The following is a 114,442-nucleotide window of genomic DNA, read 5'->3' on the forward strand; positions in this document are numbered from 1 at the left end:
CAAGCCCGGCAAGTCCTGACCAAATAGAGCCCGATCACGCGAGGGGCTGGGGAATTACGTGACCCCAGCCCTGGGGAATATCAAGACGTTCCACACGTGACACTGTCGGCATGTGCTGGGGGCCGGTTCTTGCTGTGCTCAACGACCTTGAGACCACTCGAGAGACAGCGCTACGACCCTAGAGACCCTCCACATCGACGCAGGCACATACCTGGGGTGGTGCGTCCTCGGCGGCGAGGTAGACATTGACCGTCACGGTGCCGCACGTCGGCGGTTGCCGTTTCGGGGACCTGGCTCCACGGCCACGCCCCACGCTGACACCCACCTGCGCCGCTTGCGCCACTGTGATGCTCCCGGTCACGGGCGGCCGGGAGGTGGAGTTGTCGTTGCGGGCTGGGATCGTAGTGTTGCCTCTTGACGTGACAGTCATGGAATGGTGGTCGAAGCCCAAGTGCGCGCAGAGATCCGACTATTACCAGGGATCTACCGTTACAAGCACGCCGCGAATCATCGAGGTCCCTGAATACGCAGCCGCCGTTTTTCACCCGGCTGCCTGGGCTGGCGATCGAGGGCAATCAGTCGTCCCATTCATTGAGGTATCCGGACTTGACGTACCAGGGACTTGCGGCCAGGGCTCGATAGAGGGCGGCCTGCCAGGAGTTGCGGGTTCCGTAGCTGGCGGCCCGATCCTGGATTTCGTCGAGGATGGCCCGGTATGGCTGGCCGCGCAGGTAGTCGTTGAGGGCCGCCAGCTCGGTACCCACCTGGGCGGCGTAGAGCCTGGCGAGTTTGTAGGTGGTGAAGTGGCGCTGGACCCGTGCGGTCAGAGTCGGTGACCAGTCAGGGTGCGGGTCGACGAAGAAGGTGACGCCCGGCTCCGGTGGCGCGGTGAGACGGGCCGCCAGCCACACGTAGTCGGTGACATCGTCGAAATAGGGGTGGAGCGTCTGTTCCTCGGCCGTGGCTGGCACAGCTTCGCCTTTGGCCTTGTTGCAGGGCAGGCACGCGGGGACGAGGTTGGCCGGCGTGACTGCGAGCAGTGGGTAGGCGATCTTGGGGAGCTGGTGGTCGATGGTGTCGGCGAAACCGTGTCCGCACAGCGGGCAGCGCCCGCGGCGGGCGCTTTTGATCAGCTGGTTGTAGATCTCCCGGCCAGCGCTGCCGTTGCGGGCCATGCGGCTGGTGTAGCAGCCGGTGAGCTTCTTGTTGTCGCCCTTGGACGTGTCGTTGCCATCGGGCTGGTCCTCCAAGTGCTTCAGGCTGTGCAAGGACGCCGTGGCTGCAGCCTTCTCGTACTCGTCGGCCGCGGCGGCGACGGTGCCTTCCAGCTGTTGCAGGCGGGCTTTGACCTTCGCAGGGCGAGTCTTGGATATGCAGGTGGCGTAGACGGCGCGGGCGTCGAGGGCGGGTTCCGGCAGCGGCCACATCAGGACTGGCCCTCCATTGCCCAGGCTTCGTCGCCGAGATCGCGGAACGCGATCAGGGAGCGGACGATGATGCGCGCTTCGCCACCGAGTCGCCCGCCGAACCGTTCCAGGATGCTGTCAAAGGACTCTCCCTCGTTGACGAGGCGGGTCAGTTCGCTGTGGAAGCCCGAGGCGGTGACCTCCAGGCCGAAGACTTCGCGGGTGAGGACGCCGACGTTTTCCCCGAACGTCTCGATTTCGGGGCGGTCGGCGACGACGTGGTTGCCGTAGCGGCGCAGCTTCCACACACAGTCCGCGGGAACTTCCTGCAGAACCACGGGGGAGTGGGTGGCGATGAGCGCCAGCCCGTTGCGGTTGGAGAGCAGGTCGGCCAGCACCCGAACGAACGCCGACAGCAGGGGCGGATGCAGGTGGGTCTCCGGTTCGTCGATGATGACGAGGGTGCGTTCGCCGACGTGCTCGACCAGCCGGGTCACTGTCAGCAGGACGACCTTGTGGCCTGCGCTGAGAGAGGCGAACAGCCTGCGGGCCTTGGCGCGGCGACTATTCGGGCTGCGCGTGGACTGGAAGTCTTCCAACCAGTCCTCGGCCAGCAGCCCGCTGCCGGCGTACGTCAGCGTCTGCAGAGCGCTGATCCAGCGCTGCGCCTGCTCGCCGGTCAGGCATGCCTCGACGCTCTCGGCAAAGTCCCGTTTCAGCTGCCACTGGGACTTGATCCGCGGCGCACGCGTGCCGTTTGACGGCACGCGCAGGCCGACGTGGATGGTGGGGAATGACTCGTCGTGAGGGAGGAGAGGCAGGTCGTCGAAGGCGCTGAAGGAGACGCTGACGAGGTTGCCGAAGGATCGGCGCGCACCTCGGCTGTCCTCGATGATGCGGCCGACCTGAGCGGGGTCGGCTTCTGGGTCGGCGACTGCTCGGGCGAGGCGGTTGAGCAGGACGGACTTGCCGGCTCCATTCCGGCCGGTAAGCACGTGGATGTTGCTGGCAGGCTTAGTGTGCGGTACTGCGCGGAAGGACAGCTCAAGTCCATCGGCGCCTTCGGTGGCTGGCGTAGGGCCCTGGTAGAGGACACGGAAGGGGGTAACACGGTCGCCATCGCATGCGATTCGCCGGAACTGCTCCTCGACCATGAACGGCTTCACGAACCGCCACAGCGAGGTACTCGTCACTTCCTCCTGGCGGGCGGCTTCGAAGATGCGCTCGTCGAAGGCCATGTCCCGCAGACCAATCAGGACGCCCCGGCGTATGTCGTCACCAAACTCGCGCAACCGCTCGTAGTACGTGTCGTCCTGACCCACGGAGAAGAACCGTTCGCCGAGTGAGGTGAAGTTCTGCGGCAACTTCACGACGCGGTCCTCGCGGCTGTCCATGCCGAGGTGGGCGATCTTGACCTGGCCGATCTGGTGCAAGGTGCCTGCCGCGTCGCCGATCGCCAAGCGGAACAGGGTGTGGAAGCCGGAGTCGTCCCATCGTTCCTTGGTCAGGATCACCCAGGGGCGGGGGCCCCTCGCGGGGACGTGCGTATTCCCGTCTAACACCATGAACTGCACAGCGTGCTCCTGCCCTTTTGCTCACCTCGTGCCAGCGTGCCGATCCTACGGCGGCCAGGTTGGTGCGCTTCGGTCGTCATGTTGCCAGCCGGAGTGGGTGGTTCATCAGGTTGCTCGGGCCGCGCGCGGCGATTCAGGGTGGCGGGACTGCTCGAGTTACCGCCGGGGTTCGCGGTGTGCTCGCCGCTGTCGAGAGAGTGGTGGCGGTGCGATGGTGCGCTGCCAGCGGGTGCGCAGGGCGGTGAGGTAGGCCAGGGCCCAGCGGCCTTCGGTGACCAGCTGGTGTGGCGGTCGCCGTCCGGTGTGGGCGTCATGTCGCAGTACACCAACGCATCGACGGGCAACGGCTCGTCAAGGAGGGGGAATTCCGCAGCCAGTTCCTCCCGGAATGCGCGCTCATCGGCTTCCAGCAGTGCGCAGGAGTGGTTGGCCACCAGCTGTGCGACGCGTTGGTCCAGACCAACGATCGTGCGTAGATGACGTGCCCCGTTGAGCGGGTGGAATCCCTGGTAGTCGGTGGCTATATCTCACCGAGCTGGCATCGGATGGTCGTGGGCAGAGTGCGAGCGGCCCTGGTTGACCTCAGTGCTGGCAGCTGGGGAGACGTTCACGGTCGGATCTCTGTCTTGCGATGCGTAGCAGTGCGTTCGCCGTGAAATACATGAGTGGGTGAGGCTGAGCGTTGCATTTCGAGATGGCGACGCGGTGCGATACCCGCGTCGTTGGTACTGCAATACGTGTTGTGACCTGCGTCCTCGACCGGGTCACCGGCGACGGATTCCTTGTGTTCGACACTCGCTGTGTCTTCCCTGTCCTGCGGTTCTGCCGGGTGACCTCCTGAAGGAGGTCGATATGACAGCGACGGGCAAGGCCACGTCCTGCAGGGCGATACATAGCAGGAGATCCCCGGTTACCGAAACCGGGGATCGTCCCGAGCATTGAGGGTGTTGGCACTCGGCTGTGCTTGGCAGTGGAGCCGTGGCGGACGAAGCAGACAGCGCTGCAGACCCGAGACGAGGAGAGTGCGTTGTCTGCTGTCCTGATGACCGCGGTGCCCTTCGCTGCAAGGCAGCGATGGCGCCGACGATGTGGAGTTTCCACGCCCTCGAGGAGAGTGAGTGATCCTGTCTCAACCGATCAAGAAGCTGCCGCCGAACGCAAAAGGCCAGGTCCGGTACCGGTTTGTGGTCGATGTCGGCACCGACCCGGCCACCGGGAAGCGCAAGCAGCTGACCCGTACCCTCGGCACGCTCAAGGAGGCGAAGGCCGAGTACGCACGTATCACGGTCCGTCGCTACGAAGGGGCGCTCGTGCCGCGCAACAAGATGACCGTGAACGAGTGGCTCGATCAGTGGCTCGCCAAGAAGGCGGAAGACCTGGAAGAGACCACGATCTCCACCTACAGGGTGACCCTGGACCGTGTCCGGGGCAGGCTTGGGGACATCCGGCTCCAAGAGCTCACCGAGGACGATGTCGAGGAATGGATGGTCTGGGCGCTTCGGGAGGGCCGCGTACGCACCACGAAGGCTGGTCCCGGTCTGGGGGTTACCTCGGTGGAGATGTCCCTCACGCGGCTGAAGGAGGCTCTCAACCGGGCCGTGACGCGGCGCCTGGTCGCGGTGAATGTCGCCCAGGAGGTCACGATCCCCCGGAAGGTGCGCAAGGCGGAGCGGCGGGCCAAGGCGGAGGTGCCGCCCTGGAGCGTTGCGGAGGTCCATGCCTTCGTACGCGCGGTGAGGGACCACCGGCTGTATGCCCCGCTTCTCCTGTCTTTGATGGGTCTGCGCCCGGCGGAGGTGTGCGGCATGCGTTGGGTTGATCTGGACCTGGACACAGCCACCCTGGCTGTTGCCAACACCCGCACGCTGATGGGAAACAAGACCGTGGTGGAGAGGGACGCGAAGTCGCTCGCCGGCGAGCGGGGCCTTCCGCTGCCCGCTTTGGTCAGAGAGGCACTCAGGAACTTCAAGGCCACTCAAGCCGCTGAGGAGCTGGCGGCGGGGCAAGCGTACGAGGGCAGTGGGTACGTGCTGGTGGACGAACTCGGGGCGCCGCTCAACGTGCGGCAGTTGCGCGAGCGGGCGTACGACGTCATGGCCGACAACGCGCTGCGGCGGGTCCGTTTGTACGATGCCCGCGCGAGTTGCTTCACCTACCTGGCGAACCATGGGGTCCCTGACCATCTCCTCGCCCGATGGGCGGGGCACACCGACGTCAGGACCACGAAGCGCTGGTACGTGAAGCCGGACGTGGAAGATCTTCGTCCGGCGGCGGATACCTGGAGTGGTCTGACCGGTCTCCCGACCCCTGTGGTGAGAGAAATGTGAGACGTGGGAGCGTTGTCGCGTGAGTGAGAAGACTACGAACACCCTCCAATACCGCTTTGACGGGCCAGAAGACGCCCCAGTCCTGATTCTGGGCCCTTCCCTCGGGACAACATGGCACATGTGGGACCGGCAGGTTCCCGAGCTGGTCAAGCACTGGCGGGTGTTCCGCTTCGACATGCCCGGACACGGCGGTGCGCCCGCGCACCCCGCGGGCTCCGTGAGCGAGCTCGCCCAGCGGCTGCTCGGCACGCTCGACGAGGTCGGAGTGCAGCGCTTCGGGTACGCGGGCTGCGCCTTCGGCGGTGCCATCGGTGCCGAACTGGCCCTGCGCCACCCGCAGCGCGTGGCCTCGCTCGCGCTGATATCCGCATCGCCGCGGTTCGGCAGCGCCGACGAGTTCCGCCAGCGCGGTGTGATCGTGCGGAGCAACGGGCTCGACCCCATCGCGCGTACGTCTCCCGAGCGCTGGTTCACGCCCGGCTTCGCCGCCGCGCAGCCCGCGATCACCGACTGGGCCGTGCAGATGGTGCGGACCACCGACCCCGGCTGCTACATCGCCGCCTGCGAGGCGCTCGCCGCCTTCGACGTGCGGGCCGAGCTGGGGCGGATCGGGGTGCCCACGCTCGTGCTCGTGGGGTCCGAGGACCAGGTGACCGGGCCCGGCGAGGCCCGCACCCTCGTCGCCGGGATACCGGACGCCCGCCTCGCCGTCGTGCCGGGCGCATCCCACCTCGCCCCCGTCGAGCAGCCCGCGGCCGTCACCGACCTGCTCGTACGGCACTTCTCCACCGCCTGGCCGACCCCGGGCGACGCGACCGGCACCCACGCGGCGATCAGCGCGCCCCCGGTCAAGCCGGTGCTCGCCCCGCCGCCCGTCTCGCCCGTCGCCGAGATAGGGCCCATGGCGCAGCCCGAAGCCGTGGGCGGCGGCCGTCCCGATCCGTACGACGCGGGGATCAAGGTCCGCCGTGAGGTGCTCGGCGACGCGCACGTCGACCGCGCGCTCGCCGCCGCCGACGACTTCTCCGGGGACTTCCAGGAGCTCATCACGCGCTACGCCTGGGGCGAGGTCTGGAACCGTCCAGGGCTCGACCGGCGCTCGCGCAGCTGTGTCACCCTCACCGCGCTCGTCGCCGGCGGCCACCTCGACGAACTGGGCTTCCACATCCGAGCGGCCCTGCGCAACGGCCTCACCCCGCTGGAGATCAAGGAAGTGCTGCTCCAGGCGGCCGTCTACTGCGGCGTACCCGCGGCCAACTCGGCGTTCAAGGTCGCCCAGGCCGTGATCCGCGAGGAAACCACGCCTCAGGAGTAGCAGGATGGGGGCATGACGACTGCCGCGAAGCGCATCAAGCTCACGAAGAAGACACACGCCTGTGTCCGCCTCGAGCGGGACGGCCGGAGTCTCGTCATCGACCCCGGCACCTTCAGCGAGGAGGACGCCGCGGTCGGCGCCGAGGCGATCCTCGTGACGCACGAGCACATCGACCACTTCAACGAGGACCGGCTGCGCGCGGGCATGGAGGCCAACCCGGCCGCCGAGATCTGGACCCTGCGCTCCGTCGCGGAGAAGATCTCGGCCGCCTTCCCGGGGCGGGTGCATGTCGTGGGTCACGGGGACACCTTCAGCGCCGCCGGGTTCGACGTGCAGGTGCACGGCGAGCTGCACGCCGTGATCCACCCGGACATCCCGCGGATCACCAACGTCGGCTATCTGGTGGACGGTTCGGTCTTCCACCCGGGCGACGCGCTGACCGTCCCCGAGCAGCCGGTGGACACCCTGATGCTGCCGGTGATGGCCCCCTGGAACAAGATCTCCGAGGTCATCGAGTACGTCCGTGAGGTCAAGCCGCTGCGCGCCTACGACATCCACGACGCGCTGCTCACGGACCTGGCCCGGCCGATCTACGACTCCCAGATCGGGGCCCTGGGCGGAGCCGAGCACCTGCGCCTCACACCCGGCGAGTCGGCCGACCTGTGACTGTCGGACCCGCCCGGTAGGTTGTGAGACATGCGCATTGCCACCTGGAACGTGAACTCGATCACCGCTCGCCTCCCGAGGCTCCTCGCCTGGCTGGAGAACAGCGGTACGGATGTGCTGTGCATCCAGGAGACCAAGACCACCGCGGAGGGCTTCCCCGCCGACGAGCTGCGCGAGCTCGGCTACGAGTCGGCGGTGAACGCGACGGGGCGGTGGAACGGCGTGGCGCTGGTCTCCCGCGTCGGCCTCGACGACGTGACGCTCGGGCTGCCCGGCGGGCCCGACTACGACGGGGCGCAGGAGCCGCGGGCGATCTCCGCGACCTGCGGTCCCGCCCGGGTCTGGTCGGTGTACGTGCCGAACGGCCGCGAGGTGGCGCACGCGCACTACGCGTACAAGCTGGAGTGGCTCGCGGCGCTGAACACCGCGATCGCGGCCGACGCGATGGGGCCGCGGCCGTTCGCGGTCCTCGGCGACTTCAACGTGGCGCCCACGGACGAGGACGTGTGGGACCCGGCCCTGTTCGAAGGCGCCACGCACGTCACGCCCGCCGAGCGCGAGGCTCTCGCGGCGCTGCGGGATGCGGGGCTCTCCGACGTCGTGCCCCGGCCGCTGAAGTACGCGCACCCGTTCACGTTCTGGGACTACCGCGAGCTGGGCTTCCCCAAGAACAAGGGCATGCGGATCGACCTGGTCTACGGAAACGAGGCGTTCACGAAGGCCGTGACGGATTCGTACGTCGACCGCGAGGAGCGCAAGGGCAAGGGCGCCTCCGACCATGCGCCGGTCGTGGTGGACCTGGAGCTCTAGGGCCTGTCCGATGGGTCCTGCCGGGGTCGCGACCCCTGGCACGCACATCTGCCGCGTTGTCGTCGGTTGCCAACGCTCCGCGTTGTCGCCCTCCTCCGCCTTGCAGCTGCACGCACCAGGGCCCGCTCGGCCCTGCTGAATCGGCACCCGGCGCGAAGACCGGCCCGACCCATCGGACAGGCCCTAGCCCGGCCCCTGGGCCCGGTGGAACCGGGCCCAGGGAGAGTTCGCCCTCGGGTTACGGCACCAGCCTCGGGTTACGGCACCAGTTCCCGCAGATCCACCGACTCCGCTATCGCAGCCAACCCCGCATCGCCCGGATGCAGATGATCCCCGCTGTCGTACGCGGGCAGGATCCGCGAAGGCCGCTCCGGGTCCCGAAGCACCGCGTCGAAGTCGAGGACCGCGTCGAAGTCCCCGCCCCAGCGGATGTACGAGTTCACCGCCACCCGCTCCGCGTCGGCCGCCGCCGTGCACAACGACTCGCCCTCGCACGGCGCGATCGTCGCCGCAACGACCCGCAGGCCCCGCGCACGCGCCCGCTCGGCGATCTCCCGCAGCCCGGCGGTCACTTGGTCCGCCTTGGTGCCCCAGCGGACGTCGTTGACCCCCTCGAAGACGACGACCGTACGGGCGGACGTCTGGGCGAACACGTCGCGATCGAGCCGGTGCAGCGCGCTGACGCCTCCGGTGTCCGTCGAGACACCGTCACCGGGATAGCGGTCGGCGACGACGCGGTTCGCGGAGATGCCCTGGTTGAGCACCCCGAAGTGCGGGACCGTGTCCTGCTGGAGCAGCCGGGTGGCCAGGACGTTGGGCCACCGGCGATTCGCGTCCTGCGTGGACTTCACACCATCCGTTATGGAGTCGCCGAGCAGCACCACAGAGCCGGGCCCGCCGCTCACGTCGACGCCGGTGAGCAGCGGCCACGTGGAGATCGCCGATGTGTACGCCGCCGGTGAGCCGTCCGCCGCGTGGTCGCCCGGACCGCTCACGTACGAGCGCTGAATGGCCTGGCTGTGCACGGGCGCGGTCGTCACGTTCTCCGGGAGGTGGAAGCTCACCAGGAGATTGGTGTTCGCCGGTACGTCGAAGTCGAGCGGATCGCTGAACGCCTGGGCGCCCGCAGGGACTTGAGTGCCTGCCGCGCCCCGGAAGGACAGCGCCACCGGCTCACCGCGCGCGCCCGCACCGGACTCCTGCACCGCCACCGTCGCGCTGCCGATCCGCACCGGCGCCGACGCGAAGGTGTTGTCGAGCCGGATCCGCACCCGCGGCCCGCCCGTGCTCGTGTGGACGACGAGCCGCACGGTCCTGTCGGCCCACGGCCCCACCGCCGTGTACCCGGCTGTCGAGGCCGACCAGCTGCCCGTCCACCCCTTCGTGGCCTGCCGCACGGAGAGCGAGAAGACATGCAGATCCGGGGTGCCCGGGTCCTTCGGCAGGGTCACCGACGTGACCTCGCGCCCGCGCGCGACGGGCACGGTCACGACGTACAGCCGTGCCTTCTCGGCGAGTTGGCCACCAGGAGTGTTCACATGCGGCAGCGCGACCGACTTCGTGGCGAGCGGTCCCGAGCGCCAGTCGGGGGCCGTGAGGCGGTACGTGCCCTTCGAGCCGTCCCCGTAGCGGACCGTCCCCGTGCCGCTCGCCTCGCCGCCCGTGCCGGCCACCAGGAAGGCGAGGGCGTCACCACGCCCGCGTACCCGGACCGACTGTCCGTCGGCGCGCACGTTGTCGGCCTCGCCCGCCTCCGTCAGCGGCCAGGTCAGCCGCGCCCCGTCCACGGCGAGCGAACGCCCCGGCGTCCATCCCGCCGCCGTCAGATCGCGCGCCGACAGCGAGCCCCCCGAACCGTCGAAGTCCGCGTCGCCGGGCCGCGCGTCGTCACTGATCGCCCTGTTGTCGAAGAGCCGCTCCAGGGGGAGCGGCTCGGGTCTGTGCGGGGCGGCTTGCGCTGTCGCCACTGGTACGACACTTGCGAGCACCGCGAACACCGCGGTCACTCCCCATGTACGTCGGCGCACGACGGACCCCTCCCCTTACCGGAACTGACGTGATGAAAGGTGCGCCATGAAGCTAAGGAGGCCGCGGAGGCGCGTCAATGAGTCGCGCATGAACACGACCCGAACTCGCCGGGAGAACACGGTGATGAGCGCGCCTGTGGTGCGACGGGCGATGCCAATGCCACGCTGGGTGGTATGAACATCCCTTTCATCCCATTCCTGGACAGGTGGCGCAAGCGACACGCGGCGGAGCCGGAGCCGGGTCTCGCGGCGGCGTTCGAGGACGACCCCCAAGGGGTGGCCGAACTCCTCTCCGAATGTGAGCTGCTGCGCTCCCAGGCGGCCACCGCGGGACTCGAACTCGACGACACCCCGGCCTCGTTGAGCGCGCTCGACCAACTGCTCCCGCGCTGGCGCGACGATCCGGAGCTGCTGCCGTGGCTCGGCAACGACGCGGGCCTGTACCTGGGTTCGGTCGTCGTCCGTACGGTGCCCGGCGCCACCTGGCACGTCTGGCCCGGCGGCAGCCCCGTCGTGCGGCTCGCGTCGGGGCGTGAGATCCAAGTGGTGGAGGCGGGGCTCGATTGGGCGGTGCACGGTGCACCGGAGCTGTCCCAGGTCTACGCGGAGGCGTCGGAGACATAGCCCGGAGGCTTCGGGGGCCCGGCCGCGGGATGAAGTAACTGCAAATACGGTTAATGCCCATAAGTGCGTGTCGTCCGGTAAGTCCCGTTTTCGCATGGATAGTTTGCGCGGAACAACACACCGCTGAGAGTGGGCAGGGCAGGGCATGGCCGTCGATCCGCTGATCGAGCTGCGTGATGTGAACAAGTACTACGGGGAGTTGCATGTCCTTCAGGACATCAACCTCACCGTCGGCAAGGGGGAGGTGGTCGTGGTCATCGGCCCGTCAGGGTCGGGCAAATCGACGCTGTGCCGGGCGATCAACCGGCTGGAGACGATCCAGTCCGGAGCCATCGCACTGGGCGGTCAGCCACTGCCCGCAGAGGGCAAGGCACTGGCCATGCTCCGCGCGGAGGTGGGCATGGTCTTCCAGTCCTTCAACCTCTTCGCGCACAAGACCGTGCTGCAGAACGTCTCCATCGCTCAGATCAAGGTGCGAAGCCGGAAGAAGGAGGACGCCGAGAAGCGCTCCCGCGAGCTGCTCGAACGCGTGGGCCTCGCCTCGCAGGTCGACAAGTTCCCCGCGCAGCTCTCCGGCGGCCAGCAGCAGCGCGTGGCCATCGCACGCGCGCTCGCCATGGACCCGAAGGTGATGCTCTTCGACGAGCCGACGTCGGCCCTCGACCCCGAGATGATCAATGAAGTGCTCGAGGTCATGCAGCAATTGGCCCGCGACGGCATGACCATGGTCGTCGTCACCCACGAGATGGGCTTCGCCCGCTCGGCCGCCAACCGCGTCGTCTTCATGGCCGACGGCCGCGTCGTCGAGGACCGGGCGCCCGAGGACTTCTTCAACAACCCGGAGAGCGACCGGGCCAAGGACTTCCTCTCCAAGATCCTCAAGCACTGACGGGGGGACAGCCATGATGCGTACGACACGTCTGCTCGCGGCGCTCGTCATCGCCGTCTGCGCCGCCACCGCCTGCGGCAGGGAAGGCAGCCCGCCGGTGAAGGGGCCGCAACCCGACGAGCTGCCCAAGTACCAGGTGGCGACCGGCTTTACGCTGCCGGGCTCCGGCACCTGGAAGCAGGCGAAGCGGCGCGGTCACCTCGTCGTCGGGGCCAAGGAGGACCAGCCGTTCCTCGGCGAGAAGAACCCCGCGACCGGCGCCTACTCGGGCTTCGACATCGAGATCGCCAAGATGATCTCGGCATCGCTCGGCTTCGACCCGAAGTCGATCCGGTTCAGGACGATCGCGTCGGCGAACCGCGAAACCGCCGTGCAGAACGGGCAGATCGACTACTACGTCGGCACCTACACCATCAACGACCTCCGCAAGAAGCTCGTCGGCTTCGCCGGCCCCTACTACATGGCGGGCCAGGGCCTGCTCGTGCGCTCCGACGAGGACGGCATCGACGGGCCGCAGGACCTGGACGGCAAGCGGGTCTGCTCGGCGGCGGGTTCGACCCCCTACCAGCGCATCCAGAAGGACTACCCGAAGGCGACGCTCGTCGCGTACGACACGTACTCGGTCTGCGTCGACAACCTGCTGACCTATCAGGTCGACGCCGTCACCACCGACGACGCGATCCTCATCGGCTACGCGGCCAAGGTGCCCGACGAGCTCAAGGTGGTCGGCAAGCCGTTCCCCGAGGAGCCCTACGGCGTCGGCGTCCCCAAGGGCGACAACACCCTGCGGTTCGCCATCGACGACGCCCTCGCGGCCCGCGAGGAGAACGGCGACTGGAAGGAGGCCTACGACGCCACGCTGGGCCTCTCCGGAGTCCCGGCACCGAAGCCGCCCCCCATCGACCGCTACCAGGCGAGCTGAGGAGGTGTCGTGGACGTACTGACGGACAACTTCTCCACGTTCGGCGATGGCTTCCTCGGCACCGTCCAACTCACCGTGTACTCCTCGATCCTGGCGCTCGCGCTCGGCTTCCTGATGGCGTCGTTCCGGGTCGCCCCGGTCGGCTCCTTCCGGTCCGTCATCCCGCCGGTCGGTTCCACCCTCATCGCCCTCGCCAAGAACTCGGCCATCGCCGGTGCGTTCAGCGTCACCGAACTGCTCGGCACGTACAAGACACTCAGTGAACTCGGCTACAGCATCATCTGGACGTTCATCTGGATCGCCATCGGCTACCTGATCATCACCCTCGCCATCAGCGCCGTCTTCAACATCCTCGAAAAGCGCTGGGGAGTCGCCCGATGAAAGCCCTCTCCCACGAATCGACCGCCCTCTACGACGTACCGGGGCCCAACACCGAGCGCAGACACAAGCTTTACGGACTGCTCTCCACGGTGGTGCTCCTCGCCCTGGTCGGGTGGATCCTCTATCTGCTCTTCGACACCGACCAGTTCACCGAGACGAAGTGGATGCCCTCGTTCGGCATCTCCGCGGTCCTCGCGCTCGCGCTCGGCGTGGTCACCGGACTGACGCTCTACAACGGCTCGGTGCTGCCCGCCATCATCAGCCAGTTGGTGGTGGCCCTGAAGGACACCTCGCTCGGCTATCTGATCACCTATGAGGAGTTCCTCCACGCCGGGAAGCTGATCGCGTCGAACCTCGACTACGATCTACCTTTCATCCCCGTGGTGCTGGTGATCTCACCGATCTACATCGGGATGTGCATGCTGCTTTCGTGGTTCGCCCAGTGGGTGTCCAAGCGTCAGCGGCGCAATCCCAAGACCGAGGCCGTGGAAGTGGCACCGGCCGAACCAGGGACGCTGCTGCCGGGTCCGCAGTAGCTAAAGGAGCCAGAGCCCAGCCGGCAGCAGCCGGAGATCACTGCTCGCGCAGCGGGACCGACACGTATGACGGGTCGGACGCCGGCGAGGAGAAGGTCAGCTGCGCGCCGGACGGGTTGTGCTCGATATAGAGCGGGTCGACCGTGTCGACGACCAGGGCGAGCTTGTGTCCCGCCGGTACGTCGTAGGCCGTGGAGAACAGCTCCAGGTCCACGCCGAACGGCTTGCCGGGCGTCTTGCCGTGGAAGGTGTACGGCGCGTTGCTGACCAGCTTGCCGAGGCCGAGCGGGCCCACGTCGTACAGGTACGCGACGAGGGTGCCGCTCTCCTTGGTGCTGGTGAGCGTGGTGTGCAGCTCGGCCGTCCCGCGCACGCGCTGCGGCGCGTCGTACTTCTCGGACTGCCAGACGCCCGCGTAGCGGCGCGGAAGCAGCGGCATCGAGGCCATCGGCGGGATCTTGAGGAACTGGTCGAGGGCGTTCGAGAGCAGCACGATGCCGCCGTTGGCGCCCGAGTCGACGTTCGTGCGGATGGTCGTCGAACCGCCGAGGTCGATCTTCTTCTTCGTCGCGCCGACCGACTTCCAGTCGGGGTAGCCCTCGTAGCCGCCTGTGGAACGGGACTTGAGCTGGACGGGGGCTTCGGTGTCGATGCCGTTCTTCTCGCCCTTGAGGTAGCGGTCGAACCAGCGCTGGGTGGAGGTCCAGGTGTCGTTGGGAAGGCCGAGCAGGCCGGTCGCCTCGGCCGTCGCGTGGTCGCCGGGGCGGAACTCCAGGCGCTTGGGGCCGGTCAACTGCTCGTAGAACTTGGCGTATTGGTTGGGTGGGAAGATCGTGTCGCCCCAGGCGTTGCCCAGCATGACGGCGGCGCCGTTCTTGTTGATCTGGTCGATGTAGGTCGCAGGGGAGCGCTTCGCGCCCCATGCGATCATCTCGTCCTCCTTGTCCAGGTTGGACCCGAGGAAGTCCTTGAGGGTCTGCTGGAGTTCGGGGCTTGGACGGCCCGTCAGGACGCCGGCGCCGCCGAGCAGTCCGGCGGCCTGGGCATGCTGGGTGCGGCCGCTGTAGATCGACTCGATCAGGTCGCCCCAGCCGCTGAGCGCGGCGACGGCCTTGATCCGCTTGTCGTGCCCCGCGGCGAGCAGGCTGATGCCCGCGCCGTACGAGACGCCGCCCATGCCGATCTTCTCGGGGTCGGCCGGGGTGTTCGCCAGGGTCCAGTCGATGACCTTGGAGGCGTCCGCGATGTCCTCGGGGCCGCCGGTCTCGATCTCGCCGCCGGACTGCCAGAAGCCGCGCGAGTTGTAACTGACCACCACATAGCCGGAGTTCGCGAGCTTCTGGGCCTGTGCGACGTACTCGATCTGCGGCATCGCCCAGCTGGTGGGCAGCACGATCGCGGGGTACTTGCCGCCGCTCTTCGCGCCTTCCGGGGTGAAGACGTTGGCCTTGAGGATCGTGCCGCCGTCGCCGGGGATGTCGACGAAACGTACGTCGGGGGAGCTCGCCGCCGGGGCGGCCGCGGGGGCCGCCTGGGCCGCCGGGGCGAGGCCGAGGGCGGCGCCGGCGACGAGGGTCGCGGACACGGCGCCCACGGTGGTCGTACGCAGAGCCTTGCGCGGAAGTCCCACGGGTCACTCCTTACTCGTTCAAGCAAAGTGACCCGACGGTAACCTCAAGGCTTTACCGGGGGTAACCCGTCGGTAAGTTACGCCCCGGTAACGATTATTGAGGGATGCACCTCTCGCGCGGCCTTCAGCTCAGCGCGCTCTTCGTCTGCCAGTCGGCCCACGAGAGGTTCCACTCGCCATAGCCGTTGCCCGGGTCCGGGACGCCCTTCGAGCCGCTGCCGGAGACCTCGAAGGGGTCGCCGACCTGGACCTGGCCGTAGAGCCAGGAGGCGTCGCCGTCGCTCATGCCGATGCAGCCCGAGCTGTGGTTGGTGTTGCCGAAGTACGAGGCGTTCCAGGGGGCCGCGTGCGCGTACATGCCCGACCAGGTAAGACGCATCGAGTTGTCGACCATCTTGTCGTAGGCGTCGCCCAGGCCCACCGTCTCGGAGCGCATGTTGATCGTGCCCTCCTTCGCCATCAGGACGGACGTGCCGCCCCAGGACGCCTTCTCGCCGCCGGGGGTGCCCGCCGACATCGGGACCGTCTTGACAGCCTGCCCGTCGCGTACGAGCGTCGCCTGCTTGCTGTCGAGGTCGACCTTGACCTTCTGGCTCTTGCCGACGGTGAAACCGGTGACGTAGTCGCGGACGAACCAGCCGCCGTCCGCGCCCGAGTCGATGCCGTTCAACTGGGCGTCGAGCTTCACCTTCGTGCCGGACTTCCAGTAGTCCTTGGGGCGCCAGTCGACGCGGTCCTTGCCGTCATAGTTCTGGATCCAGCCCCAGGAGCCCTCGGTGCCGTTCGAGGTCGTCACCTTCAGGTGCTTTTCGACCTCGGCCTTGTTCTTCACCGGGTGGTCGAAGACGACCGACAGGGGCTGGGCGACGCCGACCGTGGTGTCCTTGCCGGGCGTCAGGGTCAGCTTGTTCACCTGGTCCGGGGCTGCCGTCTCGAAGGACGCCTGCGCGCTGCCGCCCTCGTCCGTGACCGCCTCGACCTTGTACGAGGTGCCGGGCGCCGCCTTGCGGTCCGAGGTCCAGGTGGCGCCGTTCGCCGAGACCTTGCCGGTGAGCTTCGCGCCTTCGGTGCCGGTGACCGTCACCTGCTTCAGCTTGCCGTCGGCCAGCTTCACCTTCACCGGGGAGCCCGCCTTGGCCTGCTCGCCCCGCAGGTTCACCGAGATGTCCGGCTTGTCCGCCGCAAGGTCAGCGGCCCCGGCGGCAGAGCCGCCGCCCGAACAGGCGGTCAGGGCGGCGGCCAGCGTCGCGAGGCCCGCGACGTGGCGGGGACGTATCGGGCGTCGGCGGCTGGACGAGCTCAAGGGCAGCAAGGGAACGTACCTCCGTGCGAATGTGGAACTGCACGGAGAGAGGGGCGAAGGTCCTGATCGGTTGCCTCTTGCCCGGAATTGCCGCCTAGGTCACAGAAGCGCCCGGAGACCGCTACTTGGCGCGATGTGAATTGCGCGGCGGAGTCACCGCGGGCGCCGGGGCCTGCGCGGCGCGGGTCACGTCCGCTACGAGCTCGACGACGTCGGCGCCGTACGCCTGGGAATTGACGACCTTCAGGAGCAGCACGAACGTGTTGCCGCCGTGCTTGCGGGCCAGCTTCTCGTGGTGGCGGGCGAGATAGCGGGTCGCCGCCTGGTTGGTGATCGCCCGCTGGCCGCAGAAGAGGAAGACGGGTCTCGCCTCCTGGCCCTGCCCGGCCGTGAGCCGCGCGAGGATCACGTACTCCGTGGTGCCGCCCTCCATGCGGTAGCGCTCGCTGCCGATCTGGAAGGCGCCGCGGTCCGGGCCCGGCTCCGGGTCGGTGTTGACGCGGACGCCGGGCAGCAGGGAGTGCATGTGCGCGGCCATGCGGCGGTTCGCGGCCGGGGCGCCGACGCAGAACTCGGTGCGCTCGCCGAAGCTCTGCTGTGCGGCGTCGTGCGCGACGAGCTGGGCGTGCGCCCCGCAGTCCTTGATCAGCGCGGCGAGTTCGAGGAGCGCGAACACGTCATGGCGTACGACGGTGAGATCGGGGCCGCCGCCGTCGCGGTTCACCACGAGCAGCGACTCGGAGTTGTCGGGCAGCCCGAAGAAGGCCTGCTTGCGGCGGAGCTTGCGCCGCCACAGGTAGGAACGGGCGAGCCAGCCCAGCACGGCACAGAGGCCGGCCGCGATCAGGCCGAGGGCGATATTGCGCACGTCTTCGGTCATGGGGGCGCATGCTAGCGGGCTTCCGGACCCGTGTTCGAGGGGGTCCTGACGAGGCGGGGGAGTCGAAGTTACGCTGCGCAGACGGCTGTTGACTGGAGGTACGAATGCGTCGTGCTGTCGTACGGAATCTGACGCTATTGGCGGTCGGAGGGGTTTTGGTGTCGGTCGGTGCCGCCACGCCCCCTTCGTCTCCGCGCTCAGCTGAAAGCCCGGTTGAAAGCCCCGTGGAAAAGGTGCCGGTGGCCGTCGGATACGGCGGCGCCGTCTCCAGCGTCGACGCCGACGCGTCCGCCGCCGGGATCGAGGTCCTGAGGAAGGGCGGCAACGCGGTGGACGCGGCGGTCGCCACGGCGGCGGCGCTCGGCGTCACCGAGCCGTACTCGGCGGGTGTCGGGGGCGGCGGCTACTTCGTCCACTACGACGCGAAGACCCGCAAGGTGAGCACCATCGACGGCCGCGAGACGGCCCCCAAGACCGCCGACTCCGGCCTCTTCCTGGAGAACGGCAAGCCGATCCCCTTCGCGGACGCCGTCACCAGCGGCCTGGGCGTCGGCACCCCCGGCACCCCCGCGACCTGGCAGTCGGCTCTCGACCGGTGGGGCAGCAAACGCCTCGGCACGCTTCTGAAGCCCGCCGAGCGCCTGGCGCGCGACGGCTTCACGGTCGACCCGACCTTCCGCGCGCAGACCGAGTCGAACCAGAAGCGGTTCAAGGACTTCCCCGACACGGCGAAGCTTTTCCTGCCGGGTGGCGAGCTGCCGGTCGTCGGGTCGACGTTCAAGAACCCCGATCTTGCGCGTACGTACGAGGAGTTGGCGCGCAAGGGTGTCGGGGCGCTGTACCGGGGCGGCATCGGCAAGGACATCGTACGGACGGTGAACAAGCCGCCCGTCGACCCGGCGTCGGGCCGGGTCGCCAGGCCCGGCGATCTCTCCGCCGCCGATCTGAAGGCGTACGCGGTGAAGCGCCAGGCGCCGACGAAGACGTCCTACCGAGGGCTCGACGTCTACTCGATGGCGCCTTCGTCGTCCGGCGGGACGACCGTCGGCGAGGCGCTGAACATCCTGGAGCGCACCGACCTCTCCAAGGCCTCGAAGGCGAAGTATCTGCACCGCTACATCGAGGCGAGCCGGATCGCCTTCGCCGACCGGGGGCGCTGGGTGGGGGACCCCGCCTTCGAGGACGTACCGACGAAGGAACTGCTCTCGCAGCGGTTCGCCGACTCGCGGGAGTGCCTGATCCGCGACGACGCCGTCCTGAAGAGCCCGCTCGCGCCGGGCGATCCGCGCGATCCGGCGGCGTGCGGGTCCGGTGACAAGGCCGCACCGACGACGTACGAGGGCGAGAACACCACGCACCTCACCGCCGCCGACAAGTGGGGCAACGTCGTCGCCTACACCCTGACCATCGAGTCGACGGGCGGCAGCGGCATCACCGTGCCGGGGCGCGGGTTCCTGCTCAACAACGAACTGACCGACTTCTCCTTCGCGCCCGCCAGTCCTTCCGTGCACGACCCGAACCTGCCGGGTCCGGGCAAGCGGCCCCGGTCGTCGATCTCGCCGACGATCGTCCTCGACCGGCACGGGAAGCCCGTCGTCGCGCTCGGGTCGCCGGGCGGCGCGACGATCGTCACCACCGTCCTGCAGACCCTGACGGGCTTCGTCGACCGGGGGCTTCCGCTGGTCGAGGCGATCGCGGCGCCGCGTGCGAGCCAGCGCAACGCCGCCCAGACCGAGCTCGAGCCGGGGCTGTGGGACAGCCCGCTGAGGCCCGAGCTCGAGTCGATCGGCCACTCCTTCAAGCAGAACCCCGAGATCGGGGCGGCCACCGGCGTCCAGCGGCTGCCGGACGGCAAGTGGCTCGCCGCTGCCGAGAAGGTGCGCAGGGGCGGGGGGTCGGCGATGGTCGTGCGCCCGGATTAGGGCGCGCTCAGCGGGCCGCGCAGTTCTGCTCCAGCTCGTTCGCCGCCCAGCGGATCGAACCCTCCGGGTCGTCGTGCAGATAGCGCAGGGTCGGCAACGCCTCGCGTACCGCGGCGAGTTGGGCGTCGCCGCGGCCGCCGCGCGCCTGGTGGACGTCCGCCAGGTCCGCGATGAGCAGGAGCAGCGTGCTGCGGGACTTGTTGTCCGGGTCCGTCATGAGCTCGACCAGGAAGGGGATGGCCGGGACGGCCGCGGTCGACGCCGCCTCCTTGGAGACGAGGAGGCGGTAGAGGTCGTGCACCGCGTCCATGGCCGTCTTCTTGTCGTCCGACGTCACCTTGCCGATCAGCTCGGGGACCATGTGGCCGGGGCCGCGTGCGGTCCACAGGGAGCCCCAGTCCACGTCCTCCAGGCGCAGTTGGAGGTCGCGGTGCGGCCACAGCTTGGCGAGGTCGAGGCGGAGCGCCGCGGTGGAGTCCGCGTCGGTGACCCGCAGGGTGCCGTCGGTGTCGAGGCCGAGGAACTTGATGCCGGTGCCGAGGCGGAGGTTCGCGACCGCGTCCGACACCAGGTCCCAGACGCGGACGAGACCGTCCGCCCAGGCCGCCGCGAGTGCGGGACCGGTCGGCAGGACGGCGGCGGCCAGCGAGGCGATCGGGGTGTTTCTGCGGGCGAACGGCGAGCGCATCGGCTTGCGGCGCGTCGACCAGTAGCGGATGACGCCGTTCGCGTCGCCGCTCAGGACAAGGCGCGTGCTCGCCAGCTCCAGACAGGTCACCGAGGTCACCGGGGCGCGGTGCAGGGTGAGCGTGATCGTCTCGGGGTCCTCGTCGTCGGTCTCCCGGACGTGCACCCGGCCTTCCGTGTCGCCCGCCACGACCATCGTCGGCCCCTGCAGCGAGGCCACCGCCCTGAGCGTGCTGCGCTCTTCGACCAGCGCCGCCGCCTCGCCGGCCACCACCGGCGGCTGCGGGTACTCCCGGGTCAGGACCGTCCACCGGCCGCGCTCATCGGCGTCCCCCGCCTGGAGTGAGACCGGGCCGAGGTCCTCCAGCGGCTCGGGCACTTCGGACGGCGGCCTGATGTCCTTGTCGTTCCACTCCAGGCCCAGCGTGCGGGCGACGTCGAGCAGTGCGGTGCGGGTCCGCGCGTTGATGACGATCTTGAAGTCGGCTCCGGGGCCGCGGCCGTGCCGGATCACCGCGTCCGGCGCGCCGTACGAGAGGGCGTCCGTGCCCATCTCCTGCCAGGGCAGCAGGCCCAGTTCGCGGTACGAGGCCTCAAGGCGCCGTACGACCTCGGGGTCGGCGTCGACGGTGTCGCGGCCGAACCGCAGCGTCCAGCCGTAGTGCGCGGGCATCCGCTCGAAGGCCAGCTGCATCAGGAACTCGGAGAGCGAGCGGCTCTGCACCACCCACTCACCGCCGATGCTCACGACGACCCTGGGGTCGGGGAGCTCGGCCTCTGCGGCCAAGTAGCCCCACTCATGGGCGTAGTGGTACTCGGACATGAAGACGCACACGCGGTCGTCGTCGTCGGGCCCTATGAGCCCGCTGTCCTCGTCCACGTCGAGCTCGGAGAGCTTCGGCGGCCACTGCGTATGGACCCAGTACAGGCGCGGGTTGAAGGCGAAGGAGTTGAGCGGCGAGTCCCACCATTCGTTGAGCGCCTGCGGGACGGGCAGGTCCCAGTCGATGCCCCCCTCCTGGTTCTCACCGCCCCAGCGCGAGTGCCCGGGCTCGCCGCCCGGGTCCACATAGCCCCATTCCCGCTGCACCTCGTCGAGCAACGACCAGCGGGGGCGCCCCTGTTGACGCCCCAGCCGGTCGGCGAACTGTCCGTAGTCAATGATCTCGTGTGTCACCGAAACATCGTACGAACGATCTTCGTCGCGGATGTCGTCGTGGTGTCACAGTGCTGTGAGGATGCGCGGCCCGTCGCCGGCGTTCGCCGCTGCCAATAACTATACCGGTATGGGAATGGTCTTCGGCGCCGGGGCGGTATTAGAATGGGTGCATGGTGCGGACCCCCTTGACCCCCGAAGAGCGCGAGCGCGGCGAGCGGCTCGGCCGGCTGCTGCGCGAGGCGCGTGGCGAGCGGAGCATGGTGGAGGTGGCAGCGACCGCCGGGCTTTCCGCCGAGACGCTCCGCAAAATCGAGACGGGCCGGGCCCCGACGCCGGCGTTCTTCACGGTGTCAGCGCTGGCGGTGGCGCTGGGCCTTTCCTTGGACGAGGTGGCAAAGGCGTGCGCACTGGTGCCGGCCTAATCCACGGGCCCTGAAGGGGCGCGGGGCTGTGACATATGCGGCTCCGCCGCGCGGGCGCGACCAGCCACGACGCACCCGCAGACACATACGCTGCCCCCACCGCTCAAGCCGCGCGCCAGCGCCCGGCTCAAGCCGCGCGCCAGCGCCCCGCATGGTCGCGGGCGAAATCCAGGAAGCTCCGGGCCCCCCGGCCCGTGACCTCCCGCACCGCCGGGCTCACCCGGTCCTCCGCACCCCGCGAGATCCCCTCGTCCATGGCGGCGAGCATGCGGGCGAAATCCTCGGGGATCCCCGAGGCGGTGAGCCGCGCGCGGAACTCCCCGGTGGAGACCGGGCGATGGCGCACCTCGCGCCCCGAGGCCTTCGAGATCGCCTCGGCGGCCTCGCTGTAACTGAGCGCCTCCGGGCCAGTGATGACATGCGCGGTGTTGTGCGGCCGCGCATCGAGCAGCGCGTGTACGGCGGCGTCCGCGATGTCCGCCGCGTCGACGAACGCCACCCGCCCCTGCCCCGTGGCCGTGACGATCTCCCCGGCGCTGCGGATGCTCTCGGCGTGGGCATGGCCGGGCGTGACGAAGTTCTGCATGAACCAGGAGGGGCGCAACACCGCCCACTCCGGCGCCAGTTGGCGCAGCGCCCGGTGGACCTCGCCGATGCCGGGGTCGTCCTCGGCGATCGCGGAGGAGCTGAGGAGCACAAAGCGGCGTACGCCCCCGTCCCGCGCGCGTTCCAGGAACGGCAGCATCACGCGGGCAGGATCGGTGTCGCCGATGGGCGGTACGAGGTAGACGGCGCCGACACCGGAGAGCGCGGGCCCATGGGTGGCGGAATCCGCCCAGTCGAAGCGGACTTGGCGGGTGCCCGGTGCGGGGCTGCGGCTCCCCGCGCGGACCGGCAGGCCCCGGTCGGCGAGGGTGGCCGTGACGCGGCTGCCGGTGGTTCCGGTGCCGCCGGTGACGAGGAATCCGGTGGGGTGGGTCATCGGTTGCTCTCTCCTGTGTGCGAGCCGCCGACGGGTATCCCGCCGTCGAAGGCGTCGGCCGCCAGCGCGCCGTTCCAGTAGTCGCGGAAGCGGGTGATCAGGCCGTCGTGGACGGTGACGACCTGGATGTACGGCATGTCGAAGGGGCGCCCCGTGGCGACGGCGCGGCCGACGCCGTGCAGTTCCGCGACGATGGTCCCGGAGTCCTCGGTGCGATGGACGGTCAGGTCCTCGAAGCTCCGCAAGTCGATGTGGTCCGGGTAGTCGCGGATGTAGTCGCGCACGGCCTCACGGCCGACGAGCCGGCGGTGGGTGAAGGGTGTGGTGTCATGGCGGCGACGCTAACCTGACCCCGGGTCCGTTTACAAGTATCGGACCCGGGGTCGACTTATTCTCGACTCCTGCGATCCTGTAGATCACGCATCACCCGTCCCGCATCACCCGTCCCGCATCTCGCATCCCGCCCGACCGAGGAGGATCCCATCACCGCCGTCCGCAAGGAGCGAGCCGACTCCGTCCGCAACAGGGCCGCGCTGCTGGCCGCCGCGGCGCGGCTGTTCAGGGACGCCGCCGACCCCGACAGCGTCAAGATGGCCGACATCGCCCAGGCCGCCGGAGCCGGCAAGGGCACGGTCTTCCGGCACTTCTCCGACCGCACCGGTCTGCTGAAGGCGCTGGTCGTCGAGGAGACCCGGCAGCTGCGCGAGCAAGTCCTGCACGGGCCGCCGCCGTTGGGGCCGGGAGCGCCGGCCGAGGAGCGGCTGCCCGCGCTCCTGTCGGCGCTGCTCGACCTCAAGCTGAACCAGCGCGCGCTGATGCTCGCCCTGGAGCGGGCCGGGGCCGGCAGTCCTTACCTCAACCCCACCTACGACCTGTGGCACTCCGAAGTGGCCGGGATGCTGTCCGGCGTACACGGCGACGCGGCGGCCGACTACCTCGCGCACGCTCTGCTCGCCGCCGTCCGCGGTGACCTCGTCGAGCATCTGACCGGCCAGGGAGCCGATCCGGACGAGCTCCACGAGGGCCTGCGCCGGCTGTGCGGGTCCGTCCTGGCTCACCGCGCGGACGGCACCGTGTGAGGCGCTGCGGGCCGGGTGGAAAACTGCGTGTAGTCGTCCCGTAACACGACTGGTGTTATCTTCCGGACCGGAAGACTCCAGGCTCCATGGGGCGGTGCTGGCTCGGATGGCAGTAGGACAACTCCCGGATCAGGTGCGGGAGTTCGCGAGATACCTGCGGGATCTCCTGGCGCGGCTCGACTCCGGCGCCGGGTGGTGCGGCGTGTTCTGGTCGCGCGACCCCGATGGCATGCAGGCCTGCATCGACGGCGCGGAGGTGCCGCCCTGGGACGTGGTGGAGGCGCTGCTGCACGACCTCGCCGCGGCGTACGGGGAGCGGGCCGCCGGGCAGGAGACGCAGCAGGCGCGCGCCCTGCACGCCGCCTCGCTCGCGGCGTACGACGCACGGCCCGGTGGCAGTCAGCTCCTTGGCGAGCGCCTCGACATGATGATCACCGAGCAGCGGTACGCGGTGGAACGGCAGGCGGAGCTCGGGCGTTCGCTCGCCGCCGCGGCGACGCCCGACGAGGTGGAGCGGCTCAACCGTGACCTCGCCTGGGTGCGGGACGACCACGAGCGGGCGACGGCGCGCTGTGCCGAACTCCGGGAACGTATCGAGCGGTTGGAGCAGGCGGACCGTCCCCAGTGGGTCGACCTGGGCACGCCGGACGCCGGGGTCTCGTCGTACGGCGTCGGTGTTCCACCCGCGGAGTATGAGGAGTCCACCGAGGCCACCGAGTACACGGAGTACGGGGAGCATGCGGAGTACGGCGGTGATGCCTCGCCGGCGGACTTCGACGCGGCACCTTTCGACTCCGCCTCTGCTCCTGCCTCCGCCACTGCCCCCGCCCCTGCTCCTGCCCCCGAGGAGCCCCCCGTCCCCGAGCAGGCCGCCGCCCCGCGTCGCCGACCGCGCGGCGCCCGCTTCGCCGGCCTCGACGAGGAAGCGGCCGCCCCCGTCGTCGTACCCGATACGGCCGAGCGGCAGCCCGCCGGGCGCACTCCGCGCGGCGCACGGTACGCGCACGCCGACGACGGGCCCGGCGAAACGGCCCCCGGTGACGTCGACAGCGACACCGGCAGTGTCTTCATCGGCCCGGACCGCGACGCCGGCCGGGCCACCGCCGAAGCCGTCGCCGCACTGGTCAGGCTCCGCGGCGAAGGCCGCAGCGGCGAGGCGCACGGCGTGCTCGTCGAGGCGGCGGGCTGGCCCGCGGCCCGCCTCCCTGCGTTCGGGGCCGAACTGCACCGCGCGGGCCTCGGCGCCGACTGGTCGACGCTGCTCTGGGAGGCCGCGTCGCTGCCGCCCGACCGCCTCGTCGCCCTTGCCGACGCGCTCGCCGGGTCGGGCCGCGCCGACGACTGCCGCAAGCTGCTTCGGCAGGGCGTCGCACGGCCCGCGCCGGAGATCGCCGAAGCGGTCCTCGCGCTGATCGACGCGGGCCGCGAGCGCGAGGCCCGTGCGCTGCTCGACGCCTATCTTCGCGTCCGTACCGCCGAGGACGCGGCCGGCTGCGCGCACACCGATCCCTACCGCCTCATACCGCTGCTCCTGGAGGCGGCCCAGGGGGTGTCGGACGAGCACCACTGGGACCTCGTGCACGCCCTGCGCGTGGCCGGATTCAGCGCCTGACGCTGCCCGCGTCCTGCCCGTATCCCGCTCGCGTCGTGATCGCCGGGTGATCGCTTCTCGCCCGCTCGGGTGCGAAACATGATCGACTCCGCCGGTTAACGGCGATGGTCTTGCCCAGCAGGTCGACGAGGCTTACGTTCTCCTATCTACGCATCAAGTCTACGGGCGTAGAAGCTCTCTGACGTCCCATCACGGACATGTGAAGGAGCAGCTCTCATGGCCACTGTCGTACGCGCCGCACTCGTCCAGGCGACCTGGACCGGCGACACCGAATCCATGATCGCCAAGCATGAGGAGCACGCCCGCGAGGCGGCCCGCCAGGGTGCGAAGATCATCGGCTTCCAGGAAGTCTTCAACGCCCCCTACTTCTGCCAGGTCCAGGAGCCCGAGCACTACCGCTGGGCCGAGCCCGTGCCGGACGGACCCACCGTCACGCGCATGCAGGCGCTGGCCCGCGAGACCGGCATGGTCATCGTCGTACCGGTCTTCGAGGTCGAGCAGTCCGGCTTCTACTTCAACACCGCCGCCGTGATCGACTCCGACGGCTCGTACCTCGGCAAGTACCGCAAGCACCACATCCCCCAGGTCAAGGGCTTCTGGGAGAAGTACTACTTCAAGCCGGGGAACGCGGGCTGGCCCGTCTTCGACACCGCGGTCGGCAAGGTCGGCGTCTACATCTGCTACGACCGGCACTTCCCCGAGGGCTGGCGCCAGCTCGGCCTGAACGGCGCGCAGATCGTCTACAACCCCTCCGCCACATCCCGCGGCCTCTCCGCCTACCTCTGGCAGCTCGAGCAGCCCGCGGCCGCCGTCGCCAACGAGTACTTCATCGCCGCGATCAACCGCGTGGGCGTCGAGGAGTACGGCGACAACGACTTCTACGGCACCTCGTACTTCGTCGACCCGCGCGGCCAGTTCGTCGGCGAGACCGCGAGCGACAAGGCCGAGGAACTCGTCGTCAGGGACCTGGACTTGGACCTGATCGAGGAAGTACGCCAACAGTGGGCGTTCTACCGCGACCGCCGTCCCGACGCGTACGAAGGACTGGTTCAGCCGTGAGGGATCTCTACAGCCGCCACAAGTCCGTCCTGCCCGAGTGGCTCGCGCTCTATTACGCCGAGCCGCTGGAGATCACCCACGGCGAGGGCCGCCACGTCTGGGACGCGGAGGGGCGCAAGTATCTCGACTTCTTCGGCGGCATCCTCACCACCATGACCGCGCACGCGCTGCCCGAGGTCACCAAGGCGGTCAGCGAGCAGGCCGGCCGCATCATCCACTCCTCGACGCTCTATCTCAACCGCCCGATGATCGACCTCGCCGAGCGCGTCGCGGGCCTCTCCGGCATCCCCGACGCCCGCGTCTTCTTCACCACATCCGGGACCGAGGCCAACGACACGGCCCTGCTCCTGGCCACGGCGCACCGCCGCTCGAACCAGGTCCTGGCGATGCGCAACAGCTACCACGGCCGCTCCTTCACGGCCGTCGGCATCACCGGCAACAGCAGCTGGTCGCCCACGAGCCTCTCGCCGCTCCAGACGTTGTACGTCCATGGGGGCGTCCGCGGCCGTGGACCGTACGCCGAGCTGACCGACGCCGAGTTCACCGAGGCCTGCGTCGCCGACCTGCGGGACATGCTCGGGCAGGCACGCGGGGGAGTGGCGGCACTGATCGCCGAGCCGATCCAGGGCGTCGGCGGCTTCACCTCACCCCCGGACGGGCTCTACGCGGCCTTCCGCGAGGTCCTGCGCGAGCACGGCATTCTGTGGATCTCGGACGAGGTGCAGACCGGCTGGGGCCGCACCGGCGACCACTTCTGGGGCTGGCAGGCACACGCCGCGAGCGGCCCGCCGGACATGCTCACCTTCGCCAAGGGCATCGGCAACGGCATGTCGATCGGGGGAGTGGTGGCGAGCGCGGACGTCATGAACTCCCTTGACTCCAACTCCATTTCGACGTTCGGCGGCTCCCCGGTCACGATGGCGGCGGGCAACGCGAACCTCACCTACCTCCTGGAGCACGACCTCCAGGGCAATGCCCGGCGAGTCGGCGGCCTCCTCATCGAGCGGCTGCGCGCCATCTGCGCCCACATTCCCGTCGTACGCGAAGTGCGGGGCCGCGGCCTGATGATCGGCATCGAACTGGTCGATCCCACGACGGGCGAGGCGAATCCGCGGGCGGCGGCCGACGCGCTCGAAGCGGCACGCGAGGGCGGCCTTCTGATCGGCAAGGGCGGCGGCCACGACACGAGCGTGCTGCGCATCGCGCCGCCCATGACGCTGACGGTCGCGGAGGCGGAGGAGGGGGCGACGATCCTGGAACGAGCCCTGAGGGACGTGTAGTTCGGGCAGCACGCCACCGGCGTGTGCCTATGCCTCCCGCCCCGCCCGCCCGTACGTACGTACGTACGCCCAAGCCTGAAAGGGAGCGCCCCACCATGAGTACCCGCACCCTGATCCGCGGCGGCCCGGCGGGCGCGGCGATGCCGTCGCCGGCACACACCACCCCAGAGACTCCAACTCCACGACCAGACCGGGACCGCGATGAGCCCGGCGCAGGGAGGCGCGAAGGATGACCCGCACTCTGATCACCGGTGGCCTTGTCATCACGGCCGCCGAAGAGATTCACGCCGACGTATTGATCGAGGACGGCCGCATCGCGGCCCTGGCTTCCACCGGGACGCAGGAGTGGACTGCGGACCGCGTCATCGATGCTTCCCATAAGTACGTGATTCCGGGGGGTGTTGACGCGCATACGCACATGGAGTTGCCGTTCGGCGGCACCTTCGCCTCCGACTCGTTCGAAACGGGCACGCGAGCGGCGGCTTGGGGCGGCACGACCACGATCGTGGACTTCGCGGTGCAGAGCCAGGGGCATTCGCTGCGGGCCGGCCTGGACGCCTGGTATGCGAAGGCGGACGGGAAGTGCGCGATCGACTACGGCTTCCACATGATCCTCTCCGATGTGAACGACCGATCGCTGAAGGAGATGGACTTTCTCGTTGAGGAAGGAATCAGCTCGTTCAAGCTGTTCACTGCCTATCCGGGGGTGTTTTACAGCGACGACGGGCAGATTCTGCGGGCGATGCAGAAGGCCGCTGACAATGGCGGGCTGATCATGATGCACGCGGAGAACGGCATTGCGATCGATGTGCTGGTGCAGCAGGCGCTGGCGCGGGGCGAGACGGATCCGCGGTATCACGGTGAGGTGCGCAAGGCGCTGCTTGAGGCGGAGGCGACGCACCGGGTGATCAAGCTCAGCCAGGTGGCGGGTGCGCCGGTGTATGTGGTGCATGTGTCGGCCCGGGAGGCGTTGGCCGAGATTGCCAGGGCCCGGGATGAGGGACTTCCGGTGTTCGGTGAGACGTGCCCGCAGTATCTCTTCCTGTCGACGGACAATTTGGCCGAGCCGGATTTCGAGGGCTCGAAGTACGTCTGTTCAACTCCCCTGCGCCCGCGCGAGCATCAGGCGGCGCTGTGGCGGGGCCTGCGCACGAACGATCTCCAGGTGGTGTCGACGGACCACTGCCCGTTCTGTTTCGTGGGGCAGAAGGAGCTGGGCCGGGGCGACTTCTCCAAGATCCCGAACGGGTTGCCGGGTGTGGAGAACCGCATGGACCTGCTCCATCAGGCGGTCGTGGACGGGCACATCACGCGCCGCCGCTGGATCGAGATCGCGTGTGCCACTCCGGCGCGGATGTTCGGCCTGTACGGCAAGAAGGGCACGATCGCGCCGGGCGCGGACGCGGATGTGGTCGTCTACGACCCGGCGGCGGAGCAGGTCATGTCGGCGGAGACCCATCACATGAACGTGGACTACTCGGCGTACGAGGGAAAACGGGTCACCGGTCAGGTCGAGACGGTCCTGTCGCGGGGCGAAGTGGTCATCGACGAGCGGAAGTTCACGGGGCGGGCCGGGCACGGCTGCTATGTCCCGCGCGGTACGACCCAGTACCTCGGCTAATGACGCAGTACCTCGGCTAATCCAGTACCTCGGCTACCTCGGCTAGGAGAGGCGACGCACCATGGATTTCGGACTCGTCCTGCAGACCGACCCGCCGGCTTCGCAGGTCATCAGCCTGATGAAGCGCGCGGAGCGCAACGGCTTCCGCTACGGCTGGACCTTCGACTCGGCGGTGCTGTGGCAGGAACCCTTCGTCATCTACAGCCAGATCCTGGCGAACACCGAGCGCCTGATCGTGGGCCCGATGGTCACCAACCCGGGGACGCGGACGTGGGAGGTGACGGCATCCACGTTCGCGACGCTCAACGACATGTACGGCAACCGCACGGTGTGCGGCATCGGCCGTGGCGACTCCGCGATGCGGGTGGCGGGCCGCAAGCCCAACACCCTGGCCCGGATCAGCGAGGCCATGAAGGTGATCAGGACGCTGGCCTCGGGAGGGGAGGCGGACCTGGGCGGCGGCACCGTCGTCCACTTCCCCTGGATCAAACCGGATGCCCAACTCCCGGTCTGGATGGCCGCGTACGGCCCCAAGGCGTTGAAGATGGCGGGGGAGGAGGCCGACGGCTTCATCCTCCAACTCGCCGACCCCTACCTGACGAAGACAATGATCAAGGCGGTCCGCGACGCGGCAGCGGCGGCGGGCCGCGACCCGGCGTCGGTGACGATCTGTGTGGCGGCGCCCGCGTACCTCACGGAGGACGACTCACCGGCGGCCCTTGCACACGCGCGTGAGCAGTGCCGCTGGTTCGGCGGGATGGTCGGCAACCATGTGGCCGACCTGGTGTCCAAGTACGGCGCACACTCGGATGTGGTCCCCGAGGCCCTGACGGACTACATCAAGGCCCGCGAGGGCTACGACTACTCCCACCACGGCCGCACCGACAACCCCGACACGGCGTTCGTCCCGGACGACATCGTGGACCGCTTCTGCGTCATCGGGACGGTGGAGCAACAGGTGGCGAAACTGCGGCAGTTGAAGGAACTGGGCGTGGACCAGTTCGCGATCTACGCGATGCACGATGCTCGCGAAAGCGTCATCGACGGCTATGGCACCAGCGTCATCCCCGCGCTGCGGGAATGAGGCCTGGGACAGAACCCGGCGTGCAGCCCGACTCGTCTGCCTTTGTGACCCTGGCCAGGGGGTTTCCCTTGGTCAGGGCCATATCTCTTGCGGAGGCGCTTCCCGCTCCTACCTGCGGTTTCCCGGGAGTTCCCGCGTGATTGTGCACGGGGTATGCACGCGGGGCAGCGTGCTGTGGGCGCGATTCAGCCGGTGGGGGCGGGCTGGAGGGTGACGGATGCTCAGCGATGGCTGGGCCCGCCGGTCAGTCGATGCCGTCGATGATGCGGAAGTCGCGCTCGACGCCGTCGGGGAGGGCCACCAGCGCCTTCTGGTATGCCTCGCTCTCGTATGCCGCGACGGCCTGTTCAAAGCTGTCGAACTCGATCAGAACGACGCGTTGCGTGATTCCGGCCTCGTGGGCGACGACTCGACCGCCACGGGACGGGATCCGGGACAGGACGCGCCCGCCCCCAGCCTGAACAGCCAGACCGGCCAGCTTGTCGTAGGCAGTCAGCCTCTCAGGGTCGGAAATGGCGGGGTAGACACTGACCCAGTAGCCCTTAGCCATGGAAACCTCCTGTGTTCGGCCGGACACGTCCGACTTCGGATTGACACTCAGATCGATCGATCCCGGCGACGGGTACTGCGGTCGGTTGAATCGCCATACGCGCAGGTTAGGGCTTGATCTGCGGTCGAGGGAAAGACCGGTACGGGATAGGCTCAGAACGGATCGTTATCAATCGGCAGGGAGGGCACGTGGCGCCGGATACGGTGAGCCTGCGGTACTTCCTGGTCCTTGCCCAGGAGTTGAACTTCACCCGCGCGGCCGCACGGATCGGTATCGCACAGCCCGCACTCAGCGCCCGGATGCGCCGATTGGAGGCGGAACTCGGTACGGCCCTGCTGGTCCGCAACACGCGTAGCGTCGTATTGACCACGGCCGGTGCGGCTTTGGCGGAGTCCGCGCCGCCCGCGCTGGCGGCGCTGGACCGGGCATGGGACACCGCCCGGAGCGCGGCGGCCGGTGAACTGGGCACGCTGCGCATCGGATACAGCCTCAGCGCCGGGGCCGAGACGGCACCGGCCCTGGTGGACAGGCTGATTCGCGGCAACAGCGGACTCGAGGTCGGCGCGGTCCCGATGGCGACACCGGAGATCTCCCCCGCGGTCGCCGACGGCCGCATCGATGCCGGGATCACCCGCGGTGAACAGCCGGGCCGTGGCGTGCGCCGGTTCCTGCTGCGGCGTGCGCGCATCGGGGTCCAGCTGGCGCAGCACCATCCGCTGGCCGAACACCCGGAGATCGAGATCGCCGACGCGGCCGCGTATCCGCTGCGACTCCCGGACCGTGTGGCCAACCCCGTGATCCACGATCAGTTGTCCGCACTGTTCCGAGACACCCGACCACACCCCCGATTCCACACGCCCGCAGTCTCTTTCGACATGTCTCAGCGCGACCTGCGCGACGGGGTCACCCTCGCCCCGGCCGGAGAAGCCGCGGTCACGGCACAACCGGCCGGTCTCACCTGGCGACCGCTGCGAGGCGCGCCCAGCCTGACGATCCACCTGGTCCTCCCACGCGAGCAGTCGCCGCTGCACCGCCGCATCCGTGCCGTCGCCAAAACCCTGGCGCACGAGCTGCACTGGCTGCCGGACTGACGCGCAAGAGGTCAAGCGAGACGGACGCCTGCGGTGGCGAGGCCGAAGACCTTGCGCCCGGCGGACTTCGCGGTGATGACGACGGCGGTCTTGCTGAATGTCCGACACGACCTCGCTACGCCGGCGGATCAGCATCCGATGATGGCGGTGTGCGACCAGGAGCTCGACGAGATGCCGCTCCCGACGGCCAAGGCGATCGAGATCGCGGCGCTCGTTCCCCACCCTGGTCGTTCGCGTACGCCTCACCTCGGGCCGCGTGAACTGCCTGGTCAGATCGAGGAGTTGACGGCTTTCCTGGTGGAGCAGGCAGATACGCCGGTGGCCCGTACCGGATCGCCGGTTGGAGTGCGGCTGGTGCCGACCTGGTCGGCGGAGCTGGACGCGGAGGTGGTGCCGCCCTCGTACCACACACCCCGTCCGGAGCGCGCACGGCGCACGCGCCTCCCTGTTCTCACCACTAAGCGCCCCGCTGCAGAAGTGCACTGACCCGCCGCCAGGCGCTTCTTCCTTGAAACGCTCAGTTCGACATGAGGCGAGGGGTACGGAGGGAACGGCATGCGTGGGCGGGAAGTCTGGACACGACGCAGGCTGTGGGTCGGCGTCGGCTGTGCGGCGCTGGTCGTGCTGGCCGTCACGCTCCGCCGGGTCGGCGGCGGGCACGGTGAGCAAGTGCAGTACGACGGCCCCGCGTTCGTCGTATCCGTGGTCGGCGTCATGGTGTCCGTCGCGGCCCTGCTCGTGGACGTCCTGCGTCGCACGGACGCGCCCCCGGAATCCGGCGTCGTGTTGCGACAGACCGCTGATGCGCTCGCCGAGGCGGTACGGGTCCAATGGGCGCAGGAGGCGCGGCTGCGGCGGCTGCAGGACCCGAAGCCGCTGAACGTCCGCTGGAGGCGGGCCGACAGACTGCTCACGGACGACACACGGAACATCCGGCGTGGGCGCCCGGTGCCGGAGCCCCGGCCCGGAGACAACTGTCTGGCGTCGATCGCCACGGCCTTCGAGGAGGTGCCGTCCAGGCGCATGGTCGTGCTCGGAAGCCCTGGCTCGGGCAAGAGTGTGCTCGCCGTGTGCTGCACGCTCGACCTTCTGAGGAAGCGCACGCCCGGCACGGCGGTGCCCGTGATCTTCCCCCTGGCGGCCTGGGACCCGGGCACCACCGCCCTGCGTGCCTGGCTCGTCGAGCGGCTCGTGGCGGAGTACCGGCCGCTGGCGGCCACCACCGACGGCACCGTACTGGCCGGGGCGCTGCTCGACGCCGGGCTGATCACGCCTGTCCTCGACGGCTTCGACGAACTGCCCCCGGCGTTGTACGGCACCGGGATGCGCAGGCTCAACGCCGAGTTGGACGACGGCATGCCGGTGCTCGTCACCTCGCGGACCACGGCCTGGCGCAGCACGGTCGCGTGCAGCGACGTACTCACTGGTGCGGAGGTCCTTGAGCTGCTGCCGCTGGAGTTCGCCGAGGCGAAGTCATATCTGGAGCGCACCGCGCGTCCGTTACGTGGTCCCCGCGATCGCCGCACGACGGTGTGGACCCCGGTGCTGGACTCCCTGCAGTCCCTGCAGGAGGACTCGCGCGCCCCGGCAGCCGGTGCGCTCCTGCAGATCCTGGCCAACCCGCTCATGGTGGCCCTGGCCCGCACGGTCTACGGCGACGTGTCCCGCGACCCCCAAGAGCTCCTCGACGATCCTCGTTTCGGGACGACGGCCGGGATCGAAGAGCACCTCCTCGACGCGTTCGTACCAGCCGCGTTCGGCGACGGAGGTGTCGACTCACGGTGGCGCACAGCGGACGCCAGGCGCTGGCTGGCCTGGCTTGCCCGCGAGTTGGAGCGGCGAGGGACCAAGCGGCTCGCCTGGTGGGAGCTGTATCTCTGCGTGCCGCGGGCGCTGCGGCTGGTGGCGCCCGCCCTGCTCGCGCAGGCACTCACGTTCGTACTGGCCGTCCCCATCCTGCTCTCCAGCGTCGGCGGCGACGTCTTCGTCGTCGACGACAGGCCGTCACTGGCGGCCAATCTGGTCGGCACCCTGGTCGGATTCACCGGTGGTCTTGCCCTGCTCCTGCCCGTGTCGGCGGCGCGGAGCGAAGGGGGCACGGCACTGCACCGGCAGCTCACGGTCTGCATGGCGACGGCCGCCGTGGCCAGCCTCGGGTACGCCCTCACCGGAGGCTCCGTGCAGTTCGGGCTGCAGTTCGGCACGGTCACGGACGGCTGGGCGGCCGAGTTGTTCGGGGGCGCGGTCTTCGGCGTGCTGATCGCCTTGTACTTCGGGGTTGCGGGTCTTGCCCGCCATGCGGTGCCGCTCGGGCTGCCCTGGGCGGGCAGTCCTGCCGGTCGGCTCGCGGCACAGGCCGGGGGTGGCCTCCTCGCCCTGGCAGGGCTCGTTATCGTCAGGCCATGGCTGTTCGGGCACGACCTCGGCACGTGGCCGATGGTGGCCGGTGCCCTGTGCTTCACCGCGGCCCTGTGCCTGTGGGCGGCAGCGAGGCGACAGGGGGTGCGGACGGCCGTTTCCCATGTCGGTGAGGGCCGTATCGCCCGGCGTTTCGTGACCGGGCTTCTGCACGGCTGGGCTGTGTGCCTGCTTGTCGGAGTGGCGGCAGGCGGGACGGTGGGCGCCGTCGGCTACGCGTTCTCCGCGGTGGAGACCTCCAGGGCGCCCGACCTGGACGGCACGCGGCTTGGGAAGTGGTTGCACCAGGAAACACCTGACGGCGTCCGCACCGTCGAGTCCTCGACGGAGATCGCCGGCATCCTGGTGTACCCACACGGAGGCGCCCGGCTCACGGCATATCCTCACGGCAGCCATCCGCCGAGCTGCGACCAGAAGTGCGAGTCGTTCGACACACGGGTGACCTTCCGCGTTGCCCAGGGCGACCTGCGCATCCTCGTCGACGGCCATACCGCGGCCGATGCGGTGAACATGCTGCCGGAGCTACCCAGGCAGTCTCGGACCTGGCTCGCTCAGAGCGCCGCCCGGCACCCGCTCGACCGGTTCCTGCTCCCCGGTGCGATGGGCGGAGTCCTGATCGCGCTGATCGGCGGCCCTGCTTCGGGTCTCTATCGTGCGCTCAGTGCTCCCTCCGATCTCATCCGGGCGGCCAATCCGCAAGTCATCCTGCGCACGGACCGCATGGCGTCGCTTTCCCGGTCCGGAGTCGTGGCGGTCATGACGGGCGGGGTGTGTGTCCTCCTGGCCTGGGCGTTCGCGTCGCGGGGCGGGCTCGACCATGTCGCGGCGCAGATGTGGGTGCCGATGGGCACCGCCGCACTCGCGCTCACCGCTTGGGGGCAACTGGCCGTTGCCCGTGTCTGGCTGGCCCTGACGCGGCGGCTGCCCTGGCGAATCATGACGTTCCTCGACGAAGCGCACCGCAGGGGAGTGCTACGGCAGTCCGGCGCTCACTACGAGTTCCGCCATCTGCGCATGCAGCAGCGGCTCGCCTCGGCCACCGAGGTGTCGCAGGAAGACCCCCGGGCCACCGCGCCCACGGCATGACGGCCCAGGCAAACGAACCCCGGCAGGGCGCCGTTGACCAGGTAGGCGTCGACGGAGCGGTCGATGCAGGCCGAGTTGGAAGCGTAGGCGCCGTGGCCGGTGCCCTCGCGGATCAGTAGCGATCCGCGCTCCAACTGGGCTTGGACCGCCTGGGCGTTGCTCAGGGGGGTCGCCGCGTCGTCTGTGTAGGAGACGAGGAGTACGGGTGCCGCGCCGGGCGCCCTGATCGGCCCGACGTCGCCCCTGGGCGGCACCGGCCAGGTACCGCAGTCAAGCATCGTCCAAGCGTTGACGCGGCCGAACACCGGTGAGCGCTCTACGGGTACGGGGCGGAGGTCATCCCCGCTCTGCAGGGCTGACGAGGTCCCTACGACGCCTCCGGTGCCAGGGCGTCTCCGCTGCGGACGTTCCATCGCCCGGTGCGGCCGCTGAGTCGGGTGGCGGTGAGCGGGCGGATGTCCAGTCGCCAGAATGCCTGATCGGGTGCCGAGAGGGCGTGGACGAGGGCCGCGCGGATCACGTCCGGCTCGACGACGGCGACGACGTGCCCGGCCGGGCTGCCCAAGGTGTCGAGCCAGGCTGCGACGCGGAGGCGTACGTCGTGCAGTGATTCGCCGCCGTGGGGTACGGCAGTTGGATCGTCCAGCCAGAGAGCGACGGCCTCCGCTTCGGCGCTCGCCACGGAGTCCAGCGTCTGTCCCTGCCAGCGGCCCATGTCGCAGGCGGCGAGGGCGGCGAGAGGTTCGGCGGGGGCAAGCCCGAGTGCCTGGGCGGTCCGGCGGCAGCGTGGGGACGGTGAGGTGTAGGTGGCAACGGCTGGGGGGAGTGAGCCGGCGGCCGCCTCGGCGCGTGCGATTCCCGCCGGGTCGAGAGGGCTGTCGTCGTCGAAGCGGACCTCCTTCAGAGCCTGACTCGTGGCGGGAGATACCAGCGTGAGACGTACGGTCATCGGTTCCTCCGGAGGGCCTTCGCGTGGCCGTTGACCCGCGGCGGCACCCTACCTGTGGGGGGGCGTGTCGGCGTGACGGGGGCGTACGGGCGTGATACGGGACTCACGCCCTTGGCCGGAGGGTCGGCGCGCGGTACGGTCACGGCGAACATCTCAACAGAACGTACAGAACGTGACGACGGCGAGACGGAAGTCCGGTGCAAGTCCGGCACGGTCGCGCCACTGTGAGCCGCAGCGGGATCCTTCGAGGGTGACGCCGTGGTGAGTCAGACCCGTGGACCGTCGTCCTGCACCACCGTATGGGACGCGTGTTCCCCGAGGAGGTTCCACCATGGCCGAGGCCGCCGTTTCTGCTGCCGCTTCCGCTCCTGCTGTTCCTGCAACACCGACTGCTCTGCCCGTACGGGCCGTCCTGCCCTGGGCGCTGTTCGTCGGACTCCTGGCGCTGATCGCGCTGTACTTCGTCGGTGCCGAGCAGGGTGCCACCTCCGTGTTCGCGGGCACCGACGTGCACGAGTGGGTCCACGACGGGCGTCATCTGCTCGGCTTCCCGTGCCACTGAGAGGCGACAAGTACGTGCACGCCTCAACTGTGAGAAATCTGCTGGTCCGTGGCATGCTCGCGGGCCTGATCGCCGGACTCTTCGCCTTCGGCGTGGCCTACTCGATCGGTGAGCCGCCCGTCGACGGCTCGATCGCGGTGGAGGAGGCCCAGGCCGCCCGCGACGCGCCCCACGCGGGGCACGGCGGCGCCGCGTCCGAGGAGGCCGCCGAGGAGGAAGAAGCGGTCAGCCGCACGGAGCAGTCGACCGTCGGTCTGGCCACCGGTGTCCTCGTGTACGGGGTCGCGCTGGGCGGCATCGCGTCCCTGGCGTTCTCCTTCGCCCTGGGCCGCATCGGCCGGTTCAGCCCACGGGCAACTGCGGCGCTCACGGCGGCCGCCGCCTTCACCACCGTCTACCTCGTGCCGTTCCTGAAGTACCCGGCCACCCCGCCCGCGGTCGGCAACCCGGACACCATCGGGAAGCGAACCATGCTGTTCTTCCTGATGATCCTGCTCAGTGTGCTGCTCGGCATCGCCGCAGTCATCATCGGGCGGCGACTGGCACCGCGTCTGGGCAACTGGAACGCGACGCTTGCCGCCGGGGCGGGGTTCATCGCCGTGCTGGCTGTCGCGTTCGTGTTCCTGCCCGCGAACGACGACGCGGTCAAGGCCGGATTCCCCGCAGCCCTGTTGTGGGAGTTCAGAGTCGCTTCACTGGCGATCCAGGCCGTGCTGTGGGCGGTCTTCGGCATCCTCTTCGGAGGCTTGGCACAGCGGCTCCTCGTCCCGCGGGCGGCCGACGCCAAGACCGAGGCCGAGCAGCCGACACCAGCCGTCGCCTGACCCTACGTACGGCGCGACGCACCGGCCCAAGCCCCGCCAACCCCTTTGGGGTCGGCGGGGCTTGGGCTTGGTGCGCCACGGTGGGTCCCCTCAGGCGGCGTCCTCGCGAGTGAAGTGCAGGGCGTCCCGGCCGGCTCGTCGTCTTCGCCCATCGCAGCGGCCTCGCCCCCGGCGACGTAGGGCGAGAGGTCAGTGGCGGACGTGGAGTGCGTCCGCCATGGGGCGGTGGCTGTGCCGCCAACCGGCGCCCACGGCAAGGGCGTCGACGATGTGCGGGTGGTCGGGGGCGAGGCCCGCATGCTCGTGCTCGATCGCCGGGTCGATGGTTGAAGCGCCCTTCGGGCTGGCCGCCGGGTTGATGGTTGAAGCGCCCTTCGGGCTGGCCGCCGGGTTGATGGTTGAAGCGCCCTTCGGGCTGACCGTCGGGTCGATGGTTGAAGCGCCCTTCAGGCTGACCGCCGGATCGACGGCCGAAGCACCACCCTTCGGGCTGACCGCCGGATCGACGGCCGAAGCACCCCTCGGCCGGATCGCAGGATCGACGGCTGAAGCATCCCCCGGCCCGACCGCCAACTCCCCGGCCCGCGCGGGCCACAGCCGCAGTGCCCCCACGGCCGCGCCCAGCGCGATGGCGCCAAGGGCGGCCACGGCCCACCCGAGCCCGGCCGCCCCGCCCAGCCAGCCCGCCAGCGGATACGTCAGCAGCCAGCACGAGTGCGACAGCGAGAACTGTGCCGCGAACGCCGCCGTCCGCTCCTCCTTCGGAGCCGAACGCCGGATCAGCCGCCCGGCAGGTGTGAGCACCATCGAGCACGCGGCCCCGAACGCCGCCCACGTCACAAGGAGCGCGGGCCAGCGCCAACTCCCGCCCTGCCCGGCTGTGACGACTCCGAGCCCCGCGAACATGGCCACGAGGAGCAGCGCCCCGCTCAGCATCACGGTCCGGTCCCGGACCCGGTCGAGCGCGCGGGGCAGGATCAGCGCGACGGCCATCGAACCGCCGCCGTAGAACCCGAGGGCAAGGGACACCGAGCCGACAGAGAGCCCGAACATGCCCTGCACGTACACCACGGAGTTCACGGTCACCATGGCGCCGGCGGCCGCGACCGCGAGATTCAGAGCCAACAGGGATCGCAGCTGCGGCACTTGGAAGAAGAGTCGGCTGCCCGCCATGGCCTTGGCGTAGATCGGCCCCGTGCGTGGAGCGGCGGTCGGCTTCGGCAGCGCGACGGAGACGACAAGCGCCGCCGAGCCGAGGAAGCCGACCATCGTGCCGGTGAACAGCCAGTTGTACGTCATCACGGTCAGCAGCAGACCGGCGAGCGCGGGGCTGAACAGGCTCTCCAGGTCGTAGGCGAGCCGGGAGAGCGACAGTGCCCGCGTGTAGTCGCGCTCCTTCGGCAGTACGTCCGGGATGACGGCCTGGAAGGCCGGGGTGAACGCCGCCGATGCCGACTGGAGCAGGAAGATCAGGACGTAGACCTGCCAGACCTGCCCGACGAACGGCAGGCACAGCGCGACCCCCGCCCGGATCAGATCGGCGCCCGCCATCAGCGTGCGGCGTGGCAGCCGGTCGGTGAACGCGGCCATTGCGGGGGCGATGAGTACGTACGCCGCCATCTTGATCGCGAGTGCGGTGCCGAGCACCTCGCCGGCGCTGTCGCCCGCGATGTCGTAGGCGAGCAGGCTGAGCGCCACCGTCGCCAGACCGGTGCCGCTCAGGGCGACGACCTGCGCGGTGAAGAGGTGACGGTAGGTGCGGTTGCGCAGAACGGACAGCATGCGGAGGGCTCCCCGGTCGTAGGGGCAATCGGCTGCTCCGCCAGCTTAGCCGTTGTGTGCGCATCTGCGCACATGACAATGGGCGTCTTCTCGTCCACCCCGCTCTAGGCTGGGCACATGCCCGAACGCGAGCCCGTCCCAGCTGCGCCCCATGCGCACCTGCGCGAACCTGACACCGCCCGTCTCGCCGAGGCGACCCGCGTGTTCGCGCTGCTCTCGGATCCGACGCGGCTGCATTTGCTGTGGCTGCTCGCGCTGGGGGAGGGCGAGTCGGACGTCGGCTCCCTCGCCGAACGCTGCGCCGCGTCCCGTACCGCGGTCAGTCAGCACCTGGCCAAACTCCGCCTCGCAGGGCTTGTGGAGACGCGCCGCGAGGGCCGCCACATCCACTACCGCCTGGCTGACGGCCACTTGAAGCGACTGGTCATGGAGGCGCTCAGCCACGCCGATCACCGGGTGAGCGGGCAGGCCCCGCACGGCTGAGGATTCGGGCCCGCGTGCGGGCCTCAAGCGTGCGGCAGTGTCCCGCGCTCGGTCGTGCGCCGGATCACCGCGCGGACAACGGATCGCGGTGAGCGCCTCAATCCGCGCAGTACATGACTCAGTTGGCGCCACCGGGGGTTACCGGGCTGGGTCGGATGGCTCGTAGGCGGGTGCGGCGTCTCGACGGCGGGACGCGGCCGGGCTTGAGAGAGCCGGGGCTGGGGTGACGGTTCGGCGGGGGAGGCGCTGCGGGCGGCTTCGGCACGTACCAAGGCGCACACGACCGTGAAGGGATCTGCGGGCATGACTGGCTGCTCCTGCGGGAGAAGGAAGACTGACGCGGCGCGTCCCCGGACGTCTGCCGGGGACGCGGGAGCGGTCAGCAGCGCAGGACGCGGCTGGAATCCGTCGCGGAATCGGGCGCAGGGATCATGGCGGCCCGACGGATGAGCTGAGCGGACGAAGCCGCACAGTGCCAGGCACCGACATGGACGGAGCCGGGAGCTTGGGGTGCCACCGAGGGGTGCCGCATCTTGCTCAAGCAGCCTGTTCCGGCACGCCAGGCATGGGCGCCGTCGTGCTGGGCGGATTCGTGTCGGTGCGACTCGACGCTGCCCCCCGCGACGCCCGACAGACTGCTGGGAGCGGCGACTGATACCGGCATCGCAGGGCTCGCGGCGGCGGTCGCGCTCCCATGGAGGAATGTGGCAAGGGCGATGAGGACGATGACGCCCGCAGTTCGCGACAGGCGGCACAGGAGTACGCCGTACTGGGGCATCAGGCGCACCTCTCGTTGTCGATCTCTGCGGTGCAGCCAACAACAACGAGCGGCGACACGCCCCTGGAACTCCGTCAGAAGAGCGCCGATTTCACCCGTATGGCGAACCGGCGAACACGCGACTTCCTGCCGGGCCCCTGATTACAGCTGGCCGGCCCGGCCCAGCCCGGCGTGCGCTGCCCCTGTCGGTCAGAAGTTCTTGACCAGCCAGGTCGCCACCCACAGGGCCATGGCCAGTGTTGCCAGGGCGCCGATCGCGCAGGCGATGCGGCGATAGTTCCTGCGCTTCATGTGCCACCTCGGAGGGGGTACGTCCGCTCTCTGCTCCAGGATGTACCCCCTCCGGCAGGCGCTTGACCCGCGTCGGTAGGGGCGGGGCGGGGCAGGAGTCGGCCCAGGAGAGCGCGGCCTTGCTGCACGAGGCGGGAGTGAACGTCGAACTGCGTGTCCGAGCACCGGAGTTGGCCTTCGGCTCCGGTCCGGGGTTGGCGCGGGGGAGGTCCAGGGCCAGTCGGGTCCCTTCGCCGTCCTGCGGAGGAGCCGACTCCGGGCGCTTCGCGGGTTGGGTTCAGGCGTCCTGGGATGACTGCTCGGCGTGGCGTACGACGTGTTCCACCAGGGCGATCAGTACCTCCTTTCCCGATGCCCGGTCTCGTACGTCGCACAGGCTGACGGGGACGTCGGGCGGCAGGTCGAGTGCGCGGCGTACGGAATCGGGGGTGTGGGTGCGTACGCCGTCGAAGCAGTTCACGGCGATGGTGAAGGGGATACCGCGACTCTCGAAGTAGTCGACCGCCGCGAAGCAGTCCGCGAGGCGGCGGGTGTCGGCGAGGACCACCGCGCCCAGGGCGCCGGTGGCCAACTCGTCCCAGACGAACCAGAAGCGGTCCTGGCCCGGTGTGCCGAAGAGATAGAGGACCAGGTCGTCGGCCAGGGTGATGCGGCCGAAGTCCATGGCGACGGTCGTGGTCGTCTTGGTCTCCACGCCCTGCAGGTCGTCGACCGGGCGGGAAGCCTCGGTGAGCTGTTCCTCCGTACGCAGGGGGCGGATTTCGCTGACCGAGGCGACCAGGGTGGTCTTGCCGACGCCGAAGCCGCCGGCGACGAGCAGTTTCAATGCGGTCAAGTCGGCGGGAGGTGCGGCTTGTTCAGAGTGCGCGGAGGCCATTGATCACTTCTCGCAGGAGAGGGAGGTCGGGGCGTGCGGTGTGTGCGGCGGTCGCGGGCGGGGCGATGCTGATCAGACCGTGGTTCGTGAGGTCGCCGAGCAGGACGCGTACGACACCGAGCGGGAGGCCCGTGTCCGATGCCAGGTCCGCGACGGGCCGCGGGCCGCTGCCGCACAGGGCCAGCAGGTCGCGCTGTTCGGGCGGCAGCGCTGTCCCGGCGGTGGCTCCGGTGGCTCGGACGACAGACATGAGGTCGATGCGCTCGGCGCCGTTGTCCGTGTGGGCGCGGCCCGCGGTCATGGCGTAGAGGCGGACGAGAGGACCTGCCGCTTCGTCGTAGCGGTCGGTCCAGGCGTCGGTCCTGTCGGGGTGCGGTGCTTGCCGGTTCAGGTGCGGTCCTTGCCTGTTCGGGTGCGGGTCGCGCCGGTTCGGGGGCGGGGTCGTCATGGGGCGTCGTCGCCGTCCGTCCTTGTGGGGACGTCGAGGTGTTCGCGTACGCGGTCGACGAGGATCGCCATCTCGTACGCCACCAGGCCGATGTCGGCATGTCCGTCCGTGAAAACGGCGAGGCACGAGCCGTCGCCCGCGGCCACCACGAAGAGAAAGCCGCCCTCCAGCTCGACCATCGTCTGCACGACGCCGCCCGCGTCGAAGTGCCGGCCCGTGCCCTTGGCGAGGGAGTGGAAGCCCGCGGCGATCGCGGCGAAGCGCTCGGACTCGTCGCGGCCGAGACCCGTGGACGCCCCGACGCACAGGCCGTCGCCGGAGAGCATCACCGTGTACCGGACTTCGGGGACTCGCGTCACCAGATCGTCGAGGAGCCAGTCGATGCCCGCCCCCGATCCCGCAGGGGTGTGGTCGTCCCTGCCGCCGCCCAGGCTGGTGACGTTGTAGGTCGGGGTCATCAAAGACCTCCTTCAGTGGTGGTGTTCGGTTGTTCCCGGTGGGCCCGGCGGCGGCCGGAACTGAGGGAGGCCATGGTGGCTCGGGCCGCCTCGGGGGAGCGCCGGGCCGGGAGGGGTGCCGGGGGTTCCGGGTCGCCCTTGCGCAGCTCGGGGGCGAGATTTGCCTGCCGGACCCTGCGCGGGAGCCCGTCTTCGGTGGCGGGTTCCCTGCCCCCCTTGTCGGTTGTGTCCGTACGTTGCTGGGGTGCCGGGTCCGGGGCCGCGGGGGTGCGCGGCCCGGCGGGGACGGGGGCAGCAGGTCCGTCCGGCGCGGGCGGGTTCGGCACGGGCAGGTTCGGCGCGGGCAGGTTCGGCGTGGGCAGATCCGGCGCGGGCAGGTTCGGCATTGGCCGATCCTGCTCCGGCCGATTCGGCTCCGGCAGATCCGTCTTCGGCAGCGGGCGCAGGCCCGGCTGCGGGGCTTCGAGGATGTGCTGCGGGATGACGATCAGTGCCGTCACTCCGCCGTAGACCGAGCGGCGCAGCGTCACTTCGAGGTTCCGGCGCTGCGCGAGGCGGTTGACCACGAACAGGCCGAGCCTGCGGGAGTCGAGGAGGTCGACGTCCGTAGCGCGGATACGCTCGTTGGCCGCGGCCAGCGCGTCGTCTCCCATGCCGAGGCCTCGGTCCTCGATCTCCAGGACGGCACCGGCACCCACCTCTTCTCCGCGGACCACCACGGGAGTGTGCGGGGGCGAGAACTGGGCCGCGTTGTCGGTGAGTTCGGCGACGAGGTGCACCAGGTCGGCGACCGCGCTGCCGTCGAGTCGCAGATCGGGTATGCCCTCAAGGCGTACGCGCTTGATGTCCGCGGCCTCCGCGATGCCGGCCCGGACGGTGTCGATCAGCGGCACGGGGTTGCGCCAGGCGCGGCCCGGTGCGGAGCCGGACAGGATGAGCAGAGACTCCGCGTGCCGGCGCATACGGGTCGTCAAGTGGTCGAGCCGGAAGAGGTCTTCCAGCTCCGTGGGGTCGTCCGTGCGGCGCTCCATCGTGTCCAGAAGCGCCAACTGGCGGTGCAGCAGGGCCTGACTGCGGCGGGCCAGGCTGACGTACACGCCGGAGACGCCGGTGAGGACGGCCGCCCGGCCCGCGACGGCACGCAGTGCGGCACGCTGGACGGTGGTGAGCGCGGCTCCGACCTGCCCGACCTCGTCCCGGATTTCGGTGCGGGCGAGCGGCGCCTCCTGGTCGAGGTCGATGTCCTCGCCGTTGTGGATGCGGCGCATCGAGGCCGGAAGGCGGGTGGCGGCGAGTTCGAGCGCGGTGTTGCGCAGCCCGGTGAGGTCGGTGACGAGCCCGCGTCCGATCCGTACGGAGAGCAGCAAGGACACCACGACGCCGACGAGGCCGAGAATCACCGCAAGGCCCGAACTGCCCAGCGTGGAAAGGGAGTAGGGCTCGGCTGTCGTGCCCGCTGCCGTCGCTCGGCGCTCCGCGTCGGTGAGGCCCGAGAGGGTCGGCACCGCACCCGCCCGCCACTGCTCGGCAGTTACGGCGCTCACGGCACGGTCCGCACCGGCGTTCAGCACGGCGTCCTGTGCTTCGGTCACGCGGCTCGTGGACTCGCCGTCGAGGACTTGGCGGTACGCGTCCGCGTGCGACGGCTTCAAGTCCGGTACGGCTGCTCGCGTCAGCTCACGCTGCAGCGTGACGTCCCCGACGAACGCGCGGAACTGCGCAGGGGACATGGTTCCGGCCGCCCCGGCGGCGCCGAGTACGGCGTCCTGCCGGCTCAACGCCTCGCGGGCGCGGGCGAGTTCGATCACGTCACGGGAGTCCGAGCGTGCTTCGATCCGCTCTCCGCGTTCGGTGCCTGCGAGCCCCGTGCGCACCGCGAAGGCCCGCTCGACGGCGGTGGTGTAGCGGGCGAGAAGAGCATCCACTCCAGCGGTGCGGTTCTTGGCGGACTTGCGGGTCCCGGTGAGCGACCGGGCACTGTCCTGGAGCCGTTCGATGCGGTCCGGCAGCTTGGTGTCGAGTGCGGCGATGTCGGTGGTGTTGGACCCGATGCCGGAGCGCAGGGCGGTGACGGCTTTGTCGGTACGGGACACGGCCGCGTCCAGGGCGCTCTCGGTCGCGGCGTCCGGGGCCGCGCGGTAGGCGACGGCTGCGGTGCGCTCGGCCTGCACGGCCGTGGTGAAATCCGAAATGGGCCGGATCAGAGCGGAATTGATCTCCTTGAGCTGCTCGGTGGCCGAGACCTGGGATGCGGTGGTGACCGCGGCGTGGCCCCACAGGGCCATCAGCGAGACGACCGGGACGGTCAGCAGCGTGACGACCTTGGCTCTGATCGATTTGGGGCGCAGCCGTTCGGGCAGCAGGGGGCGTTCGGGCATGGCGAAGCATCTCCTTGGCGGAGCAGGAGTGTTGGGGGCGGCGCGAAGGGCGCGGGGCGAAGGGCGCGGGGCGTGCTGGGCTGCGACGCGGCTCAGGTGGCCGGCAGCTCGACCTCGCGCAGCGGCCGTGCGGCGGCCTCGTTCTGGGCGCGCTCCTGTGCGCTCGGCGACAGGGCGACGTAGGCGCAGGTCAGGAAGAGGAAGGAGCCGAGGACCACGGCCAGCGGCAGGATGAAGGAGGTGGCGCTCGCGCCGTCGAGTGCGGTGGTTCCGGCGTGGACGGAGACGTCGGCGGCCGCCATGCCCGTGTAGTGCATGCTGCTGACGGCGAGGCCCATGACGAGGGCGGCGCCGGCGGCGATCGCGGGTCCGCGGATGGTGAGCGCGGCCCACAGCGCGGCCGACGCGGCGAGGATGGCGATGAGCACGGAAGCGGCGGCGACGACGGGATCGTACGAAATGTCACCGTTGAGCCGGACCGCGGCCATGCCGATGTAGTGCATCGCGGCGACGCCGAGTCCGGTGCCGAGCCCGCCGAGCAGGACGGACCGGACGCGGGAGCCGCCGTAACCGGCGACGAAGACGCCGCCCCCGACGACTCCGATGGCGACGACCAGGCTCAGCAGCGTGAGCGGGATGTCGTAACGGATCGCCGTGCCGTCGACGGTGTAGCCCAGCATCGCGATGAAGTGCATCGTCCAGATACCGGCCCCGATCGCGATCGAAGCGGTGACGAGCCAGTTCCTTCTCGATTTTCCTTCGGCGGCCAACGCCCGGACGGTGCAGCGCAATCCCAGCGCACTGCCGACGACAGCCATGGCGTACGACAGGGCCGGAGTGATCCAGCCGCCTGCCAGATGATGCATGTGACCCACGGAATTCCTCTCGCTCAGCGAGGTCGGCCCCCCGACGGTCCGGGACGCTAACACGCAGGCGATCTTCCGCAACACCGGTGGAATCATTGGCAAAAGCCGTCTACCAGCGAGTAGGCCCAAGATCAGGGGCCACCGTGGCTGCAGCGCATCGTGGGCCCGCGGATTCAGGTGCGACCCTTGTCACGCCGCGCCTCGGGGCGCTTCGGGCATAGGGGTCGAGACAACCGGAACGTGTCACTCCGGCACGGAGACGGCATCGGCCCGGCGTCGCCGGATCTCTCCCGCCTGTCGGTCGAGGCAGTCCGTCAAGGTCGCCCCGAAGAAGCTGTACTTCACCGCCTCCGGATTTGGCACCGACTACAGCGCCCCGGTCAAGTAGCGCACCCCCGAGCCCGCGGCGCCCTTCGCATCGGCTACGGATGCCGCCGGGCTGCCGAGGTCTGGCGGTGCAGCCCCCCTTCCCCCTCGGGCAGCGCCTCGCCCCGCGCCTCGGCGCCCGTCGGCGGGGTCCCGCTCCCGACCATCCGGCGCGGCTTCGGGATCTGGGCTCCCTCCCCGTACATCCACTGGGACAGCGCCACCCGCAGCCGCTCCGTCGGCCGCACCCGCCTGCGTACGCCATGTTCGTCCGTGTCCGGCAGCGCTTCGAGCGGGGTCGGCTGTTCGTGCTGCGTCAGGCGGTACAACTCGCCCTTGTCCAAGGGTTCGTGGACCTCGACGAACTCCCCGTGCGGCAGCCTCCGTATCCGGCCCGTCTCCCGCCCGTGCAGCACCTTGTCGCGGTCCCGCCGCTGGAGCCCCAGGCAGATCCGCCGCGTGACCACGAACGCGATCACCGGGCCCGCGAACAGCGCCACGCGCACGAACCATGTGACCGAGTTCAGGGAGAGATGGAAGCGCGTCGCCCAGATGTCGTTGCCTCCGCCGATCAGCGCCACGAAGAAGATCGTGAGCCAGGCGACGCCAAGTCCCGTGCGGACGGGGCGGTTTCGGGGTCGGTCAAGGAGATGGTGTTCGCGGTGGTCGCCGGTGATCCACGCCTCGATGAACGGATACACGCCGATCATGAGCAGGATCAGAGGGAACACGACGAAGGGGATGAAGACGCCCAGGGCCAGGGTGTGACCCCACAGGTTGACCTCCCAGCCGGGCATCACCCGGACAAGGCCCTCCGCGAATCCCAGATACCAGTCCGGTTGTGCGCCCGTGGAGACCTGGTCGGCGCGGTAAGGGCCGTACGACCAGACCGGGTTGATCGAGGCGATCGCCGCGACCACCGTCACGACACCGAAGACCAGGAAGAAGAATCCGCCCGCCTTGGCGAGATACACGGGGAAGAACGGCGCGCCCACGACGTTGCGTTCGGTCTTTCCGGGGCCGGGGAACTGGGTGTGCTTGTGGTAGAAGACGAGAATCAGGTGCGTCACGACCAGCGCCGCCATGATGCCGGGCAGCAACAGCACATGGATGGAGTAGAAGCGCGCCACGATGTCGTCGCCGGGGAATTCGCCGCCGAAGAGGAAGAAGGAGAGATACGTTCCCACGATCGGGATGGAGAGGATCGCGCCCTCGACGAAGCGCAGCCCCGTTCCGGACAGCAGATCATCCGGTAGCGAATAGCCCAACAGGCCTTCGAACAGGGCCAGTACGAGCAGCAGCCAGCCGAACACCCAGTTCAGCTCGCGGGGTTTGCGGAACGACCCCGTGAAGAAGTGCCGCATCATGTGGACCAGCATGGCGGCGACGAAGATCAGTGCGGCCCAGTGGTGGATCTGCCGGATGAGCAGACCGCCGCGTACGTCGAAGCTGATGTCGAGTGTCGATGCGTACGCCTCCGACATCCGGACCCCGTTCAGGGGGATGTAACTGCCGTGATATTCCACCTCGTTCATGGACGGGTGGAAGAACAGGGTGAGGTAGATGCCGGTGATGATCAGGATGATGAACGTGTAGAGACAGATCTCGCCGAGCAGGAACGACCAGTGGTCGGGGAAGACCTTGCGGAGGTACTTCCGGCTGATTCCGTAGACGCCGAACCGTCCGTCGGCCCAGTCGGCGACGCGTTCGCCTCCCGGTGCCCGCTGCTCGGTCCGTTTCGGGGCGGTGCTCTCGGACATCCCTTGCCTCCCGTGGGCGCTCACACACGGGACGGTCCGGACCGGCGGACTGTGACATGCGGAGCCGATATGTGGCCCATGTCACGGAAGGGCGGGCCGCGTTGGCGCGTCGTGAGTCGGCGCCGCGAGGGGGCGCTCCGTCCGATGCGCCGCGAAGGGGCGCACCGTCCGATCTGGTGCGCCCCTTCGATCACCCACAGGTTCGAGCCTGGGGTCAGGCCTTCCTGTCCCTCATCTCCTGCTGTCGCGCGGCGCGGTCCTCGGCCATGCCGCGCTCCGTCTGCTGGCGCTGTCGATCACTGCGCTGGCCGGCCTGACCGGGCTCCTGCTGCTGACGCTGACCCTGCCGCATGGGGTCCTGCTGGGGGTTGTTCCCCTGCTCGCGCCGGCGGGCAGATCGCTCTTGCTTACCCATGAGTGTCACTCCTCGTGAGTGTCGGGGGAATGGGTGCCCTCATCGTGGCACGCGCGGACACTCAGGGCATATCGGGCGATTACTCTGTGCGATCAGGCCTGTTCCGGCATCCCCCACGCCTCCCGGAACCGCTTCAGGGCGAGCCGTGTCGCGGCCGGGGACATGGCGAGTTCACGGCGCGCTTCTGCCAGGCGTTGCAGGTCCCATTCCGTTCCGGCGTCCTTGATGTCATCGAGGGTGGGGAAGTTCTTGCGGCTGAAGAAGTCGAGGAGGGTCAGCATGAAATCGCCGTATGCCCCCAACTCGTCCCACTGGCGCCGGGTTTCGAGTGAGGGGACGGCGTCCGCAGCGGTCTCCGTGGGTGGTGAGGCCGTGTCGATCAGTCGCCGGACGGCGTCGCGTGCGAGGGACGTCTGCTCGTCCCCGGGCCGTTCTTGCAGGAGCAGGACGGCCAGGCGGGTGTCGTCCATGCGCTGTGCCCAGTCGGGCGGGTGGTCGGTCCTGGCCAGCAGGACGCGGAAGCCCGCCAGGGTCTCCCTGAGTTCGTCCCACAGCAGGGCGTGGGCTACTTGGGGCAGTTGATTGCGGCCCGTGCTGGGGATGGCGACCATCCGGCGTGTGTAGCGGATCAAGTCGCGTGTGATGCCGCCGGAAAGGCAGTGCGCGAGGGCGATGAAGGGGGTGGTCAGGCCCGGGACCCGGTTCTGGAGTATGGCGTGTGATTCCTCCAGGGTCCGGGGCTCGATATGGACTACGTCGTCCAAAGAGCTGTCGATGATGTCCCGTACCGGGAGTCCGCGGCGGACGAAATCGGCGCCGACGTCCTCGGCGACGGAGATGAGGAAGTAGACGTTCGGAATGCCGAAGACCGCCTTGATCTCGGCGAGCAGCGATCTTGCCTCTTCCGCGGTGCCGATCCGGTCGATCTCGTCGATGACGATGAAAATGCGACCGTTGCTGGCCGCCTTGGCCATACGTTCCAACAGGTCCCGGAAGTGGACCACCAGCTCCGGGAAGGTGAGCGTGCGCGAGGAGAGCGTTGTGGTGCGGCCCGCGCCTACGGTTCCGGCGGAGAAGGGCGTCAGCCCCGTCGTGGTCGCCAGGCTTGTGCTCTGCGCGGTCCGCAGGAGATAGAGGTAGTTGACGCATTCCTTGAGGAGCGGTGACTTCTTCTGCCACCTCGGCAGCGAGACGAGGATGCCGAGACCGAGCAGCGCGAGCGGTACGCGCGTCAGCCACGGGTGGTCCGTCCAGAGCTGCACCGCGGATGCCCGGACGTCATCCCACATACGCGTCAGCCATCCGGAGAAACCGCCGTCCAGCGACCGGTTCATCGCCCGAGCCGCCGGTGCGAGCGCGACGGACAGCAGGACCGCGGCGACGAGAAGCCGGCCCCAGAACGACACCGCCCCGCGGATCCGCCGCAGGATGTGCTTGCGCAGCTTGATGAGGAAGACGAACGAGGAATCGGGCGCCCGCCCGTGCAGCGCGAGAAACTGCTCGCACACCCGCTGGAACAGCGAGAGCAGGAATTCCTGCGGGACGTAGGCGGAAGGGATTTCCACGGGGACCACGAGGTTGTCGTCCCCGCGCCGCTTCTCCGCCAAGTCCCTGAGGAGAGTGGACTTCCCGACACCGCGCGGACCGGAGATCGCAATGGTCCCGCCGGCCATCAACTCCATCTTCGCGTCGAGGTTCTCCTGCTCGCGGTGCGGAACGACGTATCGCAGATCATGCACCTCGACGAGCCCCAGGATGTCGGGAGTGACGAGCAGGGTGTTGTGGTCCTCGCCGATCAGACGTCTGAGCACCGGCCCCACTTGAGCCGCGAGGGCGTCCGGCAGGGAACTGCGCCACTGGCGGCGTACGAAAGCGACTTGCCAGCGCAGGGTCACCAGCCAGATCAGCAGGAAGAGGCGCCTGACCGATAAGCGCGCCCGTCCGTACTCCTCCACCGCGTGGTCGCGCTGCTCCACGGCGTCCTGGTATTCCTCGTACTCCCCGTATCCCGAGGCCAATACCTCACCGACGACATGCTCTCGGTGGAACTCCGCCGTGACCTTCTCCTCGTCCACGCCCGTCATGTGCTGCTGCGCCAGATATCCCCTGAGCACCTTGTCCTCGGCGTGCAGGCGGCGGACGGCGTCCTGGTAGATCACCTCGTCCGCAAGCCGGTTCCAGACCGCCTTCGCCGGCTCTGGGTCGTCCACCGTGCCTCCGCCGCATCACTCGGGCCGTCGCGGCACGGGGGCCCCGGTCGCCGCACCAGCCGTGACTCTAAGTCATGCGGGACGGCGATCAGCGGCCAGCACTGCCGCGAGGCCCTCCTGCAGATCTTTGACGAAATACTCGGGGACCTCCAGCGACGGGAAGTGTCCCCCCATTTCGGGGCACTTCCATCGGACGATCTGTCGGTACCGCTCCTGTGCCCAGGGGCGCGGACACTTCTCGACGTCGCGGGGATACATGGTGATTGCTGACGGGACGTCGACCCGAAGGTTGGGATCGAGCGAGTTGTGGCTCTCGTAGTAGATGCGGGCCGCCGATGCGCCGGTCCGCGTCAGCCAATACAGGGTGACGTCGTCGAGAATCCTGTCTCTGGAAATCGTCTCGAACGGGCTGTCCTCGGTGTCCGACCACTCGGCGAACTTGTCGAGGATCCAGGCAAGAAGCCCGACCGGTGAGTCGACGAGCGAGTAGCCGATGGTCTGCGGTCGGGTCGCCTGCTGCTTCGCGTACGCCGCGCGGTGGCGCCAGAAATGGCGGGTTTCCTCGGTCCATTTGCGCTCGACCGCCGTAAGGCCGTCCGTGGTCAACCCGGGAGGTCCCTCCGCGAACGTTGTGTGGATGCCGAGAACGTGCGCCGGGAACCTGCCGCCGAGAACCGTGGTGATATTGCCTCCCCAGTCGCCGCCGTGGGCCACGAACTTGCTGTAGCCGAGCCTTCCCATCAATTCCACCCATGCGGCCGCGATCTTTTCGGTTCCCCACCCGGTGGTGGCCGGCTTGTCGCTGTAACCAAAGCCTGGGAGCGACGGGACCACGACGTGGAACGCCGGCGCGTCTGCATCTTTCGGATCTGTTAGTTCGTCCACTACATCGATGAACCGGGCAATGCTGTCGGGCCAGCCGTGCGTCATGAGCAGAGGAGTGGCATCCGCGCGCGCGGATCGGCGGTGCAGGAAGTGGATTCCCAGATCATCAATGGTCGTACGGAACTGGCCGATGCGGTTGAGGCGCTCTTCGAACGACCGCCAGTTGTACCCGGTGCGCCAGTAGTCCACGACATCGACTAGGTCGGCGAGCGGAACGCCCTGTTCCCATCGGCGAGGGTCGGGCGCGGCGCGATGGACCGTCTCGGCCTCCGGCAGCCGCGCCGCGGCCAGCCGCGCGCGCAGATCGTCGAGGTCGGCGTCAGGTGCGTGGGCTTCAAATGCTTGTACGTCGCTGGTTGGACGGGGCATGAGACCTCCTGGCCGTCGCGGAACCGGCCCTGACCTTCGAAGAACCGGCTATGGCGGTTCCACTATGCCGCGCCTTCAAGCCGGCGCGCAACCGGCTATGGTGGTTCCATGCGTGCTGGATTTCCTGACTTCCGCCTCGGCAACGTGCTGGCGACCAGCTTCACGGGGACTCTGTCGGAGCGTCATGGCGACGCTGTGGAGCGCATTCCCGCACCGCACAGGCTCGTCGACTGGCTCGCAGTGAACGGCCTCGCCGTGGACTCCTGCACCACCGCCCAGCTCGAACTCGCCCGGGAACTGAGGGAGTCGATCCACGCCGCCGCGACGGCGGCCGCGATCCAGGAAGCTCTCCCCGCGTCTGCTGTCCAAGTCATCAATGACTGCAGCGCTCAGGGTCGGGCCGCAGCGATCCTGACGCCCGAGGGCAAGCGGCGATGGCTGCTCAGCTCGGCTTCCTGCGTGGAAGATGCCCTCAGCGTGATCGCCGCCGACGCGATCAGCGTCATCGCGGGCGAACGAGACGGAAAGTTGGCCTTGTGCGCATCGCCGACCTGCCGAGCCGCCTTCTTCGACACCAGCCGGAGTCGCACCCGCAAATGGTGTGACATGAACACGTGCGGGAATCGTCAGAAGAAGGCGCGCTTCAGATCCAGACTCGTCAGTACGTAGATGCCGAGCGCCGCGAAGAGGCCGACCGCCCAGCCGTAGTCCGCCAGGGGCTCGAGGAAGGGGATGAGGCCGTCCGCGGGGAACGGGCCCTTTCCGGGGGCCGAGTAGGAGCCGCCCACCGCGAGGGTGCCGCCGACCGTGAAGGCCAGCAGGGCGCGCCAGTTCCAGCCCGCCGTGTACCAGTAGCGGCCGTGCGGGCGGTAGAGGTCGGCGAGGTCGAGGACCGTGCGGCGGATGATCCAGTAGTCGGCGATCATCACGCCCGCCACCGTGCCGAGGAGCCCGCCGACCACCCCGAGCCAGGTGAAGATGTACAGCTCGGGCGTCGCGGTCAGCTTCCACGGCATGACCAGGACGCCGATCACACCCGTGATGAGCGCCCCGGTACGGAAGTTGATCAGCTTCGGGGCGAGATTGGACAGGTCGTACGCGGGAGAGACGACGTTCGCCGCGATGTTCACCGAGACCGTCGCGACCAGGACCGTCACCAGGGCGAAGACAAGGCCGAATACGTTGTCCGTCTTCGCCGAGAGCTCCACCGGGTCCCAGATCGCCGCTCCGTAGACCGCCTGCGAACCGGAGGTGACGAGGACCGAGAGGAGCGCGAAGGCCGTCATCGTGGTCGGGAGGCCAAGCGACTGGCCCCAGACCTGGGCCCGCTGGCCCTTCCCGAAGCGGGTGAAGTCGGGGATGTTCAAGGACAGGGTGGCCCAGAAGCCGATCATGCCCATGAGGGAGGGGAAGAAGACCTTCCAGAAGTCCGCGCCCCAGCCCAGTTCCGACGGCTGGTCCAGGAGCGGACCGAAGCCGCCCGCCTTCGACGCCATCCACACGAGGAGCACCACCGCACCGATGAGGACGAACGGCGCCGCCCAGTTCTCGAAGCGGCGCAGAGCGTCCATTCCCCGGTAGATGACGGCCAGTTCGAAGGCCCAGAAGGCCGCGAAGCAGAGCCAGAGGGTCCACGGATAGCCGCCCACCTCCGAGGCGTTCGCCCAGCCGCCGAAGATCTTGCCGAGGAGGAGGAAGATCCCCTGGCCGCCGATCCAGGTCTGGATGCCGAACCAGCAGCAGGCCACCGCCGCCCGGATCAGCGCCGGGAGGTTCGCGCCCCGCAGCCCGAAGGAAGCGCGCGCCAGGACGGGGAAGGGGATGCCGTACTTGGGTCCCGCGTGGCCCGTCAGGAGCATCGGGAGCAGCACGATCACATTGGCCAGAGCGATGACGAACACCGCCTGTTTCCAGTCCATCCCGAGGGCCACCAGGCCGGAAGCCAGCGTCCACGAAGGGATGTTGTGGGCCATGCCCACCCACAGGGCCGTGTAGTTGTACACGCCCCAGGTCCGCCGCTCCATGGGGACCGGAAGAAGGTCCTCGTTCGCGAACCGGGGGTCGTCCAGGGTGACGCCGTCGGCGAGGGACACCCGGCCGTCGGGATCGGAGCGCTGAGTCGGGATCGTGTGCTCGGTCGCGGTGGGGTGAGCCGCGGGGGGAACGGGGGGAGGGCTGGCCGGGGGAACGGAGGGAGGACTGGCGTCGTTCATGGGCAGGCCGTTCTTGACAGGGCACGCCCGGCCACGATGGCTCGTGCGGAGGTGCCACGTGACAGGGACAGGGCGCTGTGCGGGTGCCGTGATCCAACGCGGAGTGGAGAGGACTGTACAACTCCCCTGACACTTACGGGAGTAGCAGTTCACAGATGGGGAGAGGCATGAGCGGGGCGCAGGGGGACATAACGGTCGGGCAGCTGCTGCTCGCCGAGTATCAGGTCGTCAAGGACGAGCAGAAGGCCCGGATCGGGTTCCGCGACAATCTCCTGTACGTGACGCTGGCGGCCGTCGCGGCACTCGTCGCCGCCACCGCGCAGACCGCACGGGCCTCGATGCTCCTCGCATTGGGGCCCGTCTGCGTCGTCCTGGGGTGGACCTACCTCGTCAACGACGAGAAGATCTCGGCGATCGGCGCCTATGTGCGGGGCGATCTCGGGCCGCGCCTCGCGGAGTTGGCGGCCACGGACGAGAGGGCGGCCTCCGCGACCCCCTCGGCCTTCGGCTGGGAGACCGCCCATCGCGGTGACGCGCGGCGCCGCTCGCGCAAGGTCATCCAGTGCCTGGTCGACCTGGTGGCGTTCTGCGTGGTGCCGCTGGCCGGCCTCGTCGTCTTCTGGGCCGACGGAGAAGGGGGCGGACTGCTGCTGGCCCTCTCGGTGGTCGAGGCGGCGGCGATCGCGGGCCTCGCCGCCCAAGTGGTGGGGTACGCCCGGCCGTTCGGCAGGGGATGAGGAGCAGCGGCGGCCCCGCTCACGGCCGCACCGTCGTCACCAGCCACACCCCCGCCCGCATCCGGACACCGCTCTCGGTCGAGGCGACGCGGCGGATCGTCGCCGACCCGCGCCTGGGTGACGTACGCGTCGTGATCCTCACCAACTACGGCCTCGACGAGTACGTCTTCGACGCGTTGCGGGCCGGGGCCAGCGGGTTCCTGCTCAAGGACACCGAGCCCGCGGATCTGTTGCAGGGCATCGAGATCGTCGCTCGCGGGGAGGCTCTGCTCTCGCCCTCGGCGCCCGCGACCGGGCCCAACTGGTCGTCTTCGCCTACGAGTCGGGGCTCGTGGCGGCCCGGAACGCGACTCCATAGCGGTGGATAGGAGTGGATAGAGGCTGATAGAGGGCTACTTGGGCGTGGCATGATCTCCGCGTGGCCGTCATACCGTTCAGACACGTCGCAGCCCTCACGGCTGTCGCCCTGCTTGCCGCCGGGTGCGGGCTCTCGGAGGAGATCGAGCGGGAGCGGAACCCTGAGCGTACGGCGGATGCCGCTCCTGAGGGTGGTCCTACCGGTGGCGCTTCGGGGGTACCCACGGCGCCCGGCCTGGGATCGAGGACGCCGATCCCCGTCGAGGAGGAGACGGTGCCGGACGCGCCCACCTCCTCGTGCCCCGCCTCGGGCGTGCGGATCGAGCCGGGCATGGTCGACGCCGCCATGGGTCTGCGCGCGATGAGCGTGACGTTGACCAACTGTGGGAAGCGCGCTTACCGGCTCAACGGCTATCCGGGGCTGAGCGTGCTCGACGAGCATCGCGAACCCCTCGACGTACAGATCCTCCAAGGGCCGAAGCCCGTCACGCAGATGGACGACCCCGGGCCGCACCCCGTCACGCTGAAGCGCGGGGAGTCGGCCTATACGGCGCTCGTCTGGCGCAACACCGTCACCGACACGACGACGACCGCCGTCAGCGGCACCTATCTGGAGGTCACCCCGGCCAAGGGCGCCCGCAAGGCGACCGTGACGCCGCAGGGCCGGATCGACCTCGGCAACACCGGCCGCATCGGCACGACCGCCTGGCAGAAGAGCCCCACCAGCGACGCCGGGGCCGGCAGGCCTACGGCACCCGCGCCGTCCACTCCGCCGAGCTGAACTTCGTCCGGGCGAGCTCCTGGGCCCTGGCCATCTCCTCGTCCGTGACCTTTCCCGGCGTCAGGCCGTACCGCGTGCGGAAGGAGTCGAGCATCCGCTCGATCACGGCCTCGCGGGGCAGCCCGGTCTGGCGGCGCAGCGGGTCCACACGCTTCTTCGCGCTCTTCGTGCCCTTGTCGGAGAGCTTCTCGCGGCCGATGCGGAGCACCTCGACCATCTTCTCCGCGTCGATGTCGTACGACATGGTCACGTGGTGAAGGACCGCGCCGTGCCCGCCCGCCACCCGCTTCTGCGCGGCGCCCGCGACCTTCCCCGCGTCGGTGGCGATGTCGTTGAGCGGCTGGTACCAGGCCTTCACGCCCATGTCGGCGAGGGCGCCGAGCACCCAGTCGTCCAGATACGCGTAGCTGTCCGCGAAGGACAGGCCCTGCACGAGGGAGTCGGGGACCGAGAGCGAGTACGTGATGGCGTTGCCCGGCTCGCAGAACATCGCGCCGCCGCCGCTGATCCGGCGCACCACCTGGATGCCGTGCCGCTCGGCGCCTTCCCGGTCCACCTCGTTGCGCATCGACTGGAAGCTGCCGATCACGACCGCCGGTGACTCCCACTCCCACACGCGCAGGGTCGGCGCCCGGCGCCCGGCGGCGACCTCGGCGGTGAGCACCTCGTCCAGGGCCATCAGGAGCGCGGGTGACTGCGGAGCATCGTGGATCAGCTGCCAGTCGTAGTCGGTCCAGTCGGTGGCGTGCGCCAGGGCGCGGCGCACGGCGATGCCCACGCCCTCCGAGGTGAGGCCGTACATGACGGTGCCGTCGGGCAGCTCCGCGTCGATCCGGGCGGCGAGGCCCGCCGCGTCGGTGTCGGCGGGCGCGCCCTCCAGGGCATGGCTCAGGACGTCGAACGCCTCGTCGGGCTCCAGGAAGAAGTCCCCGGCCACGCGCACCTGCCGCAGTACGCCGTCTTCGACGTCCAGGTCGACAACGACGAGCTTGCCGCCGGGAACCTTGTACTCACCGTGCACCGCGCTTCCTCCCGATTCATCGCCTTGGGCGCCTATATCAGGACAATTTCACACGCCGCGGATAGGTTCGCGCTCAGGGTGGTCAGTCGACCGTCGGCGCCGGCCCGGATCAGGAGGCGACCAGGGATCCATGAGCGACGCCGACACCAGCGACAAGGCGGCCACCAACGGATCCGCACCGGCGGCCAAACTCACCCTCCTGACGCTGACGACGATGGTCGTCGGCTCCATGGTCGGCGCCGGCGTCTTCTCGCTGCCCAGCCGGTTCGCGGACGAGACCGGCGTCGCCGGTGCGCTCATCGCGTGGGCCATCGCGGGCACCGGCATGCTGATGCTCGCCTTCGTCTTCCAGACCCTCGCCGTCCGCAGACCCGATCTGGACGCCGGTGTCTACGCCTACGCCAAGGCCGGGTTCGGTGAATACCTCGGCTTCTTCTCGGCGTTCGGCTACTGGGCCAGCGCCTGCGTCGGCAATGTGACGTACTGGGTCCTGATCATGTCGACGGTCGGCGCGATCTGGCCGGGCCTCGGCGAGGGGGACACCGACCTCGCCGTGCTGCTGTCGTCGGCGGGCCTCTGGGGGTTCTTCTCGCTCATCAAGCGGGGCGTCAAGGAGGCCGCGGCGATCAACCGCGTCGTGACGGTCGCCAAGATCGTCCCGATCCTCTTCTTCGTCGTCCTCGCGCTCTTCTACTTCAAGGCGGACGTCTTCGCCGACAACTTCGGTGGCGCGGACTACTCGGGCTCCCTCTTCAACCAGGTACGCGGCACGATGCTCGCCACCGTCTTCGTCTTCCTCGGCGTCGAGGGCGCCAGCGTCTACTCGCGCCACGCCAAGCGCCGCAAGGACGTGGGAAAGGCGACGGTCCTGGGGTTCCTCAGCGTCTTCGCCGTCTTCGCGTCGGTCACCATCGTGTCGTACGGCATCATGCCGATGAACGAGATCGCCGCACTCCGGCAGCCGTCGATGGCCGGAGTCCTGGAGTCCGCGGTGGGCACCTGGGGCAAGGTATTCATCAGCGTAGGGCTGATCATCTCGGTGCTCGGCGCGTATCTGGCCTGGACGCTGATGTCCGCCGAAGTCCTGTTCGTGGCGGCCAAGGACGAGGACATGCCGCGCTTCCTCGGCCGCGCCACCGCCGCCGACGTGCCCGCGCCCGCGCTCCTGATGACCACATGCCTGACGCAGGTCGTCCTGATCGTCACGTCGTTCTCCGACGACGCGTTCAACTTCGCGCTCGACCTGACCAGTTCACTCTCCCTGATCCCCTATCTGCTCGCGGCCGCGTTCGCGGCGAAGATCGCGCTGCGCCCGGACGATCGCACCCACGGGGGCAGGGGGACGCGCGGCGAACTCGTCGTGGGATCGATCGCGGTCATCTATACGGCGTTCCTGCTGTACGCGGCAGGCCTCAAGTTCGTCCTCGTCTCGTTCATCATCTACGCCCCCGCCACGATCCTGTTCGTGATGGCCCGGCGGGAACAGGGCAGACGTCTCTTCTCGCCACGCGAACTCGTCATCCTCGTCATCTCGACCGCCGGTGCGGTGGTCGGCGTCATCGCCCTCGCAGTCGGCTGGATCAGCCTCTGATCCACCGTCAACCCACCTGTCCACACGCCGTATTCGCATCGGAAAGGCACACCGTGACAAGCCCCGACACGCCGAGCGCCCCGAACTACGGCGTCCACTCCGAGGTCGGCACACTGCGCAAGGTGCTGGTCTGCGCGCCCGGTCTCGCCCACCGCAGGCTGACCCCCACCAACGCCGACGACCTGCTCTTCGACGACGTCATGTGGGTGGAGAACGCCCAGCGCGACCACGCAGACTTCGTCAACAAGCTCAAGCAGCGCGGTGTCGAGGTCGTCGAACTGCACGACCTGCTCACCCGGACCGTGGCGATCCCCGAGGCCAGGAACTGGCTCCTGGAGCGGAAGATCACCGCGAACGAGGTCGGGCTCGGACTCATCGACGACACCCGCGCCTTCCTGGAGACCCTGGCGCCGCGCCGCCTCGCCGACTACCTCATCGGCGGCCTCGCCACCGCGGATCTGCCGGACGAGTTCCGCTCCGGCTCTGTCGCGCTCGTACGCGAATCCACCGGCGTACGCGAGTACTTGATGCCGCCGCTGCCGAACACGCTCTACACCCGCGACACGACATGCTGGCTGTACGGCGGCGTCACCCTCAACCCGCTGTACTGGCCCGCCCGGCACGACGAGACGCTCCTGATGAAGGCCGTCTACCAGTTCCACCCCGACTTCACCGGCGCCCGCGTGTGGTGGGGCGATCCCGAACTCGACTGGGGCCAGGCCACGTTCGAGGGCGGCGACATCATGCCGGTCGGCAACGGCGTCGTACTGATGGGCATGAGCGAGCGCACATCGCGGCAGGCCATCACGCAGGTCGCGGCCTCGCTGTTCAAGAGCGGCGCGGCGGAGCAGGTCGTCGTCGCCGGCATGCCCAAGCTGCGGGCCGCGATGCACCTCGACACCGTCTTCACCTTCGCCGACCGCGACATCGTCACGCTCTACCCGAAGATCATGGACGCCGTGCACTCCTTCACGCTGCGCCCCGGCGAAGGACCGGCCGGCATGGACATCACCGATGAGGGCTCGCGTACGTTCGTCGACGTCGTCGCCAAGGCGCTCGGGCTCTCCGGGCTGCGGGTGATCGAGACCGGCGGAGACGTCTACGCCTCCGAGCGCCAGCAGTGGGACAGCGGCAACAACGCCGTCGCCCTGGAGCCGGGCGTGGTCGTCACCTACGACCGCAACACCCAGACCAACACCCTGCTGCGCAAGGCGGGCGTCGAGGTCATCACCATCGTCGGCGCCGAACTCGGCAGGGGCCGCGGCGGCGGGCACTGCATGACGTGCCCGCTCATCCGCGACGCCGTCGACTTCTGAACCAGGCCGCGGCTCAGTACCGCTGGGCCTTGACCAGCTTCGCGGAGAGCTTCGGCTCCGGCGGCTCGTGACTGATGGCGTACGCCTGGGCCCGCTCGCCGGGTTCGAGGTCCTCCTTGCCGATGTAGCGCGTCTCCACGGCCTTGCCGTCGGAATCCAGGAAGTCGACCTGCAGCGCGTACGACGCCTTCTCGTCGGTCCTGTTGGTGATGGTCACGACGGAGGCGAGCACACCGCCGGTCTCGGAGCGCGGTTTGCCCGTCATCGACACGTCGGACATCGCGTTCCCCTCGCCGTCCACGTCCTTCAGCTCGTCCTTCGCGGCCTTCTGGACCCGCTCGGACTCCGCGGACACGGACGCCTCGAACTCGTCCGCGCGCTCCGAGGCCGATTCCGTCGCCTCCGATGCCGACGCCCGTGCGGACTCGGCGGCCTCGGAAGCGGCCGACTTCAGGGGCGACGCGGTCTTCTCCGAGAAGGACTCCGATGCGGGAGCCGTCGGCCGTTCGCTGATCGTCCGGCTGCCCTCGCCGGAGGGGGCGTCGCCGTCGGTGCTGCACGAGGCGAGGGCGGCGGCCGTGACGGCGGCGGCCAGCGCGAGGGCGGCGGACACCGCCTTCCTGGGGCGTCGCGGCGCGCCGGGCGGCAGGGGGTTCATTCGGAGCGTCCTTTCACTGCTGCGACTGACGTCAGTACCGCAGGGCGCAGGCGATCCCGCCCTGGCCGGTGAGCGTTCCTTCGGGTACGAACCTGACCTGCGCGCCGGTGTCCAGGGCCCGCTCCACGATCTCGTCGACGATGTCCTCGACGGCGTCGAGATCGTCGGCGGTGGCCGGCACCAGATGTCCGCCGTCGTCGCGCACGGTCTGCCGGAAGGTGTCATCGACGGCGAGCAGCCGGACCCGGTCGGCCGTCACGTTCTGCCAGACCTCGTCGAGCCCGGCGGCGAACTGCCGCTTGCTCTGTGCCGTGTCCAACTCGCGTAGTACGCCGTCGAGTTCGGCCTTCTCCTGTTCGGCCACGAGGGAAGCGGCCGCCTGGCGCACCGCGTCCGCAGGGCCGTTTGCAAGGCCGCCGTGCGGCACCCGCGTGGCCTTCTTGGTGACCGTGCCGGTGTCGTCGAGGAGGGAGAGCGCCGCGGCTTCCCCGGCCACGAACAGGGGGCGCGGGTGGGCGTCGACGACAGCGCTCGCCGCCTGGTCCGCGTCACGCAGGAACTTGCGGGTCTGCTCGTCGCGGAAGGTGCTCGGCAGATCGCCGATCCGCTCCTTGCGCTCGGCGTCCGGGTCATCGAGGCTCCGGGTCAGCGGGAACCCGTCGGCGGTGTGCTCGGTGACCCGCTCCGCGGTGCCGTCCCACAGCGCGACACGGTCGGCGGAGACGGCGAGGACCCAGTACGGGCGCTCGGCGGCCCGGGCCGCGACGAGGTTGCGCGTGAGGAACGTGTCCGAGAGCACCACCCGCGACGGCACCGTCCTGGCGAGCGACCACACCTGGTGCTCACCGGGGGCGGCGAAGACCGCGAGCCCGTCCTCGGCGTGCACGAGATCGACCTCGGCCACCGCCCGGTCCAGCTGACCGGCCACCTCGGCGCGATGCTCCTTGGTCACGGCCGGGTCGGCGTTCAGGCGCTCCTTGGCCTCGGCGACGAGGTTGCGCAGCCGCACGGGATCCTGGGCGTTGTCCGGTTCCCTGCGGTGCGTCGGCATCAGGACCGTGACGGCCGGATAGGGGCGCGTCTTGCGCAGCTCGGCAAGGGCTTCCGGGGTGAGAGAGGGGTGCATGGAGCGGGCCCTTTCGGGACGGGGCGGCGACTCAGGGCCTGCTGGCCGTTACGCCACGCAATGCACCATATGACGGTTTTTTGGGCGTGGCATTTCGCCTCCGGGGGCGCCTGGCGGGGCGCTCTGCCCGGCCGTCTGCCCGGCTGTCGGCCCGGCTGTCACCTCAGCAGGAAGCCGAAGGCGTACCCGAGGGCGTTCGTCGCCCAGTGCAGCCCCATGGGGGCGAGCAGGCTTCCGCTGCGGCGGCGCAGTTCGCAGAAGAGGCAGCCCGCAAGGGCCGTGAAGAGGACGGCTCCCGCGTCCACGACGATCACGCCGAGCACGGAGTCCCCGAAGGCGCCGCCCAGCGCGGGCTTGGCATCGGCGAGACCGAGCGACGGCAGGATGTGCCAGAGGCCGAAGAGCCCTGAGGAGACCAGCGTCGCGGCGAGCGGCCCGCGGGCGCGCAGCACCAGGCCGAACAGCACGCCCCGGAACGCCACTTCCTCAAGCAGTACGGTGCCGAACGGGACCGTCACCAGGACCCGCACCGCGACCTCGCCCCCGCTCAGGCCGCTAGGGCCTGTCCGATGGGTCCTGCCGGGGTCGCGGGCCCTGGCACGCACTCCCCCAAGCTCTCGGCTTCGCTCGAGCAGGGAGGTGCCCCCTCCCGCGTTGTCGTCGGTTGCCAACGCTCCGCGTTGTCGCCCTCCTCCGCCTTGCAGCTGCACGCACCAGGGCCCGCTCGGCCCTGCTGAATCGGCACCCGGCGCGAAGACCGGCCTGACCCATCGGACAGGCCCTAGTCCGCTGGTCCTCGAACAGGTCGCGGGTGACCGGGAGCAGGGCCGCGCACGTGTACCCCGCGGCGACGACGCCGATGAGGGCCAGCGCCCATCGCAGGCCGCGCGCGAGGGTGCCGCGGGCGAGGCCCACGTCGGACGAGCGCATGCCGGACCAGTACGCGATCGCGAGCAGTACCGCCGTGGCCCCGAGGGAGGCCGCCAGACTCCAGTCCTTGGCCCACCGGTTGTTCGCGAGGTTGCTCAGGACCAGGACGGCGACGGTGGCGGCGAGCGCGGTGGCCGTCGTGACCGGCCGCCGCAGGAGCCGCGACGGCCGCGAAGCGATGCGCCGGGCGTGCACGCCCCCCATCGTGCGGGTACCCGTCGCGCGCGGCGACCTGGGACACGTACACCGAGCCTTGAGACGCGTACCGATCCTTCAGACACGTACGACACGCACCGAGTCGCCGCGCCCGCTCATGGGACTCAACCTGAGTTCATGGAACAGCGCGCGATCCGTCTGCGGCGCAGGCTCCGGCCCGTCGCCTGGATCGTGGCGGTGCTCTGCGTGGCCGTCCTGGCCGCGACGGCCACGGCGCGCAGCACGCTCCTCAGCCCCGGCTTCCACCAGCGCGTCCTCGACGAGCAGCACGCCTACGACCGCCTGTACAACGAAGTCCTCGTCGATCCGCAGACCCTCCCCGTCGCCCGCGACCTGCTGGGGCGGCTGCCGGTCCCGGAGGCGGCCGTCACCTCCAACCTGAAGATCGTGCTTCCCCCGGAGACCCTGCGCGCCATGACCGACCGGCAGATCGAAGAGGTGACCGGGTATCTGCGGGGCGAGCACGACACGCTGCGCCTCACGGCGGACCTGCGGCCGCTGCTCACCAATGTCGGCAACCTGGCCCAGACGTACTTCGCTGATCTCGTCGCCTCCGTGCAACGGCAGCCCGAACCCGACTTCCCGGCCTTCGTCGCGGATCTCGACCGGGCCGCGAAATCCCTGGCCACCGGGGAGCCGCCGGCCGGTCTGCCCACCCTGGAGCTGTCCAGGGACCAGGCCGTCACGGCCACGCGGGCGCTGCTCCAGGTGGTGCCGGAGGACCGCCGCGACGCGCTCCGCCCCGAGGTCGAGGTGGCGCTGGAGAGCGGGGACGTCGCCTCCGCGCTCGCCGCCGTCGGGCCCGAGGCGGTGTCGGACCGCACCCGCCAGGCCACCGAGCAGCTGCGCGGGACCGCCGACGGCGACACCTGGGACATCAGCGCCGACCTCGACACGTCCGGCGACGCGCTCGCCCCGCTGCACCGGGCGCGCTCCGTCACGCACCTCGCCCAAGGTGTGGTCGAGCCGCTCGCCGCCCTGCTCGGCGTCGCGGCCCTGGCGTTCCTGTGGCTCTCCGGGCCCGCGGCTCCCGCCCGCCGCCTGCTGGGGCTCGGCTGGGTGCTCGCCGCGGGCGGAGCCCTCACGGGGCTGTGCGTGGTGGTCGCCCGCGTGGCCATGGAGGGCGGCCTGATCAGCACGCCCGAGTCCTGGCCGGGATCCGTGTCACGGCTGGTCGACGACGTGGGGAGCGCGGCCGTGGACGGTGTGCTCACCACCGCGACCGTCGCCGCGTACATCCTGCTCGCCGCGGGCGCGCTGCTCGTCGCCGTCAGCTGGGTCTGGCAGGCGGGACCGGCCCTGACCGTCGGCCTCCGCCGCGTGCGACTGCTCTTCGTCGGGGTGGCGGGTGTCGCGCTCGGCGGCGTCGTCCTCGCGCCCCTCGCGGCGGGCCGCGCCGATCCGCGCGTCTGCCAGGGCAGCCCCCGGCTCTGCGACCGCGGCTACGACGAGATCACCCAGCTCACCTCGCACAACGCGATGTCCACCACGGCCGACCAGTTCATCGGGCCCCTGCAGGACCCCCGCATCACCGCTCAGCTCAACGACGGCGTACGGGCCCTGCAGATCGACACCTACACCTGGGAGCGCCCGGAGCAGATCGCCGAACGACTCGAAGGCTCGGACTTCTCGCCCCGGCTCCAGGGGCAGATCAAGGCCGCGATCAACAAGTTCAACCCGCCGCGGGACGGCCTGTGGCTCTGCCACTCGGTGTGCCGGGCGGGCGCCATCGGCCTCGTGCCCACGCTGCGCGAGGTCGGCGACTGGCTGCGGGCCCACCCCGACGACGTCGTCACGCTGATCGTGCAGGACGCCGTGGACGGCGAGGCCACCGCCGCGGCCTTCGAGGAGGCCGGGCTCACGGACCTGCTGTTCGAGCCCGACCGGGACCCGTCCCGCCCGTGGCCCGAGCTCGGCGAGATGATCGACAGCGGCAAGCGCCTCGTCGTGTTCGCCGAGCGCGCCGACGGGCCCGCGTCCTGGTACCGCAACTTCTACCGGTACGGCATGGAGACCCCCTACGCGTTCCGCACCCCCGAGGACATGAGCTGCGTCCCGCACCGGGGCGGCACGGACAAGCGCCTCTTCCTGCTCAACCACTTCATCACCATCGACGGCGGCAGCCGCCTCGACGCGGGCACGGTCAACACCCGCGCTGCGGTCCTCGACCGTGCGCACGCCTGCGAGCGGCAGCGCGGCAGGCCGGTGAACTTCGTCGCCGTCGACTACCTCACCATCGGCGACGCGCGGGGCGCGGTGGACGCGTTGAACGCGGAGCGCTAGCACTGTGGCGTCACGCACTGTTTGCGAGGTATGTGCGGCTGGGTGAGCATGAAGCGCAGTGCCCGTCGTGCGGCGCATCGGCGCGATCGCCGAGAAGCCGTACTGGGACCGCCCGGACGCCAGTTACCTCGTGCGACGCTGGCCGGACCTCACGGCCGCCTGCTTCGGGACCGTCTTCTTCTGGCTGTCCCTCACGCCCTCCCTCGTGCCCCGCCCCTGGCTGCTGCAAGGCGTCGTCGGCGGGATCACCGCGGCCATGGGCTACGCACTGGGCTCGATCGTGAGCACCGTGGCCCGTGCCCTCTTCTTCCGATTCCGATGGCGGCCAGGCGAACGGGTGCGGGCGCACCTCTGGCAGGCGTACTGGCTGCTCACCGAGAGCGCCCACTCGCAGCGCCGGCTGCGCGAACTCCGGTCATCATGCTGATCGCCGCCGCGCTCTGGGCGCTCTTCCTGCCCGTGGCCCGCGGCATCCGCCTGGGTTCGCGTACGTTGACCCACACCCTGCACCGCTTCGTGCCGCTGCCCGTCGCCATCGGCCTGGGGCTCGCGCTGAGCGCCCTGATCGTCACGCTCGGGCTGCGCGACGTCGTCTTCCAGCGCGGTGTCATCGACCTCGCCGACCGCATCGCGTACGCCACCAACGGCGGGACGGTCCACCGCCCTCGGTCCCCTCTGGTCTCCGGGGGTCCCGGCTGCGAAAGACCCCGTCCGCGTCTACGTCAGCGCGTCCGCGCCGGAGTCCTTCAGCGACGAGGACCCGTTCGCGGCCAAGGCCCGGCTGGCCGTCGAGGAGCTGGAGCGGACCGGCGCCTTCGAACGTAACGTGCTGGCGATCGCCGGGACCACCGGAACCGGCTGGGTGAACGCCGACATCACCGACCCCCTGGAGTACATGCACGACGACCTGCTGGCCCGGACGGACGGGGCGCTCATCGTCGGCACCCCCAACTTCGCGCCGATGTCCCAGGAGATCCGTGACGGCAGGGACACCGGGAGCCCGGTGTGGCGGCCGCTGTACGACGGCGGCAGGAACGTGCGGTTCGCGCCCCTCGTCACGTTCTGGCAGACGTCGGTCGACATGGTGGTGTCGTACGGCGTAGAGGCGTCGCACGGGCACCGGTACGGGGCGGGACCGGTGGACGGATGGGCGGCGATCGTGCCGCGTGAGGGGTGGACGACGGGGGACACGGAGCGGTTGCGGAGGTATGTGGCGGGGCGGGAGTGAGGGGTCGCCCGGCGTGGGGAGGCCCGGCAGTGGGTTGCGTGGGATTCACGCGGGGTCCACCCCGCGTACACCCGCTCCGCACGCGTTGTCAGCGCGGCATGCTCTCATGGATGCATGATCGAAGACTTTCTGGACAGCGGAGTACCCGCAGTAGAAGAGGCACTCCGCAAGGCTGCCGCCACCGAGGTCATGCCGAGGTTCCGGCAGCTCACAGCGGATGACGTCGTACAGAAGAGCGGCCCGCACGACCTCGTGACGGTGGCCGACCGCCTCGCCGAGGAGCAGCTGACCGCCGCACTCACGGAGCTGCTGCCCGGCTCCGTGGTCGTAGGAGAAGAAGCCGTGCACGCCGACCCCTCGCGGTACGAGGCGATACGGGGCGACGCGCCGGTGTGGATCGTCGACCCCGTCGACGGCACCCGGCAGTTCGTCCACGGCGACCCCGGCTTCTGCATGCTCGTCGCGCTCGCGTGGCGAGGAGAGGTCCACGCCTCGTGGACGTACGCCCCTGCCCTTGACGAGATGGCCGTGGCGGTGCGCGGCAAGGGCGCCTGGCTCGACGGGCGGCGCCTGGTGGCAGGCACGCCGGGCGAAGTCATCGAAGTGGCCACCTCGCACCCGGACTTCACCACCGATGACCAGAAGCGTGCGCTCCACGGCCTTCGGGCGGACGGCGTCGCGCCGCGGCCCTGCGGGTCGGCCGGTCTCGAGTATCTGGCCATAGCCAAGGGCGAGTTGGACGCGATCGCCTTCTCCTGGGAGCTCGCCTGGGACCACGCGGCGGGACTGCTGCTCGTGGCGGAGGCCGGCGGCGGCAACCGGACCGTGGCCGGTCAGCCCTTCCGGATAGCGGGCGGCAACGCCCTGCCGTTCACGGCCGCACGGGACGCGGCCACGGTCGACCGGGTGGTGGCGTTGCTGTCGGCCGGAGCCTGATCTGCGGTGCGCCGCCCGACTCGAAGTGGAAGTGGACGGTGGTGACCTCGAACTCGGTGACGGTGCCGACGGCAGGCCAGTCGCCGGGAGCCAGGGGGAGCGAGGCCAGGTCCACGAAGCAGCCGATCGGCAGCCCCAGGTCCACGAAGAGCCCGGTCCTTCCCGGACCCCACGGCAGCTCACTGACCGTGCCGGTCAGCCGCGTGCCCTGGGGGAGCGGGCCGCCCGGGCCCGGCGGTGAGGTGTTGCGGCCGTGGCGGGCGCGCCGCCACGCCTGCTCGAACTCCGCCTCGGTGACCTGCTTGGTGACCGGCTCGGCATCGTCCTCGACGGAGCCGTTGACGGGGCGGTTGACGGGGCCGTTGGCGGAGCCGTTCAGGAGTGCGCCGTACCGCGCCGTGTAGAGCCCCGCGCCCAGCGTTCCGAACTCCTCGTGGGTCCTGGCGAGTTCATCGCGCGAGGCGGCGGCACAGGCCGTGCCGTGCGGCTCGGAGAAGGACGCCTGGCGTACGACGATGGAGTCGACCCCCGTCTCGAACTAGTCGGTGGAGTCGCTGTCGGCACGGCGGAACCATCGCGTCACCCGGCAGAGGCTACCCGCGCCCACGGCGCTGTCGGTGGCCAGGCCTATCCTGGGCGGCAGTGGCCATCGGCTGACAAAGGAGTCCGAAGGTGCCGTCGATGCTTGATGCCGTCGTCGTGGGGGCGGGACCGAACGGTCTTACCGCTGCCGTCGAGCTGGCCCGCCGTGGCTTCTCGGTGGCCGTCTTCGAAGCCAGGAGCACCGTGGGCGGCGGTGCGCGGACCGAGGAGCTGACCCTTCCCGGGTTCCGGCACGACCCCTGTTCCGCCGCTCACCCGCTGGGTGTCAACTCGCCGGTGTTCAGGACCATGCCGCTCGACCGGTACGGACTTGAGTGGCTGCAGCCCGAGCTGGCGATGGCGCACCCCTTTCCGGACGGCAGCGCCGCCGTGCTCTCCCGCTCCGTCGCCGAGACGGCCGCCTCGTTCGGGCCGCGCGACGCGGGGACGTACCGCCGCCTCGTCGAGCCGTTCCTCCACAACTGGGACACCGTCCTGCGGGACTTCATGTCGCTGCCGACGACGGCCCTGCCGCGTGACCCGCTGACCCTCGCGCGCTTCGGGCTCGTCGGTCTGCCGCCCGCCACGTGGCTGATGCGGCGCTTCCGGGACGACCGGGCCCGCGCCCTGTTCTCCGGGCTCGTCGCCCATGTCATCGCGCCGCTCGGCGGGCTCGCCACCAGTGGGGTCGGCATGGTCTTCGCGCTGGCCGCGCACGCCCGCGGCTGGCCGGTCGTGCGCGGCGGCTCGCAGTCGATCTCCGACGCGCTCACCGCGTATCTGAAGGACCTCGGCGGCGCGGTGCACACCGACTACGAGGTCAAGCGGCTCGACGACCTGCCGCCCGCCCGCGCGTACGTCTTCGACACATCCCCCACGGCGCTCGCGCGGATCGCGGGCCTGGGGCGGAGCTACGAGAACTACCGCTACGGCGCGAGCGCCTTCAAGATCGATTACGCCCTTGACGGCCCCGTCCCGTGGACCGCCAAGGAGGCGCGCGCCGCGGGCACCGTGCAGGTCGGGTCCAGTAGCGCCGACATCGACGCCGCCCTGCGTGCCGCGTCGCGCGAGAACCGCGCGCCCGACCGGCCCTTCCTCATCACCGTGCAGCCCGGCGTCGTCGATCCGTCGCGCGCGCCGGCGGGCAAGCAGGTCTTCTGGGCGTACGGCCATGTGCCGAACGGCTGGAGCGGTGACCTCACCGACGCGATCGAGCGGCAGCTGGAGCGGTTCGCGCCCGGCTTCCGGGACCGGGTCCTCGCGCGCGCCACCGCGGGCCCGGCGGAGCTGGCCGCGCGCAACGCGAACTATGTGGGCGGCGACATCGCCTGCGGCGCGGCGAGCGGGCTCCAGCTCCTGCTCCGGCCCAAGCTGTCTCTCTTCCCGTACAACACCGCGCATCCCGCGGTCTTCATCTGCTCGTCCGCGACGCCGCCGGGGCCCGGAGTGCACGGCATGTCGGGGCACAACGCCGCCAAGGCGGTATGGAGGAGGCTTCGCTCCGCATGACGGCCATCACGCTCGTCCAGGGCGACATCACCCGGCAGACCGCCGACGCGATCGTCAACGCCGCGAACTCGTCCCTGCTTGGGGGTGGCGGCGTGGACGGTGCGATCCACCGGAACGGCGGGCCGCAGATCCTCGAGGCGTGCCGGCGGCTGCGGGCTTCGCACTACGGCAAGGGGCTGCCGACCGGCCAGGCCGTGGCGACGACCGCGGGGCGTCTTGACGCGCAGTACGTGATCCACACCGTCGGGCCGGTGTGGTCCGCCACGGAGGACCGCTCCGACCTGCTGGCGTCCTGCTACCGGGAGTCGCTCCGCGTGGCCGCGGAGGTGGGCGCCAGGACGGTCGCCTTCCCCGCGATCTCCACCGGCGTCTACCGGTGGCCCCTGGACGACGGGGCCCGCATCGCCGTCCGGACGGTACGGGAGCATGCGGTGCAGATGCCGTCCACCTTCGACGAGATCCGCTTCGTCCTTTTCGACGCGAAGGCCTATGAGGCGTTCACGGAGGCGCTGGCGGAGGGGTGACCCCCAAGGTCCATGTCGGATTTTCGCCAGCCAGTGGTGGTCGGCATGCACGATCCTTGAGCCATGCCCACCACCCAGGCCGGCGCCGGCGTCATGCATCACGATGCCGACCGCTGCGTACGCGCCGTTCAGTCGAAGGACGCCCGGTTCGACGGGTGGTTCTTCACCGCGGTTCTCACCACCCGGATCTACTGCCGCCCCAGCTGCCCCGTAGTCCCCCCGAAGCCCGAGAACATGAGCTTCTACCCGAGCGCGGCAGCCTGCCAGCAGGCCGGATTCCGGGCCTGCAAGCGCTGCCGCCCCGACAGCAGCCCCGGCTCCCCGGAGTGGAACCAGCGCGCCGATCTGGTGGCCCGCGCGATGCGCCTCATCGGCGACGGCGTGGTCGACCGTGAAGGGGTCCCGGGCCTGGCAGGACGCCTCGGCTACAGCACCCGCCAGGTCGAGCGACAGCTCCTCGCGGAGCTCGGCGCGGGACCCCTCGCCCTGGCCCGCGCCCAGCGCGCGCAGACCGCACGGCTGCTCATCGAGACGACCATGCTGCCCATGGCGGAGATCGCCTTCGCCGCGGGCTTCTCCTCGATCCGTACGTTCAACGACACGGTACGAGAGGTCTTCGCGCTTGCCCCGGGCGAGCTGCGCGCCCGCGTCCCCAAGACGGCCACGGCCGCCGCCCCCGGAGTGCTCTCCCTCCGCCTCCCCTTCCGCGCCCCGCTCAACCCGGACAACCTCTTCGGCCACCTCATCGCCACCGCCGTGCCCGGCGTGGAGGAGTGGCGCGACGGGGCGTACCGACGCACCCTCCGTCTCCCCTTCGGGCATGGAGTCGTCGCCCTCACCCCTACCCCCGACCACATCGCCTGCCGCCTCAGCCTCACCGACCTGCGCGACCTCACCATCGCCATCAGCCGCTGCCGCCGCATGCTGGACCTGGACGCCGACCCGGTGGCCGTCGACGGCCAGTTGCGCGACGACCCGCTGCTCGCGCCGCTCGTCGACAAGGCGCCGGGACGCCGTGTGCCGCGCACGGTCGACGAGGCGGAGTTCGCCGTACGCGCGGTGCTCGGCCAGCAGGTCTCCACGGCCGCGGCCCGCACCCACGCCGCGCGCCTCGTCACCGCGCACGGAGAGCCGGTCGACGACCCGGAGGGCGGCCTCACGCACCTCTTCCCGGCGCCGGAAGCGCTCGCCGCGCTCGACCCGGAGGCGCTCGCGCTGCCGCGCAGCCGCCGCACCACGCTGACCACCCTCGTACGTCACCTCGCCGGAGGATCGCTCAAGGTCGGCGTGGAGAGCGACTGGGACGAGGCCAGGGCGCGGCTCACCGAACTCCCCGGGTTCGGCCCCTGGACGGTCGAGGTCATCGCGATGCGCGCGCTCGGCGACCCGGACGCGTTCCTGCCGTCCGATCTCGGAATCCGGCGCGCCGCACAGGAGTTGGGGCTTCCGCACACGCCGGCCGCGCTCACCGCGCGCGCCGCGGCCTGGCGCCCCTGGCGGGCGTACGCGGTCCAGTATCTGTGGGCCACCGACGAGCACCCCATCAACACCATCCCCGCGTGAAGCAGCGTCAAGCGAAACGCGTCAAGCAAAGGGCACTCTCATGCACCGTCAGCACACCCTCATCGACAGCCCCTACGGGCCGCTCACCCTCGTGTCCACCGACGGCACCCTCAGCGGCCTCTACATGACGGAGCAGCGCCACCGTCCACCCGAGGAGACCTTCGGCGACCGCGACCCCACGCCGTTCGGCGAGGCGATCAGCCAGCTGGAGGCGTACTTCGCGGGCGAGTTGACGGAGTTCGACCTGCCGCTGCGCCTGGACGGCACGCCCTTCCAGCGCACCGTCTGGCGACAGCTCCAGCTGATCCCCTACGGCGAGACCCGTACGTACGGACAGCTCGCGGACGCGCTGGGCAAACCCAACGCCTCTCGGGCGGTGGGCCTGGCCAACGGCAAGAACCCGATCGGTGTCATCGTCCCCTGCCACCGCGTGATCGGCGCGGGCGGCGCCCTGACCGGCTACGGCGGCGGACTCGACCGCAAGCAGCGGCTGCTGGCGTTCGAGGGCGCGACTCCCGGCAGCGAAGCCGCGCTCTTCTGAAGGCCGCCCCCGCAGCCCACTCGCTGCCCCCTCAGCCCACCCGCACCCCGCTCTCCAGCTCCACGGCCCCCGTCCCCGCGTCGAGCGCCGCGAGTCCCGCGAGGACCCGCAGCCCCAGTTCGCCCGGCAGATACTCGCGCAGCTCGTCGCGGGCCACCATGCGCCAGGAGAGCAGCTCCTCCTCCTGGAGGCGGATCGACTTCAGCTGGTCCTCGCCGAGCACCCCGCCGTCGTACAGATAGGCGACCAGCGGCGGCCGGTCCGCGCCGGGGACCCAGTCCACGACGAGCAGTGGCCCAAGATCGAGGTCCAGGCCGATCTCCTCGGCGGTCTCGCGACGTGCACCCTGACGTGGTGTCTCGCCGTCGTCCGACTCGATGGTCCCGCCGGGCAGCGCCCAGCCTTCGCGGTAGTTGGGTTCGACGAGCAGCACCCGTCCCTCGGCGTCCCTGAAGAGCGCGGCGGCCCCGGCGATGACGCGGGGGAGGCCTGCGATGTACGTGGCGTAGTCCTGGAAGGTCACACCGGAAGCCTAGACGCAGCGCCCGCCACGACCGCTCGGGTCACACGCGCTGCGCCTCCACCAAGTCCACGGTCCGTGCGGCCAGTTCACTGATCCGGGACCCGTCGAAGCCGAACACCGCACTGCGCACCCGGTCTTCGAGGGGATCGCGCCACTGGGCGGGGATCGCCTTGGCGCCGCACAGCACGCCCGCGACCGATCCGGCCGTCGCGCCGTTCGAGTCGGTGTCCAGGCCGCCGCGCACCGTCAGGGCGATGGTGCGGGTGAAGTCCCCCTCGCCGTAAAGGAGTCCGGCGGTCAGGACGGCGGAGTTCGGCACCGTATGGATCCAGCCGAGCCCGGCGGTCTCCTCCTCCGAGGTTGCGAGGGTCTCCTCCCAGCCGAGCCCGGCGTCGTGCAGCGAGAGGATCCGGCGCACCGTGCGGGCGAGCCTGCTGCTCGACGGGATCACGCCGAGGGCCGTGTCGAGCGCGGCACGGGGCGTCGGCGCGGTGAACGCGCCCGCGATGAGCGCCGCCGCCCACATCGCGCCGTACACGCCGTTGCCGGTGTGCGAGAGGACGGCGTCGCGGCGGGCGAGCGCGGCGGCGCGGCGCGGGGCGCCGGGACAGGTCCAGCCGAAGATGTCGGCGCGGATGAGGGCGCCGATCCACTCCTGGTAGGCGTTGTCGTAGGTCGCGGTGAGGGGCGGCTTGAGCCCGTTCGCGAGATTCCGGTACGCGGCCCGCTCCGCCGTGAAGGTCTGCAGATAGGGCAGGCGAAGCAGCCACAGCTCGCCGACCTGTTCCGTGCTGAATCCGAAGCCGTGCGTCTCCAGGAGGTCGAGGCCGAGGATCGCGTAGTCGACGTCGTCGTCACGGCAGCTGCCGTGCACCCCGCCCCGTACGCACCGCTGCCACTCGGGACGCAGCTGGAACTCCTCGACCCAGGAGGGGGGTTCGGGCAGATAGTCGGTGAGCGGCAGCGCGTCCGCCTGCCGCAGATAGCGCTCGATGCGATCCCGCGTCCAGTAGTCGCCCCGCTCGATGGGTTTGCCGAGCATGTTGCCGGCGATCCGCCCGATCCAGCCGCCGAGGACGCGGTCGGAGAGTTCCGCATGCACTGGGGTCATGCGTCCGGTTTACCGAATTCGCGGTGCTTCCGCGCGGTCAACGCGACGGCTTTGTCGCGGGGCATGAGAAGTTTGTCGGGTTTTCGACGAGAAACAGGGAGTGCCCATGGTGAAACAGCTCTGATCGATCATTTCCGCAGTCGTCATGACCCTTATATGGCGACTCGTGATGATTTGGAGACGGTGTACGTCGCTCTCGCGTGAGGGCGGCCATGGGCAGGCGGCCCCTCCTGCGGTTATGGTCGCAGCGGCGCGACTGCCTTGACGTGAGCAAGGCCGAAAAGCAAGGGGATGCAAGGTGGCGGACGCTGCTGAGACGGCGGGGCGTGTGCGGCATGCGCGGGATGCGCAGCATGTGCTCATTGCCGCGGACAAGTTCAAGGGGTCGCTCACGGCCGTGGAGGTCGCCGAGCGGGTGACGGCCGGGCTCCGCCGCGTCGACCCGAAGGTGGAGGTCGAGGCGCTGCCGGTGGCCGACGGCGGTGACGGCACGGTCGCCGCGGCGGTCGCTGCCGGTTTCGAACGCCGCGAGGTACGGGTCACGGGACCGCTCGGAGACGAGGTCACCGCGGCGTACGCGCTGCGCGACGGGACCGCCGTGGTCGAGATGGCGGAGGCGTCCGGCCTCCAGCTGCTGCCCGACGGCGTGTTCGCGCCGCTCACGTCCACGACGTACGGATCCGGAGAGCTGCTCCTGGCCGCGCTCGACGCGGGGGCGCGGACGATCGTCTTCGGTGTCGGCGGCAGCGCGACGACCGACGGCGGTGCGGGGATGCTGGCCGCGCTCGGTGCGGTGTTCGTGGACGCGGAGGGTGCGCCGGTGGCGCCCGGTGGCGGCCCGCTGGCGTCCCTCGCCCGTGCGGACCTGTCCGGCCTCGACGCGCGGTTCGCCGAGGTGGCCCTCGTCCTCGCCAGTGACGTGGACAATCCGCTGACGGGCCCGAAGGGCGCGCCCGCGGTGTACGGGCCGCAGAAGGGGGCGACCCCGGAGGACGTGGCCGAGCTGGACGCGGCGCTCGCGCACTTCGCGCGGGTGCTCTCCGAGTCGGTCGGTTCCGCGGCCCTCGAGTACGCGGAGTCTCCGGGGGCCGGAGCGGCCGGTGGCATCGGCTACGGGGCGCTCGTCGGGCTCGGCGCGAGCTTCCGGCCCGGGATCGAGGTCATGCTGGACGTCCTCGGCTTCGCGCCCGCCCTTGAGCGGGCCTCGCTGGTGATCACGGGTGAGGGTTCGCTGGACGAGCAGACCCTGCACGGGAAGGCTCCCGCCGGGGTCGCGGCTGCGGCGCGCGCCGCGGGTGTGGAGGTCGTCGCGGTCTGCGGCCGCTTGGCCCTCCCGGCGGAGGCGCTCGGCCGTGCCGGGATCCGGCGGGCGTACGCGCTTACTGATGTGGAGCCGGATGTGGCGCGCTGCATTGCCGAGGCCGGGCCGATTCTGGAGACGGTGGCGGAAGGGATCGCCCGGGACTTCCTCGTCTGACGTAGGGGCGGTCCCTGCGGGGCCTTCCCCAATCCCGCCCCTTCCCGAAACCATGGGGCTCCGCCCCCTGGACCCCCGTTCAAGATGGCCTCAAACGCCGGCCGGGCTGGATATATCCAGCCCGGCCGCAGACCATCCAGCCCGTCCGGCGTTTGAGGACGAACTCGGCGAAGCCGGTGATCGACGGTACGCAAGGCCGCTTCAACCCGGCGTCAGCCGATACGCATCCAGTGCCAGCGTCATCTCCATCAGATCCCGAGGCCGGGCCAACGACCGCGAGGTCAACTGCTCCAACCGCCGCAACCGGTTGAACACCGTGTTCCGGTGGCAGTACAGACGCCCGGCCGCCCGCCCGGCGGACCCCTCACACACCAGCCACGCGTCCAGCGTCTCGAGCAGCACCGCCCGATCCCCCGGTTCGAGGGCGAGCACCTCCCCGAGCACGTCGGACACCAGGCGCCCCGCCAGCTCCGGCTGGCTCACCACCAGAGCCGTCGGCATCCGCTGATCGAGCCGTACGATCCCGCTCGCGTCCGGCGGGCACGTCCGCAGGGCCAGTTCCGCGAGCCGCCGCGCATGGCCGAGCTCGGCGAGCCCCGCCACCACGGGGCTGATCCCGCCGGGACCGGGACACCGCCCGTCCAGGGCGGTGGCCAGCGCGTCAAGGCCCTCCTCCGCGCCCAGCGCGACCACCCCCACCTCCCGGTCAGCCCGCATCCGCCAGACGAAGCGGAACCCGGCCTGCTGGATCTGCCGGTGGAACGCCGCACGCCCGTCCCGCCGCTCGGCCCGCAGCACCACCACCGCGTACGGCCCCCGCTCCGGCAGATCGAGCCCGGCGGCCACCTGCGCGGCGAGCCCCGGCGCGGACTGGCCTTCAAGGAGGGCATCCAGGAGTGCTTGCAGCTGCTCGTCGGTGCGCCGCCGCAGCTCCATCTCCGTCGCCCGGTACGCGTCGGACGCGGCCGCCGCCTGCGCGTCCACCGCCGACCACACCATCGTCGCCGAGCGCATCAGGACCGCGAGGCGTTCCGGGGCCTGGCCGACGGTGCCTTCCAGGAGCGCGTCCCAGACCAGATAGCCCGCATTGCGGTACGAGTGCACCACCAGGTCGAGCGGCAGGCCCTGCTGCGCCCGCCGCCGCCCCGCCTCCTCGGCGTACTCCAGATCCCGGCGCGGCGACGCGCGCGGCGCGGAGATGGTCTCGATGCCGATCCGCATCGCCTCCTCGGCCTCCTGCCACTGCTGGTCGTACGGAAGCACCCGCGCGTACACCGGGGAGTGCTCGATGAGCTGCCGCAGATGTTCGTCCACCAGCTCGGGGACGCGTGGGAGGAGTGCCTTGCACGCCTCCTTGAGCACCTTCCAGTCATGACCTGTCCGAGGCCTGCGCCCGCTCACGGTGTTCCCCCTCGCCGCCGCCCGTCGCCCCTCTTCGTGCGGAGGATGCCACCGCTCGGCCGCCCCCGGCAGGCCCCTGACACGGGGTGTTGTGCCCGTGCACAACCGGCGGGCGATCCCGCTGGTCACCCGCAGCGATTCGGCCACAGGCCGTGGACGGGCGCCCCGCGCGGTGCTGGGGTGAGCGCCACGCGCAGGGCAGGCGGAGGGCAGGGGGTCCCAGGTGGGTGGTTCCGGACTTGTCGTACGGGACGCGTCGGTCGGATACGGGCCGGTGCGCGCGCTGCGGCAGGTGTCGATCGAGGTGCCGGACGGTGCCGTCGTCGCGGTCCTCGGCGGCAACGGCGCGGGCAAGTCGACGCTCCTGCGCGCCATTTCGCGCACGCTCTCCTTCCATCGAGGGGCGCTCACCTCGGGCTCGGTCCACTTCGGCGGGCGGCGCGTCGACGGGTGGCACGCGGACCGTGTCGTGGCCGCCGGGATCTCCCAAGTGCCGGAAGGCAGGCGGGTGTTCGCGCGGATGACCGTCGCGGACAATCTGCGGGCGGGCGCGCTGGGCTCGGCGGGGAGCCGGGCGGCGAAGGCCACCGCCCTGAGCCGGGTCCACGAACTCTTCCCGGTGCTCGCCGAGCGCGCAGGCCAGCGCGCGGGACTCCTCTCGGGCGGCGAGCAGCAGATGCTGGCGGTGGCCAGGGCCCTGATGGCATCGCCGAAGCTGCTCCTCCTCGACGAACCGTCCCTCGGGCTCGCCCCGTTGATGGCCGCCCGCATCGCCGACACCGTCCAGGAGATCAACGCGCAGGGCACCTCGGTCCTGCTGGTCGAGCAGAACGCCGCGCTCGCCCTGCGCCTCGCATCGCATGCGTACGTCCTTGACGTCGGCGAAGTGGCGCTCGCGGGCCCTGCGGACGAACTCGCCGCATCCGACGAGGTGCGCCGCCGCTATCTCGGCGTGGTCGACGAGACCGCGGCGGACGACGCCTCACGCGGCGTCGGCGCGCTCCCGGTGCTCGGGCGATGGGCGGGCCGACGATGACCGATGACCGTCCGGCGGCCGACGCGCCGCCCCTCGCGGCGGACGTACCGCCGCTGGACGTAAGGGAGTTGACCGTACGCTTCGCGGGTCTCACCGCGCTCGACGCCGTCAGCTTCACGGTCAGGCCCGGCACCGTGCACGCCGTCATCGGACCCAACGGCGCGGGCAAGTCCACCTGTTTCAACGTCCTGTCCGGGGTGTACCGCGCCACCGGCGGCACCGTCCGCTTCGGGGAGCACGAGCTGACGGCCATGCCGCCGCACCGCATCGCCGACCTGGGCGTCGCACGGATCTTCCAGAACCTCGCGCTGCCGCCGCGCGCCACCGTCGCCGACAGTCTGATGCTTGGCCGCCACCGGCTCACCCGCACCGGCTTCGTGGCAGCCGGACTGCGCCTTCCGTCGGCCGCCCGCGAGGAGCGCCTGCACCGCGAACGGGTCCGGGAGATCGCCGCGTTCGTCGGTATCGAGCATCAACTCGAAGCGCCTGCGGGCTCGTTGCCCTACGGGCAGCAGAAGCTCGCCGAACTCGCCCGCGCCCTGTGCATGGAACCCCGGCTGCTCCTTCTCGACGAACCCGTGGCGGGGATGACCGCGGACGAGCGGCGCCGCACCGCCGCCGTCATCGCCGGCGTACGCGACAGCCTCGGCATCTCGATCGTCCTGGTGGAACACGACATGGGGGTGGTGATGCGGCTCGCGGACGCGGTGACCGTACTGGACTTCGGCCGCCGCATCGCCGACGGCGCGCCCGCGGACATCCAGAGCGACCCCGCGGTCGTGCGTGCCTATCTGGGGGAGGGAGGTGCGGCATGAGGGGATCCGCGGATCGCGCCGCCGACGGCTGCGCACCACCCCGGGGGCTTCGCCCCCAGACCCCCGAACGCCCCTTGCCGTGCGCGGCGTCCGCACTGCGGGCGGCCGTCGCCGGAGCGTACGCGACTCGGGAGGCCCGATCATGACCACCTTCGTCGAACTCCTCCTCAACGGCCTCTCGATGGGCTCCGTCTACGCCCTGATCGCCCTCGGCTTCGTCGTCATCTTCCGCGCCACCGAAGTGGTGAACTTCGCGCACGCCTCGCTGCTCCTCGCGGGCGGTTACATCACCGCGTCCCTCCACGACGACATCGGCTTCTGGTCGGCGCTGCTCGTCGGCATCGCGGGCGCGGCGGTGGTCGGCGCCGCCGTCGAGTTCCTGGTGATGCGGCGCTACCGGGGCGCGGACCACAGCGTCCTTGCCATCGTCACCATCGGCGTCGACATCCTGCTCACCACCGAACTCACCCGGCGCCTCGGCACCGACGTGCTCGCGCTCGGCGACCCGTGGGGCGACTCCGTGCTCACGGTGGGGTCGATCTCCCTCGCGCACACACGGATCGCCGCGTTCGTCGCCGCTGCCCTCCTCATCACCGTCTTTCTGCTCGCCTTCCGGTACACCTCCTGGGGTGTCGCGATGCGCGCCGCCGCCGAGAGCCCGGAGACCGCCGCGCTGATGGGCGTACGGCTCGGCAGGGTCTCGCTCGGCGCATGGGCCGTGGCGGGCGGGCTCGCCGCCGTGGCCGCGCTCTTCCTCACTGTCTTCCCGACCCCCGGGCTCGAACGGGCCACATCACTGGCCGCGTTGAAGGCGTTCCCGGCCGCGATCCTCGGCGGCCTCGACTCCACCACGGGCGCCCTCGTCGGCGGCATCGTCGTGGGAGTGACGGAGTCGCTCGCCACCGGATACCAGAGCGAACTCACCTTCCTCGGACGCGGGTTGGGCGATCTCGCGCCCTATCTCGTCATGACCGTCATCCTCCTCATCCGGCCCGCCGGACTGTTCGGCACGAAGGAGCTCGCCCGTGTCTGAAGTCCTGGCCCGCGGCCGCGCGTTGCGCTCCCGAGGCCGTACGGCACTGCGCCGCCCCCGGGCATACGTCCGGGCCGCGGGGGCGGTTCTTCTGCTCGCCCTGCCCTTCTACCTCGACCGGTTCTGGCTGCAGGCGGGGCTCTTCGCCATGGCCGCCGCGATCGGCGCGATCGGCATCAACCTCCTCACCGGCGCGACCGGCCAACTCTCCATGGGACACGCCTTCTTCCTCGCCATCGGCGCGTACGGATACTGCGTCCTTGCGGGGGACGGCGAGGGCGGCCTGACCGGGCTCGGCCTTCCGACCTGGATCGCCGCCGCGCTCGCCGTCGGCATCGCGGGACTGGCGGGCGGGCTCTTCAGCCCCATCGCGGGACGCCTGCGCGGCGCGTACCTCGGCATCGCCACCCTCGCCCTGATCTTCATCGGGCAGCATGTGCTCTTCAACGCCCACGACCTGACGGGCGGCTCCAACGGCCGCGACGTACCGCCCCTGAGCGTCTTCGGGATCACCTTCGACGACAGTGAACTCGTCGTCGCCGCCGTGCCGTTCGGGGCCTCGGAGAAGCTCTGGTACGCGGGGCTCGTCCTCCTCCTGGGCTGCGGACTCTTCGCCCGCGGCGTGCTGCGCGGCCGGCCGGGGCGCGCCATGAACGCCATCCGCGACCACCGCATCGCCGCAGGCGTCATCGGCGTGCCCGTCGCCCGCTACCGGGCCGGTGTCTTCGTCCTGTCGTCGATGTACGCGGGCCTGGCCGGAGTGCTGCTCGCCCTGGTCTTCCAGCGCACCGTGCCGGACTACTTCGGCATGACGCTGTCCCTCGAATACCTCGCCATGATCGTCATCGGCGGCCTCGGCTCGGTCGCGGGCGCCGTGGCCGGTGCCGCCGTGGTGTCCCTGCTGCCCCAGCTCCTGACCCGGTACAGCGACGCCCTGCCGCTGGTCTCGGCCCCCGGCACCGGCGGGATCACACCGGGTGAGGCGTCCCGGTACCTGTACGGCGCCGCCGTCGTGGCGGTGGTCCTTTTCCTGCCCGGCGGTCTGGCCGGCATCGCCGCCCGACGCCCCAGGCCGAAGTCCGGCCCAACTCCAGTGGAATCAGTGGAATCAGGGGAGGAACGATGAGTTCACGCACACGGAAGCGGGCCACCGCGACGGTCACGGCGCTCGCCGCACTGCTGGCCCTGGCGGCCTGCAGCTCCAAGGCGAACGACGACGACGGCGACAAGAAGGGCGCGGGCGGGGTCAAGACCGGCGACGGCATCTCCGGGAAGACGATCAACCTCGGCGTGCTCACCGACATGACCGGCGTCTACGCGACCCTCGGCAAGAGCGTCACCCAGGCCCAGCAGCTCTACGTCAAGCAGACCAACGCCGACGGCGGCATCTGCGGCTACAAGCTGAAGCTGACCATCCGCGACCACGGCTACGACCCCCAGAAGGCGGTCGCCGCGTACACCGAACTGGAGCCGGACGTCCTCGGCTTCGCCCAGTTCATCGGCTCTCCCTTCGTCGCCGCCGTCAAACAGCGCGTCGACGGCAACAAGGGACTGGTCCTGCCGCAGGCCTGGTCGGCGAATCTGCTCGGCAGCCCGTATGTGCGGGTGGTCGGCTCGACGTACGACCTGGAGACGATCAACGCGATCGACTTCCTGATGAAGGAGAAGGGCCTCAAGAAGGGCGACAAGCTCGGCCATGTCTACTTCGAGGGCGACTACGGCGAGAACGCCCTGAAGGGCTCGCAGCACATGGCGAAGGAGTCGGGCCTCACCGTCGTCGAGCAGAAGATCAAGGCGACCGACAACGACATGACGGCGCAGGTGTCCGCCCTGAAGAAGGCGGGTGTGAAAGGCATCGTGATCAGCGCGGGGCCCCGGCAGGCGGCCTCGCTGGTGGGTGTGGCCGCGGCGGGGAAGTTCGACGTCCCGATCATCGGCAACAACTCGGCGTTCTCGCCCCAACTCCTGGGCACCCAGGCGGGCCCGGCCCTCGCGAAGAACTACTACGTGGCATCGCCGACCCTCCCGATCGGCGCGGACACGGCCGCGGCGAAGAAGCTGGTCGCCGACTACAAGGCGGCCTACCCGAAGGACGCTCTCGACAACGGCGTGACGGCGGGCTGGACCGCGGCCTCCGTCTTCGGCGAGGCCCTGAAGAAGGCGTGCGACAGAAAGGACCTCACCCGTGAGGGCGTCGACAAGGCGCTCCTGACCATCGACGCGTACGACACAGGATTCGGCGTCACACAGAACTTCACCGACCCCAAGTCCCCGTCCTCCAAGGAGAGCGTGATCCTGCGCCCCGACAAGAGCGCGACGGGCGGCATGAAGGTCGTCCGCGAACCGGGCGCTTCGGAGGCGGCCGAGGGATACACGCCGGGGGCGTGAGCAACGGCACAACGAGGCAGGGGCGGAGCCCAAGGCAAGGGCGGAGCCCCTGCCTCACCCCCGTGGATCCTCCGCAAGGTGCGCCCACCGCCGGTCCGCGGGCCCCCGGACCGCGCGCCATGTGTCGACGAACAGGCGCGTCGCCGTGAATCCGGGCCAGTCGGCCGGCAGCAGTGCTCCTGGCAGCCGCGGGTCCCGCTCGAACGTGGCCCGCCAGGCGTGCACGGCGCGACCGCGGCGCTCGTCGAGCGGGGCGGTCGCGCCCGTCGTCGTATCGGAGCCGTCTCCGCGCCGACGGGAGCTGGCGGGGCGCTTCGGGGCGCATGTGGTCGTGGACCCGGGGGTGCGCGACCCCTTCGACGCCTGGCGGGACGCGGCGTCGCCGGGACAGACCCTGACGGTCCTGGAGTGCCCGGGCCGACCCGGCATGCTGAACACGGTGGGGGAGGTGGGGTTCGGGGAGGTGGACGCGGCGTTCGTGATGCTGGCGGCCCCTGACGACCACGTGAAGGTACTGGTGCGGCCGGAAGTACTCAGCCTGTCCGGCGTGTGAGGACGAACTCGGCGAAGCCGGTGATCGACGGTACGCAAAAGGGGCCCGAACCAAACGGTTCAGGCCCCCAAAGCACGGTTCAAGCGCCGCTACGGCAACTGCGCCGCCCTGGCTTCCCTCCGGTTGCCCCGGAAGTTGTTCACCCTCCGAGCCGTGGCGAAGAGGGGAATCACCGCACCCAGGACCAGCTGCAGCGCACAGCCCGTCTGGAGGAGCAGCTGACCGCCCGGTGCCTCGAAGGCCCACGCGGCGAGGAGACCCATCGCAGCGACGATCCAGGCGAGCATCGCCACCGCCAGCGGCCCCCGCGGCTTCGGGTACTCGACCCGGCTCACCATCAGCCACGCCGTACCGATGATCGCGAGCAGCGTCGCCACGAACGGCAGCTCGAGCAGCACGATCGAGACGACCGTCAGCGCGCCGAACGGCGACGGCATGCCCTGGAAGGTGCCGTCCTTCACGGTCACGCACGAGAACCGCGCAAGCCGCAGCACCACCGCCAACAGGACAACGATCGCGCCCACCGCCGCCACCCGCTGATGCGCGTCGTCCGCGACCATGCCGTACACGAGGACGAAGTACGCGGGCGCCAGACCGAAGCTGATCAGGTCCGACAGGTTGTCCAGCTCCGCGCCCATCGGCGAGGACCGCAGCTTGCGCGCCACGAGCCCGTCGAAGAGGTCGAAGACGGCCGCGCAGAGCATCAGGATCACGGCGGTCGCGGCGGAGTGCCGCGCCATGCCGCTTTCGGTGCTGCCCTGGACGTAGGGGATGAGGATGCCCGTGGTGGTGAAGTACACCGCCATGAACCCGCACGTGGCGTTGCCGAGCGTGAGGGTGTCCGCTATCGAGAGGCGGAGTGAGAGAGGCATCTCCTCATCGGCCTCGTCCTCCGCCGCCTCCGGAACCCACCCGGCCTGTGTCTCAGGATCAACCACGGTCAATGCGAGTCACCCCAGCCACGGTCTTCTGACCGACCTCGACGTCCGCCTCGACACCCTCGGGGAGGTAGATGTCGACGCGTGAGCCGAAGCGGATCAGGCCGATGCGCTCGCCCTGCTCGACCTTCGTGCCCTGGGGCACGTAAGGAACGATGCGCCGCGCGACCGCGCCCGCGATCTGGATCATCTCGATGTCACCGAGCTCGGTGTCGAAGTGCCAGACAACGCGCTCGTTGTTCTCGCTCTCCTTGTTGAACGCCGGGACGAAACCGCCGGGGATGTGCTCCACGGACGTCACCGTGCCCGCGAGAGGCGCGCGGTTGACGTGGACGTTCAGCGGGCTCATGAAGATCGCGACGCGGGTGCGTCCGTCCTTCCACGGCATGATGCTCTGCACCACACCGTCGGCCGGCGAGATGACCCGGCCCTGGGAGATCTCGCGCTCGGGGTCGCGGAAGAACCACAGCATGCCCGCAGCGAGCGCGGTGGTGGGTACGGCGACGGCCGCGGCGGCCTTGGAGCGACGCGCGCGGACGAGGCTGATTGCCGCGGTGGCGACGGTCGGCAGGAGCCACGGCGATGCTCCGCGCGCAAGACGACCCTTGAGGATGCCATCGCGTGGTGCAGAGGTTTGGCTGTGGGGCATGGATGACCTTCGTAGCGGATGATGCCGCGCAGTTGACGGGGGGACGGCGGCTTTTCCGGGATGCTATCGGTTGTGAGCCACAACTGGGCAAGCCAGGAAGCTGAGTCGACGGCCGAAGAGCGTTGACAGGGTGTGATCTTCTTCTCGGTGAAAACACCCCAAATCAGACATCTAGCCCTGGAATCGATACTCTTCGAGCAGTCGCCGGCCAATGATCATTTTCTGGATTTCGGCGGTACCTTCACCGATCAGCAGCATCGGAGCCTCACGGTAGAGGCGCTCGATCTCGTACTCCTTCGAGAAGCCGTAACCGCCATGAATCCGGAACGCGTCCTCTACGACTTCTTTGCAGTATTCGGACGCGAGGTACTTCGCCATCCCTGCTTCGAGGTCATTTCGTTCCCCGGAGTCCTTTTTGCGTGCTGCGTTCACCATCATCGCATGGGCGGCCTCGACCTTGGTAGCCATCTCGGCCAGCTTGAACTGAATCGCCTGGTGCTGAGCGATCGCCTTGCCGAAAGTGTGGCGTTGCTGGGCATACGAGACACCCAGCTCAAATGCACGCTGTGCGACACCGCAGCCACGCGCCGCGACATTCACGCGGCCGACTTCGACGCCGTCCATCATTTGGTAAAACCCTCGGCCGGTGACCCCGCCGAGTACGCGATTGGCCGGAATGCGCAGTCCGTCCATGATGAGTTCGGTCGTGTCGACGCCCTTGTAACCCATCTTGTCGATCTTCCCGGGGATGGTGAGGCCGGGGCGGACCTCTCCGAAACCGGGCTCCTTCTCGACGAGGAAGGTCGTCATCGACTTATGGGGCGCCGTGCCCTCAGGGTGTCCTTCGTCACTCCGGCACAGAACGGCCACCAGAGTCGACGTGCCGCCGTTCGTCAGCCACATCTTCTGACCATTGAGAACGTACTCGTCGCCGTCCTTGACGCCCTTGGACGTGATCGCCGACACATCGGAGCCGAGCCCCGGCTCCGACATGGAGAACGCGCCGCGCACCTCGCCCGCCGCCATCCGCGGAAGGAAGGTGTCCTTCTGCTCCTGCGTGCCGTGCTGCTTGAGCATGTAGGCCACGATGAAGTGGGTGTTGATGATGCCGGAGACCGACATCCAGCCACGCGCTATCTCCTCGACGCACAGTGCGTACGTGAGAAGCGACTCACCCAGGCCGCCGTACTCCTCCGGGATCATCAGGCCGAAGAGGCCCAACTCCTTGAGGCCGTCCACGATCTGCTGCGGGTACTCGTCGCGGTGCTCGAGCTCCGTCGCGACCGGAATGATCTCCTTGTCGACGAAGTCCCGGACGGTGGACAGGATTTCCTGCTGGATGTCCGTGAGACCTGCGGTCTGGGCGAGTCGGCTCATGGCTACTTCTTCTCCTGGCTCTTCTTGGGGGTGTCCACCAGCTCCGGGCGGCCGGGCTGCTCGCCGCCGCGCTCCTTGATGTACGTCTCGGTGGGCACCATCACCTTGCGGCGGAACACGCAGACCAGCGTGCCGTCCTGCTTGTAGCCCTTGGTCTCCACGTAGACGATCCCGCGGTCGTTCTTCGACTTCGACGGAGTCTTGTCCAGGACGGTCGTCTCGCCGTAGATCGTGTCGCCGTGGAACGTCGGCGCCACGTGCTTCAGGGACTCGATCTCCAGGTTGGCGATCGCCTTGCCGGAGACGTCCGGCACGGACATGCCCAGGAGCAGCGAGTAGATGTAGTTGCCCACGACGACGTTCTTCCCGAAGTCGGTCGTCTTCTCCGCATAGTTGGTGTCCATGTGGAGGGGGTGGTGGTTCATGGTCAGGAGGCAGAAGAGGTGGTCGTCGTACTCGGTGACCGTCTTTCCGGGCCAGTGCTTGTACACGGCGCCGACTTCGAACTCTTCGTAGGTGCGGCCGAACTGCATGGGTCTTACGCCTCCGGGGCTTCGAACTTGGAGGTGCGGGTCATGCCGGCGGCACGCCCCTTGCCGGAGATGACCAGGGCCATCTTGCGGCTGGCCTCGTCGATCATCTCGTCGCCGAGCATCGCCGAGCCCTTCTTGCCGCCGGCCTCGGACGTGCACCACTCGTACGCGTCCAGGATCAGTTCGGCGTGGTCGAAGTCCTCCTGGGAGGGCGAGAAGACCTCGTTGGCGGCGTCGACCTGGCCGGGGTGCAGGACCCACTTGCCGTCGAAGCCGAGCGCGGCGGCGCGGTTCGCGACCTCGCGGTAGCCGTCGACGTTCTTGATCTGGAGGTAAGGGCCGTCGATCGCCTGGAGGTTGTTGGCGCGGGCGGCCATCAGGATCTTCATCAGGATGAAGTGGTAGGCGTCCGCCGGGTAGCCGGGCGGCTGCTCGCCGACGACCAGGGACTTCATGTTGATGGAAGCCATGAAGTCGGCCGGGCCGAAGATGATCGTCTCGACGCGCGGGGATGCCTGCGCGATCGCGTTGACGTTGTTGAGGCCCTGGGCGTTCTCGATCTGCGCCTCGATGCCGATCTTGCCGACCTCGAAGCCCATCGTCTTCTCGATCTGGGTGAGCAGGAGATCGAGCGCGACGACCTGGTCGGCCGTCTGCACCTTCGGCAGCATGATGCAGTCGAGGTTCTGGCCGGCGCCCTCGACGACCGTGACGACGTCGCGGTACGTCCACTCGGTCGTCCAGTCGTTGACGCGCACGACCCGCGTCTTGCCCGTCCAGTCGCCCTCGTTGAGGAACTTGACGATGGTGTGCCGGGCCTCCGGCTTGGCGAGCGGCGCGCAGGCGTCCTCCAGGTCGAGGAAGACCTGGTCGGCGGGGAGGCCCTGGGCCTTCTCCAGGAAGCGCGGGTTCGAACCCGGAACCGCCAGACATGAACGGCGGGGACGGAGACGGTTGATGGGCGCGGTCATGCGGGGACCTCCAGAGGGTCGAGCTTGTTCGCTTTCCGGATCTCGTCGACGATACGGCCGATGATCTCGGTGATGCCGAAGTCCTTGGGGGTGAAGACGGCGGCCACACCCGCCGCCTTCAGGTCCTCGGCGTCGCTGTTGGGGATGATGCCGCCCGCGATCACGGGTATGTCGGGCGCCCCCGCCTCGCGCAGGCGCACCAGGACGTCCGGTACGAGCTGTGCGTGCGAACCCGAGAGGATCGACAGGCCCACGGCATGTACGTCCTCGGCGAGCGCGGCGGCGACGATCTCCTCGGGCGTGAGCCTGATGCCCTGGTAGACCACCTCGAAGCCGGCGTCACGCGCGCGTACCGCGATCTGCTCGGCGCCGTTGGAGTGCCCGTCGAGGCCGGGCTTGCCGACCAGGAAGCGCAGCTTGCCGGTGCCGAGGTCGGCGGCGGTCTTGGCGACCTTCTCGCGGACGAGGGCGAGCGGCGTGCCCTCCTCCGCCGTGACGGCCACCGGAGCGCTCGAAACGCCTGTGGGGGCCCGGAACTCGCCGAAGACCTCCCGCAGGGCGCCGGACCACTCCCCGGTCGTCACACCGGCGCGTGCGCACTCCAGGGTGGCTTCCATGAGGTTGCCCGTGCCGGCGGCGACCTCCTTGAGGCGCTCCAGGGCCTTGCAGGGGCGCGGGTGGTTGAACGGCGGCTGGTAGCGGGTGTCGCGCCAGTGCTTGATGGCGTTCACCACGCGGTTCTCGACGGCCGGGTCGACCGTCATGATGGCGGTGTCCAGGTCGGAGGTGAGCGGGTTCGGCTCGGTCGTCTCGTAGCAGTTGACGCCGACGATCTTGTCCTCGCCGCCCTCGATGCGGGCCCTGCGCTCGGCGTGCGAGGAGACCAGCTGCGACTTCAGGTAGCCGGACTCGACGGCGGCCATCGCGCCGCCCATCTGCTCGATGCGGTCGATCTCGGCGAGGGATTCCTCGACGAGGGACTCCACCTTGGCCTCGATGACGTGCGAGCCGTCGAAGATGTCCGCGTACTCCAGGAGGTCGCTCTCGTGCGCGAGCACCTGCTGGATACGGAGCGACCACTGCTGGTCCCACGGCCGGGGCAGACCGAGCGCCTCGTTCCAGGCGGGAAGCTGCACGGCACGCGCGCGTGCGTCCTTGGAGAGCGTGACGGCCAGCATCTCCAGGACGATGCGCTGGACGTTGTTCTCGGGCTGCGCCTCGGTCAGGCCAAGGGAGTTGACCTGCACGCCATAGCGGAAACGGCGCTGCTTGGGATTGGTGATGCCGTACCGCTCGCGCGTGATCTGGTCCCAGATCCGCCCGAAGGCGCGCATCTTGCACATCTCCTCGATGAAGCGGACACCCGCGTTCACGAAGAAGGAGATACGCGCGACGACATCACCGAACTTCTCCTCGGGGACCTGCCCCGAGTCGCGCACGGCGTCGAGCACGGCGACGGCGGTGGACATCGCGTACGCGATCTCCTGCACCGGAGTGGCCCCGGCCTCCTGCAGGTGGTAACTGCAGATGTTGATGGGGTTCCACTTGGGGATGTTCGCCACCGTGTACGTGATCATGTCGGTGGTGAGGCGGAGGGAGGGGCCCGGCGGGAAGACGTGCGTCCCGCGCGACAGGTACTCCTTGACGATGTCGTTCTGCGTCGTCCCCTGGAGCTGCGTGATGTCCGCGCCCTGCTCCTCCGCGACCACCTGATAGAGCGCCAGGAGCCACATGGCCGTGGCGTTGATCGTCATCGAGGTGTTCATCTGCTCCAGGGGGATGTCCTGGAACAGGCGCCGCATGTCGCCGACGTGCGAGACAGGGACACCGACCCGGCCGACCTCACCGCGCGCGAGGATGTGGTCCGGGTCATAGCCCGTCTGCGTGGGCAGGTCGAACGCGACCGAGAGGCCCGTCTGACCCTTGGCGAGGTTGCGCCGGTACAGCTCGTTGGACGCCTCGGCCGTGGAGTGACCGGCGTAGGTCCGCATGAGCCACGGCCGGTCCTTCTGACGCTCTGTCATGTACGAACCCTCAGCCCTCAGATGTTCCGGAAGCGGTTGATCGCGTCGATGTGCTTGGCCCGCATCTCCGGGTCGCGCACGCCGAGGCCCTCCTGGGGCGCGAGCGCGAGGACGCCGACCTTGCCCTGGTGGAGGTTGCGGTGCACGTCGTAGGCGGCCTGCCCGGTCTCTTCGAGGGAGTAGACGCGGGAGAGCGTGGGGTGGATCTTGCCCTTGGCGATGAGGCGGTTGGCCTCCCAGGCTTCGCGGTAGTTGGCGAAGTGCGAGCCCACGATCTTCTTCAGGGACATCCACAGGTAGCGGTTGTCGTACTCGTGGTTGTAGCCCGAGGTCGAGGCGCAGGTGACGATCGTGCCGCCCTTGCGCGTGACGTAGACCGAGGCGCCGAAGGTCTCGCGGCCGGGGTGCTCGAAGACGATGTCCACGTCCTCGCCGCCGGTCAGCTCGCGGATGCGCTTGCCGAAGCGCTTCCACTCCTTGGGGTCCTGGGTGTGCTCGTCCTTCCAGAACTTGTAGCCCTCGGCGTTGCGGTCGATGATCGCCTCGGCGCCCATCGCGCGGCAGATGTCCGCCTTCTGCTCGCTGGAGACGACGCAGATCGGGTTGGCGCCGCCTGCCAGGGCGAACTGGGTGGCGTAGGAGCCGAGTCCGCCGCTCGCGCCCCAGATCAGGACGTTGTCGCCCTGCTTCATGCCGGCGCCGTTGCGCGAGACCAGCTGGCGGTACGCGGTGGAGTTCACCAGGCCGGGCGATGCGGCCTCTTCCCAGCTCAGGTGGTCCGGCTTGGGCATCAGCTGGTTGGACTTGACCAGGGCGATCTCGGCGAGCCCGCCGAAGTTCGTCTCGAAGCCCCAGATGCGCTGCTCGGGGTCGAGCATCGTGTCGTTGTGGCCGTCGGAGGACTCCAGCTCCACGCTCAGACAGTGCGCGACGACCTCATCGCCCGGGTTCCAGGCGTTCACGCCGGGGCCGGTGCGCAGGACGACGCCCGCGAGGTCGGAGCCGATGACGTGGTACGGCAGGTCGTGGCGCTTGGTGAGCTCGCTCAGGCGGCCGTAGCGCTCCAGGAAGCCGAAGGTCGACATCGGCTCGAAGATCGAGGTCCACACGGAGTTGTAGTTGACCGAGGAGGCCATGACGGCCACCAGCGCCTCACCAGGGCCGAGTTCCGGCACCGGGACGTCGTCGAGGTGCAGCGACTTGCGGGGGTCCTTGTCGCGGGTCTCGAGCCCGGCGAACATCTCCGTCTCGTCCTTGTGCACGGTGATCGCGCGGTACGAGTCGGGCAGGGGGAGAGCGGCGAAGTCGGCGGACGTGCTGTCCGGGGACTGAATCGCGTCCAGGATTTCCTTCACGGTGATGCCTCCGGCGAAGTGCGGTCCCCCTCTGAGGGGAACACGCTCTTGAGGGTTACGTCGGGTGCTGCTGGTGCTTGTGAGGGTGTGCCGTCGGTTCGGCGGAGGGTGAAGCTCGGCAGCGCTTGGTGTGGCGCGGGAGGTTGCCTGTGACGCAGGCGTCCGGGCGCACGAGCCGTGGCTTGTGGGGACAGCCGGCGTACGGAAGTTCTCTGCACGCCGGCCGCCCGGACAACATCAACGTATGGCACCGCGTGCCAAGTGACAAGACACTGGGTGCCATGAGTTTTTGATAGATGATCGATCAGTGCAGGTCAGAGGGTGTGCGGGCATGGCAGAGGGGGCGCTACCCGTGGGTAGCGCCCCCATAAAAGCCAAGGACAATCAGGGTGAAACCCGGACCTACGAGGCCCGCTCCCGCAGCGCCTTCTCTATCGTCCGCATGATCTCGTCGAGCGGTGCGTCCGTCCGGGCCACGGTGACCAGGACATCGCCCCCGGTGCTCACCGAGGCCGCCGGAGCGGTCGTGGTGTCACGCCCCGCCCCGATACCCGAACCGAAGGTCCTGCGGACGATCGCGAAGGCGTGGTCCAGCTGGGTCTCCACGTCGCCCTGGCCGCCCGCACGCAGCCAGCGCCGCAGGACGTGGTTGTGCGCGGTCACCACCGCCGACGCCGCGACCTCCGCGAGCAGCGGATCGTCGTTGCCGTCGTGGTGGGCCTGCTCGTCGAAGTGGCCCAGGAGGTAGCGCGTGAAGAGCCGTTCATAGCGGGCCACCGAGGCGATCTCCCGCTCGCGCAGTGTGGGCACTTCGCGGGTCAGGCGGTAGCGCTCCACGGAGACCGCGGGCGATGCCGCGTACATCTTCATGACTTCCTTGATGCCGCGGCACACCGTGTCGAGCGGGTGCTCGTGCGGCGGCGCCGCGTTGAGCACCGCCTCCGCCCGGATCAACGTGTCGTCGTGGTCCGGGAAGATCGCCTCTTCCTTGGAGCGGAAGTGCCGGAAGAAGGTCCGCCGGGCGACTCCGGCCTGCGCCGCGATCTCGTCGACCGTCGTCGCCTCGTACCCCTTGGACGCGAACAGCTCCATCGCCGCGGCCGCCAGCTCCCGGCGCATCTTGAGCCGTTGAGCGGCGGCGCGGCTGCCCGCCGCGCTCTCCGGAGCGTCGGGCGTAGCGGGCGTACGTGTGGACTTGGCGGCCTTGGGCATGACCCGAACGTACTGCATATGCGCAGTCGAGTGCTCCTGCGGGACGGGGCCGCCCGACGGATCGAGCAGCCCGCCCCAGTCCGTGCGCGGTCTTTCGCCGGGCGCGCTCCCGTCCGTCCGCGGCCTACCGCCGGGCATATTCGCGGAAGCCGCGGCCGGTCTTGCGGCCGAGGCAGCCCGCGGCCACCAGGTGTTCGAGCAGGGGAGCGGGGGCGAGGCCCGGGTCGCGGAACTCGCTGTGCAGCACCTTCTCGATGGCCAGCGAGACATCCAGGCCGACGACGTCCAGGAGCTCGAAGGGGCCCATGGGGTAGCCGCCGCCGAGCTTCATCGCGGCGTCGATGTCGTCGAGCGTCGCGTAGTGCTCCTCGACCATCTTGATCGCGTTGTTGAGGTAGGGGAACAGGAGCGCGTTCACGATGAAGCCCGCGCGGTCGCCGCAGTCCACCGGGTGCTTCTTGATCGTCGCGCAGACCTCGCGGGCCGTCGCGTGCACATCGTCGGTGGTCAGGACCGTGCGGACGACCTCGACCAGCTTCATCGCGGGCGCCGGGTTGAAGAAGTGCATGCCGATCACGTCGCCGGGACGCGAGGTGGCGCGGGCACAGGCGACGACCGGCAGGGACGAGGTGGTGGTCGCCAGGATCGCGCCCTGCTTGCAGACCTTGTCGAACGCGGCGAACAGCTGCTGCTTGATCTCCAGGTCCTCGGCGACCGCCTCAAGGGCCAGGTCGACATCGGCGAACGCGTCGTACGAACCGGCCGGAGCGATCCGGTCCAGGGTCTTGGCCGCCATCTCCGCCGTCATCCGCCCCTTCTCGACAGAGCGCGAAAGCGACTTGGCGATACGGGCCTTGGCGTTCTCCGCCTTCTCCTCGCTGCGCGCGGCGAGCACCACGTCGTAGCCGGCCTTGGCGAACACCTCGGCGATGCCGGACGCCATGGTCCCCGACCCCGCGACGCCGACCGACCGGATCTCCCGGCCGCCGATCTGCTGCCCGCCCTCCAGCGGGGTCAGCGCGTCACGCACCACGACCGAACTGCCCGGCTCCTCGTACGAGTAGAAACCCCGCCCCGCCTTGCGACCGGTCAGGCCCGCCTCGCTGAGCTGCTTGAGGATCGGCGCGGGGGCGTGCAGGCGGTCCTGCGATTCGGTGTACATCGCGTCCAGGACCGTGCGGGCCGTGTCGACGCCGATCAGGTCGAGCAGGGCGAGCGGGCCCATCGGAAGGCCGCAGCCCAGCTTCATCGCGGCGTCGATGTCCTCGCGGGACGCGTACTTCGCCTCGTACATGGAGGCGGCCTGGTTGAGGTAGCCGAAGAGCAGGCCGTCGGCGACGAAGCCGGGCCGGTCGCCGACCGCCACGGGCTCCTTGCCCAGGGCGTACGCGAGCTCGGTGACGGCGGCGACGGCGGCGGGCGCGGTCAGCACCGACGAGACGATCTCGACCAGCTTCATCGCCGGTGCCGGGTTGAAGAAGTGCAGGCCCAACACCCGCTCGGGGCGCGCCGATTCGGCGGCGAGGCGGGTCACGGACAGCGCGTTGGTGCCGGTCGCGATGATCGTCTCGGGGCGCACGACGGCGTCGAGTTCGCGGACGATCTGCTGCTTGATCTCGTACGACTCCGGGGCGACCTCGATCACCAGGTCGGCATCGGCCGCGGCGCTCAGGTCGGTGAACGTGCGAACGCGGGCGAGGGCGTCCTGCCGCTCGTCCTCGGTGAGGTGCTCGCGGCGCACGGCCCGCTCGGTCGAAGCCTCGATGGCGGCCACGGCCTGGACGGCCGCCGCCTCGCTGATGTCGATGCCGATGACCTCGCGGCCCGCGCGGGCCAGGACCTCGGCGATGCCGGTGCCCATGGTGCCGAGACCGATCACGGCGACGGTGTTCAAGGGAGTGTCCATGTGTGGACTCCAGGAGGGTGAGTGACGACTGAGGGGCGCACACGGGCACGGAACGGGGTGCCTGGCGTACGGAAGGTGGTGCTGCGTGTCGTGACCGGGCGGCGAAAGCGCGCACGCCCGTGAGGAGTCGACCGGCTCTGTCCCGGAGCCACGTCGTACTGGGTGGAGCTGAGGTACCTGAGGTACCGAACCGACAAGCACTCGCGCCGGCTGCGTCACCAGGCCGCCACGAGGAAGAGAACTGCTTACGAGGAGTGTGCCCCGCTCACATGAGACTAACCGGCGAGTAACGAGCGCGCCAGCCCCCGGTGTTTGTGATCTGCATCGCGGGGTCGGCAGCGCCCCGAAGGGGGCGCGGGGCTGCGACATATGCGGCTCCGCCGCGAAGGGGGTCCCCCCTGTTCGAGCGAAGTCGAGAACTTGGGGGAGCGACCAGCCACGACGGCGCCGCAGATAAGAGACGGCACCTCGCGGCAATTCCAGCGGAGCGCTTAGGCTCCCCGTCATGGACGTGGAGTTGCGGACGGTGACGGAACGCTTACGCCGCGAGGCGGGGGTCTCGAAGGCCTACGAGAGGCTGGCGGCGACCGCTGATCTCGAGGAACTGGCGGAAGTGCTCGCGGCGGCCGGGCAGCCGCTGTGGGCGCGGGAACTGGCGGCGGTCCGGCTCGGCGCGGCCGGGGACCGCCGGGCCTTCGAGTCGCTCGTGCTGCTGCTCAACCACCGGGATCCCTCGCGGTGCGCGGCCGCCGCGTACGCCCTGGGGCGGCTCGGCGACCCGCGCACGGCGCGCGCGGCCGCCGCCCTCGCCACCAATGAACTGCGCATCGCCTACGCCCTGCATCCGGTGCGCCTGCTCACCGAACTGCACGCCCCCGAGTCGGTGCCCGCCCTGATCACCACGCTGGAGCGCAGGCTCGTCCCCTACGACCCGTACGGGAAGATCGCGCTCGCGTGCGTGGAGGGCCTCGGCGCCCTTGGGGACCCGCGGGCCAGGGACGTCCTGACGAAGGCGAGCGGCCATCCGCGGCTCGCCGCGGCGGCGTCCGCGGCGCTTGCCCGGCTGCCCGACTAGGGCCTGTCCGATGGGTCAGGCCGGTCTTCGCGCCGGGTGCCGGACAGGCCCTGGCGACGCATCGGTGCCCTACAGCACCGCGTACGCCTCGATCTCCATCAGGCACTGCGGCGAGACCAGTGCGGAGACCTGGACCGCCGAGGCGGCCGGGAGGCGTGCCGGGTCCAGATAGGTGTCCCGGGCGGTGCGGATCGCGGGCATGTACGCCATGTCCGTGACGAAGTACGTCAGTTTCACGACGTCCCTGAAGCTGCCGCCCGCGGCCACGAGGCAGTGCCACAGATTGTCGAAGACCTGCCGCGCCTGCGCGGCGGGATCGCCGTCGCCGACCAGGTTTCCCTCCTTGTCCAGGGGGAGTTGGCCGGAGATCGCCACGAAGCGGCCCGTGCCCATGACCACGTGCGTGTACTGGGTGGCGGGGGAGACGCCGTCGGGGGCGCTGATGTGGGTCAGTCGGCTCATGGGTCCATCTTGGACCATGGAGCCCTCAACGCCCCCGACGGTCTTGGGTGTTGCCCGGACTACGGTGTTGCCCGGACGACCGGGTCTCGGCTCAGCCGCGGAAGCCGATCAGGCCGTGCAGCGTGGCCCCGCGCTCCGAACCGGCCTTGGTGCTCTGCGGCTTGGGGTCGGGCAGCGCCTTGCACACCGCGTCGATCTCACCGCCGCTGCGCGGCACCTTCCCGTTCTCCAGATAGGTCGCCAGGTGGCGGTCCAGGCAGCTGCTTCCGGACAGGGTGATGCCGTGGTTGCCGCCGCCCTGTTCGACGACCAGGCTCGATCCGTGCAGCTTGCGGTGCAGGGTGACGCCGCCCTCGTACGGTGTGGCCGCGTCGTCCGTCGCCTGGAAGAGGAGCGTCGGGGGCAGCTGCGAGTTGGACACGTCCGTCGGCTGGAGCGATTCCGTCGGCCAGAACGCACACGGAGCGTTGTACCAGGCGTTGTTCCAAGCCATGAACGGCGCCTTCTCGTGGACCCGCCAGTTGTCGTCGCGCCAGGTGCCCCAGTCGCGTGGCCAGGACGCGTCACGGCACTGCACGGAGGCGTAGACGCTGTAGCCGTTGTCGCCCGCCGCGTCGACGGCGCCGAATTCCTCGTACGCCTCCACCAGCGGATCCGCGTCCTTGTCGTTCACGTACGCGGCGAACGCCTCGGCCAGGAACGGCCAGTAGCCGTTGAAGTAGCCGCCCGGGAGGTAGGTGTCCTCCAGCTCGCCCGCGCCGACCTTCTTGCCCGCGGGCTTCTTGGCGACGGCCCCCCGCATCGCGTACCACTTGGCCTCGACCTTCGCCGGGTCCTTGCCGAGCTTGTACGTCGTGTCGTGCCGGGCGACCCAGGCGGCGAACGCCTTGTGGCGTGCGTCGAAGGCGTAGTCCTGCTGGAGGTTGTCCTCGTACCAGACGCCCGTCGGGTCGACCATCGAGTCGAGGGCCATGCGGCGTACGCGGTCCGGATAGAGCTTTCCGTAGACGGCGCCCAGGTAGGTGCCGTACGAGTAGCCGAAGTAGTTGATCTTCTTGGCGCCGAGGGCGGCGCGGATCGCGTCCATGTCCTTGACCGCGCTCACCGTGTCGATGAACGGCAGCACGTCCGCGTACTTCTTGGCGCAGGCCTTCGCGAACGACTGGGTCCGCGTGAGGTTCGCCTTCTCGATCGCGGGCGTGGCGGGCACGGTGTCGGGGCGCACCGGGGAGAAGTGGCCGGGGCGGCAGTTCAGGGCCGGTGTGCTCTTGCCGACGCCGCGCGGGTCGAAGCCGATGACGTCGTACTGCGCCGCCACCTTCGCCGGCAGCGACTTGGCGACGAACCCGGCGAGCGACAGACCGCTGCCGCCCGGGCCGCCGGGGTTGACCAGGAGCGGGCCCTGGGACTTCTTCGCGGTGTGCGGGACGCGGGACAGCGCGAGGGTGATCTGCCGGCCGTGCGGCCGGTCGTGGTCGAGCGGCACCTTCAGCGAGGCGCACTGAAGCGTGGGGTAGTCCTTGGTCGCGCACTTCTTCCAGGTGAGGGTGGGCGTACGGGGGGTGCTTGTGCTGTCGGCGCTCGCTGCGGGCACCGCGGCCGTGACCATCGTGGCCACCACCGCGGCGACGCCGCACAGGGCGACGGCGCGTTTCTTCATCGGGCCTCCCGGGGCGGGGGGTTCGGGACCGTGGGTGCCACGGCCCCCGCGGCATCGTCCCGGAAAGCTCGCACGGAAGGAGGCGTTCTGCCGATGAATGACCTGAAGGTGCACCGTTCAGTGCAGCGCCCTTAAGGGGCGCGGGGAACTGCGCGACCGGCCGACGACGGCCTGCGGCGGCCAACGGTCCGAACTCCGCAGACGCGTCTGCCTGCGGCGGCACACGAGCGGGTGCGGGCCGCCCTGGGTTGCTCGCGCCCACGCGGCGGAGCCGCAAATGTCACAGCCCCGCGCCCCTGACGGGGCACTGGCGCAGGCCGCCCCTGCGCGAGTCACAGGAGCGTGAGCTGGGTGCCGCCGGGCGTGGGGGCGGGCGCCGGCTCGGTCTGCTCGGGTGCGCGGATGCGGCCGGCGGCGCCCGCGCGCGCCGGGCCGATGCCGAACTCCTCGGCCAGTTCGTGCACTTGCCGGGTGATGCGGCGCTGGTACCACTTGGGGGCGTAGGCGCCCTCCGCGTACAGCCGCTCGTAGCGGCGTACGAGATACGGATGGTGCTCGGCGACCCACTCCATGAACCACTCGCGGGCGCCGGGCCGCAGATGCAGCACCAGCGGCGTCACGGAGGTGGCCCCCGAGGCGGCGATGGCCCGCACGGTGGCCCGCAGCTGCTCGGGCCGGTCCCCGAGGAAGGGGATGACGGGAGCCATAAGGACCCCACACCCGATCCCGCGCTCGGTCAGCGTCCGTACGACGTCGAGCCGCCGCTCCGGAGCGGGCGTGCCCGGCTCGACGGTGCGCCACAGCTCGTGCTCGACGAAGCCGACGGACACGGAGATCCCGACGTCGGTCACGGCGGCGGCCTGCCGCAGCAGATCGAGATCGCGCAGGATCAATGTGCCCTTGGTGAGGATGGAGAAGGGATTCGCGTGATCCCGCAGCGCGGCGATGATCCCGGGCATGAGCCCGTACCGCCCCTCCGCGCGCTGATAGCAGTCCACGTTGGTGCCCATCGCGATGTGCTGACCGTGCCAGCGGCGCGATGCGAGGTGACGGCGGAGCAGTTCGGGCGCGTTCACCTTGACGACGATCTGGCTGTCGAAGCCGAGCCCGGTGTCCAGGTCGAGGTAGCTGTGCGTCTTGCGGGCGAAGCAGTAGACGCACGCGTGCGTGCAGCCCCGATACGGATTGACCGTCCACTCGAACGGCATGCGGGACGCCCCCGGCACCCGGTTCACGATCGTCTTGGCCCGAATCTCATGAAAGGTGATTCCACGGAACTCAGGGGTGTCGAAGGTCCTCGTGGTGACCGCGTCCGCGCCGAACAGCGCGGCATCCGCGACACCCCGTGACGGCCCGTCGGCGAGGTTCTCCCAGCGCATGACGCCTCCTCGGTAGCACTGACCACAGAATAGAACACATGTTCCCTTGATCGTGCGACCGGATACCTCGCGGACCCCGATTTGGGGCCCCGGTGCGCAGAGTGGTTGGCTTTGCCGGAATCTCTGAGTCACCGAGTGCTGGAGGAAGTGCAATGGCGCAGGTCGAGGCGACCACGGAGCGGGTCATCGTGGGTCGGCCGGAGGATGTCTTCGACGCGCTGGCCGACTACGACGGCACGCGCGGGAAGATCCTTTCGGAGCGCTTCAGCGAGTACGAGGTGCGTGAGGGCGGGGACGGCGAGGGGACGCTCGTCCACTGGAAGCTGCAGGCCACCAGTAAGCGGATCCGTGACTGTCTGCTCGAGGTCAGCGAGCCGACCGACGGTGAGCTCGTCGAGAAGGACCGCAACTCCTCCATGGTCACCACCTGGACCGTCACCCCGGCCGGCGAGGGCAAGGCGCGCGTCGTCGTCTCCTCCGTCTGGAACGGCGCGGGCGGGATCGGCGGCTTCTTCGAGAAGACCTTCGCGCCCAAGGGGCTCGTGCGGATCTACGACGAGGTGCTCGGCAAGCTGGCGGCCGAGGTGGAGAAGTAGGACCTCAACTCCTGTAGCCCGTAGGGGGTGTTGCCAGGCTCACCGTTTCGAGTGGTTCTCCGTTCGGTGCGCTTGTACGCCGTAGGGCTCCCACCGGCGCTTACGTCTGCCGGGCCCCGTGCCGGGGCGGCTCGTCGCGCTTGCTCGCAGTTGTCGCGTAATGCGAGAAATGTGCGGCGCAAGCGTGACGAGGGGAGCAGGACGTGGGCGGGACGACGCTGGTGAAGGGCGCCGAGCGGGGCGAGGCGGCGGTCCCGGAGGCGGCAGAGGGGCCACCATCGCCGCCGCCGCACGACTCCGCCTCGGCCGCGGAGGGGCTCAGCCCCGCCCGCGTCCGGATGGTGTTCGTCGGGCTGATGCTCGCGCTGCTGCTCGCCGCGGTTGAGCAGATGATCGTCGCCACCGCCCTCCCCAAGATCGTCGGCGAACTGCACGGCCTGGACAAGATGTCCTGGGCGATCACTGCCTATCTGCTCACCTCGACGATCGGGCTTCCCATCTACGGGAAGCTCGGGGATCTGTTCGGGCGCAAGGGCGTCTTCCAGTTCGCGATCGTCATCTTCATCGTCGGTTCTGCGCTTGCCGGTTGGTCGCGGACCATGGATCAGCTCATCGCCTTCCGCGCCATCCAGGGCATCGGCGCGGGCGGCCTCATGATCGGCGTACAGGCGATCATCGCGGACATCGTGCCGCCCCGCCAACGCGGCCGCTACATGGGCCTGATCGGCGCCGCGTTCGGCCTCGCATCGGTCGCGGGACCGCTGCTCGGCGGGTTCTTCACCGACCACGTCACCTGGCGCTGGTGCTTCTACTTCAACGTGCCGTTCGGCCTCGTCACCCTCGCCGTCGTCACCCTCGTACTGAAGCTGCCCAAGCCCACCGCGAAGGCCCGACTCGACGTGCTGGGCGCGCTGTTGCTCGCCGCGGCCTCCACCTGCCTGGTGCTGCTCACCAGTTGGGGCGGGACCGAGTACGAGTGGGGCTCGCGCGTCATCTTGGGGCTCGGTGGCGGCGCCGTCGTCTCGACGGTGCTCTTCCTGGTCGCCGAACGCTTCGCGGCAGAACCGATCATTCCGCTGCGCCTCTTCCGTGATTCGGTCTTCAACATCACCGGTCTAGTAGGCATGGTGGTCGGAGTCGCCCTCTTCGGAGCGGCCAGTTATCTGCCGACCTTCCTGCAGATGGTCGACGGCGCGACCGCCACCGAGTCCGGCCTTCTCATGCTTCCGATGATGGGCGGCGTCGTCGGCGCCTCGATCCTCGCCGGGCAGCTCATCAGCCACACCGGGCGCTACAAGATCTATCCGATCGTCGGCGGGATCCTGTCGGTCGTGGGGATGTGGCTGCTCTCGCGGCTCGAGGCCGACACGTCCCGGTTGAACTACAGCATCTGGATGGCCGTGCTCGGCGCGGGCGTCGGTCTTGTCATGCCGGTGCTCATCCTCGCCGTGCAGAACGCCGTACGCCCCGCCGATCTCGGCACCGCCACCAGCGCCAACAACTACTTCCGGCAGATCGGCGGCAGCGTCGGCGCCGCGATCTTCGGCACCCTCTTCGCCGACCGGCTCGCGGACTCGCTGGCCGAACGGATCCCGGCCGGGTCGGGCCTTCCGGACCCCGAGTCCATCACCCCGCAGCTCGTGCACGCGATGCCCGCCGAGCTGCGCGAGGGCTACATCCAGGCCTACGCCGACGCGATGCCGCGCATCTTCCTCTACCTGGTGCCGGTGCTCGTCCTCGGCATGCTGATCGCCTTCTTCCTCAAGGAGACCCCTCTGTTGTCCAGCGCAGCGTCCCAGAACGCCCCCACGGCCGAGCCCACGTCCATCCCGCAGGCCCGTACCGCGCACGCCGCCGGGGTGCCCGTCTGCGGCACCGTGCAGCACCCGGACGGCACCGTCGTACCCCGCGCCGCCCTGACCCTCATCAATGTCGGGGGCCGGCAGATCGGCCGGGGCGCGAGCGGCGAGGACGGGCGGTACGCGCTGTCCACGCCGGGCTCCGGATCGTTCGTCCTGATCGCGGCCGCAGGCGGTCACCAGCCGCAGGCGGTCACCGTCACCGTCGGCGAGCGCCCCGTGGAGCTCGACGTGGTGCTCGGCGGCGCGGGCCGGCTCGCGGGCAGCGTGCTCACCGCCGACGGGTCCCCGGTCAGGGACGCCGCGGTGACCCTCACCGACGTACGCGGCGAAGTCGTCGCCACCACCCGCAGCGGACGCGAAGGGGGCTATGTCATCACGGAGTTGGTCGCGGGCGAGTACACCCTCGCCGCCAGCGCCCCCGCCTTCCGCCCGGCCGCCCTGCCCGTCACCGTGCAGGCATCGCGCGAGACCCGCCAGGACGTGGAGCTCGCGGGCGGCGCGGTGCTGCGGGGGACCGTGCGGGCCGGTGGCGGGCGGCCCGTCGAGGACGCGCGCGTGACACTGCTCGACGCGGCGGGGAACGTGGTGGACACCCTGACGACCCGGGAGGACGGCAGCTTCCGGTTCGTCGACCTGTCGTCCGGCGAGTACACGGTCATCGCCGCGGGGTACCCGCCGGTGGCGACCGTGCTCCAGGTCGCGGGCGGCGGACGGACGGAGCGGGATCTGCAGTTGGGGCACGAGGACTAGGGCCTGTCCGATGGGTCAGGCCGGTCTTCGCGCCGGGTGCCGATGCAGCAGGGTCGAGCGGGCCCTGGTGCGTGCAGCTGCAAGGCGGAGGAGGGCGACAACGCGGAGCGTTGGCAACCGACGACAACGCGGCAGATGGGCGTGCCAGGGGTCGCGACCCCGGCAGGACCCATCGGACAGGCCCTAGAGAGTGGGGTGTGAGGAGTAGGGGGAACGCCCCCTGCCGGCGCCGGATGCGCGCTCCGGCGTGGGCCAATTCCCCTATTGCGCCGCAAGGCAACCCGTGCCGGTCGTACGGTGGTTGGGGCGGCGCGGCTGCACGGTGCCGCCGGAAGGAGCGTTGGCCATGGATCAGGGCACCCCGGGCGGGCCGGTGGCGCAGCACGCCGTGGCCGGCCGGATCCCGCTCGCCGTGGTCGTCGTCGACGGCGCGGGCCTCGTCTCCCACTGGAGCACCGGCGCACGGCGGCTGTTCGGATACGCGAAAGAAGACGCTGTGGGCGCCCCGGCCGGCGACCTGCTGCCGGTGGCAGGCGCGATCCCCGACGAGCGCGAGCCGTACGGAACGTACGACGGTCTGGGCCCCGACCTGGAGACCTCCCTCGACGGGCGCATCTCCTATCCGGCCGCAGGGCGCGCGCGGCTCTCCGTGCCGGGGGTCCCGGGGCATGAGCAGACCCGCGTGGACGTCCTGTGGTGGGCCTACCCGCTCGTCGGCCCGGGCCCCGAGCGACTGCTCGTCCTCGCTGCGGACGCCGACCGGCTCGTCGACGCGGACAGCCTCGAACCGGGACAGGTGGAGCGGATAGCACCCGGCTTCGCCCTGCACACCGACTTCCCCGGAGCGGACGAGCTTGCGGGCAGGCTGCCCGAGATCCTGCCCAGCATGAGCGTCGGCGAGAGCTCCCGCATCGTCGCCCAGATCCTCGAACTGGGCTATCCCGTCCTGGAGTTCAGCAAGCACGACCGGGTGCCCGTCACCCCGGACTGGGGCGTCGCCCGGCGCACCGAGCGCAAGGAGCGCAGGCGGCGCGACGAGGAAGCGGTCGCCGCGGGCCGCATCCCGGTGCCGGACCCCGCGGACGAGGGCGAGGACCTCGAGTACGCGGCGGTGCGCGAACGCCTGGAGTTCCTCAACGAGGTCAGCGGGCGCATCGGCTCCTCCCTCGATCTGTCGCAGACGATCCTCGAGGTCAGCCGGGCCGTCGTGCCGCGCTTCACGGACGTCGCGGGCACCTATCTGCGCGAACAGGTCGTCGCGGGCGAGGGGTTCCCCGAAGGGCCGCCGGACGAGACGACGCTGTGGCACCGGGTCGCCGTGGAGCACACGGACGAGCCGGGCCGCTGGGACGATGTCGTACCGGTCGGCGAATCCATGCCCTTCCCGGCGCACACACCGTTCTTCCAGTGCATGACCTCCGGCGATCCGGTCCTCGTGCCGCGCATCAGTGAGGAGATGGGCAACGCGATCGCCTCGCAGTTCGAGAAGCGCGACATCCGCCCGCTCATCAACCACCGCTCGATGCTCGTCGTACCGCTGAAGGCGCGCAATGTGGTGCTCGGATTCATGATCCTGCTGCGCCATCAGGAGCGGCCCGTCTTCAACGACATGGACCGCGTCACCGGCGCCGAACTGGCCGCCCGGGCGGGCCTCGTGCTCGACAACGCCCGCATGTACACGTACCAGGAGAGCGTCGCCGACACGCTCCAGGACAGCATGCTGCCGCACATCGAGCCGCGCATGACGGGCTGTGACATCGCCACGCGCTATCTGCCCGGTACGCTCCTCGGCCGGGTCGGCGGCGACTGGTTCGACTCCGTGAAGCTGCCCGGCTCGCGGACCGCGCTCGTCGTGGGCGATGTGATGGGCCACGGCCTCAACTCGGCCGCGATGATGGGCCAGTTGCGCACGGCCGTACAGACCATGGCCGCCCTCGACCTGCCGCCCGCGCAACTCCTTCGCAACCTCGACGACCTGGCGCAGCGGCTCGGCGAGCACTATCTCGCGACCTGTCTGTACGCGGTCTACGACCCGATCGCGGGGGAGCTGCACCTCGCCAACGCGGGGCACATCCCGCCCGTCCTGGTCCGCGCCACCGACGGCCGCAGCGAGCTCCTCGAACTGCCGACGGGGGCGCCCATCGGCGTGGGAGGCGTGCCGTTCGAGGCGGTCAGCGTGCAGGTGACGCCCGGCGACCGGCTCCTGATGTGCACCGACGGCCTTGTCGAGGTGCGCGGCGAGGACATCGGCGTCGGCCTCGCCACCCTCACCGAGTCCGCCGCCCACCCGGCGGCCTCCATGGACGCCGCCTGCGACACGATCATCCGGGCGCTGAACACGCGCGGTGGCCGCAAGGACGACGTGGCCCTCCTGATGGCCCGGCTCAACGGCGTCGCGGAGGAGGACGTCGCCCGGTGGGGGCTCGCGCTCGACCCCAGCGAGGTGAGCAGGGCCCGCGAGCTGGTGCGCGGACAGCTGCGGGACTGGTCCCGCGACGCCCTGGTCGAGACGGCGGAGCTCCTGGTCAGCGAGCTGGTCACCAATGCCGTGCGGCACTCACGCGGCGGCCGCCTCGAACTGCGCCTGGTCCGTTCCGGGCCCACGCTGATCTGCGAGGTCGAGGACGACGACCACACCCTGCCCACGCTGCTCAACGCGGGCCCCGGCGACGAGTTCGGACGCGGTCTGCGGATCGTCAGCGTGCTCGCCAAGGAGTGGGGCACGAGCCGTACGAGCACCGGCAAGACGGTGTGGTTCGAGCTGGCGCCGCCCCGCCGGTGAGCCGGCTCTCAGGGGTGCGCCCGGCGGGAACGTATCGAATGCGCGGTGAAGAACGGCGCGGGTGGCTTGTCCGCGCTCCCCGGGCGCGGTAGACCGATCTTGCCGTCGGATTCGGCGGCCGCCGTCGCATCCTGGGGAGCTGGGCATGAGCGTCACGAGTCGGTACAAGGAGGCCTGGGAGGGGTTCTGGCAGGAGGCCCCCGAGGAACAGGGAGCCGTCTTCTGGGACTCCGACCCCGCGCTCACCGTCGGCATCCATCTGGCCCTCTTCGAACCGCACATGGCGGCCATCGGCCTGCCCGTGGTGGACCTCGGCTGCGGGAACGGCACCCAGACCCGCTTCCTCGCCGACCGCTTCCCGCGCGTCATGGGCGCCGACCTGTCCGCCGCCGCTCTCGAACACGCCCGGCACGCCGACCCCGCTGGGCAGGCGGAGTTCCGGCAGGTCGACGCGGCCGAGCAGGCCGAGGCCGAGCAACTGCACGCGGAACTCGGCGATGTGAACGTCTATATGCGCGGCGTGCTCCACCAGTGCGAACCCGCCGACCGCCAGCCGCTCGTCGACGGGATCGCCGCACTGGTCGGCGAGCGCGGCAGAGCCTTCGTGGTCGAGCTTGCGGAGGCGGCGGGCCCCGTCCTCAAGGGCCTGGCCCAGAGCCCCGCGGGCCCGCCGCCCAAGCTCGCGCCGGTGTTCGCGCACGGCATCGCGCCGGGCGAGGTCGCCGACGATGCCGTGCCGGGGTACATCGGGGCGGCAGGCCTCACCGTCCTCGCCGAGGGCGAACTACCGCTGATCACCACGGAGTTCACCCCGGACGGCACGCGGATCGAGCTGCCGTCGAGGTGGGTGGTGGTGGGGCGGGCGGGGTGACGTCACCTTCTGGGTACGTCACTTCTTGAAGGTCATCGGGATCAGCAGTCCCAACCGGGCGCGCGCCGGGGCGCGCCGGAGGGCTCCTGGTGAGCCGCCGGTTGATGAGGACGACGCCGGTGATGCTGATCAGGCCGCCGATGAGTTCGATCGGGCGCGGGGTCTCGCCGAGCCAGACGAATGCGACGGCGAGCGCGACCGGCGGGACGAGGTAGAGCGCGCCGGTGGCCCCCGCGACGGTGTACCGGGACACCGCGTAGCCCCAGGTCACAAAGCCGAGCGCGGACGGCAGGAGGCCCAGGTACACGGCCGGTCCGACGGCGGACGCGGGGGCCCGCGTCAGGCCGTGCAGGGCGTCCGGCGCGAGCGGGAGCAGGAAGAGGGTGCCCGCCCACATGGCGTAGCAGGCGACTTCGAGGCCGGTGTACCGCTTGAGGAGCGGCTTGGTGGCGAAGTGGTAGACGCCCTGCACGAGTGCCGCGGCGAGCACGACGAGCGCGCCGGCCGACAGGCGCGTGGAGCCGCCGGCGAGGGCGATGAGCGCGGCACCCGCCAGCGCGATCAAGCTGCCGAGCGCGGTGTTGCGGGTGAGGGCCTCGCCGAGGAAGGCCGTGGCGAGCAGCACGCTGAACACGGGGGCGACGGTGACCAGCAGGCTGGCCGTACCGGCGGGAACGTGCACCTCGCCCCCACGAGCGCCAGGGCGGCGGACGCGACAGCGAGGCGCAGCAGGGAGAGGCCCGCGACGCCGAGTCCGTCCAGGCCGACGCGGATGGCGGGGAAGGCCGACGCCCAAAGGACCACGGTCGCCGCGAGGGCGAGAAAACGGGGAGAGAAGTGGGGAGAGATGTGGGGAGAGATCGGCAGGTGGTGCGCGCTGAAGTTCACGGTCCCAGGGTTCCGCCTACCATTGGAAAGGTCTATTTACTCTTTCTTCTCCTATCGAGAAGGTGAGCTTTTTGTTTGATGTACGTCGCCTTCGTCTGCTGCGCGATCTGTCGCTGTACGGCACGGTGACGGCCACCGCCGAGGCCCTGCACCTCAGCGGCCCCGCCGTCTCCCAGCAGCTGGCCACCCTGGAGAAGGAGGCCGGCCTCCCGCTCCTGGAGAAGCAGGGCCGCACGCTGCGCCTCACCTCGGCGGGCCGGCTCCTGGTCGAGCACACCGAAGTCATCCTCGGCGGGCTCTCCGCCGCCGAGGCCGATCTGCGGGCGCTGCGCGGGGGCCGCCGCGGTGTCGTCCGCGTCGCCGCCTTCCCGACCGCGGCGCGGGCCCTGCTCCCCACCGTGTGGCGGGCCCTGGCGCCGGATGCCGAGACCGGCGCCCCCGAACTGCACATCGTCGAGCACGAACCGGGCCCCGCCGCCGACGCCCTGCGCCGCCGCGATGCGGACCTGGCCGTCGTCCACGCCTACAGCCTGCTCCCGCGCACGCTGCCCCCCGGCTGCGAGCAGCACCACCTCCTCGACGACCCGGTGCTGCTCGCCCTGCACCCGGAGACCGCCGCCCGGCTCCGCATCGAACCCGGCCGGAAGGCGGACCTCGCCTGCCTCGCCGACGAGAACTGGCTGCTGCCGGGTCCCGAGACCTCCTGCCACGAACTCACCCAACGGGCCTGCGGGGCCGCCGGTTTCGTCCCCCGGGCCACGGCCATGGCCAGCGACTTCTCCGTACTCTCCGCTCTGGTCGGTGCGGCGGCGGGCGTGGCCCTCGTCCCCCGCATGGCCCTGCCCGCCGACACCTCCGGCATCAGCCTGCACCCCCTCGCCCGGCCGGTGACCCGCACCGTCTCCGTGCTCAACAGGACCGGAGACGCCGGCCAGCCGCAGCTGGGGCTCGTCCTCGACGCACTGCGACTCGTGGCGTCGAAGGAGGCGGAGGCGGCGGAGGCGTCGAAGGAGGCGGAGGCGGCCGAGGCGGCGGAGGGGAGCACCGTGCCCGGGGCCTGACGGCGACGCGGGCGGCCTCCGACATGCCGGGGCCGCAGCGCCGTGTCAGGATCGCGGGCGGGGATCGTACGCCTATGGAGCCGTGGAGCCGCGCCATGCCGAGCGATGCAGCCAGCAGCCGTGGCCCCCTCTGGGCGGACTGGCTCGACGATCGGCCGCCCGCAGCGGGGGCCGCGGTGATGGCCACCGCCGTGCTCTCCGTCGGACTGCATCTCCTCGGCGTCGAATGGGCGTCGCGTGTGCTGCTCGTCGTGGCCGCCGTGGTCTGGCTGGCCCTGGCCTCCGTCTTCGGCCGCCATCTGCTGACCGAACGTGACCGCTGGCGGCACGAGATCGACACGTCGCCCGCGCTGACCGCCATCGCCGCGACGGGGGTCCTCGGCACGCGGCTCTCGCTCCTCGGCAGGCAGCCCGTGTCGGTGGCGCTGCTCTGTGTCTGCGTACTGCTCTGGCCGCTGCTGATGTCCCATGTCATCCGGCACTGGCAGAGCAGACTGCCGGGCGCCGCCTATCTGGTGTGCGTGGCCACCCAGTCCATCGTCGTGCTCGCCGCGACGGTGGCGACCGCCGACCGGCAGGCGTGGCTGATGTGGCCCGCGCTCGCCTTCTTCGCCGTCGGCCTGCTCCTGTACGCCGTCGTGCTGCGGCGCTTCGACTTCCGCCAACTCGCCACCGGCCAGGGCGACCACTGGATCATCGCCGGTGCCATGGCCATCTCCGCGCTCGCCGGATCGAAGCTGGTCGCCGCATCCGTCCCGCACGGCCCGCTGCACTGGGCGACCCCGGCGCACGACGTCCTGCGGACGGTCACCCTCGTCACCCTCGGCCTCGCGCTCGCCTGGTACGCCGTCCTGGTCGGCTGCGAACTGCTCCGCCCACGCCTCCACTACGACGTACGCCGCTGGGCCACCGTCTTCCCCTTGGGCATGACGGCCGTCGCATCGCTCTCCGTCTCCACGGCCGCGGACATCCCGGCGCTCTGGACCTGCGGGAAGGTGCTGTTCTGGCCCGCCCTGGCGGTCTGGGCGGTGGTCACGACCGGGGAGTTCCGCGCGGCCCGCAGCGGCATCGAGGCGGGCCGCACCGCGAGCGGCAGCCCGCGTGTCAGTCGGCGGTGAGGGTGCCGGGCTGGTCGTGGGTGGAGCAGTGGATGCCGCCGCCACCGGAGGCGATGGTGTCGATGCGGATCTGCACGATGTCGCGCCTGGGGAAGTGCTCCTGGAGGATGCTCTTGGCGCGCTTGTCGGCCTTCCGGTCGCCGAACCTGGGGATGAAGACGGAGTCGTTGGCGACGTAGAAGTTGGCGTACGTGGAGACGAAGTCGTCGCCCTCGCCGGTGATCTCGTACAGGTCGGGCTGCGGCAGATCGATGACCTCGAAGGGGCGCCCCTTGGCGTCCGTCGCCCTGTTCAGTACGGACTTCGCCCGGTCGGCCGCGCGTGACCAGGAGTCGGCGGGCGTGTCGGGGTGCGCCCTGTCCAGGAGCACCACACCGGGGGCGGTGAACCGGACGAGGCTGTCCACGTGGGCGTCGGTGATGTCCTGGCCGCGCACGCCGGCCAGCCAGATGACCTTCTTGATGCCCAGCGTCCGCTTGAGCTCGGCCTCGATCTGGTCCCGGCTCTTTCCGCGGTTGCGGTTGTCGTTGACGATCGAGCTCTCGGTGATGAGGAGAGTGCCATCGCCGTCCGTCTCGAAGGAGCCGCCCTCGGCGACCAGGGGGGCCTTCCTGCGGGGGATGTCGTACGCGGACAGGAGGGTGCGGCCCACCTTGGCGTCGTTGGTGTGTGTCTGCTTGTTGCCCCAGCCGTTGAAGTTGAAGTCGACGCCGATGACCTTGCCGTCCTGCTCCACGAACACCGGCACGGTGTCGCGGGCCCACAGGTCGTCGACGGTCAGCGGAATGACCTCGACGTCGCGCCCGCACGCCTTCTGGGCGGCCTTCTGCTGGTCGGGCCTGGCCATCATCACGACGTACTCGTACTCCGCGATCGCGCGGGCGATCCCGGCGATGTCCTCGCGTACGTAGCGGAGGTCCTCCTCCCACACCGACTCCAGGGCGGGCCACGACATGAAGGTGCGCGCGTGACTCTCCCACTCGGCGCCCATGCGCAGCCCCTCGGCCGCCGTGTCCTCGTCACCGGCGGTGCTTGCGGCCCCCGCCGACTCGTCGCCGGGGCCGCACGCCGAGGCGCCCAGAACCACGGCGCCGATCCCGGCGAGCGTGCGCAGGGCCGTGCGGCGGGAGGGGCGGTGGGGGAGAGGGAGAGACACGGTGAACTCCGATCATCGTGATGGGGATCAAGCTATCCACCGGTATGGCGACTCTGAACTCTGACACGAACTGAAAATTCAGTCAAAGAGGGGAGTGACGCGTCGCCCGGTAGGGTTCGGATTCATGGCGCCTCGCACTACTCAGATCCTCGAAGCGGCCGCACGGCTCATCGCCCGTCGCGGAGTCCGCGGCCTGCGCGTCGAAGAGCTCGCCGCCGAGGCCGGCGTATCGACCGGGCTGATCTACTACCACTTCAAGGACCGCACCGGGATCCTGCGCCACACGCTCGAGTTCATCAACGACCGCGCCGAGCGCTACACCACCGGCCGCGAGGCGGACGCCGAACCGCTCGCTCCCCGCGAGGAGTTGGAAGAGACCCTCCTCCTGGAGCTGCAGGACACCCCGGTCGTCAGGGAGAACAGCTCCGCCTGGGGCGAGTTGCGGGCGAGCGCCGTCTTCGACGAAGTGCTGCGGGAGGACCTCGCCAGGGCGACTCTGGTGTGGGTGCAGGAGGTGGCGGCCCTCCTCGGTCAGGTGCGGCCGACGGCCCCGGCGCCCGCCCTTGCCGCGGCCGGCGAGCGGCTCACCGCCCTGCTCGAAGGGCTCAGCATGCGCTGGCTCAGCGGCGGTCTGCGGATCGACCACGCGCGTGACCTGATGCGCGGCGCCATCGACGCCGAGCTGGCGCTACTGCTGGAGAAGTAGCGCAAGGCCGTCCCTTGACGGTGGGCTGAAAATTCAGTCAGTGTCTCTGTGGCTCAGTGACTTCGCTGAACTTCTACCGGCCCGTGTGGTTCCCCGCCCACACCGTGGGGGCCCGGCCCGACCACGGGCTTGCCTGTTCGAGTTGGCCTGCGAGGCGGAAGAGGCGGCCTTCGCGCCCATGACCGGCGGCGAACTGCATACCGATCGGGAGTCCCGTCCCGGCGTCGGCCGCCACCGGCACGGACATGGCGGGCGTGCCCGCCACATTGAACGCCGCGCTGAACGGGGCGAGGTCGAAGAGGCGGCGAAGCCAGCCGAGGCCGTCCAGGGCATCCGCGCCCTCGGCATGGCTGCCCAACGGCACGGGAAGCTCCGGCAAGGTCGGGGTGAGCAGCATGTCGTGGGCGTCGAAGTACCGTGCCAGGCTTCGGGCGACCCGGTTCCGGATCGTGAGAGCGGCGACGAACTGGGCGCCGCTGACCCGCTGTCCGTAGTGGTAACTGGCGAGGACGGGCGGCTCGAGGGTCGAGGGGCCTATGGGGCGATCGAAGGCGGCGGCCAGCTCGTCGATCGACGCCGTGAGATTCGCCGTCGACAGACGGGCGTTGGCCAGGACGAACTCCTCCCAGTCGGCGCCGAGTTCGACTTCGGCCTCCACCACGTGGTGGCCGAGGGATTCCAGCAGGCGCACGGTGCGAGCGAGAGCGTCGGCCACCGGTGTGGTGGTGCGGCGTCCGCCCCACGCGTGGGTGAGGACGCCGATCCGCAGCGGGCCCGGGTGCCGGGTGACTTCCTCCGCGTACGGCCGGGACGGTTCCGGCGCGGAGTAGGGGTCACCCGGTTCCGGGCCGCGGATCTGGTCGAGCAGTGCCGCACTGTCGCGGACCGTGCGGCTGACGCTGCCGTGCACGCCGAGGCCGTTGAAGATCTCGTCGAAGTGGGGGCCCGCGGAGACCCGGCCACGGGTGGGCTTCAACCCGAAGAGGCCGTTATGGGCGGCGGGGATACGGATCGATCCCGCGGCGTCGGTGGCGTGGGCGATCGGGACCACCCCGGCAGCGACAGCCGCGCCCGCGCCCCCGCTGGATCCGCCCGCGCTCCGCTCCAGGTTCCACGGGTTGCGGGTCGCGCCGTACAGCACTGGTTCCGTCGTATTGCTGTAGGCCAACTCCGGTGTCGTGGTGCGCCCGAACGTCACGAGGCCGGCACGGCGGAAGCGCAGCATCAGGGCGGAGTCGGCGCCGGAGACGTTGCCGGCCGCGAGACGGCTGCCCAGCTCCATGCGCCTCCCGGCCATGGCGACCGCGATGTCCTTGATCAGGAAAGGGACTCCGGACAGGGGTGTGCTGCCGGGGGTGGGCTCGTCGTCGGCCTGCCATGTCTCCACGATCGCGTTGATCCGTGGATTGACCGCCTGTGCGGCCTCGCGTGCGGCGGCCTCCAACTCGGCGGGGGTCACTTCGCCTTGGGCCACCAGCTCCGCGAGCCCGACCGCGTCGTGGCTCACGTACTCGGAAACTCTCACTGTCACTCCCCGGGGGACGAGCGATACCGTTCGGTGCCTGACGATACCGTACGGTATCGCATGGGACGCGCTGGTACCGTGGCAGGGGGAGACCCCCGCGAGCAACCGCCGTCAACCGACCGGACGTCACGGAGCAGTCATGGCATCGACCGTCAGAAGGCCGAGCAGGGTGGCGAAACTGCCGCCCCGGGAGCGCATCCTCGACGCGGCGGAAGAGCTCTTCCAGAGCGAAGGGATCCGGCGGGTGGGCGTCCAGGCGATCGCCGAGAAGGCCGAGACCACCAAAATGGCGATCTACCGGCACTTCGATACCAAGGATGCGCTGGTCGCGGAGTGGCTGCGGATCGTCGCCGCCGACTATCAGGCGGCCTTCGACCGGGTCGAGGCCGAACACTCCGGCCGGCCCAGGGAGCAGATCCTCGGCCTGGCCCGCTTCATCGCCGATGGGCTGCCGGACATCTCGCACCGGGGCTGCCCGTTCATCAACTCCCTCGCGGAGCTGCCCGAACGCTCCCATCCCGCACGGCAGGTGATCGAGCAGCACAAGGCTCTCCAGACCCGCAGGCTGGTCGGCATGTGTGCCGAAGCCGGTCTTTCCGACCCCGAGCAGGTCGCGGCCGAGATCACCTTCGTACTCGAAGGCGCGCAGGTCAGCACGCAGAACGGCAGCATCGACCGGGCGGGGGAGCGGCTGATGAGAATGGTCGAGCGCCTTCTAGTACGAAGGTGATGTCGTGGCCGGGGTCGTCGTGGGGGCGGCAGTCGCCTGCGCGAGAAGCCGGATGGCCGTACGGCCATCCGAGCCGGCGGGGGCGGTCGCCACGACGAGGACCTGCTCGTCGGAGATGCTGAGTGCCTGCTGGGTGACGGTCATCGGACCCACCAGTGGATGCCGCATCTTGTGTTCGGCGATGGTGCAGGGGCGCACCCGGTGGTCGGCCCACATCGTCGCGAACTCGGCGCTCCTCATGCTGAGTTCACCGATGAGGGAGGCAAGCAGCGCGTCATCGGGATGACGGCCCACCGCATACCGCAGATTGGCCACGACGGCCCGGGCCTTGCCCTCCCAGGTGAGGTAGAGGTCGCGTGTGTGGGTGTCGAGGAAGAGGAGCCGGGCCATGTTGGGCCGGTCGGCCGGACGCTCCGGCGCCGACGGGTCGACATGGCCGGCGAACAGCGCGTGGCCGAGCGGGTTCCAGGCCAGGACGTCGGCGCGGCGGCCGGTGACGACGGCGGGCACGTCGGGCATCGAGTCGAGGAGCGTACGGGTCTGTGCGTCGACCCGCTCCGGCGGCGGCCGACGGGCGGGGCGGCGGCGCCGGACAGCGGCGCCCGCGAGGTCGCGCAGATGCAGGCGCTCGGCCTCGTCCAGGCAGAGCGCGTGGGCGAGCGCGTCGAGGACCTCCGGGGACGCGTTGTGCGAGTGGCCTTGCTCCAGGCGCGCGTAGTACGAGGCGCTGACCCCGGCGAGCAGGGCGAGTTCCTCGCGGCGCAGGCCCGGGACGCGACGCCGTTCCCCGTACGTGGCAAGGCCGATGTCCTGGGGCCGCAGCCGGGACCGGCGGGCCTGCAGGAACGCGCCGAGCGCGCTCTGCCCGCTCTGCCGGCTGTCTCCGCTGTCTCCGCTCTGTCCGTCCATGCGGCCCAGTATCCGTGGCCCGCAAGCCGGTTGCCTCTCCCTGGCGGGGATAGGCAGGGGAGGGTGTGGCCGACTGCCGGGGCCCCGCGCAGCCTTGGGGTCATGGACACCATCGAGACCATCGAGTTGGGCAAGGTCGGCGTGACCCGGGTCCGCGAGTTCTACGGACCGATCGGGTTCACACCCCACGCCTTCGTTCCCGAGAGCAGCGAGGACGTCTGGGCGGCACAAGAGGGCTGGCTGAGGCCGGAGTTCATCGACGGAGAGCCACCGGTCGTCAACGCCGCGTTGCAGACGTGGGTGCTGCGCAGCGAAGGCCGGGTCATCCTCGTCGACACCGGGGGCGGCAACAACAAGCCGCGGCCCGGCACCCCCTGGGATCATCTCGAGACCGACTTCCTGGGCAACCTGGCCCGGGCCGGAGTCGAGCCGGGGGACGTCGATCTCGTCGTCAACACCCATCTGCACGCGGACCACGTGGGCTGGAACACCCGCCTCGACGGCGGCAGTTGGGTGCCCACCTTCCCGAACGCCACCTACCTGATCCACCGGAACGACTTCGAGTTCTGGAACCCGGCGAACGGCCACACCTCCGTCCTCGGCGACGGCAATGCCCATGTCTTCGAGGACAGCGTCGCCCCGGTGCACGAGGCGGGCAGGACCCTGCTGTGGGAGGGCGACGGCTACCGGATCGACGCGCATCTTCGCCTGGAACTCGCCGCAGGTCACACCCCCGGCTCCGCCGTGCTCACCCTCGAATCCGGCAGCGACCGGGCCCGCCGCGCGGATCGGGCCGACCGGGCCGCGTTCGTGGGCGACCTGCTGCACAGTCCCGTACAGATCCTGGAACCGGACGCGAACAGCTGCTTCTGCGAGGACGCGGGCCGGTCACGTGCCGCCCGGCGCCGGCTCCTCGGCTGGGCGGCCGACCACGGCGGACTGCTGTTCCCTGCGCACTTCGGGGGCCACGGTGCCGCCGAAGTCGCCCGGGACGGCGGCGGATTCGCCATCAAGGGCTGGGCTCCCTTCACCCCGTACACCCCGGTCACCCCTGGCGACGAGGGCTGACCGGCGATGACGACGACAACCTCTCGCCACCACATCGTGGAAACCACCCTCGGCTCCGTCCGGGGCCTCAAGCAGGACGGCATCGGGGCCTTCCTGGGCATCCCGTACGCCGCCCCACCCCAAGGCGCGGGCCGGTTCGCCGCGCCCGAGCCGCACGCGCCCTGGGCGGGGATCCATGACGCCACCGCCCCCGGGCCGACCGCCCCGCAGGCCGCGCGCCGTCTCGGCGGCCTCGACATGTCCCCGTATTTCGGCCCTGGTTGGGTCCGGGGCGCGGACTATCTGACGGTGAACGTGTGGACACCCCGCAGCGGAGCGGACAGGGGTGCCCGCGGGCTGCCGGTCATGGTCTTCGTCCACGGAGGCGGATTCACCGCAGGCTCGACC

General features: G+C 70.0%; 100 protein-coding genes, 5 pseudogenes and 1 riboswitch (1 of these 106 cut by a window edge). Of the genes and pseudogenes, 56 read left to right on the plus strand and 49 right to left on the minus strand.

The genetic code is table 11. The features are described 5' to 3' along the window. Positions 1–575 precede the first annotated feature (575 nt). The 3 genes and pseudogenes from AB0O76_RS26365 to AB0O76_RS26375 form a co-directional block, all read right to left on the minus strand. A complete protein-coding gene (locus AB0O76_RS26365) occupies positions 576–1,427 on the minus strand; it encodes a hypothetical protein (RefSeq protein ID WP_365495987.1) in 852 nt (283 codons plus the stop codon). Continuing rightward, positions 1,427–2,920, minus strand: coding sequence for an AAA family ATPase (locus AB0O76_RS26370; RefSeq protein ID WP_365495989.1), 1,494 nt, complete (start codon positions 2,918–2,920; stop codon positions 1,427–1,429). Before AB0O76_RS26370 ends, AB0O76_RS26365 begins: the two co-directional genes overlap by 1 nt. Positions 2,921–3,258: 338 nt before the next feature. Then, positions 3,259–3,486: pseudogene (locus AB0O76_RS26375) on the minus strand (metal-dependent phosphohydrolase); the annotation flags it as partial. 612 nt (positions 3,487–4,098) lie between these two features. On the opposite strand from AB0O76_RS26375, the gene AB0O76_RS26380 reads away from it, so the two are divergent. Genes AB0O76_RS26380 through AB0O76_RS26395 form a run of 4 tightly spaced genes read left to right on the plus strand, consistent with a single transcriptional unit; the run spans position 4,099 to position 8,098 of the window. Beyond that, on the plus strand, positions 4,099–5,307 hold the full coding sequence (locus tag AB0O76_RS26380; RefSeq protein WP_365495991.1) for a tyrosine-type recombinase/integrase: 1,209 nt from the start codon (positions 4,099–4,101) through the stop codon (positions 5,305–5,307). A 19-nt stretch (positions 5,308–5,326) separates the two neighbouring features. Continuing rightward, complete coding sequence (gene pcaC / locus AB0O76_RS26385) at positions 5,327–6,622, plus strand: 4-carboxymuconolactone decarboxylase (RefSeq protein WP_365495993.1); 1,296 nt, start codon at positions 5,327–5,329, stop codon at positions 6,620–6,622. A gap of 33 nt (positions 6,623–6,655) precedes the next feature. Then, positions 6,656–7,288, plus strand: a complete 633-nt coding sequence (locus AB0O76_RS26390) for an MBL fold metallo-hydrolase (RefSeq protein WP_365496327.1) — start codon at positions 6,656–6,658, stop codon at positions 7,286–7,288. 30 nt (positions 7,289–7,318) lie between these two features. Then, positions 7,319–8,098 carry an exodeoxyribonuclease III gene (locus AB0O76_RS26395; protein WP_365495995.1) on the plus strand — a complete coding sequence of 260 codons (780 nt, stop codon included), beginning with the start codon at positions 7,319–7,321 and terminating at the stop codon, positions 8,096–8,098. A gap of 257 nt (positions 8,099–8,355) precedes the next feature. Here the strand turns inward: AB0O76_RS26395 and AB0O76_RS26400 are convergent, their stop codons facing one another. Continuing rightward, positions 8,356–10,125 (minus strand): SGNH/GDSL hydrolase family protein, encoded by a 1,770-nt coding sequence (locus AB0O76_RS26400; protein WP_365495997.1) that lies wholly within the window; start codon positions 10,123–10,125, stop codon positions 8,356–8,358. Between the two features lie 174 nt (positions 10,126–10,299). On the opposite strand from AB0O76_RS26400, the gene AB0O76_RS26405 reads away from it, so the two are divergent. The 5 genes from AB0O76_RS26405 (at position 10,300) to AB0O76_RS26425 (ending at position 13,477) form a co-directional block, all read left to right on the plus strand. Beyond that, a complete protein-coding gene (locus tag AB0O76_RS26405; protein ID WP_365495999.1) occupies positions 10,300–10,749 on the plus strand; it encodes a DUF6278 family protein in 450 nt (149 codons plus the stop codon). 145 nt (positions 10,750–10,894) lie between these two features. Then, entirely contained in the window at positions 10,895–11,638 is a 744-nt protein-coding gene (locus AB0O76_RS26410; protein WP_365496001.1) for an amino acid ABC transporter ATP-binding protein, read from the plus strand. Between the two features lie 16 nt (positions 11,639–11,654). Then, positions 11,655–12,560, plus strand: a complete 906-nt coding sequence (locus AB0O76_RS26415; protein ID WP_365496003.1) for a glutamate ABC transporter substrate-binding protein — start codon at positions 11,655–11,657, stop codon at positions 12,558–12,560. A 9-nt stretch (positions 12,561–12,569) separates the two neighbouring features. Continuing rightward, the gene (locus AB0O76_RS26420) at positions 12,570–12,941 is read left to right on the plus strand and encodes a hypothetical protein (RefSeq protein ID WP_365496005.1); all 372 of its coding nucleotides are present in this window, start codon (positions 12,570–12,572) and stop codon (positions 12,939–12,941) included. Then, a complete protein-coding gene (locus AB0O76_RS26425) occupies positions 12,938–13,477 on the plus strand; it encodes a hypothetical protein (protein WP_365496007.1) in 540 nt (179 codons plus the stop codon). The genes AB0O76_RS26420 and AB0O76_RS26425 overlap by 4 nt, the downstream gene beginning before the upstream one ends. A gap of 37 nt (positions 13,478–13,514) precedes the next feature. On the opposite strand, the gene AB0O76_RS26430 is transcribed toward AB0O76_RS26425, so the two are convergent. From AB0O76_RS26430 to AB0O76_RS26440, 3 genes are all read right to left on the minus strand, one after another. Then, on the minus strand, positions 13,515–15,107 hold the full coding sequence (locus tag AB0O76_RS26430) for an alpha/beta fold hydrolase (RefSeq protein WP_365496009.1): 1,593 nt from the start codon (positions 15,105–15,107) through the stop codon (positions 13,515–13,517). Between the two features lie 124 nt (positions 15,108–15,231). Then, entirely contained in the window at positions 15,232–16,410 is a 1,179-nt protein-coding gene (locus AB0O76_RS26435) for an Ig-like domain-containing protein (protein ID WP_365496011.1), read from the minus strand. Between the two features lie 121 nt (positions 16,411–16,531). Next, a complete protein-coding gene (locus tag AB0O76_RS26440) occupies positions 16,532–17,290 on the minus strand; it encodes a hypothetical protein (protein WP_365496013.1) in 759 nt (252 codons plus the stop codon). 104 nt (positions 17,291–17,394) lie between these two features. Here AB0O76_RS26440 and ggt point away from each other — a divergent pair, with 104 nt between their 5' ends. Further along, positions 17,395–19,212, plus strand: a complete 1,818-nt coding sequence (gene ggt, locus AB0O76_RS26445; RefSeq protein ID WP_365496015.1) for a gamma-glutamyltransferase — start codon at positions 17,395–17,397, stop codon at positions 19,210–19,212. A gap of 7 nt (positions 19,213–19,219) precedes the next feature. On the opposite strand, the gene AB0O76_RS26450 is transcribed toward ggt, so the two are convergent. Beyond that, complete coding sequence (locus AB0O76_RS26450) at positions 19,220–21,076, minus strand: hypothetical protein (RefSeq protein ID WP_365496017.1); 1,857 nt, start codon at positions 21,074–21,076, stop codon at positions 19,220–19,222. Positions 21,077–21,228: 152 nt separating this feature from the next. On the opposite strand from AB0O76_RS26450, the gene AB0O76_RS26455 reads away from it, so the two are divergent. Beyond that, positions 21,229–21,480: a helix-turn-helix transcriptional regulator gene (locus AB0O76_RS26455; RefSeq protein WP_365496019.1), complete on the plus strand. Its 252-nt coding sequence runs from the start codon at positions 21,229–21,231 to the stop codon at positions 21,478–21,480. Positions 21,481–21,607: 127 nt separating this feature from the next. Here AB0O76_RS26455 and AB0O76_RS26460 read toward each other — a convergent pair whose 3' ends face one another. Continuing rightward, on the minus strand, positions 21,608–22,462 hold the full coding sequence (locus tag AB0O76_RS26460; protein ID WP_365496021.1) for an NmrA family NAD(P)-binding protein: 855 nt from the start codon (positions 22,460–22,462) through the stop codon (positions 21,608–21,610). Beyond that, positions 22,459–22,770: pseudogene (locus AB0O76_RS26465) on the minus strand (nuclear transport factor 2 family protein); the annotation flags it as partial. The gene AB0O76_RS26460 and the pseudogene AB0O76_RS26465, both read right to left, overlap by 4 nt. A gap of 228 nt (positions 22,771–22,998) precedes the next feature. On the opposite strand from AB0O76_RS26465, the gene AB0O76_RS26470 reads away from it, so the two are divergent. The 6 genes from AB0O76_RS26470 (at position 22,999) to AB0O76_RS26495 (ending at position 30,197) form a co-directional block, all read left to right on the plus strand. Further along, entirely contained in the window at positions 22,999–23,541 is a 543-nt protein-coding gene (locus AB0O76_RS26470; protein ID WP_365496329.1) for a helix-turn-helix domain-containing protein, read from the plus strand. A 106-nt stretch (positions 23,542–23,647) separates the two neighbouring features. Continuing rightward, entirely contained in the window at positions 23,648–25,153 is a 1,506-nt protein-coding gene (locus tag AB0O76_RS26475; protein WP_365496022.1) for a hypothetical protein, read from the plus strand. Between the two features lie 216 nt (positions 25,154–25,369). Continuing rightward, positions 25,370–26,212: a nitrilase-related carbon-nitrogen hydrolase gene (locus tag AB0O76_RS26480; protein WP_365496024.1), complete on the plus strand. Its 843-nt coding sequence runs from the start codon at positions 25,370–25,372 to the stop codon at positions 26,210–26,212. Next, a complete protein-coding gene (locus tag AB0O76_RS26485) occupies positions 26,209–27,492 on the plus strand; it encodes an aspartate aminotransferase family protein (RefSeq protein WP_365496026.1) in 1,284 nt (427 codons plus the stop codon). Before AB0O76_RS26480 ends, AB0O76_RS26485 begins: the two co-directional genes overlap by 4 nt. 229 nt (positions 27,493–27,721) lie before the next feature. Further along, positions 27,722–29,113: a dihydropyrimidinase gene (gene hydA, locus AB0O76_RS26490; RefSeq protein ID WP_365496028.1), complete on the plus strand. Its 1,392-nt coding sequence runs from the start codon at positions 27,722–27,724 to the stop codon at positions 29,111–29,113. Positions 29,114–29,174: 61 nt separating this feature from the next. Continuing rightward, a complete protein-coding gene (locus tag AB0O76_RS26495; RefSeq protein ID WP_365496030.1) occupies positions 29,175–30,197 on the plus strand; it encodes a TIGR03842 family LLM class F420-dependent oxidoreductase in 1,023 nt (340 codons plus the stop codon). 244 nt (positions 30,198–30,441) lie between these two features. Here the strand turns inward: AB0O76_RS26495 and AB0O76_RS26500 are convergent, their stop codons facing one another. Next, positions 30,442–30,747 (minus strand): DUF1330 domain-containing protein, encoded by a 306-nt coding sequence (locus tag AB0O76_RS26500; protein ID WP_365496032.1) that lies wholly within the window; start codon positions 30,745–30,747, stop codon positions 30,442–30,444. Positions 30,748–30,935: 188 nt separating this feature from the next. Between AB0O76_RS26500 and AB0O76_RS26505 the strand changes: the two genes are divergently transcribed. From AB0O76_RS26505 to AB0O76_RS26515, 3 genes are all read left to right on the plus strand, one after another. Beyond that, positions 30,936–31,838 carry a LysR family transcriptional regulator gene (locus AB0O76_RS26505; protein ID WP_365496033.1) on the plus strand — a complete coding sequence of 301 codons (903 nt, stop codon included), beginning with the start codon at positions 30,936–30,938 and terminating at the stop codon, positions 31,836–31,838. A 75-nt stretch (positions 31,839–31,913) separates the two neighbouring features. Beyond that, positions 31,914–32,324: a hypothetical protein gene (locus tag AB0O76_RS26510; RefSeq protein ID WP_365496035.1), complete on the plus strand. Its 411-nt coding sequence runs from the start codon at positions 31,914–31,916 to the stop codon at positions 32,322–32,324. Positions 32,325–32,393: 69 nt separating this feature from the next. Next, a complete protein-coding gene (locus tag AB0O76_RS26515) occupies positions 32,394–35,342 on the plus strand; it encodes an NACHT domain-containing protein (RefSeq protein ID WP_365496037.1) in 2,949 nt (982 codons plus the stop codon). Here the strand turns inward: AB0O76_RS26515 and AB0O76_RS26520 are convergent. Continuing rightward, positions 35,249–35,755 carry an alpha/beta hydrolase gene (locus tag AB0O76_RS26520; protein WP_365496039.1) on the minus strand — a complete coding sequence of 169 codons (507 nt, stop codon included), beginning with the start codon at positions 35,753–35,755 and terminating at the stop codon, positions 35,249–35,251. The two genes, AB0O76_RS26515 and AB0O76_RS26520, sit on opposite strands and share 94 nt — an antisense overlap. Beyond that, entirely contained in the window at positions 35,710–36,291 is a 582-nt protein-coding gene (locus AB0O76_RS26525) for a histidine phosphatase family protein (protein ID WP_365496041.1), read from the minus strand. The genes AB0O76_RS26520 and AB0O76_RS26525 overlap by 46 nt, the downstream gene beginning before the upstream one ends. Positions 36,292–36,440: 149 nt before the next feature. Then, positions 36,441–36,583, plus strand: a riboswitch (cobalamin riboswitch). A 39-nt stretch (positions 36,584–36,622) separates the two neighbouring features. Between AB0O76_RS26525 and AB0O76_RS26530 the strand changes: the two genes are divergently transcribed. Continuing rightward, complete coding sequence (locus tag AB0O76_RS26530; RefSeq protein WP_365496043.1) at positions 36,623–36,853, plus strand: CbtB-domain containing protein; 231 nt, start codon at positions 36,623–36,625, stop codon at positions 36,851–36,853. A gap of 14 nt (positions 36,854–36,867) precedes the next feature. Beyond that, the gene (locus tag AB0O76_RS26535) at positions 36,868–37,677 is read left to right on the plus strand and encodes a CbtA family protein (protein WP_365496045.1); all 810 of its coding nucleotides are present in this window, start codon (positions 36,868–36,870) and stop codon (positions 37,675–37,677) included. 582 nt (positions 37,678–38,259) lie between these two features. Here AB0O76_RS26535 and AB0O76_RS26540 read toward each other — a convergent pair. After that, positions 38,260–39,459 (minus strand): annotated as a pseudogene (locus AB0O76_RS26540) (MFS transporter); the annotation flags it as partial. A gap of 117 nt (positions 39,460–39,576) precedes the next feature. On the opposite strand from AB0O76_RS26540, the gene AB0O76_RS26545 reads away from it, so the two are divergent. After that, complete coding sequence (locus AB0O76_RS26545) at positions 39,577–39,942, plus strand: metalloregulator ArsR/SmtB family transcription factor (RefSeq protein ID WP_365496047.1); 366 nt, start codon at positions 39,577–39,579, stop codon at positions 39,940–39,942. Positions 39,943–41,288: 1,346 nt separating this feature from the next. Here the strand turns inward: AB0O76_RS26545 and AB0O76_RS26550 are convergent. The 9 genes from AB0O76_RS26550 to AB0O76_RS26590 form a co-directional block, all read right to left on the minus strand. Beyond that, positions 41,289–41,888, minus strand: a complete 600-nt coding sequence (locus tag AB0O76_RS26550; RefSeq protein ID WP_365496049.1) for an ATP/GTP-binding protein — start codon at positions 41,886–41,888, stop codon at positions 41,289–41,291. Further along, complete coding sequence (locus AB0O76_RS26555) at positions 41,869–42,336, minus strand: DUF742 domain-containing protein (protein ID WP_365496051.1); 468 nt, start codon at positions 42,334–42,336, stop codon at positions 41,869–41,871. The genes AB0O76_RS26550 and AB0O76_RS26555 overlap by 20 nt, the downstream gene beginning before the upstream one ends. Beyond that, positions 42,333–42,794, minus strand: a complete 462-nt coding sequence (locus AB0O76_RS26560) for a roadblock/LC7 domain-containing protein (protein WP_365496053.1) — start codon at positions 42,792–42,794, stop codon at positions 42,333–42,335. Before AB0O76_RS26560 ends, AB0O76_RS26555 begins: the two co-directional genes overlap by 4 nt. After that, entirely contained in the window at positions 42,794–45,172 is a 2,379-nt protein-coding gene (locus AB0O76_RS26565) for a nitrate- and nitrite sensing domain-containing protein (RefSeq protein ID WP_365496055.1), read from the minus strand. The genes AB0O76_RS26560 and AB0O76_RS26565 overlap by 1 nt, the downstream gene beginning before the upstream one ends. Positions 45,173–45,264: 92 nt before the next feature. Beyond that, complete coding sequence (locus AB0O76_RS26570; protein WP_365496057.1) at positions 45,265–46,047, minus strand: MHYT domain-containing protein; 783 nt, start codon at positions 46,045–46,047, stop codon at positions 45,265–45,267. A gap of 413 nt (positions 46,048–46,460) precedes the next feature. Next, positions 46,461–48,164, minus strand: coding sequence for a cytochrome bc complex cytochrome b subunit (locus AB0O76_RS26575; protein WP_365496059.1), 1,704 nt, complete (start codon positions 48,162–48,164; stop codon positions 46,461–46,463). 214 nt (positions 48,165–48,378) lie between these two features. Beyond that, positions 48,379–48,579 carry a hypothetical protein gene (locus AB0O76_RS26580; protein WP_365496061.1) on the minus strand — a complete coding sequence of 67 codons (201 nt, stop codon included), beginning with the start codon at positions 48,577–48,579 and terminating at the stop codon, positions 48,379–48,381. A 92-nt stretch (positions 48,580–48,671) separates the two neighbouring features. After that, a complete protein-coding gene (locus tag AB0O76_RS26585; RefSeq protein WP_365496063.1) occupies positions 48,672–50,789 on the minus strand; it encodes a P-loop NTPase fold protein in 2,118 nt (705 codons plus the stop codon). Positions 50,790–50,861: 72 nt separating this feature from the next. Next, positions 50,862–52,043: an epoxide hydrolase family protein gene (locus AB0O76_RS26590; protein ID WP_365496065.1), complete on the minus strand. Its 1,182-nt coding sequence runs from the start codon at positions 52,041–52,043 to the stop codon at positions 50,862–50,864. 108 nt (positions 52,044–52,151) lie between these two features. On the opposite strand from AB0O76_RS26590, the gene AB0O76_RS26595 reads away from it, so the two are divergent. Next, the gene (locus tag AB0O76_RS26595) at positions 52,152–52,712 is read left to right on the plus strand and encodes a CGNR zinc finger domain-containing protein (protein WP_365496067.1); all 561 of its coding nucleotides are present in this window, start codon (positions 52,152–52,154) and stop codon (positions 52,710–52,712) included. On the opposite strand, the gene AB0O76_RS26600 is transcribed toward AB0O76_RS26595, so the two are convergent. Further along, complete coding sequence (locus AB0O76_RS26600; protein WP_365496069.1) at positions 52,670–54,256, minus strand: NCS1 family nucleobase:cation symporter-1; 1,587 nt, start codon at positions 54,254–54,256, stop codon at positions 52,670–52,672. The two genes, AB0O76_RS26595 and AB0O76_RS26600, sit on opposite strands and share 43 nt — an antisense overlap. A 167-nt stretch (positions 54,257–54,423) precedes the next feature. Between AB0O76_RS26600 and AB0O76_RS26605 the strand changes: the two genes are divergently transcribed. The 3 genes and pseudogenes from AB0O76_RS26605 to AB0O76_RS26615 all read left to right on the plus strand — a co-directional run bounded on the left by AB0O76_RS26605 (position 54,424) and on the right by AB0O76_RS26615 (position 56,131). Further along, complete coding sequence (locus AB0O76_RS26605; protein WP_365496071.1) at positions 54,424–54,993, plus strand: hypothetical protein; 570 nt, start codon at positions 54,424–54,426, stop codon at positions 54,991–54,993. Positions 54,994–55,052: 59 nt separating this feature from the next. Further along, positions 55,053–55,351, plus strand: a pseudogene (locus AB0O76_RS26610) (hypothetical protein); the annotation flags it as partial. A 60-nt stretch (positions 55,352–55,411) separates the two neighbouring features. Beyond that, positions 55,412–56,131, plus strand: a complete 720-nt coding sequence (locus AB0O76_RS26615; protein WP_365496073.1) for a DUF4232 domain-containing protein — start codon at positions 55,412–55,414, stop codon at positions 56,129–56,131. Here the strand turns inward: AB0O76_RS26615 and AB0O76_RS26620 are convergent. Further along, positions 56,097–57,152, minus strand: coding sequence for a lipoate--protein ligase family protein (locus tag AB0O76_RS26620; RefSeq protein WP_365496075.1), 1,056 nt, complete (start codon positions 57,150–57,152; stop codon positions 56,097–56,099). The two genes, AB0O76_RS26615 and AB0O76_RS26620, sit on opposite strands and share 35 nt — an antisense overlap. Before the next feature lie 130 nt (positions 57,153–57,282). Here AB0O76_RS26620 and AB0O76_RS26625 point away from each other — a divergent pair, with 130 nt between their 5' ends. Together AB0O76_RS26625 and AB0O76_RS26630 are read left to right on the plus strand one after the other, a co-directional pair. Beyond that, positions 57,283–58,743 (plus strand): basic amino acid/polyamine antiporter, encoded by a 1,461-nt coding sequence (locus AB0O76_RS26625; RefSeq protein WP_365496077.1) that lies wholly within the window; start codon positions 57,283–57,285, stop codon positions 58,741–58,743. A gap of 53 nt (positions 58,744–58,796) precedes the next feature. After that, positions 58,797–60,059 (plus strand): arginine deiminase, encoded by a 1,263-nt coding sequence (locus AB0O76_RS26630; RefSeq protein WP_365496079.1) that lies wholly within the window; start codon positions 58,797–58,799, stop codon positions 60,057–60,059. A 13-nt stretch (positions 60,060–60,072) separates the two neighbouring features. Here the strand turns inward: AB0O76_RS26630 and AB0O76_RS26635 are convergent, their stop codons facing one another. From AB0O76_RS26635 to AB0O76_RS26650, 4 genes are all read right to left on the minus strand, one after another. Next, positions 60,073–60,717: an FxLYD domain-containing protein gene (locus AB0O76_RS26635; protein WP_365496081.1), complete on the minus strand. Its 645-nt coding sequence runs from the start codon at positions 60,715–60,717 to the stop codon at positions 60,073–60,075. Positions 60,718–60,748: 31 nt separating this feature from the next. Then, the gene (locus AB0O76_RS26640) at positions 60,749–61,843 is read right to left on the minus strand and encodes a chemotaxis protein (RefSeq protein WP_365496083.1); all 1,095 of its coding nucleotides are present in this window, start codon (positions 61,841–61,843) and stop codon (positions 60,749–60,751) included. 158 nt (positions 61,844–62,001) lie between these two features. After that, positions 62,002–62,361: a CPBP family intramembrane glutamic endopeptidase gene (locus tag AB0O76_RS26645; RefSeq protein WP_365496085.1), complete on the minus strand. Its 360-nt coding sequence runs from the start codon at positions 62,359–62,361 to the stop codon at positions 62,002–62,004. Between the two features lie 37 nt (positions 62,362–62,398). Beyond that, positions 62,399–62,968 (minus strand): hypothetical protein, encoded by a 570-nt coding sequence (locus AB0O76_RS26650; RefSeq protein WP_365496087.1) that lies wholly within the window; start codon positions 62,966–62,968, stop codon positions 62,399–62,401. Between the two features lie 138 nt (positions 62,969–63,106). Here AB0O76_RS26650 and AB0O76_RS26655 point away from each other — a divergent pair, with 138 nt between their 5' ends. From AB0O76_RS26655 to AB0O76_RS26695, 9 genes and pseudogenes are all read left to right on the plus strand, one after another. Beyond that, a complete protein-coding gene (locus tag AB0O76_RS26655; protein ID WP_365496089.1) occupies positions 63,107–65,272 on the plus strand; it encodes a hypothetical protein in 2,166 nt (721 codons plus the stop codon). Positions 65,273–65,330: 58 nt separating this feature from the next. Beyond that, positions 65,331–65,699: an alpha/beta-hydrolase N-terminal domain-containing protein gene (locus AB0O76_RS26660; RefSeq protein ID WP_365496091.1), complete on the plus strand. Its 369-nt coding sequence runs from the start codon at positions 65,331–65,333 to the stop codon at positions 65,697–65,699. Further along, positions 65,693–65,908: pseudogene (locus AB0O76_RS26665) on the plus strand (alpha/beta-hydrolase N-terminal domain-containing protein); the annotation flags it as partial. The gene AB0O76_RS26660 and the pseudogene AB0O76_RS26665, both read left to right, overlap by 7 nt. Further along, positions 65,877–66,500: an alpha/beta-hydrolase family protein gene (locus AB0O76_RS26670; protein ID WP_365496093.1), complete on the plus strand. Its 624-nt coding sequence runs from the start codon at positions 65,877–65,879 to the stop codon at positions 66,498–66,500. The pseudogene AB0O76_RS26665 and the gene AB0O76_RS26670, both read left to right, overlap by 32 nt. 114 nt (positions 66,501–66,614) lie before the next feature. Next, positions 66,615–67,436 carry an inositol monophosphatase family protein gene (locus AB0O76_RS26675; RefSeq protein ID WP_365496095.1) on the plus strand — a complete coding sequence of 274 codons (822 nt, stop codon included), beginning with the start codon at positions 66,615–66,617 and terminating at the stop codon, positions 67,434–67,436. Between the two features lie 681 nt (positions 67,437–68,117). Then, a complete protein-coding gene (locus AB0O76_RS26680) occupies positions 68,118–69,527 on the plus strand; it encodes an NAD(P)/FAD-dependent oxidoreductase (RefSeq protein WP_365496331.1) in 1,410 nt (469 codons plus the stop codon). After that, complete coding sequence (locus tag AB0O76_RS26685) at positions 69,524–70,051, plus strand: O-acetyl-ADP-ribose deacetylase (RefSeq protein ID WP_365496097.1); 528 nt, start codon at positions 69,524–69,526, stop codon at positions 70,049–70,051. Before AB0O76_RS26680 ends, AB0O76_RS26685 begins: the two co-directional genes overlap by 4 nt. 93 nt (positions 70,052–70,144) lie before the next feature. Beyond that, the gene (locus AB0O76_RS26690; protein WP_365496333.1) at positions 70,145–71,614 is read left to right on the plus strand and encodes an AlkA N-terminal domain-containing protein; all 1,470 of its coding nucleotides are present in this window, start codon (positions 70,145–70,147) and stop codon (positions 71,612–71,614) included. A gap of 40 nt (positions 71,615–71,654) precedes the next feature. Further along, positions 71,655–72,155 (plus strand): methylated-DNA--[protein]-cysteine S-methyltransferase, encoded by a 501-nt coding sequence (locus AB0O76_RS26695; protein WP_365496099.1) that lies wholly within the window; start codon positions 71,655–71,657, stop codon positions 72,153–72,155. 31 nt (positions 72,156–72,186) lie between these two features. Here AB0O76_RS26695 and AB0O76_RS26700 read toward each other — a convergent pair whose 3' ends face one another. Next, complete coding sequence (locus AB0O76_RS26700; RefSeq protein WP_365496101.1) at positions 72,187–72,678, minus strand: NUDIX hydrolase; 492 nt, start codon at positions 72,676–72,678, stop codon at positions 72,187–72,189. A 40-nt stretch (positions 72,679–72,718) separates the two neighbouring features. Next, positions 72,719–73,789 (minus strand): ADP-ribosylglycohydrolase family protein, encoded by a 1,071-nt coding sequence (locus tag AB0O76_RS26705; RefSeq protein ID WP_365496103.1) that lies wholly within the window; start codon positions 73,787–73,789, stop codon positions 72,719–72,721. A 355-nt stretch (positions 73,790–74,144) separates the two neighbouring features. On the opposite strand from AB0O76_RS26705, the gene AB0O76_RS26710 reads away from it, so the two are divergent. Then, positions 74,145–75,266, plus strand: coding sequence for a glycerate kinase (locus tag AB0O76_RS26710; protein ID WP_365496335.1), 1,122 nt, complete (start codon positions 74,145–74,147; stop codon positions 75,264–75,266). Positions 75,267–75,467: 201 nt separating this feature from the next. Here the strand turns inward: AB0O76_RS26710 and AB0O76_RS26715 are convergent, their stop codons facing one another. Beyond that, the gene (locus tag AB0O76_RS26715) at positions 75,468–76,667 is read right to left on the minus strand and encodes a helix-turn-helix domain-containing protein (protein ID WP_365496105.1); all 1,200 of its coding nucleotides are present in this window, start codon (positions 76,665–76,667) and stop codon (positions 75,468–75,470) included. 223 nt (positions 76,668–76,890) lie between these two features. Here AB0O76_RS26715 and AB0O76_RS26720 point away from each other — a divergent pair, with 223 nt between their 5' ends. The 5 genes from AB0O76_RS26720 to AB0O76_RS26740 all read left to right on the plus strand — a co-directional run bounded on the left by AB0O76_RS26720 (position 76,891) and on the right by AB0O76_RS26740 (position 81,939). Beyond that, the gene (locus AB0O76_RS26720; protein ID WP_365496107.1) at positions 76,891–77,703 is read left to right on the plus strand and encodes an ABC transporter ATP-binding protein; all 813 of its coding nucleotides are present in this window, start codon (positions 76,891–76,893) and stop codon (positions 77,701–77,703) included. Continuing rightward, positions 77,700–78,518, plus strand: a complete 819-nt coding sequence (locus AB0O76_RS26725) for an ABC transporter ATP-binding protein (RefSeq protein WP_365496109.1) — start codon at positions 77,700–77,702, stop codon at positions 78,516–78,518. The genes AB0O76_RS26720 and AB0O76_RS26725 overlap by 4 nt, the downstream gene beginning before the upstream one ends. A 142-nt stretch (positions 78,519–78,660) precedes the next feature. Then, positions 78,661–79,551 carry a branched-chain amino acid ABC transporter permease gene (locus AB0O76_RS26730; protein ID WP_365496111.1) on the plus strand — a complete coding sequence of 297 codons (891 nt, stop codon included), beginning with the start codon at positions 78,661–78,663 and terminating at the stop codon, positions 79,549–79,551. Between the two features lie 46 nt (positions 79,552–79,597). Beyond that, positions 79,598–80,677: a branched-chain amino acid ABC transporter permease gene (locus AB0O76_RS26735; RefSeq protein ID WP_365496337.1), complete on the plus strand. Its 1,080-nt coding sequence runs from the start codon at positions 79,598–79,600 to the stop codon at positions 80,675–80,677. Continuing rightward, entirely contained in the window at positions 80,674–81,939 is a 1,266-nt protein-coding gene (locus AB0O76_RS26740) for an ABC transporter substrate-binding protein (protein WP_365496113.1), read from the plus strand. Before AB0O76_RS26735 ends, AB0O76_RS26740 begins: the two co-directional genes overlap by 4 nt. A gap of 54 nt (positions 81,940–81,993) precedes the next feature. On the opposite strand, the gene AB0O76_RS26745 is transcribed toward AB0O76_RS26740, so the two are convergent. After that, positions 81,994–82,368 (minus strand): PaaX family transcriptional regulator C-terminal domain-containing protein, encoded by a 375-nt coding sequence (locus AB0O76_RS26745; protein ID WP_365496115.1) that lies wholly within the window; start codon positions 82,366–82,368, stop codon positions 81,994–81,996. Between AB0O76_RS26745 and AB0O76_RS26750 the strand changes: the two genes are divergently transcribed. Further along, positions 82,367–82,492 (plus strand): hypothetical protein, encoded by a 126-nt coding sequence (locus tag AB0O76_RS26750; RefSeq protein ID WP_365496117.1) that lies wholly within the window; start codon positions 82,367–82,369, stop codon positions 82,490–82,492. The two genes, AB0O76_RS26745 and AB0O76_RS26750, sit on opposite strands and share 2 nt — an antisense overlap. Positions 82,493–82,581: 89 nt before the next feature. On the opposite strand, the gene pssA is transcribed toward AB0O76_RS26750, so the two are convergent. The 9 genes from pssA to AB0O76_RS26795 form a co-directional block, all read right to left on the minus strand. Next, the gene (pssA, locus tag AB0O76_RS26755) at positions 82,582–83,436 is read right to left on the minus strand and encodes a CDP-diacylglycerol--serine O-phosphatidyltransferase (RefSeq protein ID WP_365496119.1); all 855 of its coding nucleotides are present in this window, start codon (positions 83,434–83,436) and stop codon (positions 82,582–82,584) included. Beyond that, positions 83,423–84,079: a phosphatidylserine decarboxylase gene (locus tag AB0O76_RS26760; RefSeq protein WP_365496121.1), complete on the minus strand. Its 657-nt coding sequence runs from the start codon at positions 84,077–84,079 to the stop codon at positions 83,423–83,425. The genes pssA and AB0O76_RS26760 overlap by 14 nt, the downstream gene beginning before the upstream one ends. Positions 84,080–84,250: 171 nt before the next feature. After that, positions 84,251–85,456: an acyl-CoA dehydrogenase family protein gene (locus AB0O76_RS26765; RefSeq protein ID WP_365496123.1), complete on the minus strand. Its 1,206-nt coding sequence runs from the start codon at positions 85,454–85,456 to the stop codon at positions 84,251–84,253. A 2-nt stretch (positions 85,457–85,458) separates the two neighbouring features. After that, entirely contained in the window at positions 85,459–85,989 is a 531-nt protein-coding gene (locus AB0O76_RS26770) for a MaoC family dehydratase (protein WP_365496125.1), read from the minus strand. A gap of 5 nt (positions 85,990–85,994) precedes the next feature. Then, positions 85,995–86,960, minus strand: a complete 966-nt coding sequence (locus AB0O76_RS26775) for a CoA ester lyase (protein ID WP_365496127.1) — start codon at positions 86,958–86,960, stop codon at positions 85,995–85,997. Then, positions 86,957–88,984, minus strand: coding sequence for a protein meaA (locus AB0O76_RS26780; RefSeq protein WP_365496129.1), 2,028 nt, complete (start codon positions 88,982–88,984; stop codon positions 86,957–86,959). Before AB0O76_RS26780 ends, AB0O76_RS26775 begins: the two co-directional genes overlap by 4 nt. Positions 88,985–89,001: 17 nt before the next feature. Further along, positions 89,002–90,345: a crotonyl-CoA carboxylase/reductase gene (gene ccrA, locus AB0O76_RS26785; RefSeq protein WP_365496339.1), complete on the minus strand. Its 1,344-nt coding sequence runs from the start codon at positions 90,343–90,345 to the stop codon at positions 89,002–89,004. 396 nt (positions 90,346–90,741) lie between these two features. Further along, positions 90,742–91,551 (minus strand): TetR family transcriptional regulator, encoded by an 810-nt coding sequence (locus AB0O76_RS26790; RefSeq protein ID WP_365496131.1) that lies wholly within the window; start codon positions 91,549–91,551, stop codon positions 90,742–90,744. Positions 91,552–91,675: 124 nt separating this feature from the next. Continuing rightward, positions 91,676–93,457 (minus strand): 3-hydroxybutyryl-CoA dehydrogenase, encoded by a 1,782-nt coding sequence (locus AB0O76_RS26795; RefSeq protein WP_365496133.1) that lies wholly within the window; start codon positions 93,455–93,457, stop codon positions 91,676–91,678. A gap of 505 nt (positions 93,458–93,962) precedes the next feature. On the opposite strand from AB0O76_RS26795, the gene AB0O76_RS26800 reads away from it, so the two are divergent. After that, positions 93,963–94,532: an adenylosuccinate lyase gene (locus tag AB0O76_RS26800; protein WP_365496135.1), complete on the plus strand. Its 570-nt coding sequence runs from the start codon at positions 93,963–93,965 to the stop codon at positions 94,530–94,532. Between the two features lie 69 nt (positions 94,533–94,601). Here the strand turns inward: AB0O76_RS26800 and AB0O76_RS26805 are convergent, their stop codons facing one another. The 3 genes from AB0O76_RS26805 to AB0O76_RS26815 all read right to left on the minus strand — a co-directional run bounded on the left by AB0O76_RS26805 (position 94,602) and on the right by AB0O76_RS26815 (position 98,033). After that, positions 94,602–94,994 (minus strand): RidA family protein, encoded by a 393-nt coding sequence (locus AB0O76_RS26805; protein WP_365496137.1) that lies wholly within the window; start codon positions 94,992–94,994, stop codon positions 94,602–94,604. A gap of 91 nt (positions 94,995–95,085) precedes the next feature. Then, entirely contained in the window at positions 95,086–96,654 is a 1,569-nt protein-coding gene (locus tag AB0O76_RS26810) for an alpha/beta hydrolase (protein ID WP_365496139.1), read from the minus strand. A 332-nt stretch (positions 96,655–96,986) separates the two neighbouring features. Continuing rightward, a complete protein-coding gene (locus AB0O76_RS26815) occupies positions 96,987–98,033 on the minus strand; it encodes an Rv2578c family radical SAM protein (protein ID WP_365496141.1) in 1,047 nt (348 codons plus the stop codon). Positions 98,034–98,185: 152 nt separating this feature from the next. Between AB0O76_RS26815 and AB0O76_RS26820 the strand changes: the two genes are divergently transcribed. The 4 genes from AB0O76_RS26820 to AB0O76_RS26835 all read left to right on the plus strand — a co-directional run bounded on the left by AB0O76_RS26820 (position 98,186) and on the right by AB0O76_RS26835 (position 104,894). Next, the gene (locus tag AB0O76_RS26820; RefSeq protein WP_360764384.1) at positions 98,186–98,629 is read left to right on the plus strand and encodes an SRPBCC family protein; all 444 of its coding nucleotides are present in this window, start codon (positions 98,186–98,188) and stop codon (positions 98,627–98,629) included. A gap of 203 nt (positions 98,630–98,832) precedes the next feature. Next, complete coding sequence (locus AB0O76_RS26825; protein WP_365496143.1) at positions 98,833–101,241, plus strand: MFS transporter; 2,409 nt, start codon at positions 98,833–98,835, stop codon at positions 101,239–101,241. A 346-nt stretch (positions 101,242–101,587) separates the two neighbouring features. Beyond that, complete coding sequence (locus tag AB0O76_RS26830; RefSeq protein ID WP_365496145.1) at positions 101,588–104,023, plus strand: SpoIIE family protein phosphatase; 2,436 nt, start codon at positions 101,588–101,590, stop codon at positions 104,021–104,023. 145 nt (positions 104,024–104,168) lie between these two features. Next, positions 104,169–104,894, plus strand: a complete 726-nt coding sequence (locus AB0O76_RS26835; RefSeq protein WP_365496147.1) for a class I SAM-dependent methyltransferase — start codon at positions 104,169–104,171, stop codon at positions 104,892–104,894. Here the strand turns inward: AB0O76_RS26835 and AB0O76_RS26840 are convergent. Then, the gene (locus AB0O76_RS26840; RefSeq protein WP_365496149.1) at positions 104,830–105,576 is read right to left on the minus strand and encodes a DMT family transporter; all 747 of its coding nucleotides are present in this window, start codon (positions 105,574–105,576) and stop codon (positions 104,830–104,832) included. The two genes, AB0O76_RS26835 and AB0O76_RS26840, sit on opposite strands and share 65 nt — an antisense overlap. Positions 105,577–105,853: 277 nt before the next feature. Here AB0O76_RS26840 and AB0O76_RS26845 point away from each other — a divergent pair, with 277 nt between their 5' ends. Both AB0O76_RS26845 and AB0O76_RS26850 read left to right on the plus strand, forming a co-directional pair. Next, positions 105,854–106,843: a LysR family transcriptional regulator gene (locus tag AB0O76_RS26845; RefSeq protein WP_365496151.1), complete on the plus strand. Its 990-nt coding sequence runs from the start codon at positions 105,854–105,856 to the stop codon at positions 106,841–106,843. A gap of 95 nt (positions 106,844–106,938) precedes the next feature. Then, on the plus strand, positions 106,939–107,961 hold the full coding sequence (locus AB0O76_RS26850) for a tellurite resistance/C4-dicarboxylate transporter family protein (RefSeq protein WP_365496153.1): 1,023 nt from the start codon (positions 106,939–106,941) through the stop codon (positions 107,959–107,961). On the opposite strand, the gene AB0O76_RS26855 is transcribed toward AB0O76_RS26850, so the two are convergent. Then, positions 107,948–109,117, minus strand: a complete 1,170-nt coding sequence (locus tag AB0O76_RS26855; RefSeq protein ID WP_365496155.1) for an agmatine deiminase family protein — start codon at positions 109,115–109,117, stop codon at positions 107,948–107,950. The two genes, AB0O76_RS26850 and AB0O76_RS26855, sit on opposite strands and share 14 nt — an antisense overlap. Before the next feature lie 124 nt (positions 109,118–109,241). Here AB0O76_RS26855 and AB0O76_RS26860 point away from each other — a divergent pair, with 124 nt between their 5' ends. Next, positions 109,242–109,823, plus strand: coding sequence for a helix-turn-helix domain-containing protein (locus tag AB0O76_RS26860; protein ID WP_365496157.1), 582 nt, complete (start codon positions 109,242–109,244; stop codon positions 109,821–109,823). Positions 109,824–109,896: 73 nt separating this feature from the next. On the opposite strand, the gene AB0O76_RS26865 is transcribed toward AB0O76_RS26860, so the two are convergent. Next, complete coding sequence (locus AB0O76_RS26865) at positions 109,897–111,348, minus strand: amidase (RefSeq protein WP_365496159.1); 1,452 nt, start codon at positions 111,346–111,348, stop codon at positions 109,897–109,899. 139 nt (positions 111,349–111,487) lie between these two features. On the opposite strand from AB0O76_RS26865, the gene AB0O76_RS26870 reads away from it, so the two are divergent. After that, the gene (locus tag AB0O76_RS26870) at positions 111,488–112,078 is read left to right on the plus strand and encodes a helix-turn-helix domain-containing protein (protein WP_365496161.1); all 591 of its coding nucleotides are present in this window, start codon (positions 111,488–111,490) and stop codon (positions 112,076–112,078) included. On the opposite strand, the gene AB0O76_RS26875 is transcribed toward AB0O76_RS26870, so the two are convergent. Further along, complete coding sequence (locus tag AB0O76_RS26875; RefSeq protein ID WP_365496163.1) at positions 112,064–112,987, minus strand: helix-turn-helix transcriptional regulator; 924 nt, start codon at positions 112,985–112,987, stop codon at positions 112,064–112,066. The two genes, AB0O76_RS26870 and AB0O76_RS26875, sit on opposite strands and share 15 nt — an antisense overlap. A gap of 111 nt (positions 112,988–113,098) precedes the next feature. Here AB0O76_RS26875 and AB0O76_RS26880 point away from each other — a divergent pair, with 111 nt between their 5' ends. Together AB0O76_RS26880 and AB0O76_RS26885 are read left to right on the plus strand one after the other, a co-directional pair. Further along, positions 113,099–114,055, plus strand: a complete 957-nt coding sequence (locus AB0O76_RS26880) for an MBL fold metallo-hydrolase (protein ID WP_365496341.1) — start codon at positions 113,099–113,101, stop codon at positions 114,053–114,055. A gap of 6 nt (positions 114,056–114,061) precedes the next feature. After that, positions 114,062–114,442: the beginning of a carboxylesterase family protein gene (locus AB0O76_RS26885; RefSeq protein ID WP_365496165.1), read on the plus strand. The gene runs 1,098 nt beyond the window's last position; the window shows 381 of its 1,479 coding nt (coding positions 1–381); the start codon lies at positions 114,062–114,064; its stop codon lies off the right edge, out of view.

It is taken from the genome of Streptomyces sp. NPDC086554, assembly GCF_040686095.1.
Classification (GTDB): domain Bacteria; phylum Actinomycetota; class Actinomycetes; order Streptomycetales; family Streptomycetaceae; genus Streptomyces.

Bases quoted from the DNA above. Each gene is read 5' to 3' on its own strand.
- AB0O76_RS26725 (WP_365496109.1), top strand. From the start codon at position 77,700: ATGACCGATGACCGTCCGGCGGCCGACGCGCCGCCCCTCGCGGCGGAC.
- AB0O76_RS26835 (WP_365496147.1), top strand. From the start codon at position 104,169: ATGAGCGTCACGAGTCGGTACAAGGAGGCCTGGGAGGGGTTCTGGCAG.
- AB0O76_RS26805 (WP_365496137.1), bottom strand. From the start codon at position 94,994: ATGAGCCGACTGACCCACATCAGCGCCCCCGACGGCGTCTCCCCCGCC.
- AB0O76_RS26635 (WP_365496081.1), bottom strand. From the start codon at position 60,717: ATGAACCCCCTGCCGCCCGGCGCGCCGCGACGCCCCAGGAAGGCGGTG.
- AB0O76_RS26870 (WP_365496161.1), top strand. From the start codon at position 111,488: ATGGCATCGACCGTCAGAAGGCCGAGCAGGGTGGCGAAACTGCCGCCC.
- AB0O76_RS26765 (WP_365496123.1), bottom strand. From the start codon at position 85,456: ATGAGCCGACTCGCCCAGACCGCAGGTCTCACGGACATCCAGCAGGAA.
- AB0O76_RS26425 (WP_365496007.1), top strand. From the start codon at position 12,938: ATGAAAGCCCTCTCCCACGAATCGACCGCCCTCTACGACGTACCGGGG.
- AB0O76_RS26605 (WP_365496071.1), top strand. From the start codon at position 54,424: ATGAGCGGGGCGCAGGGGGACATAACGGTCGGGCAGCTGCTGCTCGCC.
- AB0O76_RS26850 (WP_365496153.1), top strand. From the start codon at position 106,939: ATGCCGAGCGATGCAGCCAGCAGCCGTGGCCCCCTCTGGGCGGACTGG.
- AB0O76_RS26500 (WP_365496032.1), bottom strand. From the start codon at position 30,747: ATGGCTAAGGGCTACTGGGTCAGTGTCTACCCCGCCATTTCCGACCCT.
- AB0O76_RS26745 (WP_365496115.1), bottom strand. From the start codon at position 82,368: ATGCCGGGTCGGCCCGGGCACTCCAGGACCGTCAGGGTCTGTCCCGGC.
- AB0O76_RS26685 (WP_365496097.1), top strand. From the start codon at position 69,524: ATGACGGCCATCACGCTCGTCCAGGGCGACATCACCCGGCAGACCGCC.
- AB0O76_RS26640 (WP_365496083.1), bottom strand. From the start codon at position 61,843: ATGCACCCCTCTCTCACCCCGGAAGCCCTTGCCGAGCTGCGCAAGACG.
- AB0O76_RS26875 (WP_365496163.1), bottom strand. From the start codon at position 112,987: ATGGACGGACAGAGCGGAGACAGCGGAGACAGCCGGCAGAGCGGGCAG.
- AB0O76_RS26790 (WP_365496131.1), bottom strand. From the start codon at position 91,551: ATGCCCAAGGCCGCCAAGTCCACACGTACGCCCGCTACGCCCGACGCT.
- AB0O76_RS26740 (WP_365496113.1), top strand. From the start codon at position 80,674: ATGAGTTCACGCACACGGAAGCGGGCCACCGCGACGGTCACGGCGCTC.
- AB0O76_RS26415 (WP_365496003.1), top strand. From the start codon at position 11,655: ATGCGTACGACACGTCTGCTCGCGGCGCTCGTCATCGCCGTCTGCGCC.
- AB0O76_RS26815 (WP_365496141.1), bottom strand. From the start codon at position 98,033: ATGCGCTGGGAGAACCTCGCCGACGGGCCGTCACGGGGTGTCGCGGAT.
- AB0O76_RS26595 (WP_365496067.1), top strand. From the start codon at position 52,152: ATGCGTGCTGGATTTCCTGACTTCCGCCTCGGCAACGTGCTGGCGACC.
- AB0O76_RS26810 (WP_365496139.1), bottom strand. From the start codon at position 96,654: ATGAAGAAACGCGCCGTCGCCCTGTGCGGCGTCGCCGCGGTGGTGGCC.
- AB0O76_RS26575 (WP_365496059.1), bottom strand. From the start codon at position 48,164: ATGTCCGAGAGCACCGCCCCGAAACGGACCGAGCAGCGGGCACCGGGA.
- AB0O76_RS26440 (WP_365496013.1), bottom strand. From the start codon at position 17,290: ATGACCGAAGACGTGCGCAATATCGCCCTCGGCCTGATCGCGGCCGGC.
- AB0O76_RS26480 (WP_365496024.1), top strand. From the start codon at position 25,370: ATGGCCACTGTCGTACGCGCCGCACTCGTCCAGGCGACCTGGACCGGC.
- AB0O76_RS26555 (WP_365496051.1), bottom strand. From the start codon at position 42,336: ATGACGACCCCGCCCCCGAACCGGCGCGACCCGCACCCGAACAGGCAA.
- AB0O76_RS26655 (WP_365496089.1), top strand. From the start codon at position 63,107: ATGGAACAGCGCGCGATCCGTCTGCGGCGCAGGCTCCGGCCCGTCGCC.
- hydA (WP_365496028.1), top strand. From the start codon at position 27,722: ATGACCCGCACTCTGATCACCGGTGGCCTTGTCATCACGGCCGCCGAA.
- AB0O76_RS26510 (WP_365496035.1), top strand. From the start codon at position 31,914: ATGACGACGGCGGTCTTGCTGAATGTCCGACACGACCTCGCTACGCCG.
- AB0O76_RS26695 (WP_365496099.1), top strand. From the start codon at position 71,655: ATGCACCGTCAGCACACCCTCATCGACAGCCCCTACGGGCCGCTCACC.
- AB0O76_RS26545 (WP_365496047.1), top strand. From the start codon at position 39,577: ATGCCCGAACGCGAGCCCGTCCCAGCTGCGCCCCATGCGCACCTGCGC.
- AB0O76_RS26550 (WP_365496049.1), bottom strand. From the start codon at position 41,888: ATGGCCTCCGCGCACTCTGAACAAGCCGCACCTCCCGCCGACTTGACC.
- AB0O76_RS26590 (WP_365496065.1), bottom strand. From the start codon at position 52,043: ATGCCCCGTCCAACCAGCGACGTACAAGCATTTGAAGCCCACGCACCT.
- AB0O76_RS26780 (WP_365496129.1), bottom strand. From the start codon at position 88,984: ATGACAGAGCGTCAGAAGGACCGGCCGTGGCTCATGCGGACCTACGCC.
- AB0O76_RS26495 (WP_365496030.1), top strand. From the start codon at position 29,175: ATGGATTTCGGACTCGTCCTGCAGACCGACCCGCCGGCTTCGCAGGTC.
- AB0O76_RS26565 (WP_365496055.1), bottom strand. From the start codon at position 45,172: ATGCCCGAACGCCCCCTGCTGCCCGAACGGCTGCGCCCCAAATCGATC.
- AB0O76_RS26820 (WP_360764384.1), top strand. From the start codon at position 98,186: ATGGCGCAGGTCGAGGCGACCACGGAGCGGGTCATCGTGGGTCGGCCG.
- AB0O76_RS26690 (WP_365496333.1), top strand. From the start codon at position 70,145: ATGCATCACGATGCCGACCGCTGCGTACGCGCCGTTCAGTCGAAGGAC.
- AB0O76_RS26475 (WP_365496022.1), top strand. From the start codon at position 23,648: ATGGCAGTAGGACAACTCCCGGATCAGGTGCGGGAGTTCGCGAGATAC.
- ggt (WP_365496015.1), top strand. From the start codon at position 17,395: ATGCGTCGTGCTGTCGTACGGAATCTGACGCTATTGGCGGTCGGAGGG.
- AB0O76_RS26405 (WP_365495999.1), top strand. From the start codon at position 10,300: ATGAACATCCCTTTCATCCCATTCCTGGACAGGTGGCGCAAGCGACAC.
- AB0O76_RS26860 (WP_365496157.1), top strand. From the start codon at position 109,242: ATGGCGCCTCGCACTACTCAGATCCTCGAAGCGGCCGCACGGCTCATC.
- AB0O76_RS26580 (WP_365496061.1), bottom strand. From the start codon at position 48,579: ATGGGTAAGCAAGAGCGATCTGCCCGCCGGCGCGAGCAGGGGAACAAC.
- AB0O76_RS26775 (WP_365496127.1), bottom strand. From the start codon at position 86,960: ATGACCGCGCCCATCAACCGTCTCCGTCCCCGCCGTTCATGTCTGGCG.
- AB0O76_RS26395 (WP_365495995.1), top strand. From the start codon at position 7,319: ATGCGCATTGCCACCTGGAACGTGAACTCGATCACCGCTCGCCTCCCG.
- AB0O76_RS26625 (WP_365496077.1), top strand. From the start codon at position 57,283: ATGAGCGACGCCGACACCAGCGACAAGGCGGCCACCAACGGATCCGCA.
- AB0O76_RS26455 (WP_365496019.1), top strand. From the start codon at position 21,229: ATGGTGCGGACCCCCTTGACCCCCGAAGAGCGCGAGCGCGGCGAGCGG.
- AB0O76_RS26410 (WP_365496001.1), top strand. From the start codon at position 10,895: ATGGCCGTCGATCCGCTGATCGAGCTGCGTGATGTGAACAAGTACTAC.
- AB0O76_RS26750 (WP_365496117.1), top strand. From the start codon at position 82,367: ATGCTGAACACGGTGGGGGAGGTGGGGTTCGGGGAGGTGGACGCGGCG.
- AB0O76_RS26600 (WP_365496069.1), bottom strand. From the start codon at position 54,256: ATGAACGACGCCAGTCCTCCCTCCGTTCCCCCGGCCAGCCCTCCCCCC.
- AB0O76_RS26460 (WP_365496021.1), bottom strand. From the start codon at position 22,462: ATGACCCACCCCACCGGATTCCTCGTCACCGGCGGCACCGGAACCACC.
- AB0O76_RS26560 (WP_365496053.1), bottom strand. From the start codon at position 42,794: ATGACCCCGACCTACAACGTCACCAGCCTGGGCGGCGGCAGGGACGAC.
- AB0O76_RS26365 (WP_365495987.1), bottom strand. From the start codon at position 1,427: ATGTGGCCGCTGCCGGAACCCGCCCTCGACGCCCGCGCCGTCTACGCC.
- AB0O76_RS26515 (WP_365496037.1), top strand. From the start codon at position 32,394: ATGCGTGGGCGGGAAGTCTGGACACGACGCAGGCTGTGGGTCGGCGTC.
- AB0O76_RS26520 (WP_365496039.1), bottom strand. From the start codon at position 35,755: ATGGAACGTCCGCAGCGGAGACGCCCTGGCACCGGAGGCGTCGTAGGG.
- AB0O76_RS26830 (WP_365496145.1), top strand. From the start codon at position 101,588: ATGGATCAGGGCACCCCGGGCGGGCCGGTGGCGCAGCACGCCGTGGCC.
- AB0O76_RS26800 (WP_365496135.1), top strand. From the start codon at position 93,963: ATGGACGTGGAGTTGCGGACGGTGACGGAACGCTTACGCCGCGAGGCG.
- AB0O76_RS26530 (WP_365496043.1), top strand. From the start codon at position 36,623: ATGGCCGAGGCCGCCGTTTCTGCTGCCGCTTCCGCTCCTGCTGTTCCT.
- AB0O76_RS26795 (WP_365496133.1), bottom strand. From the start codon at position 93,457: ATGGACACTCCCTTGAACACCGTCGCCGTGATCGGTCTCGGCACCATG.
- AB0O76_RS26675 (WP_365496095.1), top strand. From the start codon at position 66,615: ATGATCGAAGACTTTCTGGACAGCGGAGTACCCGCAGTAGAAGAGGCA.
- AB0O76_RS26680 (WP_365496331.1), top strand. From the start codon at position 68,118: ATGCTTGATGCCGTCGTCGTGGGGGCGGGACCGAACGGTCTTACCGCT.
- AB0O76_RS26770 (WP_365496125.1), bottom strand. From the start codon at position 85,989: ATGCAGTTCGGCCGCACCTACGAAGAGTTCGAAGTCGGCGCCGTGTAC.
- AB0O76_RS26525 (WP_365496041.1), bottom strand. From the start codon at position 36,291: ATGACCGTACGTCTCACGCTGGTATCTCCCGCCACGAGTCAGGCTCTG.
- AB0O76_RS26730 (WP_365496111.1), top strand. From the start codon at position 78,661: ATGACCACCTTCGTCGAACTCCTCCTCAACGGCCTCTCGATGGGCTCC.
- AB0O76_RS26760 (WP_365496121.1), bottom strand. From the start codon at position 84,079: ATGCCCCACAGCCAAACCTCTGCACCACGCGATGGCATCCTCAAGGGT.
- AB0O76_RS26705 (WP_365496103.1), bottom strand. From the start codon at position 73,789: ATGACCCCAGTGCATGCGGAACTCTCCGACCGCGTCCTCGGCGGCTGG.